Genomic DNA, 115343 nt, shown 5'->3' with positions numbered 1-115343 from the left:
CGACGAGGAGGAGCGGCTCCTGCGCCACCGCCGAGACCGTCATCAGATCGACGAGCTTCTGCTTGCCGACGAACCAGCGCCCGAGCGCGAGGCGGAAGCGCTGGAGGCGATCGCGCACCGCGGCGATCTCCTTGTCGAGCGTGGCGAGCGGCGTCTCGAGGACGCGGTCGAGCGGGTCCGAGGTCGTCATGATTGGAGGTCCTTGTGGATGCGGCGGCGGACGAGGTACTCGTCGTCGTCGAGGTGACGGCGCGCGACGGGATCGATCGCGAGGTCGTCGCTCACGTAGCCGAGGACGAGGGACTCGACGAAGTCGAGGACGGAGAGGCACACGTGCGTGTTCGTGTTGAAGCTGTCGGTCACGACGGCGATCCCCTTCTCGAGCTCCGCCATCCCCGCGAGCGCGTAGTCGATCGGCGCGGTGCCGAGCGCCCGCGCGAGCGCGCCGGTGACCTTCAGCCGATCGGGCACGCTCTGATCTTGCAGCCCGCGGAGGAACGCGAGCGCCTCCTCGAACACGGGCCGCGCGCGATCGAGCTGCCCGAGGAACGCGAGCGCGCCCGCGGTATGGAGGCGCGCGACGAGGTTGGGGGTCCCCTTCCCCGCCGCGGCTTGCTGCAAGAGCGCCAGGATCCGCTCCGCCTCGACGCGGAGCCCGAAGCGGCGCAGCGTGCGCAACATCCCCGCCGCCACCGGCGCGATCGCGCTCGCGCCCTCGGCCCCCACCTTCGCGACCGCGGGCTCGATCGCGGCGAGGAGCTCGCGCGCGAGCGGCTCCTCGCCGAAGTGACCCGCGAGCATGAGCGCCTCCTCGAGGACCTGCACCCGCCGCGCGGGATCGATGTCGGCGACGCTCTCGAGGATCGCGCGGAGGTGCGCGTGCGCGCGCTCGTGGCGGAGGCTCGGGAAGAAGTCCATCGCCCCGTCGTAGAGCCGCGCCTTCGTCTCCGGCGGCGCGCTCGCCGCCTGCGTCATGATCTCGGCGACCATGCGATCGATCGCGGCGGGATCGCCCTCGCCGCGCAGCGCCGCGAACTCGGGGCCGCGCGGATCGGCCTCGCCGCGCTGGAAGGCCGCGATCGGATCGAGGCGCTCGTGTGGCTCGAGCACCTTCGACGCCTGCCGCACGCGATCGACCTTGTAGCGCTCCAGCCGCTCGAGGCTCGTGAACGACGCCGACACGTCGGCCGGGAGCGCGGTCTCCGGCGCGAGCCCCTCGAGCGCCTGCCCCACGCGCGCGACGTAGGCGCGGACGAGGACGGAGTGGATCGGATCGTTCGCCGGGAGCGCGCTCGCCGCCTCGTCGCGGAGCTGGCGCGCGCGCTCCACGCGGCCGACGCGCGCGAGGCCGAACGCGACGACGAAGCGCACGTACGCCCGCGTGAGCTTCGGCTCCGCCTCCGTCGCCGAGCGCCGCCGCTTCACCGCCATGATCTCGGCGAGCGCCTCGAGCCGCGCGGCGAGGAGCTCGATCTGCGCGACGTCGCGCGTGCGCCCCGCGCGGCGCAGGAACGACGGCACGTCGCGCTCGAGCGAGAGCCCGGAGTGGATGCGGGAGAGGAGGCGATCGCGGCCGCGCGCGAGCCCGAGGCGATCGCCGCCGACGAGCTTCGAGATCGCGAGGCGCGCGAGCCACGCGCTGCGGACGTCGAGGTGGCCGTCGTGACGATCGAGCCAGAGCGAGACGTCGTGCACGCGCGCGGCGAGGTCGGGATCGCTCCCCGCGACGAGGCGCGCCGCGATCGCGCGCACGTGATCGCGCGAGGGATCGACGAGCGCGAGGAGCGTCGCCGACGGAGCTCCGCGCACGACGAGGTCCTCCGCCTCCGCCCACGCCGCCGCGGGCGCGGGATCGTCGGGGCGCTCCCACACGAGGCGGTTCCACGAGAGCGCCGCGTCGTGGGCGCGCGCGAGCATCGTGTCGAGCACCGCCATCCGCGCCCACAACGCGAGCCGCTCCGGCGCGTCCGCCGCCGCGTCGAGCTCGAAGAACTGACGCTCGACCGACGCGAGCTCCTCCGCGACCCGGCTCGTGTCGACGCGCGCGGCGCGGAGCCGCTCGGGCTGCTGCTCCGTTCGCGGCGCGGACCTCGGGCGCGGCTCCGGCGCCGGCGCGGGCGCCTCCGCGGCCTTGCGCTCCCGCTTGCCCTTTCCGACCTCCGGCTTCGGCGGCGGCTCCGGCGCCGGGAGGGACGGCTCCGCCGCGCCCACGTACGGCGCGAAGTCGAAGGTCGCCGATCGGATCCACGGGACGAGCTTGTCGCGATCGCGATCGATCACGTAGTCGACGAACGACGAGAGCGGCTCGAACGCGTCGTCGCGCGTGCTCTCGACCGTGAAGCGACCGCCCGCCTCCGCGCGCAGCCACACCACCTCGTCGGGGTCGGGGGTGAGGAGCTCGCGCAGTCGATCGCGCCGGAGCGGCGGCTCGACGTTCGCCGCGATCGGCACGAACAGGTTCGCGATCGCCGGGTGCGCGCGGTACGCCTCGCCCTCGATCTCGATCGGCGCGCTGCGCCCCGGGCGGAGGCGGAGGACGATCTCGCCGCTCGCGAGCGCGGCGAAGAGGAGGCCGCGCGCGACCTCTTCGGGGAGGCTCGCGACGAGGCGCTCCACGCTCGCGGCCGCTCCGGCGCGGACGACCCAGAGCGAGGGCGCGTCGAGCACGGCGCCGTGCGCGAGCCGCAGCGGGACCGCGATCCGCGGCGCGCTCCCCTTCGCCTTTCGCTCCGCCTTCGGCGCCGGCAGCGTGAGCTCCACGATCGAGTAGATGTCGTCGAACGCGCCGTCGGGAAACGATCGCGCGCCGTCCTCGCCCATCAACACCAGCGCGCCGGCGGCGGGGCGGAGGAAGCGCGCGAGCGCATGCGAGAAGCCGGCCGCGACCCAGACCTTGTCCTGCCCCGGCGGCTCCGGCACGAACGCGGCGCGCGCGCGGAGCACCGAGTAGTACGGCGGCGCGTGCGCGCGGAGGAGGTGACCGCCGGGGACGCGGCGGTACTCGAGGCGATCGCAGCCGAGGCGGATCAGCTCGCCGGCGAGGCCCACGAGCGACGCGTCCTCGTCGAGCCAGAAGAGGACCGGCCCGTCGAGGTCGAGCTCCTCTCTCGTCCGCGCGATACGAACGAGCTCGACCCACGAGCCGACGACGACGGCGGCGGGCGAGTCGCTCGCCGCCGGGAGCCGCCCGACCCCCGCCGCCGCGAGGGCGCGCATCGCCTCCGGCGCGAGCGCGGCGCGCGGAGCGACGACGACGCCGCCCGCGTCGTCGCGCCACGTGCGCGCGGGCTCCGCGAGGACCGTCTCCGGCACGAGGCCGGACGTGATCGTGAAGCGGAGCGCCTCCTCGCTCTCGAAGCGGAGGACGCTCACGCTCGCTCGCGGCCTCGCTCTGGCGTGGGCGTCTCCGCCGGCTCCTCCGCGGTCTTCCCGCCGCCCTCGCGCTCGACGACGATGTCGTCGCCCGGCTTCGCGATCCCGCCCTCGATCAGCTTCTCGACCACGTCGCGGTGCGCGTCCTCGTGCTCGTGCGGGAGCATGTCGGCGTCGCTCGCGTACGCGATCGTGATCGTGCGCTTGCGGGTGACGGGGTCGATCGAGAGCCGGATCGTCGCGCTAGCCATGGGTCTTCTGCCTCTTGGATTCGGGGAGCAGGTCCACGAAGGCGGCGCGGTCGAGGACCTTCTTCTCGAGGAGGAGATCGCGCAGCGTCGCGAGGAGCGCCTGCTGCTCGGTCAGGATCTTCGCCGCGCGCGTCCGCTGCTCCTCGAGGATCGCGTGCGCCGCCTTCTCGACGTCGTGGAGCGTCGCGTCCGAGGTCGTGATGTCGCGCGCGAAGCGGCGCACGCCGGTCCGCTCGCCGCCCATGCCGAGGTCCTCCACCAGCGCGCGCGCGATGACGGTGGCGCGCTCGAGGTCGTGGCCGGAGCCGATCGAGAGGTCGTCGAGGAGGAGCGCCTCCGCCTCGCGACCGCCCATGAGGCAGCAGATGCTGTCGAGCAGCTGCGCGCGCGTCGTCACGTAGCGATGCGCGGGATCGGCGTACTGCACGAACCCGAGCGCGCCGGCGAGGTCGCCCCGGATCGAGATGCGATCGATCGCGGGCGCGTGCTCGCAGAACAGCGCGCACACCGCGTGCCCCGCCTCGTGCGTGGCGACGACGCGCTCCTCCGCCTTCGTGAGGTCCGGCCGCTCGAGGTACGCGGAGAGCGCCTCCTCGACGTCGGCGACCTCGGTCGGCTCGGCGGTGGGGCGCGCGGCGCGGAGGCGCGTGCGCGCGATCTGGCGGCAGAGCGCCTGGATGTGATCGCCCGAGTAGCGCCCGGCCGCGCCCTCGACGAGGTCGCCGGTGCGCTTCACCGCGTAGTCGCTCGCGCGCTCGCTCAGCGCGAGGCCGAGCTTCCGGTCGTGGATCCCGAGGATCGCGCGCCGGTCGGCCGGGTCCGGGTACGGGATGTGGAGGTGGAACTCGAAGCGCCCGGGGCGGAGGAGCGCGCGGTCGATCGAATCGACGAAATTCGTGGTTCCGACGACGAACACGAGCTCCTCTTTTCGGAAGCCGTCCATCTCGGTGAGGAGCTGGTTCACCATCGAGTGCTCGACCCCGGAGCCGGTGTACATCCCGCGCGCGGCGGCGATCGAGTCGAGCTCGTCGAACACGATGATCGCGGGCGCGCTCTGGCGCGCCTTGAGGAACACCTGGCGGATGTTCTCCTCGCTCTCGCCGACCCACTTGCTCTTCAGCTCGGGGCCGCTCACGACGATGATCGCGGCCTTCAGCGCGGTCGCCATCGCCTTCGCGAAGAGCGTCTTTCCGGTGCCGGGCGGTCCCCAGAAGATCATCCCGCGCGGCACGAGCGCCTCGATGCGCTTGATCGCGGCCTCGTCCGCGAGGCGCGACTTCGCGGCGAGGATGTCGAGGATCTCGTTCTTGAGCCGCGTCTTCACCTTGTCGTAGCCGCCGACGTCGGCGTCGAGGTCGACGTCCGGCATCTCGAACGAGGACGAGAGCGTCGCGCGCCGGAGCTGCGCGAACGCGGGCCGCGGATCGTCGGGGTAGTCGACGCCGCCGAGCGCGCCGAGGAGCCGGCGGAGCCGCACCGCGTTCACGCCCGACACGTACTTGTAGAGCTCGTAGGGATCGAAGCCGCGACCGAGCTTGCGCGCCTCCCGCTGCGTGACGAGGTGCCGGAGCCGCTCGCGATCGACGCCGAGGATGTGCTCGTGGTGCGGGAAGAGATCGTGGATCACCTTCGGCACCGAGAAGGACGGGTCCTTGAACCCGAGCCACAGCACCTGCGGGTTCTCGTAGAGGAGCGGGATCACCTCGCGCGCCTCGCTCGTGAGCCCGCCGCCGGACGACGACACGAGGAGATCGAGGTGCGGGAGGACGACGACGCGCTCGCCGACCGGCCCGCGCACCGCGTCGCGGAGCTGCGAGATCATCGTGCCGATGACGCCGGTCGGGATCGCCTCCGGCGGCGCGTCCGCGGGCGGCCGCCCGTCGAGGTAGGCGCAGCGCAGCTCGCGCTTCTTCAGCCGCCCCCGCAGCGCGGCGTAGAAATAGGGGACCAGCTCCTTGTCGCACTCGACCAGCGCGGGCAGCCGCGCGAGGAGCGCCTCTTCCACCCGCGCGAGCTCCGCGGCGTAGGCCGCCTCCACCGCCGCGCCCGGCGCGATGTCGAGGGGCAGCTCGTTCTCGGGGACGAACCGCGCGTTCGTCAAAGCTTCACCTTGATCGTGAGCTCGCCGGTCTCCGCGTCCTCGTGGAGCTCCTCGATCTCGCCGAGCTTCCGCGCCTTCTCCTTGAGCGCCTCCGCCGTCACGCGGTTCGTCACGCCGTCGAGCTCGCTCCGGAGATCGCCGAGGCGCCGCTCGAGCTTCTCGGTCACCTCCGCGCGCGCCTTCTCCTCCGCCTCGGCGGCGTCGCGCTCCGCCCGCAGATCGACGCGCTTCTGCGCGGCGGCGGTCCCCTTCTCGAGGGCCTCCTCCACCACCGTCTCGACCGCCTCGCGCTCGACGTCGATGTTCGCGGTCGCCTCCGCCTTCACGCTCACGGTCGCCTTCTTCGGGTCGATCTCGACGACGACGCCGCCCTCTTCCTTGCGCCGCAGCACGTCGCCGCTCTTCTCGAAGCCGCGCCGCACGAGCTCGGCCTCGAGGATCTCGCTCGTCCTCTCGGGCGGCAGGATCGGGAGCAGCTCGAGGCTCGAGCACACGCCGTCCTCGACGTGGACGACGCGATGGACCGAACCCCTGACCGTGACGCGGTACGCTCGACTCACCGGCCCATAGTAGCTGCTCTCTTGTTCGAGAGGGGCTCTGCCCCTCTCGAGCTCTCCCCGCCGGGGGTTCTTCGCGCGCGGGGCGCGCTACGACGCCCCCGGACCCCCCGAGAGGGAGCCGCGGGCCTCCGCAGGGAGCCGCGGGCACCCGCAGAGGGAGCCGCGGGCACCCGCAGAGGGAGCCGCGGGCAATGTCGCGATCGCTCCAGCTGCGCTCCAGCTGCGCTCCAGCTGCGCGGAGCGACGATCCGGGCCCGACGGGTGGCGGGCTTGGGGGCGGGTCTTCGATTCGTGCTCAGCCGAGCGAGCCCAGCTCCGTGACGACCGCGGCGGCGCGGCCGAAGCCCTCGCGGCCGAGGTGCGACCAGCTCGTGAGGAGCGCCTGCGCGACGTCGTAACCCTCGTCGATGAAGCCCACGCGCGCGGACGACTCGTACGTGCGCGACAGGCGGGCGGCGGCGTGGAACAGCGCGCCCGAACGCTGGCGCGCCTCCGTGCGCACGCGCAAGGTTCCGCCCGCCCGAACCGGCGGCGCGGCGCGGGCGGCGACGCGCTCGGCGCGCTCGCCGGGAGGGAGCGCCGTCCGCGCCGCGTCGACGAGGAACGTCGCGAGGTCCCATCGTTCGATCTTCGCGAGGGCGTCGGCGAACGCGTCGAGCGTCGCGCGCTCGTGGCTCGCGATCCGGAGCGCGACCTCGGCGTCGAGCTCCTCCGTGCCCCACGACGCCGAGGTCGCCCAGCGCTGCGCGAGGTCGCCGGCGAGGCACTCCACGACGACGCGGCCCTCGTCGCGCGCGAGGAGCGCGTCGAAGGCGGGCACCGGCGGCGTCACGTTCGCCCGCGCGATCGCGCGCGCGAAGCCGAGCGTCGCGAGCGGGCTCGTCACCGAGAGGGCGAGGTTCCGCTCGAAGCGGCGGCCCGCGACGAGGCGATGCGCGAGGTACGCGACGAGCTCGTCGCCCGCCGTCGCGGGGGCGAGCGTGAACGGCGCCGCGCCCATGACCCCGAGCGCGGTGCGCGTCATCCAGCGCAGGAGCTCGAACGTGTACTTCCCGAACGCGAGCACGGGGACCGGCCGCACGTCGTAGACGCGCGCCGGCTTGATCGATCCCGTGTCGGCGCGGACGACCGCACGCGCACCGCCGAGGCGCGCGAGCATGCGCACCGCGCCCTTCGCGAGCGTGTCCTCGAGGAGGCGCATCGTCCGCGGCGGTAGCAGCTTCACCGGCGTCGCGCTCGCGAGCGACGCGTCGATCGCGGCCTCCGCCTGCGGGCTCATGATCGCCCGCGCGATCGCGATGAGGTCCGCGCTCACGCGCCGCCTCGCTGCATCGAGCGCGCGAGCGCGGGCCACCCGTTCACGACGAGCTCGCCCTTCCGGAGCCGCACCTCGATCGTGTTCGGCGTCGTCCAGCACGGATCGTCGGGCCGGTAGCGCTCGGTCAAGAAGCGCCGCTCCTGGTTCGCGGAGCCGATCCAGCGCCGGCTCGGCTCCGGCCGCGCGCGGTCGTAGGGACCGTCGACGAGGAGATCGCACGCGTCGAGGAGCGCGCGCGCGTCGGGGCGCGCCTGGAGCTCCGCGAGCGTGAAGCCGCTGTAGATCATCACGCCGAGGCCGCCGGCCCGCACGGCGCGCGCGAACGCCGCGCACGCCTCCGCCTGCGCGAACGGCTCGCCGCCGAGGAGGCTCACCCCCTCGAGGCCGGGGACCGCGAGCGCGCGCGCGGCGAGCGCGAGCGGATCCGTCGCGACGCCACCCTCGAACCGCAACATCTGCGGGTTGCAGCACTCCGCGCAGCGCAGCGGACAACCCTGGACCCACACCGCGAAGCGGCGGCCCGGCCCCTCGGCCTCCGTGTCCTCGATCACCTGCGCGACGTGGAGCAACGCCCCCATCTTAGCTGAGGTACGCTGGGCGCCGCGTGTCGTCGCTCGAGCTCGTCACGATTGGCCTCCTCCGCGAGCTGACGAGCGGGGACGCGATCGTCACGCTCCTCGCCGAGCCGCGGCTCGCGTCCTTCGGCGACGAGGACGACGCGGTCCTCGAGGCGCAGATGTTCGTCTCGGAGCACCTGTCGGCCGCGGACCCGGAGGTCGTCGCGCGCTACGCGCTCCCGCGCGACGCCACCCTCGCCCACACCGACGTCGTCGTCCCGCGCGACGACCTCGCGCGCCGCTGGAACATCACGACGCCGATCCGCTTCACGAGCCTCGTCATCCCCACCGTGCCGAACACGAAGGGCGTCCGCGACAAGTGGATCGTGATCCTCGCGCTCGATCACACGTTCTTCGCGCGCGCCGACGACGACGTCGACCACATGGTGTCGTCGGAGGTGAAGCGCATCGTCGCCGCGCGGGAGCTCGATCCGGCCGGCTACCTCGAGCTCCTCCCGCCGCGTCACGAGCGCATCGTCGAGGTCGTCGCCAACGTCGCGCGCGCGGGCGCGACGCAGATCGTCGGCGACGCGAACCGCCGCAAGCGCATCGCCGAGATCGAGGCGACGAAACACGCGGTCGCGGTCCTCGACTCCGTCGCCGACGCGCTCCACGCGCGCGTCCCGCTCGGCCGCGTGAAGCCGCAGCCCTTCCCGCTCCGCGACGCGGAGATCGCTTCACTCCGCGCGCTCCTCGCCGGCGAAGAGCGCGCGAGCGTCCTCGTCCTCGGCAAGGAGCGCGTCGGCAAGAGCGGGCTCGTGCGCGCGTGGCTCGAGCGCGAGCACGAGGCGAACCGCCCCCGCGTCGTCTACGCGACGTCCGGCGCGCGCCTCGTCGCCGGGATGAGCGGCCTCGGTCAGTGGCAGGAGCGCGTCCGGCGCGTCATGGAGGCCGCCGCGCGCGTCGACGCGATCCTGTACTTCGACGACCTCGGCGACCTCTTCGCCGATCGCCCCGGCGGCCACGTCGACATCCCGACCGCGATGCGGCCGTGGCTCGAGGACGGCCGCGTCCGCGTCATCGGCGAGCTCCGCGAGGAGCTGCTCGATCGGGTGGAGGCCCAGAACGGCGGCTTCTTCGCGTGCTTCGGCCGCGTCCGCGTCGAGCCGCTCGACGCGAAGCAGGCGCTCGCGATCCTGAACGAGCTCACGGAGGTGCAGATCGCGAAGGACCCCGATCGCCCCGCGCTCACGCCGGCGGGCAACTCCGCGCTGGTGGAGCTCGCCGAGCGGTACCTGCCGTACGAGTCCTTTCCGGGCAAGGCGGTGCGCCTCGCTCGTGAAGTCGCCGCCGCGCGCGAGATCGCGCTCGGCTCCGGCGCGACGGGCGCGCGGATCGGACCGGACGCGGTGCACGAGGCGTTCAGCGTGCGCACCGGCGTGCCGACGTTCCTCCTCCGCGACGAGAGCGCGCTCCACGTCGAGGACGTCGTCGCCGAGCTCGGCAAGCGCCTCGTCGGCCAGGACGCGGCGGTGCGTCACGTCGCCGAGCTCGTCTGCGTCGTGAAGGCCGGGCTCCAACCCGGCGGCAAGCCGCTCGCGACGCTGCTCTTCGTCGGGCCGACCGGGGTCGGGAAGACCGAGCTCGCGCGCGCGCTCGCGGCCCTCCTCTTCGGGAGCGAGGACCGCCTCGTCCGCTTCGACATGAGCGAGTACGCGAGCGCGTACGCGACCGAGCGCCTCTTCCGCGGGAACGACGGCGGCGAAGGGCTCCTCACGCGCAAGGTCCGCGAGCAGCCGTTCTCGGTCGTGCTCCTCGACGAGATCGAGAAGGCCCACCCCGCTGCGTTCGATCTCCTCCTCCAGGTCGCGGGCGAGGGCCGCCTCACCGACGGGCGCGGCAAGACGGCGTACTTCCACAACACGATCCTCATCATGACGTCGAACCTCGGCGCGACGCATCGCAAGGCGCAGCCGGGCTTCGGCGGCGGTGACAAGGCAGGCGACGACGCGCACTACGCGAAGGTCGTCCGCGAGACGTTCCGCCCCGAGATGGTGAACCGCATCGATCGGATCGTCGCGTTCCGATCGCTCGCGCAGGCGGACATCCTCGAGGTCGCGCGCATCGCCGCCGCCCGCGCGACGCGCCGGCGCGGCGTCGTCGAGCGCGGGATCGATCTCGTCGTCACCGACGACGCGATCGCGCACCTCGCCGCGACCGGGATGAGCGACGTCTACGGCGCGCGCGCGCTCCGCCGCCACGTCGAGCGCGCGCTCGTGACGCCGATCGCGCAGCACGTCACCAGCCGCGCCGGCGGCAAGGACGGCTACCGTATCGTCGCCGACGCGACCGCCGGCGCGCCGGCGCTCGCGGTGCGCTCCGAGCCGCTCCCGGAGCGACGGAGCCGCAACGCGGCCCACGCGCTGACCGAGATCACGGAGCTCCGGCGGAAGCTCCATCGCTGGACGCGGCTCGATCGCATCGTCTCGCTCCGCGAGCAGGCCGCGTACCTCGTCGCGCAGCTCGGGTACTTCGCGACCGCGAAGAAGAAGCGAAAGCGCGAGGACGCGCCCGACGGCACGGCGCTCGGACAGATGGCGGCCGAGCACGCGCGCTACTCCGAGCTCCTCGCCTCGCTCGACGAGTCGCTCGCGGAGGTGTTCGCGGTCGAGGAGCTCGCGCTCGCCGCGTTCGTCGCCGGCGATCCGGTGGAGCCGCTCCGCGCCGAGCTCGCCGAGCCGCACCGCCGCCTCCGCGCCACGCTCGTGCGCGCGCTCGTCGCCGAGGAGCAGGGCAAGAACGCGGTCACGTTGATGGTGAAGGAGCTCGACGATCGACGCGCGTTCGATCTCTGGCTCGTCCCGCTCCTCCGCGAGGCCGACCGCCGCGGCTGGCGCGTCGCGGTGCACCTCGACGCGGACAAGGACCGCGCCGGCGCCGGCTGGCCGGCCGAACGCCGCTGGGGTCCGCCGCGATCGATCGAAGAGGCGCTGCCGCGGCTCGAGGACACGGAGCGCACGTTCCGCAACGTCATGCTCTCCGTCGACGGCGACCACGCGCGGATCTGGCTCGGGCTCGAGTCGGGGACGCACTCGTTCAAGGACTTCCCCGGCAAGAACGGCCCCGACGCGCGGCTCCACGTCTCGGTCGTCGCCGCGCGCGCCACGCTCACCGCCAACGAGTGGACTCCGCCCGTGCTCGATCCGCCGAACGCGCAGGTCGCGGAGGGCCTCGCGAAGCAGGCGCTGATCCGCGTCTCGCACGCGGAGGGGAAGGTCCGCGTCTACGGCACCTGGTTGGTGGAGATGTCGTTCGCCGACTACTGGCCGCGGTTCGAGGACATCGCGCTCGAGCAGCTCGTCGGCTACGAGCAAGGTCTCCTCCACGATCGCGACGCGGTCCTCCGCCCGATGATCGACGACCGCTTCGCCGAGGTGCGCTCGCTCGCGCGCGCGGGGAAGAAGATCGACGCGATCAAGCTGTTCCGCCAGCTCACCGGCGTCGGCTTGAAGGAGGCGAAGGACGCGGTGGAGGCGATGGAATGACGGCGTCGTTCACCGTCCCCGTCTACCAGAAGCGCCTCGTCTCCTCGGTCGAGCTCACGACCCTCGGGCTCGGACCCGCGACCCAGCGCGCGACGGGGAAGAACCTCCCGAAGGCGGAGGAGCGGCTCAGGAGCGCGCTCCGGCAAGTCGTGCAGGCCGCGCGCCCGATCGAGCTCGCGCGCTTCGACTTCAAGCGCGGCACCCGCCTCGAGCGCGTGCACCTCGAGGTGAACGTCAAGGACGCGAAGAAGCGGAAGGTGAGCGGCCTCTGTCCGATCGTCGTCGAGCCGCGCCACGTCGGCGACGGCCGCACGATGGACGTCTGCTACCACCCCGCGCGGCAGGACGAGTGGTTCCCGCGTCACGCCTTCGAGGCGCTCTCCGTCACCGCGGCGGCGTACTTCGGCGGCACGTGGGCGGCGCTGAGCGACGAGGAGATCGCGCGCCTCTGGAGCAACACGAAGGACTCGCTCCGCGCCGTCTCGTTCACCGCGCAGGAGCGCACGCTCCTCGGCGAGCTCCCCGATCGGAAGAAGGGGATCTGGGACGACCTCGAGGACGATCCGCTCCAAGCGGCGAAGAAGCAGCGCGCCGCGATGTCGGTGCTGCCGCGGCTCGGCAAGGACCTCACGCCCGCCGCGACGAGCGCGGAGTCGGCGGCGACGCTCGGCCTCCCGCGCTCGCCGTACCGCGAGCAGCTCCAGGTGCTCCTCGGCGCGAAGCGGAAGCAGTCCGTCATCCTCGTCGGCGCGCACGGCTCCGGGAAGTCGATGCTGATCCGCCAGCTCGTCCACGATCTGCTCGCGAGCGACGACTATGCGTCCCACCAGAACCTCGACAAGGTCACCCACGTCTGGCGCCTCCTCGGCAAGCAGCTCATCGCCGGGATGTCGCGGATCGGGCAGTGGGAGCAGCGCTGCGTCGAGCTCCTCGACGATCTGCGCGGGCGCTCGATCGTGCTCGCGGTCCCGGACCTCCACCTCTTCGGCCGCATCGGCCGCGCGCGCGACAGCGATCGCGCGCTCTCCGACTTCTTCCGCGGCCCGGTCGGCCGCGGCGAGATGATCGTCGCCGGCGAGTGCACGCCCGAGCAGCTCCAGCGCCTCGAGGAGGACGATCCCGCCTTCGCCGCCGCGTTCGTGAAGCTGCACGTCGCGCCCGCCTCGCGGGCGGAGACCTTCAAGATGATGCTCACGCGCGCGCGCGAGCTCGAGGTCTCGTCGCTGCTGACAAAGATCTCTCCCCTCGCCTTCGAGACGGTCCTCGATCTCGGCGAGGGCCTCTTCCCGCAGCACGCGCTGCCGGGCAAGGCGGTCGATCTCCTCGAGCGCGTCGTGAAGGCGCGGCCGAACCGCGTCATCGACGGCGACGAGATCACGCGTCACGTCTCGGCGACGACAGGGCTGCCGCTCGAGCTCCTCTCGCCGGAGGGAGCCCTCCCCGTCTCCGACATCGCGCGGCGGCTCGGCGAGCGCGTGATCGGCCAGGAGCGCGCGGTCGCGGAGGCCGCCGACGTCGTCGCGCGGATCCGCACCGGCCTCGTCGATCCGAAGCGGCCGTGGGCGGTCTACCTCTTCACCGGCCCGACCGGCACCGGGAAGACCGAGCTCGCGAAGGCGCTCGCCGACTACCTCTACGGCGCGGCGAGCGACGCGCCGACCGATCCGCGGCTCGTGCGGATCGACATGAGCGAGCTCTCGGGCCCCGACGGCGTCGCGCGCCTCATCGGCGACGCGTGGAGCCCGGAGGGCATGTTGACGAGCGCGGTCCTCGCGCAGCCCTTCTCCGTCGTGCTCCTCGACGAGATCGAGAAGGCGCACCCGGCGGTGCTGAACCTGCTCCTCCAGCTCTTCGACGACGGGCGGCTCACCGACGCGGCGGGCAACACCGCGAGCTTCACGCAGGCGGTCGTGGTCATGACCTCGAACCTCGGCGCGAGGCAGCGCGCGCCGGTCGGCTTCGACGAGGCGTCGGAGGGGCTCCTCCACGACGTCGCGCGCGCGGTGCGCGAGTTCTTCCCGCCGGAGCTGTTCAACCGCATCGACGCGATCGTCCCGTTCCGGCCGCTCACGCCCGAGGTCGCGACCCAGGTCACGCGGAAGGAGCTCGGCAAGCTCTTCGCGCGCCCCGGCCTCGTCGATCGCAGCGCGTTCGTCGACGTCGCCGACGCAGCGGTGGAGCGCATCGCGCGAGACTCGCTCCGCGCGGAGGACGGCGCGCGCTCGCTGAAGCGCTACATCGAGGACCGCGTCGGCACGCTCCTCGGCGAGAAGATCGCGGAGTCGCCCGGCGCCGCGATGCAGGTGCTGCGCATCGCGGACGGACGCGAAGGGCTCGTCGTCGAGGCCGAGCCGATGGTCGAGGCCAAGCCGATCGCGGGGCGCTACGCGCTCGAAGGGATCTGGAACAAGCCGCTCGTCGAGATCCGCGACTCGCTGCCGGAGGCGCTCGCGACGCTGGACCGGATCGAGTCGAGCGATCGCCTCGCGCTCCTCTGCGAGACGCTCCGCCACCACCTCTCCGAGCACAACCGCGGCGTGCGCGAGCACGGCGAGCTCCTCTTCAACATCGACTGGATGCGCTGGTCGATCGACGACCTGCGCGATCGGATCGAGCGCATCATCGTCGCGTCGCGGGACATGCAGGTCCACGCGCTCGAGGAGGCGATCGTGGCGCGGGACCACAACGAGCCTCCGCGCTTGCCGTGGAAGGACCACCCCAAGCCCGCGCCGGGCCGGATGCGCTTCGACTTCGGGCGGCAAGGCACGTGGTGGGAGATCTTCTCCGCGATCGCGGAGACGCACGTCCTCGAGCGCGCGCTCGACAAGGTGACGGCGCCGGGGCAGCACGCGGTGTTCGTGGAGCTCGTGCCGTTCGGCGCGGGCCGCGCGCTCCGCGACGAGATGCTCATGGCGTACCGGATCACGCGCGGGAAGGCGGACGAGGTCGCGTGGGCGGAGGACGGCGAGGTCCGCACCGGCAACCGCTACGCCGTGAGCGACGCGAGCCCTGTCGTGGTCATGAAGGTGGTGGGGCTCTGCATCGCCGACTACCTCGAGCTCGAGCACGGCACGCACGTGTGGCAGCAGACCGTGCGCGAGCCGGAGCTCCTCCGCGTCCGCGTGCTCGCGGCGGCGGAGGGAGACTCGGCCGCGCGCCACGTGCGGGCGTGGCTCGACGCGAAGGCGAACGGCCATCGCGACGCGACGCGCGTGCTCCCGCTCGTGCGCACGGTGCGCTTCGATCCGCCGGGCAAGGACCGGCCGCCGGCGCTGCTCGAGATGGAGGACTACGTGCTCGGCATGCCGTACACGACGCGCGTGACGCGCATCGCGGAGGCGTTCGCGAGGCTGTGGCTCTTGCGCCTCTCGCGCGTGGAGGCGGCGCCGTGAGCAAGCCTTCCCTCCGCGTCCACATGGTCGTGCACGAGGACGGCCGCCGCACGGGGAAGCTCCTCCGCACGTGGGACGGCGTCTTCGATCGCCCCGCCCCCTCGGCCTACGGCGCGACGACACAAGACGTGTTCGAGGAGCTCGAGGCGAAGCTCGAGGCGCTCGAGCTCGAGTCGCGCGGCTCGGTCGCGCGTTACCTGTGGGAGGAGGACTTCCGCACGCAGAAGGTCCGCGTCGACATCCACCCGCTGTCGTCGGTCAAGAAGCGCGCGGTGATCGGGAAGAAGGAGATCCCGCTCCACATCACGTACGCGTATTGCCCGCTCAAGGGCGGCGGTTATCGCGTGATGATGCCGCGCTTCGGCGGCTGGTTCATCGTCGAGGACCTCTCCGTCGCGCCCGACGTCCTCCGTCACTTCGTGAGCACGCTCCTCCTCGGCGAGAGCGCGCGGTGGGTCTACGACTTCCGCGAGGTCGACGAGGAGTACGTCACGGAATGGTCGCCCGCGATCCTGCAGCGCCAGCGCGACGAGGTGGCTCCGCGGCGCGAGGTCGACCCGAACGCCGAGCTCTCGCGCGTCGGCGACGAGCTGGTCGCGCGCGCGGCGCGGGGGAAGCTCGCGCCGGTCGTCGGCGACTCCGCGGTCTTCGCGTCGCTCGAGCGGACGACGCTCGCGCCGCGCCCGCCGTCGCTCCTCCTCGTCGGTCCGCCCGGCGCGGGGAAGTCGGCGCTGGTGCGGCGCCTCGCGTTCCATCACCTCGCGGCGAAGAAGGACGCGGAGACGAAGCCGCCGCGCATCTACAGCACGTCGAAGGACCGCATCATCGCGGGGATGACGTACCTCGGGATGTGGCAGGAGCGCTGCATCCGCCTCGCGCGCGAGCTCGACGAGGGCGGCGACTACCTGCACGTCGCCGCGCTCGGGGGGCTCCTCGAGCCGCAGCACGACGGCGCGACGATCGCGGACTTCTTCGAGGCGGGGATGAACGACGGCAGCATCCGCCTCATCGCGGAGTGCACGCAGGAGGAGCTCGAGCGCGCGCGCCGTGCGCGCCCCACCTTCGTCGCCGAGCTCACGATCGTGCGCGTCCCCGAGCCGTCGCCGGTCGAGACGACGACGCTCGCGCTCGCCTACGCGCGGAAGAAGTCGCTCGACGTCCACCCCTCCGCGATGAAGCGCCTCGTGCGTCACCTCTCGGCGCTCGAGCGCGGCGTCGCGTTCCCGGGGAAGGCGCTCCGCTTCGTGGACTGGCTCGCGCTCGAGAACAAGGGCGCCGAGGGCAAGACGCTCTACCCGCGCGACGCGTCGGCGGCCTACTCGCGCTACTCCGGCGTCCCGCTGACGCTGCTCTCCGACGACGTCGCGGCGGGCCCGGAGGCGCTCGCGGCGCTCCTCTCGGCGCGCGTGATCGGGCAGGACGCGGCGTGCGGCGCGTGCGGGCGGCTCCTCGCGCGCTTCAAGGCGAGCCTCGGCGATCCGGAGCGCCCCTCCGGCGTGCTCCTCTTCGTCGGCCCGACCGGCGTCGGCAAGACGGAGCTCGCGAAGCAGCTCGCGCGCACGACCTTCGGCGGCGAGGAGCGGATGATCCGGCTCGACATGAGCGAGTACATGCTCCCGGGCTCGGCGACGCGGCTCACCACGTCGCGCCCCGGCACCGCGAGCCTCGCGGCGCGGGTGCGCGAGCAGCCGCTCTCGCTCGTGCTCCTCGACGAGATCGAGAAGGCGCACGCGGAGGTGTTCGATCTCTTGCTCGGCATCCTCGGCGAGGGCCGGCTCACGGACGACAGCGGCCGCTTCGTCGACTTCCGCACCACGATGATCGTGATGACCTCGAACCTCGGCGTGAGCGACCGCCCCCCCGCGGGCTTCGGCGACGCGACGAACGAGGCCTCGACCTACCTGCGGAAGGTGCGCGCCCACTTCCGCCCCGAGCTCTACAACCGCATCGACTACGTGCTCCCCTTCCGCGCGCTCGCCCCGGCGGACGTCGAGCGCATCGTCGACCTCGAGCTCGCGTCAGCGCTGAACCGCACCGGCTTCACGCGCCGCTCCGTCCACGTCCGCGCCTCACCCGCCGCACGCGCGCGTCTGGCGGAGCGCGGGTACCACCCAACCCGCGGCGCGCGCCCACTCCGCCGCCTCATCGAGGAGGCTGTCATGACCCCGATCGCAACACGCCTCGCCGCCGACCCCACGTTCCGCGATCGCGAGGTCCCGGTCATCGCCGACGAGGAGGAGGAGCCGGACGCGGCGTTCTTCGTGCGCGTGTAGCGCGGGTTCGTCACCACGCCGACGGCGGGCGCGGCGGGCGCCGGCGGCCGGGCGCGGCCTTCGCCGGGGCGCGGCGTTCTTCGCCGACGAGCAGGCGCAGCCTTCGCCGGCGGGCAGGCGCGGCGTTCTTCGCCGACGGGCAGCGCAGCCTTCGCCGGGGCGGGCGCGGCGTTCTTCGCCAACGGGCAGGCGCGGCATTTCCTCGTGCACGGCGCGTTCGCGTGGCTGTTCCGCGGCGCCGGTGCCGTGCTTCGGGAGTGCTCTCCCCTCGCCGAGCGCGAGCTCGCCGCGCTCGGGCTCGACGTGCGGCGCCGGTGCCGTACTCCGGGAGTGCTCTCCCCAGGTTTCCGGTCCGGTTGCTATTGTTAGCAAATAATGCTATGCTGAATGCATGAAGCAGCTCGCGCTCGAAGGTGTCGAGGGGCGGCGCCGGAAGCGGCGGCCTCGAGGAGCGCCGCGCCTCGGGCGGCCGCCGCGGCCGGAGCGCGTCGGGATGCTGCCGCATGTCGCGCGGCCCGAGCATGTCGAGGGGCACCCCGTGCACGTGTCGATGAAGCGTGTGCGGCTCGGCCCGAACCTGCGGGCGCAGCGCGTGCACCTGGCGATCGTCGAGCAGATCGCTCGCGCGGTGAAGCGCGGGATCAAGGTCGTGCACTACTCCATCCAGGAGGACCACCTGCACCTGATGGTGGAGGGCGCGAGCAAGCAGGACCTCGCGCGCGGGCTGAAGCTCCTGTTCTCGCGCATCGCCTTCGCGGTGAACCGCGTCGCGCGGCGTCACGGCAGCCTCTTCCGCGAGCGCCATCATCGCCGCGCGTTGACGACGCCCACCGAGGTCCGCAACGCGCTCGTCTACATCCTGTTCAACGCGCGCAAGCACGCCCTCGCGGACGGCAGCTACCGCGCGGCGTTCTTCCGTTTCCTCGACGACAAGAGCTCTGCCCCCTGGTTCGAGGGATGGCACGCGTCGTTCGCGCCGTACCCACGCATCGTCGAGCGCGGCCGCGAGCACTGGCCAGGCGAAGCTCCGATTCACCCTCCGACGACATGGCTCGCGGCGAAGGGCTGGCAACGCGCCGGCCCCCTCCGCTTCGACGCCCTACCGCGCCTGAAGTGATCCCGACCGCGTGTCCGAACACATCGGTGGAGGAAAACGCAGCCAACACCCGCGGTCATGAAGGTTGCATATCGCTCTAGCGTGTCGCCCTGGACGTGCAGATAACTGCAGCGATTCGCAACAGTTTGTCCTGACGAGTGTCGGGTTTCGCCGACAAGCATGTCTGGTTCTGCAGACATCACATCGTGGACGTTTGCCTCAATTGTTGTCCAACGCACCGGTTCAGCTTGTCGGTGGTAGCCGACACGCCCTTCCTTGGTGAGTCGTAACCTATTGAAATTTCAATCGTCGCTGGGGCCTGCTCATGGCATGGCATGTGTGTTGGGGCGGCCGTGAAGCGCACTCGGCAGGACGCGGGATGACCGCGGTGGCTCATGACGGCCGCGACGGGGACACCGGCGACGGCAACGGCAACGGCAAGAGCAAGGGCAAGGACCTCGATCCCCAGCCGACCACGATCGGCGGCCGCCTCCGCCTCTTCTTCACGCTGGTCGACAGTCGCTTCGAGGACTTCGACCGGCGGTCCTGGAAGAAGATCCTCTATCGCGACTTCAGCGCTGGTCTCGTCGTGGCGCTCACCGCCATCCCCATGGCGATGGGCTTCGCGATGGCGATGGGGCTCCGGCCGGAGCAGGGCATCATCGCCGGCGCCCTCGCGTGCGCCGTGGGCCGCACGTTCGGCGGGTCGAAGTACCAGGTGTACGGCCCGACCGCCGCGTTCATCCCGCTCATCGCCGCCCTGATGTCGAAGTACGGGGAGGACTCCGGCGGAACGTTCGCCGCTGCGCACGGCATGATGGTCCTCGTCTCGATCATCGCCGGCGTCATCCTCATGCTCTGCGGCGTCTTCGGCCTCGGGAAGATCGTGACGAAGGTCCCCGCGTCGATCATCGTCGGCTTCACCGTCGGCATCGCCGTCGCGATCGCGCTGACGAACGCGACCGACGCGCTGGGGCTCGCCGCGCACGGCAGCCTCCGCGCTCGACTCCACCACGTCGGAACGCACCTCGCGGAGATCAACTGGTACTCGTTCGCGCTCGCGGCGCTCACGTTCGTCCTGACGCGCGTGTTGCTCCGGATCTCGATCTTCATCCCGGCGCCGCTCATCGCGCTCGGCGTCTGCACCGCGCTGACGTCGACGGTGCTCGACGGCCATGGGGTCACGCTCGTCCGCGATCGCTTCGGGACGATCCCGAACGACTTCTTCGTCTTCACGCCGCCGGTCGTCCCGGACCTCACTCCGCAGGTGGTCCTCGACTGCGTGTACTACGTGTCCGCGATCGTCTTCGTCTCCGGGGTCGAGAGCCTCCTTTGCTCGTCGATGGCCGACCGGCTCGCGAACAACCGCGGCACGCCGTTCAACCCGGACAAGGAGTTCTGGGGCCAGGGCATCGTCCAGATCGTCACGCCGCTCGTGAACGGCTTCCCGTGCACCGGCGCCCTCGCGCGCACCGCGACGAGCATCAAGGCCGGCGCCATCACGCCGTTCGCGGGCTACTTCAAGTTCGTCCTGAAGCTGGGCCTCGCGTACTTCCTCGCCTCGCACCTCGAGCGCGTCCCGCTCGCGTGCATCGCCGGCATCCTCTTGTGGGTGGCGACGAACATGGTGAAGAAGGAGGAGGTCGTCGAGGTCATCAAGCACGCGGGCGGCTTCCACGTCGCGTTGATGGTCTACACGGCGGTGATGGTCCCGGCGACGGACTTCCTCACCGCCGTCCTCTCGTCGCTCTTCCTCTACGCCGTGTTCGGCCGCTTCTTCAAGAAGACCGACCAGCCGGACCTCTTCGCCACGCCGAAGCGCGACCCGAACGTCCGCGCGATCCTCCAGCGCGACAAGGCCGAGGCGCGGCGCCCCGCGCACTTCGAGAGCGATCCGGCGGAGCACCGCAAGTGGCTCGGCCAGATCCGCGAGCGGCCGTTCGTCGCCTCCTCCGCGTACGTCCACCCCGCGGCGACGATCATCGGACGCGTCGTCGTCGGCGACCGCGCGCACATCGCCGCGGAGACGTCGATCCGCGCCGACGAGGGCTCGCCGTTCCACATCGGGCCGAACACGAACATCCAGGACGGCGCCGTCCTCCACGCGCTCAAGGACAAACACGTCCTCGTCGCGGGAGAGCGATGGGCGATCTTCGTCGGCAAGGACGTGTCGATCGCCCACGACGCCCTCGTGCACGGGCCGTGCTACATCGGCGATCGCACGTTCGTCGGCTTCAAGGCCGTCGTCCACGACGCCGTCGTCGGCGCGCACTGCTTCGTCGGCATCGGCGCCGTCGTCGTCGGCGTCGAGATCCCCGACGACCGCTACGTCCCGCACGGCCGCATCGTCGACACGCCCGAGGCGGTTGCGGCGCTGCCGATGGTCGACGACAGCCACCGGCACTTCAACGAGGACGTCGTCGAGGTGAACCGCGGGCTCGCCGTCGCGTATCACGCGCACGATCGCGAGCACGCGGGCGGCAACGGCCGCGCTCACCCGTTCGAAGGCGTCGCGCGCGCGGAGGATACACCTCCGGTCTGGGACATCCGCTGGGCACGGTGCTCGTACAAGGAGCGGTTCTGATGTTGTTGATTGGGTTCGCGATCGGGTTCGTCGCCGTCGCCGCGCTGGCGCTGGCGACGCGCTCCACGTTCAGGGTCGAGGAAGGCTACCTCGCCGTCCTCGTCACCTTCGGCTGCGCCGAGACGAGCGACGGCAAGAAGCGCCTCGTCACCTACGGCCCGGGTCTCCACTGGAAGAAGCCTTGGCAGAAGGCGATCACCGTCTCGATGAAGGAGCAGAACCTCGACTTGAACGCCGAAGAGGGAGGCGGCACGGCGATGGCCGACGACGGCACCATCCTCCGCCTCGACGCGTTCGTGCGCTACGTCCCGGTGGAGGAGCTCCTCTACGAGCACCTCTTCGGCGTCGAGCGTCACTCCGAGCACATCCGCGGTCTCTTCACGTGCCTCTTGCGAAACGAGATCGCCAACTTCCGCGGGAAGACGAAGAGCGATCCCGAGGCCGCGCATGCTCCCGGAGGGCGCTTCGACTTCTCGACGCAAGCCGGCTCCTACGCGCTCATCCGTCGCGAGCGGAAGCTCCTCAACGACGCGATCAAGCACTTCTGCGAGGACAGGATCGACGACCGCTACGGCGTGCGCTTCGTCGCCGTCGACCTCGCCGACATCCTCCCGCCCGACGAGATCGCCGACGCCCTCAACGCGGTGATGCAGGCTCAGAGCGAGGCCGAGGGCGCGCTCTTCCGAGCCGAGGGCGGGTGCCAGCAGCAGATCCTCGCCGCCGAGCGCGGCGTCGAGATCGCGAGCAACCGCGCCAAGGCGGTCGAGATCGAGATCACGCGGCTCGCCGCCTTCCTCGACGACCTCGACTCGAACGGCGTCCTCCAGGACTACGTCGATCGCCGCCGGTCCGAGGTGACGACCGAGGCCCGGGCCTTCTTCCTCCAGGAGGGGGCGGCATGAGCTCCACGGAGATGATCGTCCTCGCCGTCGGCGCCGTGCTCGGAGCGCTGACCATCCCGCTCGCGATCCTCCTCATGCGCGCGGTGACCTTCGAGGTCCACGACGAGCAGGCGGTGCTGGTCACGATCTTCGGCAAGCTGCTCGACATCTACACGAAGCCGGGCCTCCACATGCACCTCGCGAGCGCGATGCCTTGGACGAAGCACACGCGCGTCTCGCTGCGCCGCGACTTCCGCCACTTCAAGAACGTCCACCTGAACGACGTCAACGGCACCACCGTGATCGTCGACCTCTGGCTCGAGTTCCGGATCAAGGACCCGCGCCGCGCGATCTTCACGGTGGCGGACTGGAACCGATCGCTCCACAACCTCGTCGCCCACGCGGCGACGTCGATCCTGGGAAGCCGCAGCTTCCGTCAAATCCTGAACGACCGCACCGAGCTCGGCTCGCTCCTGCAAGAAGACATCAGCCACGAGACCGAGCGTTGGGGCCTCGAGATCGAGAACGTCTTCATTCGGAACGTGAGCGTCCTGCCGGTCGTCTCGCGCCAGATGTTCGAGACGATCGCGGCGAGGCTCACGCGCGCGAAGGCGCACGTCGACGAGGTCGGGCGTCTTCGCGTCGCCGAGCTCGAGGCCGAGACGGCGATGCAGGTCGCCGCCCTCGTCGCCGAGGCCAAGGGCCAGTACCCGGCCGCGGTCGGCCGCGCCTTCAAGCACGTGAAGAAGAAGCCGTCCGTCTTCCGCGCCTACACCGAGCTCTACGACCTGTCGCTCCTCCGTCCGGAGAGGACGGTGGCGTTCCGCGGCTTCAACGGCGAGCTCCGCGCCGCCGACGCCGCGATGATCGTCCCCGGCGCCGATCCGCAGTCGTACGAGGGGACGCTGGCGGGGAGCCCTGCCCTCCCGGCCTCGAGCACCCACGGGCTCCCGCCGCCGGCGCACGCAGAGCGCATCGCGAGCGAGGCGGTGTAGCGTCAGCACGTGTAGGGCCAGTCGATCACCTTGCTGCTCGGGGCCTTGGGTGCCGGCGTCGGCCGTCGTCAGCGTGAAGCGGAGCGCAGATGGCGTCGGCGTCGGTCTCGAGATGAGACGTCGCGAGCGCTCGTCCTCTCCCGGCGGGCGCGCGCAGCCGGCGATCGCGCCGTTCGGGCGAACGAACGAGACGCCTCACTCCCCTGCGGAGGGGCGGCCGAGGAGGCGGGCGCCCATGCGTGTGCCGGCGCGGCGGGCGGCGGAGCGGAGGGCGTCGGTGTGCTGGAAGCTCGCGGCGCGCGCGTTGGGCGCGACGGCGATCGTGTCGAGGGCGCGGACGTCGCCGGTGTCGCGCTCGCGCGGGCCGTCCTTCCTGCGGACCAGCCACGCGCGGGCGACCACGCCGACGCGCGTCGCGCGGGCGTCCGGGAGGAGGACGCCGTCGGGGTTCCTGGCGGCGCCGATGCCCTCCGCCGACTCGTCGGCGCGCAGCACCTCGACCTCGCAGCGCGGGTACGCGTCGCCGCTCGCGAGCGCACCGTTCTTCGCGAGCTCCTCGCGCACGCCGGCGACGACCTCGTCCGACGCCACGACGTCCGGCACGCTCGACGACGCGAGCACCACCGCGTAGCGCTCCACCGGCGCATCACCACCATGCACCGCGCGATACCCGCACGCCCACCCCCCCAGGACCAACGCCACCGCCGCGAGCCCCTTCGCGAGCACGCGCCAAAGGCCGCACGTCCCCGAACCGTCGTGCGCTCGGGCAGAGACCGTCGCCTCGTGAGCGCGAGGGCTCATCCGACGATGAGGTTGAGGATGCGGCCCTTCACGAAGATGACCTTCTTGATCGCCTTGCCGTCGACGTGTTGCTTCACCGTCGCGTCGTCGAGCGCGATCCCCTTCGCGGTAGCCTCGTCCGCGTCGGCCGGGATCTGGATCGAGGCGCGCGCCTTGCCGTTGATCTGGACGCCGATCTCGATGACGTCGTCCTTCACGAGCGCAGGATCGAACGCCGGCCACGGCTCGTAGGCGAGCGTCGTCTCGCCGCCGAGGCGCTGCCAGAGCTCCTCGCCCGCGTGCGGCGCGAACGGCGAGAGGATGAGCGTGAGCGCGCGCGCGGCCGCGATCGGGACCTTCGGGAGCTTCGCGAGGTGGTTGACGAGGATCATCATCGCCGAGATGGCGGTGTTGAAGCGCATCCCCTCGACGTCCTCCGTCACCTTCTTGATCGTCTTGTGGACGAGGCGCTGCGTCGCGTCGTCGTAGGCGGCGGGCTCGTCGGTGACGTTCGCGGTCGAGACGTTCCACGCGCGCTCGAGGAAGCGGCGCACGCCTTCGATGCCGCTCGTCTGCCACGGCTTCACCGCCTCGAGCGGCCCCATGAACATCTCGTAGAGACGGAGCGAGTCCGCGCCGTGGCTCTTGATGAGCACGTCCGGGTTCACGACGTTGCCGCGCGACTTGCTCATCTTGAACGCCTGCGAGAGCACGCGGACGTCGGGATGCGACGTGAGGTGGAAGTGCACGCCCTTCTTCGTCATGTCCGCTTCGACCACGCGCCGCGTGACGAGCGTCTTCCTCGTCTTCGCGTGCTCGTACGTGCCGTCGTCGCGCTCCTTCGTCAGCTCCGCGCTGACGAGCGTCTCGGACGGCGCGTAGAAGGCGAAGTGCTCGCCGTCCTCGGTCGTGAGGACCGGGACGTCGGGGGCGCCCTCGCTCTCGGGCAGGTAGAAGACGTCGCTCTTCGCGACGAGGTCGCCCGACTTCATGCGGCGCTCGGTGAGCCGCGCGCCCGTCTCGACGTCGACCCACGCATCCCCCTCGCGCTTCGCGCGCGCGCCCGGGATCGCGGTCGCCTCGTGGAAGACGATGTGCTCGACCTCGCCGAGGATGAGGCCCTGGTGAACGAGCTTCTGGAACGGCTCCTCGTGCTTCACGAGACCGAGGTCGAAGAGGACCTTGTGCCAGAAGCGCGCGTAGAGGAGGTGGAGCACGGCGTGCTCGCTGCCGCCGACGTAGAGGTCGACCGGCATCCACGCGTCGTACGCCGAGCCGCTCCACGCCTCCTGCGCGTTCTTCGGATCGACGAAGCGGAGGTAGTACCAGCACGAGCCCGCCCACTGCGGCATCGTGTTGGTCTCGCGCGCGAACCACTTGCCGTCCTTCTGGAAGAAGCGCCATTCGAGCGCGCGCGCGAGCGGGCCGGCGGGATCGGTGCCGGGCTTGAAGTCCTCGAGGTCCGGGAGCATGAGCGGAAGCTCGCTCTCGTCGACCGCGATCGGATCGTCGTAGTGGATGGTGTAGTTTGCACCCTTCACGCGCGGGTCGCCGTCGCAGGTGACGGGGAAGTAGATCGGGATCGGCTCGCCCCAGTAGCGCTGGCGAGAGAAGACCCAGTCGCGGAGCTTGTACGTGATCTTCGAGCTCCCCTTCCCTTCTGCCGCGAGCCAGTCGGTGACGAGGCGGCGGACCTGCTCGCTCGGCGTCTTCGGGGGGATCGGCGCGCGGCTCCGCTCGATCGCGGCCGCGTTCGCGACGCCGTCGTCGACGAACGCCGCTTTGTCGACGTCGACCTCGGCGCCGTCCGCCTTCGCGACGACGCGGACGATCGGGAGGCCGTACTTCACCGCGAACGCGTGATCGCGCTCGTCGTGCGCGGGCACCGCCATCACCGCGCCGGTGCCGTAGCTGCCGATGACGTAGTCGCCGACCCAGACCGGGATCTTGTCGCCGTTGAGCGGATTGAGCGCGAACGCGCCGGTCGGCACGCCCGTCTTCGCGCGCGTGACGTCGGAGCGCACGACGTCGCTCTTCGCGTTCGCGTCGTCGGCGTAGGCCTTCACCTTCGCCTGGTGCTCGGGCGTCGCGATCGCGATCGCGAGCGGGTGCTCCGGCGCGAGCACGACGTACGTGGCGCCCGGGAGCGTGTCGACGCGCGTGGTGAAGACGGTGATCTTCGCGTCGGGGTGCCCCTCCACGCCGAAGTCGACGTTCGCGCCCTCGCTCCGGCCGATCCAGTGCGTCTGCTTCGCCTTCGTCTCCGGCCAGTCGAGGTCCTTCAGGCCTTCGAGGAGGCGATCGGCGAAGGCCGTGATCTTGAGCGACCACTGCCGGATCTTGAGCTTCTCGACCGGGAAGCCGCCGACCTCGCTCCGGCCGTCGGCGGTGACCTCGTCGTTCGCGAGCACGGTGCCGAGCGCGGGGCACCAGTTGACCGGCATGTTCGACTGCTGGAACGCGAGCCCCTTGCGGAAGAGCTGGAGGAAGATCCACTGCGTCCACTTCACGTAGCCGGGATCGGTCGTGTCGACCTCGCGCGCCCAGTCGTAGCTGAAGCCGAGCATCTTCAGCTGGCGCCGGAAGTTCTCGATGTTCTTGAGCGTGGTCGAGCGCGGGTGGGTCCCCGTCTTGATCGCGTGCTGCTCGGCGGGGAGGCCGAACGCGTCCCAGCCCATCGGATGGAGCACGTCGACGCCGCGCATGCGCTCGAAGCGGCAGACGATGTCCGTCGCGGTGTAGCCCTCGGGGTGGCCGACGTGGAGCCCCGCCCCGGAGGGATACGGGAACATGTCGAGGACGTACTTCTTCGGTCGCTTCGAGGAGGCCTCGCGCGCGGGCGCGGCGAAGGTCTTGTTCTCCTCCCACCACTTCTGCCACTTCGGCTCGATGACGGACGGATCGTACGCGTTCGGATTCGGGCTCTCGGCCTCGGACATGCCGAAGTTTCTACCACGAAGCGCGACGTCGCGACGTCAGCCGAGGAGGCGCCCCTGCTGCTTGGCGAGCTTCTTCTCGAGGCGCGCGCGGCGGCGGAGGCTCGCGGCGTCCACCTCGCTCGTACCTTCGAGGCAGACCGCAAGCGCGCGCGCGGCGTCCTTCGCGTGGTGCTCGTAGAGCTTGGCGAGCTCGAGGCGGACGGTGGGGTCGTCGATCGACGAGGCGAGCTCCTCGAAGTCGGCGAGCGCCCGCGCCTTGTCGCCGCGCGCCTTCGCGATGTCCGCGCGCGCCCGCGTGCCGGCGTGTCCTGCCCCGCGCGCGATCGCCTCGTCCGCCACCGACTGCGCGAGCTCCTTCTCGCCCGCGCGCTTCAGCGTCCGCGCGACGCCGACGAGGTCGCCCGCCTCGAGCTGCGTGCCGTCGAGCGGCTCGCCGTAGAGGCCGACGAGCGCGGCCATCGACTCGACGTCCCACGCGTTGTGATCGACGACGCCGAGGAGCGCGCGCGGATCGCCGCTGCGGAGAAAATGCAGGTAACATGCACTTACTTCGCCGGAGGGCACGTCGTCCTCGCGCACGAAGCCGAGCACCTCGCGCTCCAGCGCGCCGAGCCTCGTGCCGATCGCGCGGTCCTTGTGCAGCCTCCGCGCGACATGGACGAGGTCGAGGTGCGGCGGCTCGGGTGGAGGCTCCATCCGTCCCATCACGAAGCGGGTGCGCAGGACGGGCAGGTCGAAGCTCTTGCCGTTGAAGGTGACGAGCATCGACGCGGCGCGGACGCGCTCGGCGACGCGCGCGAGCACGGGCGCTTCTTCGCCGAGGCGGCGCACGAGGAGCTGCTCGACGACGAGGGCGGGCGGGCGCGCGCCGTCGCCGAGGTCGAACCACGCGAGGCCGACGAGGAACGCGACCGTGCCGGCGCCGGGCCCGAGGCCGGTGGTCTCGGTGTCGAGGTAGAGGGCGCGCGCCGGATCGCACGCGGCGAGCGAAGGGTCGAGCGCGAGGAGCGCGAGGAGCTCGGCGCTCGCCCGCCGCGCGGGCGCGAGGGGGATCCGGCCGATGCGATGCTCGCCGCCATGACGCACGGTCCGCACGTGGAGCGGCCCCGCGTCGGTGTGCTCGACGAAGAACGGGAGATCGACGTCGACACGCGGCGGCGAACGCGACGGCTCCGCCCGCGTCCGCGCGAGGATCGCATCCATGCGCATCCTCAGGTCCTCGAGCAACCCACCCTCATCGCCGCCGCGCTGCGGCCCCGCGTCCTCTATGGAGAGGCGCAGCCCGCCGCCCTCACCTATGCGCGATGGCTCACCCGCGGGACGCACGAAGTCGAACCGCGGCTCACCGTCGTCCGCATCCGCGGAACGACGTGACCGCTCGCTCGCGGGGCGCACGAAGCGTCGCTCGCCGTCATCGCTCGGGGGACGCACGAAGTCGAACCGCGGCTCACGGTCATCGCTCTCGAGATCGAAGCGTGGCGCCCCGCCATCCGCGTCCTCTATGGAGGGGAGGCGCGAAGGCTTGCTCGCGGGGCGCGCGCCGTCGAAGCGTGGGTCGCTGTCGTCGACGGAACGTGGGCGTATGGGCGCGGGGCGGTCGGTTGCGGTCGTTGCCGCAAAGTCGAGCCGGTGCGCCGTCCTCGCCGGCGCTTTCGTGCCGCCATTCTTGTGTGGTTCCGGCAGGTTGAGGCGCGCTAGCCGGGAGGAGAGGCGCGAGCCGGCGGACATGGGGACTACGATACATGCGCGCAGGGCAGACTGAGAAGAAGTTCAGTATCGTTCGGGGGACTGTATCCGCCGCTGTATCGGATTCAGGGCGAGACACGGAGCGCGTGCGTCTCAATCGCAGATCACCTCGGTTTTTCTTGGGTTTCGCGAGCGGACGCGGGTCCTCGACCGAGGACTACCCTCCTCCATCGTTTTGGGCTCCAACTTTCCAAATACCTGAAAACATTGGGCAAGCATCCTGGCATCGTTCGTGGATCAGGCGCGGCCCAGCATGTCGATGGTTCGTTGGGTCCTCGGTTGCGCAGTGGTCGGTTCGGTGCTCGTGGCGAGCGCGGGTCTCGCGGCTCCGCGTACGTCGAAGGGCCCGATCGCGAACGTCGCGGCCGCCGTCGTCGAGAACGCGCTCATCGCGCGCCCGGCGGCGCCCTCGCCCATCAAGTCGGCGTGCCCGTCGAACATGGCGCTCGTCGGCAAGAGCTGCGTCGACAAGTACGAGGGCTCGCTCGTCGAGATCGGCGAGAACGGGGCCGAGAAGGCGTGGAGCCCGTACGAGGCGCCGAACGGCCACAAGGTCCGCGCGGTGTCGCGTCCGAACGTCGTGCCGCAGGCGCACATCTCGATGGTCGAAGCGTCGAAGGCGTGCAAAGCGTCGGGCAAGCGCCTCTGCCGCGCGGACGAGTGGAAGGCGGCGTGCAAGGGTCCCGAGCACACGCGCTTCCCGTACGGCAACGATCGCGTCGCGAACGCGTGCGTCGACACCGCCCGCACGTCCCCGATGGGCAAGCTCCACGGCGGCCGCGCCGACGGCACGTCGCTCAACGATCCGCAGGCGAACCAGCAGGACAACACGCTCGCGAAGACGGCGTCGACGACGCAGTGCACGAACGGCTACGGCGTGCACGACATGGTCGGCAACATCCACGAGTGGACGGCGGACGGCACGTTCCGCGGCGGCTACTACCTCGACACGAAGCTGAACGGCGAGGGCTGCGACTACAAGACGTCCGCGCACGCGAAGACCTACTACGACTACTCGACCGGCTTCCGCTGCTGCGCCGACGCCGACTCCCTCCCCGACACCGCGGAGTAACCACCCGCCACGAGCGCCCGATGGACCAGGCGCGTGAGGCTGCGCGAGTGAGACCGCGCGCGAACGGATGATCGGCGAGGACGAAGCCGCGCTGTGGCGTCTCGCGGTGGCGTCGCCCCCGGTCGCCGGCGCGCTCGACGTGTACCTCGACTGGCTGCTGACCCACGCTCCGGCGCGAGGTCGCCTCCTGCTCCGGCGAACGCGAGGAGCAGGAAGACGAAAGCGAAGCGAGCGCGTGAGCGCGCTCTTGAATCTGTGGGAGAAGGAACGGAAGGCCTGGACCGCGGCGCTGGGCCTCGCGGGCTGCGAAGACATCCATTGCGCCCCGCTCCCGCAGCAGTTGAGCATCGACGCCGCGAGCATCGCGTGCCTCGAGCCCGTGCTGGAGCAGCTACCGTTCCTCGAGATCCGCCTCTTGTTCGACCACGCCTACGGCCTCGCGGACGTGTTCGCGTCCCCCGCCGCCCGAACGATCCGGTCGCTCTCCTTCCGCGCCCACAGCGACAGGATCGATCCCGAAGAGAGCGGCGTCGCGCTCCTTCGTTCGTACTTCGGCGCGGAGGTCCTCGCGGCGCTGTGCGCGTCGCCGAACATGGCGCACCTCGAGGAGCTGCGGTTGAGTGGCGACGAGCTCGGCGCCGAGTGCGCGAAGCGAGTGGCGGAGGCGCCGTTCGTCGCGCTGCGCCGCCTGTCGATCCACGGCGAGCCGATCGGAGACGAAGGAGCGGCCGCGCTCGCGAGCTCTCCCGTCGCCGCGACGTTGCGAACGCTGAAGCTCACGGGCTGCCGGATCGGCGACGCAGGCGCCTTGGCGCTGGCGAGCTCACCTCACCTCGCGCGCCTCGAGGAGCTCGACGTCTCCTCGAACGACATCGGCCCGGTCGGGGTCGCGGCCCTCCGCGCGCTCCCCCTACCGTCTCTCGTCATGTGAGCTTCAGTCGTTCTTCGTCGCGATGAAGACGTGGCCGCGGCCGAAGTGGATCGTGACCTCGATGTCGACGTATTGCCCCGCCGTGAAGCCGCGCGGCGCGCCGGTCCCGCCGCGGATCGGGCGGATCTCGCACTGGCCTGCGACCATCGAGCACGCGGTGTCCTCCTGCGGCCCGTGCTCGGTGAAGGTGCGGACGCCGAGCGCGCGCGCGCTCACGGCCGCGAACGCGCCGATCTGGATCGTCGTCGACGGGCTGTTCACGCGGACGCGGACGATCTGCGTGCGCTGCGTCTGCTCGTAGACCGCGATCGGCTCGCCCTGCCCCGCCTGCGCGAGCTTGTCCGCGAGCTCACCAGAGACGCGCAGCGTGTCGCCGGCGATGCGGTGGATCGTGCCTCGCATCTTCCGCACGACGCACCCCGCGTCGATCGACGCCGCGAAGCGCAGCTCGCCCGCGACCTCAACGATCGCAGCGGCGCCGAGCCCGTCGTCCGACGCGGCGAAGCCCGCCGCAACCGTCGTTCCAGCCGCGGCCCGGAAGTGGAGCTCGCTGCACTGCGTGACGAGGTCGATCTCGGCGCCCGCGTATAGCGAGACGCCGGCGCCGACGAGGACGCCGTTCTCGTCCGCGCGCAGCACGGTGCCGACGGCGGCGCCGCCGGTCAGCGTCCCGCTCGCGCCGTAGAGCTTCATCGGCTTCGTGTCCTTCGGCTGGTTCGAGAGGACGCCGATCGCGAGACCCGCCGCCGCTTCGCTCTCGAAGTCGAAGGCGAGGATCGGCGTCGCGAGCGAGACGCCGTTCTTCGAGACGACGAAGGCCGCCACGCCCTTCACGCCGTTCCGGAGCTTCCCGACGCACGCGCCGCCGACCACGATCTGCCGGCCGCTGAGCGACGCCGAACCGACGTGCGCCTCCGCGTCGACGTCGACGAGCGCCGCCGTGCAGATCCGCTTCCCGTCGACGACGACCGCGCCGACCGACGTCGTGAACTGCACCGAAGCCCCCGCGCCGAGCTCCGCTTCGACGCTCGCGCCCTCGTCATCGCCGGGGCCGGCACAGCCGAGCGCGAGGACTGGAACGACGGCGAGGAGCTTGAGGATCTGCATGCCACATGTAGGTGCATGCCCGGTGCCGCCGAATGGAAACGCTACGTTACCGCCCTCGGTCACCCGTGAGGATGGATCAGCACGCGCTCTTCCTGTCTCCGCCGAGCGACGGCGTCACTTGCAGGTCCCCTCGAGCGGGTCCTTGCAGACGCCGTCCTCGCACGAGAAGCAGCCCTCGCGGTCCTCGCACTTCTCGCCGAACGCGATCTGCCGCGTGCAGAGGCCTTCGCCGTTCAAGAGGCGGCCCTTGCAGTAGAGGCCGTCGACGCAGAGACGTCCTTCGCCGCACGACTCCCCTTGCTCGCGATCGCGCACGACGCTCCGGCACTTCAGGGTCGTGTCGTCGCAATAGAAGCGATCGGAGCGCGCGGACGAGAAGAGCATGAAGAAGCCGCCGCTCTCGCTGTCGCGCGTGACGGAGCAGTCGTCGCTGGAGCGGCACGCGGTCGTGCCGTCGACGACCGGCTTGCAGACCTCCTTCTGACACGAGAGCCCCTGGCTGCATTCGTCGCTGTCGTCGCACGACGCGCCCTCCGCTTTGCGCGCGCCGCAGCTGCCGTCGATGCACGCGAGCCCGACCTTGCAGTCGTCGGTGCGCGAGCACTCGACGCCCTCCTCGCGACGCTTCTCGCGGCTCAGGTCCGCGCACGCCGGCGTCGGCCCGCAGTCGGGCGCCTCGAGCTCGCGCTGGCACGCCTTCACGCGCTCGTCGGTGCCGGTGATGGCGAACACGCCGACGTACCAGGAGGCGACGTTGTGCTCGCACTGCTCGCCGGTGCCCCAGCTCCAGAACCAGTACGCGTCGTTCGTCGCGCAGCGCTGCCCGCGATCGCACTGCGCCTTCGCGAACGCCTTGCCGTCGGTGCACGCCTTCTCCAGCGTCGCCGACGTCGACCCGACGCCGAGCGCGTCCACGAAGGGATCCTCGTCTCCCGTCGCGACGTCGACGACGGTGGGGATGAACCCACACCCCGTCGCAGAGCCAACGATCACGGCGAGAGAACCAGCGACGACGAGCGCGAATCGGAGCGACATGGAGCAGGCAGACGAGCGCTCCCCGCTCCCATTCAGCCGCCGCCGCCATCCAAAAGGGCGGATGGTCGGCCGATCCAACACTTGTATCGTGCAAATTACACGTCAGCTCGGCTTGATCCGTGCCGGCGCGCGAGCTTGTAGAGGTACACGCGCCCGGTGCACGAAGCGATGCAACTTCTACTGCGACACGGACGAGGACTGCGTGAAAAGCGACCGAGATCCGGCATCAAGGTGTCAGTAGCCAGATCCCGGCGCGCGTTCCTGAACTCCGAAGAGCGACGGTCCGAGGTGCACCGCCCGACCTCGATTGCGGGGCGCTGCAAGCGCTGTTCTCCGAAGAAGACGTGCGCTTTCCGTCGAGGGGCGATGCGGAGCTCCGAAGCAGCGCGGGCGACCCGTCGGGGCGGAGCGCGCAGCCAAGCGGGTGGAGCGTGTCTCCGCACGCGCGATGTTTCCTGCGTTCACCGCGCGTGAGATGGCTCAGAAGCCCCCGCCCGGGCGGAGGTTGGCGTGCGCGCCTTCGATGCAGGTGTAGACGTCCCACGATTGCATGCAGGAGCCGAGGCGCTCCTTCGCGGCGGGCACGAGCTGGGTGGAGGCGCGGAGACACGCGGCCTTGTCGGAGGCGTCGCGGCAGACGCGGCGGTCGACGGCCTTCTGACAGAAGAAGTCCTCCGCCGCGATCTCCTGATCGAGCGCGTAGAGCACGTCCCACTTCTCGAAGTCGGTCATGCCCGCGCGGATCTTCTCCTTGAGCGTCGCGTACGACGTGTACTGGACGTGCGGGACGTACGTCTTCGCATACGCGTTGCACTTGCGATAGATGTACGAGTTGAACTCGGGGAAGCCGTCCTTGTCGTTCTTGCCGGTCGCCGCGGCGTCGAAGCAGAAGCCCTCCGCGGCCGGGAAGTCGTTGACCGGGTCGAAGCCGATCTGACCGATCCAGTACTCCTTCGCGTAGCCGTCCGTGCTCTCGTCCGCGGCGTAGCAGTACTTGCCGCCGCCCGCGGAGATGACCTCGGCGTCATCACCCGTCGCGACCGCTTCGTCGCCACCGCTCGACGAGGCTGCGCAGCCGACGGCGAGGGACGCGGTGATGGCGAGGAAGGCAGCGCGGTCGATGTTCATGGTGATCTCCGGGGAAGCTGGCGTGGGCCGTTGTGCTCCAATGTAGGAGCACCCTCCGTGCCGAAATCTGAAACGCCGCAAGTGCTGAGAATTGCTCATCGCGCACTCAATTCCCGGCGGGTGCACGCAGCAAATGTGGGTGGCGCCCTCACCATGAGCCGCCCCCGATCCGCGTCGCACGCGCAACGTTCGGATCCGAACAATGCAGCCGTTTTCCACGATTCGGAGGGCAGAACCGGTGCGCAACCCGTGGATGGCGGCGCGGCGGCGCGGCGGCGGCGCGGCGGGCCGACGGACGGCGGCAAAGCCGCGGCGGGAACGCGGGCGGCGGCGCTGGGAAGCGGACGGCGACCGCAACGCCACGGTGCAGCGGAGCGGCGACGGCGACGCCGCGGCGGGACGCGGACGCGAGAAGCGGGACGGCGGCGACGCCGCGGCGGGACGCGGACGCGGGAAGCGCGACGACGGCGACGCCGCGGCGGGACGCGACGCAGCGTAGCGCGACGGCGAGGCCGCGGCGGGGACGCGGGACGGCGACGGCGACGCGGCGTAGCGGGACGGCGACGCGGCGGGTCAGGCGCCGCCCATCGATCCCGAGGGTTCGCGGCTGCCGTGCTTCTGCACTAGGCGGTGGAGGTACATGCGGTCGATGCCCGCCATGCGGGCGGCGCGGGTCATGTTGCCGTTGCAGGCGGCGATGACGGCGCGGACGTAGGCGCGCTCGAAGCCGTCGATGAGCTGCTCCTTCGCGACCTTGTACGGGACGTTCACGTCGATCGTCGTCGTCGTCGTCGGCTGCGGCGCGACGACGGCGGGAGTGCCTCCCATGCCCATGCCCATGCCCGACGGAGGCGCGATCGAGAGGCGCGCGCTCTGCAGCACGATGCTGCGCTCGACGTAGTTTCGGAGCTCGCGGACGTTGCCCGTCCACTCGTGCTTCGCGAGCTCGGCGATGACCTGCGGGCCGAAGAGCGACTCGCTCGCCGACGCGCCGAGCTGATCGAGGAACGAGCGAATGAGGTGCGGCAGGTCCTCCGTGCGCTCGCGGAGCGGGGGCACGCGCACCGTGATGACCGCGATGCGGAAGTAGAGGTCGCCGCGGAAGCTGCCCTTGTTGACCTCGCGCTCGAGGTCGCGGTTCGTCGCCGAGATGACGCGGACGTTCACCTTGCGCGGCATCGTCTCGCCGACGCGGCGGATCTCGCGCTGCTCGAGCGCGCGCAGGAGCTTCGGCTGCACCTCGAGCGGGAGCTCGCCGATCTCGTCGAGGAACACCGTGCCGCCGTCCGCCGCCTCGAACGCGCCGACGCGATCGCGATCGGCGCCGGTGAAGGCGCCGCGGACGTGGCCGAACAGCTCGCTCTCCACGAGCGAGGGCGAGATCGCGCCGCAGTCGACGACGACGAACGGCTTGTCGGCGCGGACCCCGCGCTGGACGATCTCCGTCGCGACGAGCTCCTTGCCGGTGCCGCTCTCGCCGTGGATGAAGCAGTTGATCTCGCTCGCGGCGACCTTCTCGAGGAGCGCGAAGAGCTTCCGCATCGACTTGCTCACGCCCGTGAGCGCGCCGAACGTCGGCATCATCGGGACGAGCTCGCGCGCGCTCGACTTCGCGGAGTACGCGCGGATGACCGAGTTGCCGATCGCGATCGTCGCGTCGGGCGGGAGCATCGCGCTGTGGATCGTGAGGCCCTGGACGTGCGTGCCGTTGAGGGAGCCCGAGTCCTCCACCCGCCAGCCGTCGCGATCGGGGACGATCTTGCAGTGGAAGCGCGAGACGGAGGGGTCCTCGAGCGCGATGTCGTTCGAGGGGTGCGTGCCGATGCGGCAGACGTCGCCCTCGTGCACCACCTGTCGGCCGACCGCCTTCCCGCCGTCGCTCTCGACCACGATCGTGAGCTTCGAGTGCTCCGCGATGTCGATGAGCGCGCGGAGCGGCGTCGTCGTCGGGTTGGGCCCGTTGCGGTCGTCGAGCTCCGCGCTCTCGTCCATCGCGCGCCCGAGCGGCAGCGCGGACGGCCGAATCGACGGCGGCGACGACGGTCGCGGGATCGCCGGCGGCGGCGACGACGGCCGCGGGATCGACGCCGGCGGCACGGACGGTCTTGGTGGACGAGGAGGCTCCGCCATTCAAGAGGCGATGATACACGAACCGCGAAGCCGCGCGGTCACTGCGCGCAGTCGTCGGACGTCCGCGTGACCACCTCCGGCGTCGGCGTCGAGAGCGAGGCGTAGGCGAAGATCGTGGGGGCGTTCGCGGCGGCGTTCCATCCGATCGTGAAGTAGCCGTTGTCGTTCAGCGCCCCGATGTTGTCGGAGTCGATGAAGATGATCGACGTACCGACGTTGCTCGCACCGGCCTTGAACCACTTCGAGTAACTGTGCGCATAGAAGGCCGTCGCGTCGTTCTCGACGAGCGACCCGACGGCGAAGACGTCGCCGCTCTGGAAGACGGTGCGCTGATACGTGTAGTAGAGCGACAGGTTCGTCGCGACGGTGATCGACGATTCGCAGAAGACGATCGACGCGATCCCGCCGGTGGGCCCGCTCGGTCCTTGCGCGCCCTGCGCACCTTGCGCCCCCGTCTCGCCGCGCGCGCCCGCGGTTCCGGGCTCACCTTGCGGTCCCTGCGCACCTTGCGTCCCCTCACCTCCCGCCGGCCCCGGCGGACCGGCCGGGCCCATCGGACCTTCGCACCCGAGCACGAGCACGCTCGCCGCCACCACACCGAACAAGGCACTACGAAGCTTCATCGTTCTCTCCCTCTCCTCGCTCACTGGCAGGTGCTCGCCGCGGGCAACGCCGCACATTTCTCGTTTACGCAACGGAGCGGCCACGGACAGTACGGCGGTGACGTGCCGCCGCAAGCGTCCCCTTCCTTCGGCGCGTCCGCGCAGACGCCGGCGTCGCTGCACGCCACGCCGAACCGACAATACTGGGGTGCGTTCCCCGTCGTGACGCACGAGCCGCCGGGCCCGCTGATCGTGTACGTCCTGCACGTCCCGCCGACGCACACGAAGCCCTTCGTCGTGTCGCAGCCCGCGGCGGAGCACGGCGCGCCCGCGGTCGCGGGGAGAGGCTTGCACGTCCCGTTGTCACAGCCGTCCGGGTAGACGCACGGCTTCTCGTCGCTGCAAGACTGGTTCGTGCCCGCTTGCGTCACGCAGCGCTTGGCCGAGTTGCACACGAGACCCGCGCCGCACTGATCGCCGGCCGCGCAAGGCTGGCCGTTGTCGGGCGGGTTCACGCAGCCGCGGCAGGTGTTCTCGTCGCTCCCGCAGATGCCGCTCTCGCACTGTTGGTTCGCGAGGCAACGCTCGTCGACCTTGCGCGTGCCGCGGAGCGCGCAGGCGAATTCCCCGTCGCTCGAGCCGAACGTCGCGCAGGTCAGCGCGCGCACGTTCGCCGCGCAGTCCTGGTACGACTTCGCGGTCGCGATCGAGCCCGGCATCGCGTGGCCCCAAGCGACGGACACGTTGTTCGCCGCGACGCAGTCGTCGACGTTGCGGAAGCTGAACTCGAAGTCCGGTCCTCGGCACTCCTTGTAGCGGGCGCAGAACGCGCGCGTGTACTCCGCGATCGCCGCTTGGATCGCCGCGGCTCCGTCACCCGCGTCGGGAGGGCCCGCTTCCTGACCCGGCGTCGTCGCGGTCGGCGTCGGACCGGCGTCGTACATCGGCGCGGGCGGGAGGTCCTCGAGGCCGATGAGAGCCGTGCACGCGGTCGCGCACGCGAGGGCGGAGAAGAGGAGGGCGGCTCTGCGGAGCGACATCAGAACGCCCATCCCGTCGTCGCGGCCTGCGCGAGGGGCAGCACCTTCTTGAGCGCGGAGTCGGAGCTCTTCGGGGCGGTGAAGAAGAGGACCGCGCCGCCGACGAGGAGGACGCTCCCCGCGATGAAGCCGATCGTCGAGAAGCGGCCCCACACCTCGGCGCCGTCGTGATCGGAGAGCGCCTGCGGGTAGTTCCGGCAGTCGCTCGCGCTCTTGCAGCTCTTCTCCTGATCGCTCGCCTTCCCGATCGCCTTCACGCCGTAGAACGCGCCCACGCCGATCGCGACGACGCCCGCCGCGGCGAGGCCGAGGCCGCCGTAGCGCTGCAGCTCCGCGGTGCCTGAGCTCTCTTGCTTCGGCGGCGGTGGCGGCGGGTTCGCGGGAGGAGGTGGTGGCGGCGGCGGAGCCTCGGCGCCGAACGAGATGCGCTCCTTCCGCAGCTTCTCGCCTTCCTTCAGCACGAACGTGCGCGTGAGGGGCTTCTCGTTCGCGATCTCGAACGTGATCTCGTGCGAGCCCGGATCGATCCGCATCGGCGAGCCCGAGAGCTTGTCCACGAACGGCTTGCCGTCGACGGTCACCTTCACGTCGGCGACGTCGTGGCCCGCGGCGTCCTTCACGTCGAAGAGGATCGACGGGTACGCCGCCTCGAGCTCCTCCAGGCGCTGCTGGCAGTCCGCGCGCAGGATCTCGGGACACTTCGGATCGCTGCAGACCTGGAGCTGCGAGGCCGCCGCCGAGAGCTTGCCCTCCTTGCGCAGGGTCTGCCCCGCCGTGTTCGCTTCGATGCACTGGCCCTTCGTGATGTCGGCCGCCGAAGCGGGGACGACCGCGAACAGCCACGCCGCCGCGATGGCGGCAGGCCAACGCCTCATAGGCACTCCTCCTTGAACTTCTTGATGCCGTTCGAGTCGATGACGTACGGCGTCTTGCAGTTGGGTTTCACGACCGGCGCCGGGCCCGGCATCGGCGCCGGCGCCGCCACGACCGGACCCGGCGGCGGCTTCGGCACGACGGGCACGCTCGTCGCCGGCGTCGCGCCGGCGTCCTCCACCACCGCCACGCTCGCGTCGAGCGTCGGCACGGGCACAGGCTCGGGCACAGGCTCGGGCTCAGGCGCCGGCTCGGGCGCCGGCGACAGGACCGGCACCGTGACCGAGACCGACACGCTCGGGATCGGCGGCGTCCGCGACGACACGACGCGATGCACGCCGAAGCCGATTCCTCCCGCGACGAGCAGGAACGCGGCGACCGCGCCGACGACGATCAGCGGGTTGTTCTTCGGCACCTGCGGCGCGGTCTGCTGCCACGACTGCGAGCTGCTCGTCACGCCGAACGCAGGCGTCACGCCGGGCGGCAGCGTGCCGAGCGGCGGTCCCACCGGCGCCTGCGGCCCCGTCGAGTGCGGATGATGGAGCGTCCCGCCGCCATGCCTCGAGTCCTGCAGCGCCGCGCCCTGACTCCCGCTCGACGACGCGAGCGGCACCGAGACGGGCGCGACGACCTGGGTCGCGTTCTTCTGCCGCGACGAGGAGAGGTTCCGCTCCGACGGCCGGTGGTTCGGCGAGTCGAGCCCCGACGTCTGGACGACACGCAGGATGCGCTCGGCCGAGGACCGCGAGCGCTCGGGGGCGAACGGGAGGAGCGCGGTCGCGAGCTCGCCGATGTGCTGGTAGCGGCGGTCGCGGTCCTTCTCGAGGCAACGCATCACGACCGCCTCGAGCTGGGTCGGGATGTCCGGCCGCGTGATGCGCATCGGCGGCGCCGGCTCTTGCACGATCTTGAGGACGAGCTCCGGCAGCGTCTCCGCCTCGAACGGAACGCGGCCCATCATGATCTGGTAGAGGATGACGCCGAGCGCGTAGATGTCCGCGCGCATGTCGACGGAACGTGCAGACTGCATCTGCTCCGGGGACATGTAGAACGGCGAGCCGAGCATCGACTGCGTCTGCGTCATGTCGGAGCCGCCGGAGCCGGAGAGCGCGGTCGACTTCGAGATGCCGAAGTCGAGCACCTTGATCGAGAGGAGGCCGTCCGCGCGCCGGAGGACGAAGAGGTTCGCCGGCTTGAGGTCGCGGTGGATGATGCCGAGCGCGTGCGCCTCGACGATCGCCTCGCACGCCTGGAGGATGAAGTCCGCCGCTTGCTGCCACGGGACGGGCCCCTCGTTGTGCACGCGCGCCGCGAGGTCGACGCCGTCGAGGTACTCCATCACCATGTACGGCGCGCCGGTGTCGAGCACGCCGACGTCGATGACGCGCGCGACGTGCTCGCTCTTGATCTTCACCGCCGCCCGCGCTTCGCGCTCGAAGCGCTGCACCAGCTCCGGCCGCTTCACCGCGTCGCCGAGCAGGAACTTGATCGCGACGCGCTCGTCGAGTTGGAGGTGGTGCGCCGCGACGACGACGCCCATCCCGCCTTGTCCGAGGACATGGTCGATCTTGTACTTCCCGGCGATGACGTCACCGGGGCGTACGTACTGCTGGATCTCGACCCCGCTCAAGCGGACGTAGCATAGGGCAACGACGACCCGAGTTGTCGTGCTTCTCGTCGCGCTCCGGCGAACGAAATGACTACGGGGTCTGCGCGAGCTCCGCGTCCTCGTACGTCCGGTCGCCGAGCGCGATCCCGCGGCGGATCCAGGCGAGCGGGCGCGTCTCGTCCACCTCCTTGCCGTCGGCGGAGACGCCGAGCGAGGAGAGGAGCGCGTCGAGATCGATCCGCTCGCCGCGCGCCGCGTGCCGCTCGTACATCTCGGAGAGCACGTTCGTGCCGGTCACCTTGTCGGCGAGGGCGACGACGTCGCGCACCGTCCACACGCGGGTGGCGTCGCCGCCCTTGTCGAGCGCGGCGCGGATCACGTCGTCGAGCGAGCGCTTGCCGCGCGTCTCCTCGCGGATGCGGACGTCGGCGGCGAGGCAGAACATCGCTCCGCCCCAGTAGATCGTGTCGAGGTCGTCGCGCGCGGAGAGCCCCGCGCTCGATCCGCGCGGCGGCTGCCCGCGCGGCATGTTGCGCGCGAACTGGCGGAACACCTCCGCCTCGCTCGTCCAGCCCGCGCGCGCGCGCAAGATCGGCTCGTAGTAGGTCGCGAGCCCTTCGCCGAGCCAGCGGCCCTCGCCGCGGAAGGTGGGGAAGCCGAGGTGGAAGAGCTCGTGCACGAGGACCCAGTCCTTGTGCCGCGCGCTCGCCGGCATCTTGTCGCCGAGGACGACGACGACCGACGCGCCGGCGAGGGAGAGCACCTTCCCGAACACGACCTCGTCCTCTCCCTTCGCCGGGACGACGAAGAGCGTCGCGCGATCGACCGGGAAGCGACCGAACAGCGGCACCGTCACGTTCGCCGCCTCCTCGACCCACTCGCGGATCGCGGAGTCGGGCATCGCGTACTTCGTGTCGCCGAGGATGGCGAGGTCGAGGCGCGCCTTCTTCCCGTCCTTGCCGGGGACGTCGATCGACGTGCGCCGCATCGGACCGAACGCGGTGAAGCTGCCCTCGTCGAGATCGAACGAGCGGAACGAGTACGTCGTCCCGGTCGCGTCGGGCTCGACCGCGTTCATGCCGCTCGCGAACTGCGCGGCGTCGGGCGGATGCACGCGGACCGTCACCGGCACGTCGGTCCGCGGGACCGGGTGCACGAGCCACGCGAGCGCGGGCGACAGCGTCGCGGGGCCGACGCGGCGGGCGCAGTCGACCTCGTCCTTGCACGCGTCGGCCATCTCGCCGAGGTCGACCGTGTAGCTCACCGTGCAGCGGAAGTTGCACGAGCGCTCGAACCACTCGTTGTTGCGCCGCTCGACCGGACGAAGCGAGTCGCCCTCGCGGACCTTGAGCTCCTTCACGTGCGCGGCCGCCTCGCGCGGGATCCCGAGCCGCTCCGTCCGCGCGCCGTCGAAGGTCGCCTCCACCGTGACGACGCGCGAGCCGGCGGCGGGAGGGTCGACCTCGTAAGACCAGCTTCCTCGCGCGCTCGCTTCGGTGGCAGGTCGATAACAAGCGCTCGTCGCGAGGACGAGCAGAGGCATCACCAGACGGGGGACGCGCAACCCGGACCGCATCGCGCTCATGCCCGCCGTCTCGGTGCACCGTCGGTGCCGAGCCCCGGCGCCGCTCGACGTCGGCGAAAATGTGGATGTGGGAGGTGCGTGCGGGAGGTCCTCCCCGCGCGCCCGCGCACCACATTGTGGCGCGTGGGTCGCGTCTGGAAGCCGCACAGGCGGATGGGCTATGATCGCAAGAATGTCCGAGCTTCGCTTTTCGCGTCCGCGACTTCGTCGTCTGGGGATCCTCATCGCGGCGCTCGTCGTCCCGGCGTTCGTCTACGCGTGCGGCGGCAACGACGACGTGCTCGGTCCGCCCGACGAGCTGCCGAGCACGAACGACGGCGACGCGGGCCCGAAGCCGATCGCGACGTCGCGCCCGCAAGAGGAAGCGGAGGCGCCGAAGGTGCTGCCCCCGTCGTCGATCGCGCTCGGCGACGACTTCGCCTGCGTCGTCGCGAAGGACCGTTCGGTGTGGTGCTGGGGCAAGAACGACGTCGGTCAGCTCGGCCGCGATCCCGCCGCGACCGGATCCTGCGGCACGTTCCCTTGCTCGCCGCTGCCCTCGAAGGTCGAAGGTCTCCCGCGCATCGCGACGGTGAAGGCGGGCAAGGACTTCGCGTGCGCGCTCGACGACAAGGACCAGCTCTGGTGCTGGGGCAACAACGCGAAGGGGCAGATCCAGGGTCGCGACGTCACCTCGCGCTTCACGCCCGAGCTCGTCGCGGAGCGCGTCGCGCAGGTCGAGGCCGCGGGCGAGCACGCCTGCGTCCTGCTCGTCGACGGCGCCGTCTTCTGCTGGGGCGACAACGCGTGTCCGCTCTTCGGCCGCGCCGGCGAAGCGGTCATCGGCTCGACGCGCGTGCCGGGCCTCTTTCCGCAAGCCTCCATCTCGCTCGGCCCCGATCAGATGTGCACCGTCGCCCTCGACTCGAGCGTGCTGTGCTGGGGCACGGACCACAAAGGCTCGCTCGGCCATCCCCTGCCCTCCGACGCGACGCAGTGCAACGGCCTCCCGTTCGATCCCACGCCGAAGCGCGTCGCGGCGACGCCGGAGGGCACGGTCCTCACCGGCGCCGCGGAGGTCCGCGTCGGCCAGGGCATCGTGTGCCTCCACACGACCGACGGCGTCATCAAGTGCTGGGGCGACAACTCGCACGGCGGCCTCGGCCAGGGGATCCCCGACACGAACGAGCACCGCGTCCCGGTCGACGTGCCTCAGCTGAAGACGCTGCAGCTCGCCGTCGCGGGCGAGACCGCGTGCGCGAAGGTCGCCGACCGCCTCGTCTGCTGGGGCGACGGTCGCTACGGCCAGCTCGAGAACGTCACCGACACGACCTGCGGCGGAACGGCCTGCCGCCCGCTCGCCCACGTCGTGCCGAGCCAGAACCCGGTCCGGGAGATCGCCCTCAGCCCCTACGCGGTCGCGACGATCAAGCCGGACGCGTCGCTCTGGATCTGGGGCAAGAACGACAGCGCCGAGACGGGCGCGCCGCAAGCCGAGACGACCAACGTCAGCTGCGCCGGCGGGAGCACGTGCATCCCGAGCCCGCGCATGCTCACGACCGCGCCGCCGCTCGAGTAATCCGTCCAAAAGCCAAAATTCGATTTTTGTGCTAATTTAGAATGACGAGCCGCAGCCCAGGCTGTCCTCCTCGCCACCGTAGATTGCATCATGCATGTGCGCGATCATGCAGATGAACCGTCAAGGCACTTGGCCGGCGTGCGGATAAGCTTCGCCCATGCCGACCGTCGTGCTCGCTGCTGGCGGCAGCCTCGAGACTGCCATGCTCCCCCAGCGTCTCCTCTACCTTCGCGCCGACTACGGGGTCGAGGTGCGCGCGGCGGTGTCGGCGGGGGCGCTCGAGTTCGTGACGCGGACTGCGCTGATGGGGGTGACCGGCTCGTTCGTCTACGAGCCCGACACTCGCTTCGCGCCTGGCAGCGCGGTCCCCGTGCACCTCTCCCTCGCCGACGCCGATCTCCTCGTCCTCCACCCCGCGACCGCACGCGTCCTCTCGCAGTGCGCGCTCGGCGAGGTGACGTGCCCCGTCACCAGGCTATTTGCGTTCAGCGCCAAGGATCGCATCCTCGTCGCGCCGGCGATTCATCCGCGCATGGACCGCCGCATCTACGAGCCTCACGTCGCCAGGCTCCGCGATCTCGGCTGCGAGGTGCTCGGCGGACCCGACCTCTGGGCGACATGGCACGACGCGGAGACGCGCATCGTCGCTCGCCTTGGTCTCACGAAGAAGACTCGGACGGGCGACGTGCTCCTCGACGAGCTCTAGCTAGCCGACGCCGCCGCGCGCGCGGAGCACCTGGCTCGCGTCGCGCAGCTTCTTCGAGAGCACGCGCAGGAACGCCTCGTAGATCTGGGGCTCGGCGCGACCGACGCGCGCGATCGCGGCGCCCGAGAGGGTCAACACACGGCACGGCGTGAGCGCTCGAGCGGTCGCGGAGCGTGGCATTCCCTCGAAGAGCGCCATCTCGCCGAAACACATCGAAGGTCCGAGGCGATCGAGCGTGACGGTCTGACCGTTCACCTCCGCCTCGATCCCGACCTGGCCGGAGAGGACGACGAAGAGGCGATCCCCCACGTCGCCTTCGCGGAAGAGCTCGGCGTCGCGCGGGAACGTCTGCACCATCGCGACCTCCGCGATCTCGCGGAGCTGGTCGAGGGCGACGGCCCCGAAGAGCGGGACCGCGCGGAGGTGAACGAGCTTCTCGATCGTCAGCATGGTGTCCTTCGTGGGAGAGAGCGCGAGCGACGCGAGCTCGGGAAGAGAGGGCGAGGGCGCGACGCCCGACGATGAGGCCTCGCCGCGGAGGATGAGCTCGGCCCGCGCGCGGAGATCGGGCGGCGCCGCGTTCGCGAGCACGGCGCAGACGACATCGTCGATCGGCCCGCGCGCGCTCGCGCCGGCGGCCAGGTTCGCGACCGCGCTCGACGTGTGACGCGGCGCGAGCGCGCGGAGCGCCTCGAGCGCCTCCGCGCGTGCCGACATCGCGAGCACCTCCGCCGCGAGCGCCTCCGCCGTCGCCGGCTCGGCCGCGAGCAGCGGCGTGCGCCGCACGAGCAAGGCCTCGGCATGCGTCAGGAGCTCGGTCGCGAGCTGCTTCACGACCGGATCGGCGGCGGGCTCCACGCCGGCGAGATCCGCGCGTGCCGCCGCGACGCGCAGATCCGTCGAGGCGGCCCACACGAACGGGCGCCGCAACGCGGTCATGAGCGCGTCCCACTGCGGACCGCCACGGGCGGGGAGGTGCGGCAGCGCCAGCTCCGCCACATCCTGCGCATCGAGGCGGTCGAGGAGCGCGTGCGCGACCGCGGTCGCCGCCGCGTCCGCTTCGAAGGGGTCGGCGAGCTCGGCGATCGCGTGCGGCGCGCCGACCGCGTCGCCGCTCGCGAGGCGCATGATCGAGCGCCGGACGCGAGCGGGCACGTCGATCAGCGCGACGCGCGGCAGCTCGGCGAGCGTGCGGCCGTGCGCCTCCCAGGCCTCGAGGAGCGCGGCGCTCTTCTCGGGATCGAGGAGGAGCGCCTCCACGACGCTCGCGTCCGTGCTGCGATCCGCGGCGGCGAGCTCGAGGTCGAGCGCATCGGAGCGGAGACCTTCGGGGCGACCTTCGAAGGCACGGCCGGCGAGCGCACGGAGGCGGACGAGGAGGCGCGCGCGCTCCGGGGAGCCCCGCGCCTCGAGCTGGTCGAGCGCGCTCGAGTCACCGCCCGGCCAGCGCCGTACGAGCGCGTCGAGCGCGTCGTCGTATTCGACCGCGCGCGCGGCGACGGCAGCGATCGCGTCCGCGCCCTGAAGCTCGAGGAGCCCCTCGGCGGCGCTCGCGCGATACTCGGGCACGTCGAGCATGGAGAGGAGCACGCTCGCGACCTCGTCGCCTCGCGTGCGCTGGTCGCGCGCGCGAAACACGTGCTCGTTGAGCACGTCGTCGAGCGACGGCCGCACCGCGCGCGCGAGGTAGCTCTCGACCCAGGTGAGCCCGAGGTGCCAGTAGTCGGCGGGGTTGCTCGTGTAGCGCGTGTCGACGTGCTGCCGCGCGAGCTCTCGCGCCGCGCCGGCGTCACCCACCGCCGACGCCGCGCCGGCCGTGAGCTGGAGCAGCTCGTCGAGCGGGATGCTGCGCCTCGCGGCGAGCCGCTCGAGCCGCTCGAGCTCCGCGCGATCGAGCCGCGCCGTCGCGACGAGGACATCGCCGATCTCGGGGACGAACGCGGCGCCCGGTGAGCCGCCGAAGCTCTCGGCGAGCCGCGCGATCGAGCGAGCGCACGCGGCGCGGAGAGGCTCGAGCGTCGCGCGACGCGAGGGCATCGCCCCGACCATCGCCGCGGCCATGCGATCGCACACCTGCTCCTCGATGAAGTGGCTCGCCGACGCCACACCGCGCGTCATGCGGAGGTGATGCGAGGCCTCGTGGCACATGATGAACGGGAGCGCGACCTCGTAGAAGAGGGCCGCGTCGTCGACGGACGTGCACCCCATCATGCGGCAGTAGAAGAGCCAGCGCGCGCGATCGACCGGGCCCTCGACGACAGGAGGACAGAAGCCGATCACGCGATCCTCGTGCACGTAGCCGGGGCACGGATGCGGGTCCGCCGCCACGCGGAGGTCGGGGCTCAGCGTGACCTCGTAGGGCGCGAGCACGGCCGCGAGCTCGGCCAGGATCGCGGTCGCCTCCCCGATCCAGTCTTCGCGGGTCAGCACGGGGACAGCGCTCTCCCGGCCAGCCGCTCGAGCCCGGCATGGCAGGCGCCGTAGCACGACGCGACCTCGGCCAGCTCCGGCGCGAGCCAGCGCGAGGCGAGCGCGATCTCCTCGACGCCCGCGCGACGGAGCGCAGGCGCGGTGAGCCACGGACCGCCGAGCCCGAACACGAGCGCGCGCTCGCGAGCGTGCGCGGGGGAAGCGGCGAGCGCGAGGCGGAGCTCGCCGGCGAGGCGATCGATCGCGAGCTCGAGGTAGTGCCGCGCGAGGCCGATGAGCTCCTCCTCGCTCGCCATGTTCGCGTCGAGGTTGACGGAGTCGGCGATCGCTCGCAGCGCGCTCTCCTTCCGCGGCGCGAGCCCGAACAGGCTCAGCTTCGTCGCGAGCTCCGGCGGCGCGAGGTCGAGCGCGGAGACGACGGCATCGAAGGTCACGCCGCGCGGCAGCACGGGGAAGCGCCGATCACCGACCGGCACCTCCGGCGCGAGGCACTCCAGCGGCAGCGTCTGCGATCCGATCCACGCGGCTTTTCCCGAGCGCAGGCGGTGCTCGAGGTAGCGCGCGCGATCGATCTTCACGTGCGGCTCGATCTCGCCGTCGACGATGGCGGCGACCTGAGAGGTCGTCCCCCCCGTGTCCACCACGAGCCCGCTCGCGCCGAGCCACTCGAGCCGGCGCGCGAGGACGGCGGCGCCAACGCCGTTCGTGAACGTGAGCGCCCCGAGGAGCTCCGGCGATCCGGAGGCGATCTCCGAGGCGCTCACGAGCTCACCGTCGTGTGCGAGGGCGAAGCACTCCGCCGCGGGGACCGTACGCGCGATGAGGGCCATCGTGTGGACGATCCCCTCGCGGTACGTCGGGTACGCGTAGCCGGAGCTCGTGACGACGACGACCAGCGAGATCTCGCCCTTCGCGTCGCCGAGGAACTCGTCGACGAGCGGCGGAACGCCGACCTCGAAGTCGCGATGACGCCGGTAGCGCGCGCGATCGTCGTAAGGGAGGGGACGGCTCATCCAGCGCGGCTGCCCGCGTCCGGCGACGCACAGCTTCAGCTTCGCGTTGCCGACGTCGACGCCGAGGACGAGGCCACTCCCCACCGCCGGTTCAGCAGGCGGCGCGGCGCTTCGCGGGGTCGGTGCTGGACGCGTACTCGGCCGCGAACTGCTTGAACTCGTCGACCGACATGGCCTTCACCGCCGCGACCTCGTCGGCGGTGAACGTCGCGCCGAGCTCGGTCGCCGCGGCGTTGGGATCGGCGAGGAGACGGTCGCGGTACGCCTCATCGGCGAGCGCGCGCTCGAGAATCTTGGTGACGTCGCTCATCGTGATTCTCTCCCTGCTTGAACCAGCTGCTCGATGTGATCGCCGAGGTCGGCGTGGCGCGCGCACCGGCGAACGGGCACCGACCGGAGGATGGGGTCACGCTTGACCATCTCGAACAGTATGTCCTCGAGACATATCACACAAGTCAGGTTGCCCTTGACCATCCAGTGCTGGAGGAAGCGCGCGCTCGCCTGGCAGATCCCGATGAGCGGCTTCTTCTTCGCCGCGAGCCACCCGGCTTCGCTCGCGCAGTCGACGCCGAACGCATCGAGCAGGAGGAGCGCCGCGTCGCAGCGTTCCATCTCCTCGATGCAGCGTTCGTAGATCGCCCGCGGGAGGTCGGCGTGTGGAACCGCGGGCGTGAACTCCTGCGGCAGGATCAGCTCGAAGCGGGAGGCGGGCAGCACCTCCCGCAGCCGCGCGTTCAGCGGCCCATTTGCGATCGCAGCCGAGAGGTAGAGACCGAGGGGCATCCCGCCTCCACTCCAGCACATGCCGCCGCGCGCTGCCAGACGATGACGAGCGGGCTCCCGGGAGGGACGAACGCCGCGTAAGCTCGATCCCGTGCGACCAACCGAGCCTTCGAGCGCGGACCTTCGCAACGTGATCATGTTGGCCGGTGAGGTCGGCGAGCTCTTCGCCACCTCGATCGCCGACGCGCGGAAGCATCTCGTGGCGAGCGTCCCGCGGCTCATCGGGGAGTCGACGACGTGGTGGCTCATCGCCCAGCGCGGAGGATCGGCCGCGGACCTCAGCGTGATCACGTCGGAGCTCGTCGGCCTCGACGAGTCGACCCTCCGCCGCTGGCAGAGCGGATACCTCGGCGCCTACACCTATCGCGACCACCCGATGTGGCGGCGCATCTACGAGACCCCCTCCAAGCGGACCGTACGTCGTGAAGAGCTCGTGGCGGATCGCGAATGGAACAGCAGCGCTCACGTCGCGGACTGGACGCACGGCCTGGGATTCGACGACACCCTCGGCAGCATTGCTCCGCTCGGGCCCGACACCTTCGTCACGCTCGCCGTCTGCCGGCCCGTGCGCCAGCGCCGCTTCACGGCGCGCGACGCCAAGCTCGTCGACATGCTCCAGACGAGCCTCTCCTGGATGAACCGCGCCGTGTACGAAGGGCTCACGAAGCACCCGCGCGTGGTCCTCCGCGGACGCCTCGGCCGGCGTCACGCTCGCGTGCTCGACGTGCTGCTCTCCGGGAAGAGCGAGAAGGAGGCCGCCGGCGCCCTCGGCTTGAGCACGCGCACCGTCCACAAATACGTCGAGCACATCTATCGCGTATTCTCGGTCAGCAGCCGCGCCGAGCTGATGGCCCTCTGGATCGATTCAGAATGGGCTATTTCGGACAGCGACTGCAGCTGTCGACATTCCCGGCCTTGAAGCACGCGGCGCAATCGCAGAAGTCCTGAAAGCGCTCGCACACGGAGCCGCTCTCCGCCCGCACGCCCTCGAACTTCGTTGGGCCGCTGACCCCCGACTTCATGAGGCTGCTCCAGTTCGTCTTCTTCTGCGCGATCGAATACGCGAGGAGCATCCCGTGCGGAGACGCATCTCCGAAGATGGGATTCTGCTTCAGGATCTCGACCGCCGCGCGGCCGTTCGCGGCCGGCTGGTCATCGACGGTGTAGCTGCCGTCGGGGTTCTTGATGATGAGCACGTCCTTGTCTTCGCTCTCCATCAGGATGGCGCTCTCGCGCGGCACGAAGACCACTGCGCGGAAGTTCTTCGTCACGAGGTCCTCGACCTCGAGCACCTGCGTCCCCGACTTCGGGTCCTCGACGTCGACGAAGAAGTCGAGCTCGGTGAGCCGAACCTCGTGCACGCCGAGGCCTTTGATCTCGACCTTCGCCGTCTCGGTCCGCGTCCAGTGCGAGTCCAACTCCTCGGCTTCGACGTCGTCCCACGCGAACTCTTCCACCTCGAAGCCGATCTCCTCGTCTTCGTAGTACTCCTCGTAGTCTGGGTCGTTCTTGCCGCTGCTACAGCTCAAGGCGACGCAGGCCGCGATGACCAGACCAGAACCAATGCGCATCGAGTCCTCCTCGGACGGAATGCTCGATCGTCCCCCTGCCGGCCGTCCGCGCGAAGGTAGCCAAAGAGCTACGTAGACCTCGGGCTACGGCCGCGGTCTCTCATGGGTCGTGGCGCTCCTTGGTCATCTCGCGGCTGGCGTGCTGATCGGCCTGTCGCGCCAGGCGCCGTGGCTCTGGCCGCTCGCCGTCGTCGGGATGGTCCTCTGGGCCTACATCATCGTCCGGACGCCGCGGCGCTGGATGCTCGTGGTGGGCATCCTCGCCTCGCAACTCGTGAGCCACGGGCTCTGGCTGCAGTGGTCATTCGAGATGACGGCGGTCTTCTTCCCGGGGAAGACCGCGACCGCGCGCGAGATCGCGCTCGCGTTCATCGTTCTCGAGGCGCTGCCGACGACGGCGCTGCTGGTGATCGCCGCGGCGGCGTCCTTCGAACGGAGGGTCCCGGTGTGCGTCTGGTTCCCCCTCGCGTGGGCGCTGGGCGAGCAGCTGCAGTGGCCCCTCACCAACATCACCGTCGAGTGGCTGGGGATCTTTCACACGGTGGAGCCGATGCTCCGGTCGGTCGCGCGCTTCGGCCTCGTGCCGACGCTCGTGATGGGTCTCTTCATCCTCGTCGGCGCGGGAGAGGCGATCGGGAAGTGGGACCGGCGGATCGCCCTTCCGGCGGCCGTGCTCTTCGTCGTCCTGCTCGTCCTTCCACGACCGCGCGAGCGGGACCGCCACGTGCTCGAGGGCATGGGCGCCGTACACATGAAGAGCGACTATGCCTTTCCCACCGTCGACGAGCCCGATCTCGATCTGGTCGTGTGGCCCGAAGGGAGCTTCTCGGCGAGCCCTCGGATCGGAGAGGGCCCCGCCCGCGATACGCGCCTCGACTGGCCGATCGGCGGAGCCGCCACGACCCACCTCGCCGGTCTCCTCACCCATCGCGGGACGCACTCGTTCAACTCCGCCGTGGTGGTCGAGCCGAATGGCGAAATCACCAGTGCTCGGGCGAAGCAAGTCCTCTTTCCGATCACGGAGCGGCGGATATTCGGGATTGGCCAAAAGGCATTCAAGCCCGGCACGAACGTCCCGCTGCTGACGGCCGCGAACCGGAGACTGATCCCGCTGGTCTGTTTTGAATTCATGGCTCGACACCTCATTTCGCAGGGGCGCGACGCGGGTGGCGACGTCATCGTCGTCCTCTCGAGCGAGCGCTATCAGGCATTCTCGGAGGCCTCGGCCAATCAGGTTCGCGGCATCCTCGCGCTCCGGGCGGCCGAGCTCCGTCTGCCCGTCGTGTACGCGTCGATCGAGGGGCACGGCTGGATCCTCTCCGCCGAAGGCCAGGTGCTCGCCGAAGGCAATCGCTACGAGAGCGGCATCCTCTCGTGGAGCGACGCTCACGGCGCACGCGACCATCGGCCGGCGCCGCGGCCGACGACGGCCGTCGTCTACGCTCGCGACACGCCGCAGCTCCGGGTCGATTGCCCGCCCGGACGATGCGACTACCACGCGCTCGACGAGGTGCGCTGCGACGGGACGAAGCGCGCGACGGTGATCGTCTCCGGGCACAGCCTGCCGCCGACGTACCTCGGGGCGACGCCGGACGACCTCGCGGCGAAGGTCGCTTGCTTCGACCCCGAGCTCGTCGTCCTCGACACCTGCTTCGGCGCGTCGACGCCGGTCCTCGACGCGCTCGCGCGCCGGACGAAGGCGCTCGTCGTCGCGTCGCCCGACTACGTCTCGGGCCTCGGATTTCACTACGCGCCCGAGTTCTTCGCGGACGGGACGCCGGACGCGCGCGCAGAGGGCGTACGGCGTCGAGCGGGACTCGTCACGCGCTGGCGACCGGAGCCGAGCGAGCTCGCGGCGCTCGACGAGCAGGCCCTCGCCTTCGATCGCGACGGGCTGCGCCGGCGCCTCCGGAGCTGGAACCCCACGCTCATCGCGCTCGAGCTCCCCGACCAGCAGCAGGTCCTCGTCCCGATCGACTGGCACCGCGCGCGCTGATCAGAACCCGGCTCGAGCGGCTCGCGAGCAATCCGTCTAAAAGCCGAAATCCGCTGCTTTCTGTTGGTTCGAGCGGACCTGGGCCTTGCCCTCACGCGAGCCCGGACCGGCGGCGGGGGCGCCGGCCTTCGCGGGCGGGGGCTGCGCGAACTGGCGCTCCGCCTCGGCGAGCGCGACGGACTGATCGTCGAGGTCCTTCGTGACGCTCCGCGAAGGGCGCCGCGGCGCGATCGTGGCGGGCGCGGCCGAGGCGGCGGCGACGATCGAGGACTCCTTCTTCCGCAGCTCCGCGTTGCGGGTGGCGAGCTTCGCGCGCGCGTCGCCGACGCGGCCCTGCTCGAAGAGCTTGTTCGCTTCGGTGAGCGTCTGCGCGGTGCGGCTCCGCTCGAGGCGCGCGGCGACGAACGGGTCGAGGTCCGTCTGCTCCGAGCCGTCCTCCTTCACCGCGAGGGTGAGCGACGCGTCGCATGAGCCGTCGGACTTCTTGACGAGGTCGCGGAACGCGAGCTTGAGGTCGGCGACGGGCTGCTCGCCGTCGCGATCGGTCGGCACGCGGAGCTTCACGAGCACCGTCTTCTCCTGCTTCGCGCTGAACGTGCCGAACGGGACGACGATCTTGTTGCCTTCGCGGCGGAAGGTGCGGTCGAACACCTCCTCGACCTCGACGCCGGGCGCGAGCTCGATCGCGAGCTCGCTCTCCTTCGCGACCGACGCGAGGAGGTCGTCGAACTCCTGCGCGAAGACGGCGGGGAGGCCGCTCGCGTTCGCGACGAAGTAGTGGCGCCCGTTCCCCTCGTTCGCGATCGCGGCCATCATCTTCTCGTCGAAGTCGACGTCGACGCCGATGGTGGAGATCGTGACGCCGCGGCCGCGCATGTCGCTCGCCTTCGCGCGCATGCCGGACATGTCGCGGACGCCGTTGTTCGTGACGCCGTCGGAGAGGAGGATGACGCGGTTCAGGCGATCGCCGCCGAGCGTCGTCCGCTCGAGCTGGTTCATGCCTTCGTCGAGGCCGCACGAGATGCAGGTGTCGCCGCCGAGGCGGATCGCACGGATCGCCGCCTCGATCGAGGAGCGGTTGCCGGCGCTGACGCGCGTGGGAGGCACGACGACGGAGGCGGACGTGTCGAAGCTGACGACGGTGATGCTGTCGCCGTCGCGCATGCGCTCGAGCGCGCCGACCGCCGCGTTCATCGCGTTCGCGATGCGGTCGCCCTTCATCGAGCCGGAGCGATCGATGACGACGGCGAGGTTCATCGGCGTCGCGCTCGCGCCGGCGGCGGCCTCGTCGGCGCCGGTGACCTGCGCGAAGAGGTACGTCTCGCCGCGCCCGGACTTCCCGAGCGTGGCATGCCCGAGCCGCGCGTCGACGAGGAGCGTGTCCCCCGCGGTGACGCGGGAGCCGACCTGCGACCACGCCCCACCCTTCCCTTGCGCCGCGATCTGGGCCGTGGGCGGCTCCGCCGTCACGCTGGGCTGAACCGGGATCGCGAACGCCCCCGCGGCCGAGAGGAGAACACCGCAAGTAGCGAGAATAATGGTGGTCTTCAGCTTCATTTAGCGCGGCTCCGACACGCTTCTACGGCCCACGACGCGGAAGGTTCTACGCCACAACGCGTCGCGCGGCGAGACCTTGCACCCCTCAACGCGGGCGGCGGATCCCTGCGCGCTCGAGGAGGTCCCAGCTCGGGACGCCGCCGATGAGGACGAGGACGGCGTCGGTGGCGAGCGTGCGGCGGCCCTTGTGTGGGCCCGCCGTCTCGAGGACGGTGGCCGTGGGTGTGATCGACACCGGGGTCGTCTCGAAGAGGAGCTTCACCTTCTTCTCGGCGACGAGCTGCTCGAGCTGGCGGATGTTCTTCGCCTTGCCGCGCGCGAAAGACGAGCCGCGGTAGGTCACGGTGACGGTCGTGCTCGGCTGGCGCGCGAGGGCGATCGCGGCCTCCATCGCGCTGTCGCCGAGGCCGACGACGAGCACCTTCTTGCCTTCGAAGCTGCGCGCGTCGGCGAGCGCGTAGAAGACGTGGTCGATCGCGGCGGGGTCGATCGCGGCCTCGAGGCGACGCGGCGTGCCGCGACGGCCGATCGCGAAGATGACGCGCGCGGCCTCGAACGTGACCTGCCTCCCGTCGTGCTCCGCCGTCACGACGAAGCGATCGCTCGTGCGCGCGACGTCGACGACGCGATGGCCCTCGCGTACGTCGAGCGCGCGGGCGCGGACGATGCGCGTCCACTGCGCGAGGAGCTCCTCTTTCGTCGCTTGCTCGAGCCAGAGCTCGCCCTCGACCGGGAGATCGAGCGGCGGATCGTGGACGATCTTGTCGCGCGGGAAGCTCTTGATGCTCGCCGCGACGGTCGCCTGCTCGACGACCACGCACGAGAGGTCCTTCTCCTTCGCCCGCAGCGCGGCGCTGAGGCCCGCGGGGCCCGCGCCGATCACGAGCACGTCGGTTCGGCCCTGCGCGCGCTCGCGCCGCCCGAGCGTGGCGGCGATGCGGTCGACCGCGCGGACGCCCTGGTTGATCGCGTTCTTGATGAGCGGGAGGCCGGTGAGATCGCCGGCGAGGAAGAGGCCGGGGACGTCCTTCGACTCGAGCGCGTCGTCGGTCGCGGGTCGATCGAGGATCGGCTCGCCCTCCGCGACCTGGAGCGATCCGTTCGGGCAGACCTGCTCGCAGAGCACGACGCCGCAACACTCCTCGGGGCGCGCGACGACGGCGACGTACTTCTCGATCGTGAGGACGTCGAACGGACACGCATCGACGCACGCGTAGCAGCCGAGGCACGTCGACGGATTGATGACGGGCAGCTTCTTCACCGCCGCCGGGACGGCGGGAGACTTCGCGACGGGCCCGTCGGCCGCGCGGCGGCGACGGCGCTCGAGCAGCGTGCTCGCGGTCCCGAGGGCGAGCGCGCCCGCGAGCGCGCCGCCGGCCGGCACCCACGGCGTGCCCTCCTTCTTCGGCGTCGCCACCCACGGCGTCGTCGCCGCGACGTCCGCCGCGGCGTCCCACGCGATGAAGCGCGCCGCGTCGTGCTGCTTCGCGCAGACCTCCTTGCCGCTGGACGGATGGGTCTCCCGCACGCGCGCGTGCTCGTCGAAGCAGAGCGAGACGTCCTTCGGCGCGCCCGCGTCCGCGCCGGTCCGTCGCGCCGGCACGCAGGCGGAGACGGGATCGCTCGCGCGCGTGAGGTCGTGACACTTCGCGCACGCCGTCGTCGCAACGAGCGGCACCGTCGTCCCTCTCGCGATCGTCCCGTTCTGGCGCGGGACGATCACCTCCGCGCTCGCGCCCCAGCGAACGACGCGCCCGTCGTCGAAGGTCACGCCCTGCGCACCCGCGTGCTGCTTGTGGCACGTGAGGCAGGTCATCTCGCCCTTCGCGATCATCTTCTGATGCCCCGCCCGCGTCGACGCATGAGATCCGCCGTGGCAGGTCTTGCACACCGCCGCCGGCGCCGGCGTGCTCGTCGCCTCGCCGTGGCACGAGGCGCATCCGAGCTTCGCGTGCGGCCGCGCGATCGGGCGCGGGGTGGAGAGCGGCGTGCCCTCCGCCGCGACCGCGATGCTCACGCCGGCCGCCGCGCCGACCGCGGAGAGCAAGAGCGTGCGCGGCCGCGCGACGTCGCTCGTCCGCAGCGCCTTGGGCGCCTTCCTCATCGCGCGGGCGCCTCCCTCATCGCGCGGGTGCCTTCCTCATCGCGCGGGTGCCTTCCTCATCGCTTTGGGTGCCTTCCTCATCGCGCGACACCGATGACGTGGAGGACGAGCAGGACGAGCGCGGCGGCGGTGGCGGCGAGGTGGGGGACGAGCCAGCCGCGGAGGATCCACGTCAGCGCCCGCTGCGCGCGCGTCGCGCGGTGCTCGACGACGAGGCGGACGAGATCGTCGAGGCCGGCGGTCTTCGTCGCGGCGGCGGTGCCCTTCGCCGGCGCGGCGGCGCCCTTCGCCGGCGCGGCGGCGCCCATGAGCGCGTCGAGGCGCGTGCGCAGCGACCTCTCCTCCTCGCGGAGCGAGCGGCGCGACGCGACGAGCCAGAGCGGGCCGAGGCGCGCGCGGAGGTAGGGGCGGAGCGACTTCACGAAGAGGGTCTTCACGAGCTCGCTCTTCCCCGAGAGCGCGCGGAAGACCTGGCCGTCGAGGTCGCGCGCGCGCGACGCGAGCTCCTCCGGGAGGACGGTCTTCCGCTCGAGGCGCGCGAGCATGCGCGGCACGACGACGTTCAGCGCGCCGCCGGCGAGGCCGCTCAGCACCGCGAGCGCGAGCGACAGCGTGAGCGCGCCCGCGACGTTCGGCGGGATCCGCGCGCCGACGTGCGCGACCGAGACCCCGAGCGCGAGCACGCCGAACGACATATGTGCGATATACATATATCGAGAAGACAGCCGCAGGCGCAGGCGCTTCACCGCGCTGTAGGCGACGAGCGCGAGGACGAGGACGCCCGCGGCGATGCCGCTCGGCCAGCGGCCGACGCCGAGGACGCCGAGGCCCATCGCCGCGAGCGCCGCGCCCGCGAGCCACGGCCACGCCGGCGTGCGAGCGGGGAGCACCGGCGCGGCGGCGGCGCCGGGAGCGAGCGGGACGAGCGCGACGTTGGGATCGATGCGCGCGATCGCCTCCGTCGGACACGCGTTCACGCACGCGGGCCCGGCCTTCTCCCCTTTGCAAAGGTCGCACTTCACCGCGACGAGCGGGTACTTGGGGGTGCCCGCCTTCGGCGCGGGCGCCGGCGCCATCGCGATGTTCTCCCACGGGCAGGCCTTCGCGCAGCTCCCGCAGCCGGTGCAGAGGTCCTCGCGGATGAACACCTCGCCGCGGGCGTCGCGGCCGATCGCGCCGGTCGGGCAGTCGATCATGCACGCGGGGTTCTTGCAGTGCTGGCAGCTGTTCGGGACGAGGAGCGGGACCGCGCCCGGCGCGACGAGCTTGTCGCCGCGGCGGACGAGGCGGCTCACGCCGTCGGCGTGCGCGTCGGCGCAGGACCACGCGCAGTGGCCGCAGCGGATGCACGAGTCCTGATCGATGACGAGGAGCGAGCGCGCGACGCGCATGCGGTAGAGGTCCTGGAACACGTGCGTCGTCGTGTTCGAGAGCGCCTTCGGCGGGCGCTCTCCGCCCTTGAGCCGCCGCGCGGCGGCGAGCGCTCCCTCGTTGCGGCGCGCGACGACGAGGAAGACGTCGCGCGGGATCGCGACCAGCCACGTCGGCCCGCTCGCGACGACGGCGACGCGACGCGGCTCACGCTCCGCGAGCTCCTCCTCGCCGAAGAGATCGCCGCGCCCGAGGTACGCCTCGACGCGCGGCCTTCCTTCGTCGCCGGTCTGCGCCTGGAGGAGGCCGTCGGCGACGAGATAGGCGGCGTCGGGTGGATCGCCCTCGCCGTAGACGTGTTCGCCGCGCGGCACGTGGCGGTGCTGCGCGGCGTCGAGGAGGACCTCGATGTCCGCGTCGGCCAGGGCGCGCGTGAAGCTCGTCGTGCGGAGGAGATCGAGCGTCGCCGCGCGACGGAGCTGCCGCTCCACCCGCTCGAGGCCCGCGCCTCCGCCGCGGCCCACCGCGCGGCGGAGCACGACGAGCGGGACCTCCGCGACGACGGCCTCCTCTTCGCAGCGCGCCTCGAGCTGGCGCGTCGAGAAGGCCGCGACGGTCGCCTCCTCGCCGAGCACGTCGCCGCGGCGCGCACGCCGGATCACCGCCGCGTCGTCGTCGCCGCGGCGCACGCCGGAGAGCGCGCACGATCCCGACGCGACGACGAACAGCGCGTCGGCGGGATCGCCGTGCCGGAAGAGCAGCTCGTCCTTCGCGAGCCTCCGCACCCGCCCCGCCGCCTCGATCTCCGCGCGCGCGCGCGCGTCGAGCCCGCGCAGCAACGACGCATCCCAGACGACCGTCGGCCACGCCGTCATGGGATCGTCGCCTGCGTCTCCGCGAGGTCGATGGGGTGGTTGCGGCGGAACATCGAGGGCGTGACCTGCGGGCCGCTCGGGCGGCGGCCCTCGCGCGCCTTGTTCGCTTCGTAGTCGGCGAAGGCGCGGAGGAGGAACGGCGGGAACGGGCGGAAGCGGAGGCGCGCCGTCACAGTGAACGGGCCCTGCCGGCCGCCGGTCTCGAGCTCGTACGTGTAGCGGACGACGACGCCCGGCGCGGCGGAGCGCTGATCGAGGATCGCGTCCGGCGCCTTGACGAAGCCGCGATCCGCGTCGAGCGAGCCGACGGGGAAGAACGTCTCGAAGAACGCGTTGTTGCCGGTCAGGTTCGAGCGGCACTCGCCGGTGTCGAGGTCGTAGGCGCCGTCGTCGAAGCGATCCGCGCGCGTGCGCCCCTGCCCCGGGCCCGCCTGGCAGCGGCCCTCGCGATCGATGAAGCCGATGCACTTCACGCAGCGGAGGAAGCCGTTCTGGAGGTTGATGAGGCCCTTGCCGCGGAAGCTCGTGCCGCCGAACGCCGGGTTCGGCTCCCAGAGCGGGACGTCGCGACCGTCGACGACGTCGGCGCCGAAGACGCCGAGCGGCCGGCCGCGGAAGTCACGGTTGTCGTCGCGCGTCGTGATGCGCGTGAACGTCTTGTCCTGGAGGTCGGCGTCGTCGCTCGTGAGCTTGCCGACCTCGTAGACGACGTCGCCGCGGCCGTCCTTCACCGTCATCTCGATCCAGATCTCGCGCTCCTGGCTGAAGCCGGCGGGGACGCGATGACCCGCGCCGACGTTCTGGAGCTCGACCGGGACCTCGAGCCGGCTCCCGAAGCGCGTGCCCTTCGCGAGCGTGAGCTTGAACGTGTGCTCGAGGAGCTGCCGCCGCCGCGCCTCGAGGCCGACCGGGACGCCGCTCCCGTCGAGCGCGCGATCGTTCGCCCAGCTGTCCGGGTATTCCGGTGAAAGCGGGAGATCGACGCTCGTGAACCAGTGCGACGCGACCGGCTTGAGCTCGGAGGAGGAGGTCGCGACGAGGCCGCGCGCGCGCTCGCCCGGCGCGCGCGCCTCGAACTTGGTGCCGGGCGGACACCCCCCGGCGCCGCGACTACCTGCGCTCTGCACGCATACGCCGGGGAAGAGGCTCATGTGGCAGTCCTGGCACGTCGCGGCGCGGCGACCGGCGGACTTCTCCGTGTCGGACCAGGTCTTCCACTCGGAGTACGCGTTGCGGAGCCGCTTGAAGTGCTCGCCGCGATCGCGCACGGCGAAGGAGTCGGTCCCGAAGAGCCGCACGTCGTGGCACGCGCCGCAGAACTCGCTCGAGCGCACGTAGCGCGCGGTGTCCTCCGGCACGCGTTTGTGGACGACCGGATCGCCGGGGCCGCCGCGGCCGAGCGACGGCGTGAGGAAGATGCTCGAGTCGAGGAGGTAGCCGCTGTTCGCGATGCCGCGGACGCCGACGCCGTCCTCCGGTCGCATGAGGAACGAGCGGCCGGTGAAGGGCGACGTCCACGTCGGGTTGCCTTCGTACGCGGTGGTGCCGTGGACGGGGCCGATCGTCTGATGGCACACCGCGCAGGAGATCCCTTCCATCGCTTGCGGCGTGAGCACGTCGCGGAGCGGCTTCTGCGCGTTGGAAGCGAACGCGCTCCACGGCGGCACGGTGGAGCGGAGGTTGTCGCTCGCGGAGTGGCAGTTCACGCACCAGTGCTCGCCGCCGGCGCCGGTGAACGCGACGCCGGTGCGCTCGTCGCGGCACACGTCGGCGCCCGCCTTCCGCAGCACGCCCGCGCCGCCGGGGCAGCGATCGTCCTTGCCGACTTGCTCCTCGACCGCGCTCTCGAGCGCGCCGAAGAGCGGGCTCTTCACCGCGTGCGCCATCACCGAGCCTTGCCACTCGCCGACCTCGCGCGCGTGGCACTGCCCGCACTGCTCCGCGGTCGTCTTCGTGAGCGGCGCCTGCGCGATCGCGCGGCGCGGGCTCTCGACCGGCGCGGGCACGCCGTTCGATCGCGACGCCGCGACGGACGCGCCCGCGATCGCGAGCCCGAGCGCGATCGGCACGAAGGCGACCCACCGCTTCGGCCGCAGCGGCGCCGCCACGGGCGTCGCGGCGACGGACCCGCCGCCCCCGCTCGCCGCGACGATCCGCTCGATCCGCTCCGCGCGACGCGCCGCCGCCGCCTCGTCGTCGCGCGCCACATTGGAGGACCGCGCGACCGCACCGCCCTCGCGCCGCGAGCCCGCCACCGACACGCCGGCGCGCGCATCGCGACCTGAACCGGACGCACCGGACGTACGCGCATCGCGACCAGAAGCCGACGCGCCCGCGCGCACGGAGCCGTCCGCACCCGCGCGGCCCTCGCGGCTCGAGCCGCCCGAAACCGACGTGCCCTCGCGACCCAAGCCGCCCGAAACCGACGCGTCCTCGCGACCCGAATGGGCGGCTCGCGCCGAGCCGCCCGCGTCCGCCCCCGCGCGTACCGAACCACCCGAAGCCGACGCGCCATCGCGGCGTGAGCCGCTCGAGGCCCACGCGCCCTCGCGCGCGGAGCGGCCGTCGCGCGGTGAGCGGGCGCGCGCGGGCTCGTCGCGGATCAGGTCTTCGCATCGGTCCGCGATCGCGGCGGCGTTCGGGGGGCGTTTCGATGGGTCGGCGGCGAGGATCGTGAGGATGAAGCTCTGGATGCCGGGGCGGAGCGTCTTGGCGACGTCGTCTGCGAACGGGGGGACGTGCTCCGCGGCGAGCGCGTCGCGGAGGCCTGCGCCCGAGAACGGATGCGCGCCGGCGATGAGTCGGTACGCGACGAGGCCCAGCACCCAGCGGTTCGCCGCGTTGTCCCAGGGCGCGCCGTTCGCCTGCTCCGGCGGCGTCCAGCGCGCGGAGGGGCCGCTGCTGCTCGCCGCCGCGACGTGGCCGCCGCCGACCAGCGCGCGGACCCAGCTCTCCGCGAGGATGAACGCCTCCGCGCGGCCCGCGCTCCCGAGCGCCACCTCGCTCGGCCGGAGCGCGCCGGGGAACACGCCCTTCGACTCGCAATGCGCGAGCGCTCGCGCGACGTCGCGGACCTTCGCGAGCGCGGTGATGCCGTCGAGGCGCTCGCCCCTCGCGAGGCTCTGCACCGTCGTGGTCGGGAGGCGCCGCACGAGCTCGAGCTCCGACGCCCCCGGCGCGAAGCCGCCGACCCCGGCCTCGCCGAACGCGACGAGGCGGCGCGCGACGCCGGCGTCGGACGCCGGCAAGCGCCAGAGCTCGGCGCCTTCGCCGTGCGTCTCGCGCTTGGCCCGCCCGATCGGATCGAGCTCCGTCACGTTACCTCGGGTTCGACGCCAGCGACCTCGGAGCGGACGACGTGGTCGTGCTCGCGGCCGGCGACGGATCGCTCGTCTTCAACCGAACGAGGTACGTCCCCATCCCCGCGACGAGCGAGAGCAGCACGATCGCGGCGATCGCGAGCCAGGTCGGGATCTCCTTCGGCTTGCTCGCGTTCGCCTCGACGATCGCGATCGTGTCGGTGCGCGGACGCTCCTCCTTGTCCTTCTTCGGCGACGCGGGCGCGGGCGACGAGTGGAGCGTGTCGCCGCTCGGCTTCGCCGACCTCGGCGTCGGGGTCGGCGCGGCCGACACCGGCGCGGTCGTCGTCTTCACCCGCTTCGGCGCGCCCGCGGACGTGCCCGCCGAGCGGAAGAGCGAGAGGCGATCGAGCACGTCGCGCGCGGAGGCGGGGCGGTCGTCGGGCTTCTTCTCGAGCATCGAGTAGAGGAGCTCCTCCACCCCGCGCGGGAGGCCGTGGCGGACCTCCTCGTCGAGCGCGGGCGGCGGCTCCGTGCACTGCAGGTTGAGCAGCTCGCGCGGCGACGCGGACGAGAACGGCGGGGCGCCCGCGATCATCTCGTAGAAGATGAGGCCGAGCGAATAGAGGTCCGAGCGCGCGTCGATCGTGCGCGCGTCGATCTGCTCCGGGCTCATGTACTGGAGCGTGCCGATGCTCTGCGTGTTCGTGGCGTGCATGCCCTCGAGCACCTTCGCGATGCCGAAGTCCATGACCTTGAGGCCGGTCGCTGGCGCGTCGTCGGCCGAGCCCTCCGCGACGGTGAGCATCACGTTCTCGGGCTTGAGGTCGCGATGGACGATCGGCGGCTCCTGCTCGTGCGCGACGACGAGCGCCTCCGCGACGCGGGCCGCGTGCTCGAGCGCCTCCTGCCACGGAAGCGCGCCGCGACGCGTGAGCTCCTGGCGCAGGGTGCGGCCGTGGAGGTACTCGAGCACCATCACGAGCTGCCCGTCGTTCTCCATCGAGGCGAGGCTGCGCACGAGGTTCGGGTGCTCGAGGTGCGCCAGGATCTGCATCTCGTTCAAGAAGAGGCGCCGGCCGTCCTCGTGCTTCGTGAGCTCGGGGCGGAGGACCTTCAGCGCGACGCGCCGCTTCGAGAGCCGCTCCTCGGCTTCGTAGACCTTCCCCATCCCGCCTTCTCCGATGAGGCGCCGAACGAGGTATTCGCCGATTCGATCCATGGACTCACCCCTTACGCACGACCCCGACGGTCGATCTGAAGAGCGCGTGCGTGAGAGACTACCGCACGTCGGGCACGGGTTTCCGGCGACGGGATGGACGGGATGAACCCCGCTCCCCCGTGAGGGGCGGGTCGGCGCGATCTGCGGGGATTCGCCGTACGCTCGCGTCGCCATGCTTTCTACCGACGAACAACGCCCGAAAAAGGTCCTTCCTTACTGGGTTCTCAACGTCGGGGGCTTCGCCCCCGACACCCCCACCCCAGACACGGCCCTCGCGCGTTGCGCTCGGGGCGCTTCGCGCCCGCTTTCGCGGCCGCTTCTGGGGCCCCGTCCAAGCGCTGAAGCGGGGCTATTCTTGGAAGAGTCATTCGAGGACTGTGGTGGGGGTTTCGGCGGCGGCCAGTATGTCCTCCATGCCGAAGGCCAGCTTGGGGGGGAGGTCCTCCTTCGCGAAGGCCTTCGCGGAGAGGATTTCTAGAGGATTTTTCGGGGGTTTGCTCGGGGGGTCGACGTCGCAGAGGGTGGCGATCGTCACGGCGTGGAAGCGTGCGTCCCGCATCGGGTCCGACCATGCGCCGAGCACACGGACGACCTCGTGCCGCGTGATCCCCGCCTCCTCTTCCAGCTCGCGCGCGAGGCCGGCCGTGAGCGTCTCGCCCCACTCCAGCGTCCCGCCCGGCAGGCACCACATCCCGTTGTCGGCGCGGCGAACGAGGACGATCCGCCCGTCCGGGGTGCGCGGGACCGCGCAGATCCCGACGACCGGCCGCTTCAGGATGTGCCGCGTCAGCTCGTGGACGATCCCGTACGCGGACTTCGGCAACCACCCGAGGAGCATCGCGTCTCAGATAGCGCGTTCGGCGGAGCACGTCACGACATGAGCCTACACTGGTGCGCGTGTGCTAACAGGCACCGGCATGAAGCTCGTCACGTACAAGCAGGGCGCCGAGACGCGCAGCGGCCTCCTCGTCGGCGATCGCCTCGACACGATCATCGACCTGAAGCGCGGGCTCGCCTGCCTCGACCGCAAGCTCGACGGCTACTCCGTCCTCGCCCTCGTCGAGCACGGGACGCAGGGCCTCGACGCCGCGCGCGACGTCCTCGCGGCGTGGGAGTCGACCAACCTCCCCGAGATGCACGAGGGCGGGCCGACGCTGGTGTCGCTCTCCGCGGTGACGCTGCTCTCCCCCATCCCGCGGCCGCCCTCGATGCGCGACGGCTACGCCTTCCGGCAGCACGTCGCGACCGCGCGCAAAAATCGCGGTCTCGACATGATCCCCGAGTTCGACCAATTTCCCGTGTTCTACTTCACGAACCATCAGGCGGTCGTCGGCCCGGGACCGGTGAAGGTGAAGGAGCGGCACCTCGAGCGCCTCGACTTCGAGCTCGAGGCCGCGATCGTGGTCGGGCGCGAGGGCCGCGACCTCTCCGCGAAAGAGGCCGACGCGTACGTCTTCGGCATGACGATCATGAACGACTTCTCCGCCCGCGCGCTCCAGATGCAGGAGATGACGCTCTCGCTCGGGCCCGCGAAGGGCAAGGACTTCGCGACCGGCCTCGGCCCCTACCTCGTCACGATGGACGAGCTCGCGCCAAGGGCGAAGAAGACCGACGCCGGCGACCACTACGACCTCGGGATGCGCGCCTTCGTGAACGGCAAGCAGGTCTCGACCGGCAACGTGAAGGACATGACGTGGACCTTCGCGCAGATCCTCGAGCGCGCGAGCTACGGCGTCACGCTCTACCCCGGCGACGTCATCGGCTCCGGCACCTGCGGGACCGGCTGCTTCCTCGAGCTGAACGGCTCGAAGATCACCGACAACCAGTGGCTGCAGGTCGGCGACGTCGTCGCGCTCGAGATCGACCGCCTCGGCCGCCTCGAAAACACAATCACGTCCTGAACCACGGTCGCCCCTCTCGGGGGCCCGGGGCGGCGGAGCGCGCCCCGCGCGCGGAGAGGCCCCGGCGGGGTGAGCTCGAGAGGGGCTGGCCCCTCTCGAACCAGAGAGCTCAGGTCTTCGTCGCTTCGCGGATGAAGGCGCCGAGCTCGTCGATGGGGCGGGCGCAGTCGGGGAAGAGGTTCGCGAAGGTGGGCCAGTCGTGGATCATGTCTTCGCCGACGACGAGGCGTGCGTCGACGCCGGCCTCGCGCGCGCGCTTCGCGAGGGCGACGGACTGGTCGTAGATCAGCTCCGCGCCGCCGACCTGGACGAGGAGCGGCGGCAGGCCCGCGAGGTCGCCGAACACCGCGGAGGCGAGCGGGTCCTTCGGATCGTGGCCGTTCAGGTACGTCGCGCTCCAGCGGTTGCCGACCGTCTCGTTGCTCCAGTCGAACGCGGCGTGCGCGTCGAGCGAGCCGCCCTTCGCGGTGAGGTCCACCCACGGACAGATGAGCGCCGCACCGGCGGGGAGCGGATCGCCCGCCGCCTTCAGGCGCTGCAGGAGCGCCATCGTGAGACCGCCGCCGGCGGAGTCTCCCGCGACGACGAGGCGCGACGGCGCGACGCCGTCCGCGAGCAGCGCGCGGTACACCGCGACGACGTCGTCGATCGCGGCCGGGAACGGGTGCTCCGGCGCGAGGCGGTACTCCGGCGCGAGCGCGCGCGCCGGCGCGGCGAGCGCGATGCGCGCGATGAGCTCCTGATGCGATCGCACCGAGCCGAACACGTAGCCGCCGCCGTGGACGTAGAGCACCGTCGCCTCCGTGCGCGCCGGTTGCTTCGGCGTGAACCACTCCGCCGGCACCCCGCCGAGCGTGACGCGCTCGCGACGGACGCGGCGCACGGTGGGCGCGTAGGTGCCGGCGAGGCGATCGAACGCGCGGCGCTGCGCCTCCCACGAGCCGCTCGCGAGCTCGAACTGCACCGCGCGCATCGTCGCGGCGAAGAGCTCGAAGCGGAACGACCACGTCGGACGGGCCGGTCCGCGGAGGAGCCGCGCGTACGTCACGCCGGGGGTCAGCCGCGCGAGGTGACGGAGGAAGACGATCTGCGCCATCAGCGATGCTCCGCGAAGAACGAGAGCGCGTGGCTCATCGCCCAGCCCTTGATCCAGCTCGCCTCGTCGAAGCCGCCGACCCAGCCGATGTGCCCGCCGTGCTCGCTCACGACCGTCCGCACGCTCGGCGCGGCGCCGCGGAACCACGGCCGCACGCCGCGGATCGGCACCATCGGATCGTCCTCCGCGTGGATGACGATGGATGGGACCTCGATCTTCTCGAGGTAGGGACCGGAGCTCACCGCGCGGTAGTAGTGATCGACGCTCTCGAAGCGGTGCATCGGCACGATGACCGCGTCGTCGTAGGCGCGGAACCGCTTGATGCCGTGGAGGTCGGCGACCTTGTAGTGGACGCGGGACGGGTGCCGCTCCGCGAACGCGCGCGCGCGATCGAGGAGGCCGCCGAGGACGTGGTAGCGGTAGAGCGCGCACGCGAACGTGTCCATCCGCGCCGCGACGTGGACGTAGTCGAGCGGCGCGGAGATGCTCGCGATCGCGCGGACGCCGGGCGGCGCGTCCTTGCCCCACTCGCCCGCGAGCTTCAACGCGATGCTCCCGCCGCCGGAGAAGCCGAGCACGAGCACGCTCTCGACGCGGGGGTGCGCGAGGAGATGGCGCACGGTGAGATCGAGATCGGTCGTGAGGCCGCCGTGGTAGAGCGACGGCGCGTCGACGACGCTCTCGCCCGCGGCGCGCATGTCGAGCCGCACGGCGTGGTACCCCGCGCGATGGAGCGCCACCGCCGCGCGCACGCAGCAGAGCGAGTCCTTCGACCCCGCGATGCCGTGCAGGATCACCACCGCCGGCGCGCGCTCGGAGGCGGGGGTCGCCCACCACGCGCGGGCGTGAAGGCAACCCTCGTCGCCGAGCGGGATGCGGAGGTCCTCTTCCTCCGCGCGCGCGTGCGTCTTCGGCGGCGCGTAGACGGGGACCGTCCCGGCGATCGTCTGCAGGTGCGGAGAGCGGAGCCACCGCGGCGGGCGGAACGCGACCTTCACGTCAGGGCGTGCACTCGGGGGCGATCACGTAGACCCTCCCCGTGTCGGGCGAGGCGGCGTCGCGATCGACCTTCTCGTTCGTGCCGAGGTAGCCGATGCCGTCGCTCGCGCTCGCGGCGACGACGGTGGTGATGCCGGTGTCGAGCACGACGCGCCGATCCGCCACCACCGTGGGCGGGTCCCCGCGCTTCACGACGTTCACCGCGACCTTCGTGACGTCTTCCTTCGCCGAGGTCGCGATCATCACCGTGTCGTTGTCGAGGAAGATCGGGAAGCGGATCGCGTCCGCGTCCGGACCGAGGCCCGAGAGCTCCGGATACTCCTCCACGACGACGCCCTTCGGCGCGTCCGGGATCGCGCCCTTGCCGTCGGCGGTGAGGAAGTACGCCTTCACCTGCCCCGTGCGCGCGCCCTCGGGCTCGACCGGGACGTTCGTCGCGCCGGCCCAGAAGACGGAGCCGTCGACGCTGGTCGCCCACCCGAAGCCGAGGCGGCGCGCGTCGCTCGCCGCGCCGATGTCGAGCGGGATCAGCTTCTCGACCGTCACCGTCCCCGCGCCCGCGTTCGAGACGAGGTTGACCTGCACCGTGCCGGGGCCGTTCGTCATCGCGACGAGGCGCGTGCCGCTCGACGCGTAGACGTCGGTCCCCTCCGGCAGCGCGAACGTGTTGAGCGTCAGCGACGCCGGCTCGGTGACGGTGGGCTCCACCACCGCCGACGCGAAGCCGGGCGCGGGACCGGTGAGGAGGATCGATCGGCTCTCGCGCGCGAAGAGGCGCGGCGTGACGGGCGCGCCCTTCGTCTCCACCAGCACCGTCGTCGCGCGGATGACGCCGGTGAACGGATCGGACGGCACCTCGATGTACGCGAGCGGGAAGCGGCCGGGCCCCGCCGCTTGACCGGTCGTTGCGCCCGCGAACCAGATCCGGTTGCCGCTCCGCACCATGCGGTTCGGGACGAAGCCGAGCCCGACGATCGGGACGGCGGGCGGCGCGGTGAGGGTGGGGTCGCTGACGTTGTACGCGAGCACGCCGCCCTGCGTGCCGGCGAAGACCCACGGGTACGCGGCGACGAGGCAGTTGGCGCAGAGGAACGGCTGCGCGAGGCTGAAGGTGCCGGCGCGTCGCTTGTACGACACGGGGGCGGAGCACGTGCGCGCGGCCTCGTCGCACTTGCCGGTCGTGCACGCGGCGGAGCGACAGACCTCGAACACGCACGCGCGCCGCGCGAGGTCGCAGCGCGGGGTGAGGCACTTGTTGTCCGGCGTCACGCAGTCGTTGTCGCTCGTGCACGCCGCGGCGGAGGGGTTCTCGACCACGCCCGACTCGGTGACGGTGCTGCCCTCCGGCACGACCACGTCATTGACCGGGCCGGAGTCCTTCCGGTCGATGAGCGACTCGTCGAGATCGAGCGAGCACGCGAACGCGAACGTCGTCGGGATCACCACCGCGCCGAGCGCGAGGAGGACGCGGCGGCGCATCTAGAACGTCCCCCCGAGCTCGACGCCGCCGGGCTTGATGCCGGCGCGGAAGCCGCCGCGATCGCCGGGCAGCACGATCAGCACGATCCCCCCGGCGACGAGGAGACCGCCGGTGAAGAGGCCGATGTTGGTCCACGTCTGGAGTGACTTCGCATGATCGTAGGCCTCGCGGTTGGGCGCCGCGTTGTACGCGTCTTCGGCGCCGCTCGCCTGGACGCCGAGGAGCGCGGTCGCGCCGAGCGCGGCGACGCCGACGCCGACGACGCCGACGCCGACCGCCTTCCGCGTCGTCCAGAACGGCTCGCGGAGGCGCATCGGCGGCGGCTCCGGCGGGGGCGGCTCTTCCTTCTTCGGCGGCTCCTCGACCTTCGGCGGCGGCTTCGGCTCGTCCTTCAGCTCGAGCGCCTGCGTCTTGCCGGCCTCGAGCATCACGTCGCGCCGCTCGATCGGTTTGTCGGGGGCGTGGATGCTGAGGGTGTGCACGCCGCCCGACGCGTGGAGGCGCGCGGGCGCCTTCACCTCCGTGAACGTGTCGAGCTGCACCTTCCAGCCTTCGGGCGCCTTCACCTCGAGCGTGCCGAGGCTCTTCTCGAGCGCGGCGATCCGGTCCTTCGCCGTCGCGGTCTGCTTCTCGTCGAGGCCGGCGGCTTCGAGCGCGCGCGCGTACGCGTCCGCCGCGCGCTCGGGACGCGAGGCGAGGTCCCACGCGCTCGCGGCGCTGTAGAGCGCGATCCCGCTCGCCTTGAAGGCGGCGGCGGACTCGAAGTGGAGCGCGGCCTCGGAGTAGCGCTTCGCGGCGAAGGCCTTCTGACCGAGGCCGTACTGCTGGCGAGCCTCCGCGGCGGACTCCGCCGCGGCGGTCTCCTCCGGCGCGGCGTGCGCGAGGGGCGCCGCAGAGATCGCGGCGAGAGCGACGGCGCAGGCGAGCACGGCTCGTCTCGCGCGGGGGACGGGCATGGGTGCAGTCTACCTTGGAGGCGCGCACCCGTCAGTATGGGTTGTCGGGGATCGCGGAGGGGTCCTTGTCGCGCGGCCGCGGCTTCTTCTTCGTCGTCGTGGCGCCGGCGTCGGCGGTCGGCTGGAGGACGACGTCGATCGCGGGCGCGCTGAAGTAGTCGAGCTGGACGCTCGAGTCCTCGAAGCCCTTCGCGTGGATGACGACGCTGCTCACCTCCCCCGCCGGCGGCCGCGGGAGCGCGCGGCGATCGCGCGGGAGCTCCTTGCCGTCGACGACGAGCACCGCGTCGGCCGGCGAGACGCGGAAGAGGACCTCCGGCGACGCGGCGGTGAGCGGCGGGACGGACGCGCTCGGGGCGGACGCGCTCGGGCCCGACGACGGAGCCGAAGCCGAGGCCGCGACCGGCGCCGGAGAGACCTGCTGCCGCGAGCGCCAGTAGAAGAGGCCCGCGCCGCCGATCACGACCGCGAAGAGCAGGCCGACGAGCATCGCCATCGCGTAGTACCCGAGCGCGGGCGGCGGCGACTCCGGCGCGGGCTCCAGGACCGGACCCGGACGCGGCGCGAGGCTCGGCGGCCCCTCGAACGACGGCGGCGGACCCGCCGAGAGCGGCGAGAGGATCGGGATCGGGACGTCGCGCGCCGGCGCGGTGAGCGCCCGCGCCTCGAGGACGGAGCGCGGCGGCAGCTCGCTCGGAGGCAGCGGCGGATCGAGCGGGCTCGGGACGTTCGGGACGAGCGACGAGAGGATCGCCTCTTCGATCACGGCCGCGTTCGAGCTGTCGGTGACGACGGCGTGCGTGTCGGCGTGGGTGTCGACCTCCTGCGTCTCGCCGAGCGCCATCTGCGCGATCGCGGAGGGGGCTTGCGGGATCGTCGACGAGCTCGTCGGGCCGATCACGCCGAGCGGCTCGAGCCGGCCGCTGCTCTGCGACGGCTTCACGCCGGAGCGGTGATCGGCCGGCATGCGCGACGGCGGGACCGACGCGGGGTCCCAGCTCTCGGCGCTGGAGGACGCCTGCTTGATGCGCTCGCGGCGGCGCTCGAGCAGCTCCGCGAGCCGCGTCTTCACCATCTGCCCGACGTGCCCCTGCGTCACGAGCGGCCCCTTCGCGAGGAACTCCTCGAGCGCGTAGCGCATCAGCTCCGCCGAGGCGAAGCGACGGTTCGGCACGCTCGCGAGCGCGCGCGCGATGATGCGCTCGAGCTCCGGCGGGTACCCGCGGACGATCGCGGCCGGCGACTCGAACTGGCCGTTCACGATCGCCTGCATCACGTTGTGATCGCCCTCGCCGCGGAAGGGTCGCCGGCCCGTCGTCGCCTCGTAGAGCACGCAGCCGAGCGAGAACACGTCGCTCCGGCGATCGACCGGATCGCCCGTCACCTGCTCGGGCGACATGTAGCTGATCTTGCCTTTGAGCTGCCCCGCGCTCGTCTGCTCGTGGATCTGACCGAGCGCCTTCGCGACGCCGAAGTCGCAGACCTTCGTGAAGCCGTCGGCGTTGATGAGGATGTTGTGCGGGGACAGATCGCGATGGACGACGCCGAGCTTGCGACCGTTGTCGTCCTCGAGCTCGTGCGCGGCGTGCGCGCCGGCGCACGCGTCGGCGATGATGCGCGCGGCGATCGAGACCTCGACCGGCTCGGGTTTGCCCGAGATGCGGAGCGCGCGCGAGAACGAGTCGCCGTTCACCCACTCCATCGCGAGGTAGAGCGTGCGCTTCTCCTCGCCGAGCTCGTAGATCTCGCAGACGTTCGGGTGGTGCACGCCCGACGCGATCCGCGCCTCGTCGAGGAACATGTGCTCGAACTCGGGCTCGTCGGCGAGGTGCGGGAGGATCGTCTTGATCGCGACGAGCTTCTGGAAGCCGCGCTGCCCGTGCTGGCGCGCGGCCCACACCCGCGCCATGCCTCCGCGCGCGATCGGGACGAGGAGCTCGTAGCGACCGAGGCGCGTGCCGGGTCGTAACGAGCCGAAATCGGACGGCTCGTCGGACAGCTCATCCGAAATGAGCAGATCCGCCACGGGGCCAAGGCTACTAGAAGAGGGCCGGGCTGGGAAAAGGGGCACGGCGATACGGGAAATGACGCAGCGAGACGAGGTGGGCGCGCCGGGGTCGGCGTGGGCGTTGGCCATCGCGGCGACGCTGGGGATGAGCGTCAGCTACATCGATCGGCAGACGCTCGCCGCCATTGCGCCGTCCGTGACGAAGGCGCTCGGGATCGACAACGCCCACTACGGGCTCCTGCTCTCGGCGTTCTCGCTCGCGTACCTCGTCGGGGCGCCGGCGGCGGGGATCGTCGTCGATCGGATCGGGGCACGACGCGGGTTCGCGGCGGCGGTGCTCGTGTGGTCGATCATCGCAGGGCTCCACGCCTTCGCGGTGTCGTTCGGCACGCTGTTCGTGCTGCGGCTCCTGCTCGGCGCGGCGGAGGCGCCGTCGTTCCCGTCCGCCGTGCAGTCGATCCGCCGGGCGCTGCCGGGCGCGCGGCGGCCGCTCGCGTTCGGCATCCTGTTCACTGGCAGCTCGTTCGGCGCGATCGTCGCGGCGAAGCTCGCGGTCGGCCTCGACGCGGCGTACGGCTTCCGCGCCGCGTTCGTGGTGACCGCGGCGATCGGCATGCTCTGGCTCCCGCTCTGGTTCGTCGTGTCCAAGGGCTTCGGCCTCGAGCGCGGCGCGACGCACGAGGCTCGTTCGAGCACACCACGCGCGCCGCTGCACCACGTCCTCACGAGCCCGCCCGTGCTCCGCGCCATCGTCGCGATCGTCGGCTCCGCGCCGGCGATGATGTTCGTCCTCAACTGGACGTCGAAGTACCTCGTCGACGGATGGCACGTGCCGAAAGAGTCGATCGGCAACTACCTCATCGCGGCACCGCTGCTCTTCGACATCGGCGCGATCGGCTTCGGCGCGATCGCGGGGCGAACGAAGACGCACACGAACCTCTTCGCGATCGCGATGCTGCTCCAGGCCTCGCTCGCCCTCGCGCCGCTCGCGCCGTCGCCCGCCGTCGCGATCGCGCTGTTCGCCGCGTCGGCGTGCGGCGGCGGCGGCGTCTACGTCCTCGTCACGAACGACATGCTCGCGCGCGTCCCGATCGAGCGCACCTCGGTCGCGGGCGGCATGACGGCGGCGGCGCAGTCGCTCGCGCACGTCGTGTTCGGGCCGCTCGTGGGCTGGAGCATCGATCGCACGCACGGCTACGGCGTCGCGCTCGTCGCGCTCGGGCTCGCGGTGCCGCCGACCATGCTCGCGTTCCTCTCCTGGCCCAAGATCGACCCCAAGATCGGCGACCCGGCGTAAGCTCGCCGCATGCGCATGCTCCACACGATGCTCCGGGTCGGCGACCTCGCGGCGTCGAAGAAGTTCTACACCGAGTGCTTCGGCATGAAGGTCCTCCGCGAGAAGGAGTACCCCGACGGCAAGTTCACGCTCTGCTTCATCGGCTACGGCGAGGAGGACGCGAACACCGTCATCGAGCTCACGTACAACTGGGGCAAGGACAGCTACACCCTCGGCGACGCGTTCGGGCACATCGCGATCGGCACGAACGACATCACGTCCGCGGTCGAGAAGGTGCGCGCGCTCGGCTACAAGGTGACGCGTGAGCCGGGGCCGATGAAGCATGGCTCCACCGTCATCGCGTTCGTCGAGGACCCGACCGGCTACAAGATCGAGCTCATCGAGCGGAGCTGAGATGACGACGAACACGCTGAAGAGCTGGGAGCCCGCGACGGGGGACCTCCTCGGCGAGGTCGCGATCACGCCGCACGAGGAGGTGAAGAAGACGATCGCGCGCGCGAAGAAGGCGCAGGCGGCGTGGGCGGTGCTCCCGGTGCAAGAGCGCGCGACGCGCCTCCTCCGCTTCCGCGACGCGCTCGTCGAGCGCGCGAGCGAGGTCGTCGACGTCATCAGCCGCGAGTGCGGCAAGCCCCGCCCCGAAGCGCTCGCGCACGAGGTGATGCTCGCGGTCGATCAGCTGACCTACTACTGCAACAACGCGGCGAAGATCCTCGCGCCGCGCGAGCTCCCGCTCCACCTCCTGAAGCACAAGAAGAGCACGCTCCACTACGTCCCGCGCGGCGTCGTCGGGATCATCTCGCCGTGGAACTTCCCCTTCGTCATCCCGATGGCGGACGTGTTCGCCGCGCTCGTCACCGGCTCCGCCGCGGTCGTGAAGCCGAGCGAGGTGACGCCGCTCTCGGTCCAGAAGGCGAAGGAGATCTTCGACGCGACCGGCCTCCCGGAGGACCTCTTCGGCGTCGTCCACGGCAAAGGCGACGTGGGGCAGGCCCTGATCGAAGGCGGCATCCAGAAGCTGGTGTTCACCGGCGGGGTGGAGACCGGCAAGCGCGTCGCGGCCGCGTGCGGCGCGAACCTCGTCCCGTGCGTGATCGAGCTCGGCGGCAAGGCACCGCTCCTCGCCTGCTCCGACTGCGACGTCGAGCGCACCGCGCGCGCGATCGTCTTCGGCGGCTTCGTCAACGCGGGGCAGGTGTGCATCTCGGTCGAACGCGTCTACGCCCACGAGGCGGTCCACGATCAGCTCGTCGAGCGCGTGAAGACCCTCACCGAGGAGCTCCGCCAGGGCGATCCCACCGCCGACGACGCGATCGACGTCGGCGCGATCATCTTCGGCAAGCAGATCGAAGTCGCGATGCTGCACATCGCCGACGCGGTGAAGAAGGGCGCGCGCGTCGTGACCGGCGGCAAGCGCCGCCCCGGTCCGGGCATGTTCTTCGAGCCGACCGTGCTCGCGGGCTGCGACCACTCGATGACGGTGATGACGCAGGAGATCTTCGGGCCGATCGTCCCGATCCAGCGCGTCGCCTCCGAGGACGAGGCGGTCCGCCTCGCGAACGACTCGCACCTCGGCCTGAACGCGTACGTCTTCACGAAGGACCGCGAGAAGGGGCGCCGCCTCGCGCAGCGGATCGAGGCCGGCAGCGTCGTCGTGAACGACGTGGTCAGCAACTACGCCGCGGTCGAGGCGCCGTTCGGCGGCGTGAAGCAGAGCGGCTTCGGCCGCGTCCACGGCGACGACGCGCTCCGCGACATGGCCGAGACGCGCCACGTGTTCGCCGGCCGCTTCCCCGACCCGCAGCGCGATCCGCTCTGGTTCCCCTACTCCACGAAGGTCTATCGCTGGCAGATGCGCCTCCTCCGCGCGATGTACTCGCGCGGCGGCGTCGTCCGGCGTCTCCGCGAGCTCTTCTAAGCCGGCTTGAAGCGGCGGCGCTCCGCACGGGTGAGCGCGTCGAGCAGACGTAGGGAGAACTCCTTGCCCTCCGGCGCCGGCTCGACGTCGAAGAGCTCCGCCCCACATGCGATCGCGACGTCGGAGAGCGCGGTGCGATCCGCCTCCGTCGTCGCGTCGTCGACGACGACCACGAGCGGGAGGACCGTCGACATCGCGGTGCACGCCTCCGCCGCCGTCGCGAAAGGCACCACCTCCACCGGCACGATCGCGCGACGGACCGCGGTCAGCTGGTCGGCCGAGAGACCAACCGAGAGGCAACGTAGGACGGCGGCGCCGTCCATCGTCCGTGATCCAAGACCGCGCGCCATGCGAGGACGAGCATACTCCGCTTTCGCGCGGTGGCGAGCGGCGTTGCGCCTCGCGGATCCATCTCCTAACGTGGAGCGTCGACCTGTCGACGATGCCGGCCTCACCTGCGCCCAGCGGCTCTTTGCCGATGCTTTTCGCGGATCTCGCGGATGAAGCATCCCGCGACTTCCTCGAAGGGGTCGCCCTCGCGGAGCAGGTCGCGTACGTCCCGCTCCTCGCCGCGCCCGTCGATCGCTCGACCCACCAGCTCGAGGTGTATTCGCCGCTCTCGTCGGAGCCGCTCCGGCTCTATGCCGATCCGGTCGGTCCCCCGACGAACGACGGCTTTCCGCTCCGCCTCCGCTTCCGCGTCGAGGAGTCCGCGCCGGTCCTGAAGGCGGAGAAGAAGCGGCCGGCGACGATGAGGGCGCGCCACGCGACGAGCCACGACCTCACCGAGCGGCACACCGCCGATCTCGAAGGCGCGCCCCAGTCCGAGAAGAAGCCGACCGACCTCATCGGACGAGAGCTCGCGGGCGGCAAGCTCGTCATCGAGTCGCTCATCGGCGGCGGCGGCGTCGGCGCGGTCTACAAGACCCGCCACCGCGACCTCCGCATCCCGGTGGCGGTGAAGGTCCTCCACGACAACTTCCAGTCCGACGCCGACTTCGGTCGCCGGTTCCACGCCGAGGCGCTCGCCGCGAGCCGCCTCGATCACCCGAACGTCACGCGCGTCCTCGACTTCGGGCAGGAGCCCGACGGCCTCCTCTACCTCGTGATGGAGTACCTCGACGGCGTCGGTCTCCGCGCGATCCTCGAGCACGAGAAGCGCCTCTCGCTCGAGCGCATCGTGAAGCTGACGAGCCAGATCTGCGCCGGGCTCGCCCACGCCCACACGAAGAACATCGTCCACAAGGACATCAAGCCCGAGAACCTCGTCATCGTGCGCGGGCACGACGACGACGGACAGCCGATGGAGGTGGTGAAGGTCTGCGACTTCGGCATCGCGCAGGGCGCGGTGCAGGAGGAGACGCGCCGCTTCCAAGGCACGCCCGAGTACATGTCGCCGGAGCAGTGCACGTCGTCCACGCTCGACGCGCGGAGCGACATCTACTCGGTCGGCATCGTGATGTACGAGCTCGCGACCGGCGACGTGCCGTTCATCGACGACGACCTGCGCCGCCTCCTCGATCTCCAGATCCACGAGCCGCCTCCGCCGCCGACGTCGCGCTTCCCCGGCGTCGATCCGCGCCTCGAGCGCATCATCCTCCGCGCGATCGCGAAGCAGAAGGACGCGCGCCACCCGACGATGCGCGACCTCCGCGCCGATCTCCGCGCGCTCCTCGACAAACCGGTCGCCGCGCTCTCGGGCCGGTTCCCGAAGGTGCCGAGCCGCGAGGAGCTCGCCGCGCGTTACGGCGCGCCGCCTTCGTCGGGCGGCACGCCCGCGCCGATGTCGGCGCAGCGCCCGCCGCCCTCGAGCCAGGGCGACTGGCTCCAGCGCGGCGGCGACGCGCTCTCGCACATCGAGCTCGCGACGGGCGGACCCCGCTCGCCGCGGTCGGAGATCACGAGCGATCCGAGCGCCTTCATGCGCCGGCTCGTCGGCACCACCGACCCGCGTCAGTTCCTCGAGCTCGTCACGCCGCTCGAGTCGGCGATCCCGGAGCTCGCGCAAGAGCAGCAGATCGAGGTGCTGTGGCGCCTCGCGAGCACGCTCGACATCCTCGCGACGGAGGGCCCGGAGGTCCCCGGCTCGCGCGCCGCGGCGTCGAAGGCCCTCCTCCGCGTGCTGCACGATCCGGGGACGCTCGCGCCGGTCGCGGCGCGCGTGCTGTCGCCCGGCGACGCCACGGGCGAGAAGCTCCTCGTGTCCGCCGGCGCGTTCGGCGCGCACGCGCTGTACTCGGCGCGGCTCCGCGCGACCGATCCCGAGGCGAGCCCCCGCTTCGTGAAGGCCCTCCGCGCGATCGGGCCCGCCGCGCTGCCGGTCCTGCGCGGCGGCCTCGAGCGCCTCGCCGATCGGCTCGGGACGCAGGGCGCCGCCGTCGTCGCGGAGGACCTCCTCCTCGCGATGCCGAAGTTCCACGACGAGGCGACGGGGGCGATCGTCGCGTCGTACGCGCGCTCCAACAATCCGCACCTCGCGCGCGCCGCCGCCGCCGCGCTCCCCGGCATCTGGCGCGAGCGCTCGCGCCCGATCGTGCTCGGGCTCATCGATCACGATCACGAAGACGTCGTCGTCGCCGCGCTCGGCGCGCTCACCGAGCTCGGCATCAGCGACGCCCCCACCCCGCGCCACGTCGCGACGGTCCTCGATCGCCGCCGCTCGCGCGCGCTCGTCCACGCGTCGCTCCGCGCGCTCGCGCAGGCGCGCGGCGAAGCGCGTGCGCCCGCCGCCGCGCTGGTGGAGGCGCGCCTCCGGCGGATGACCGACCTCCGCGTCGTCGACGACGTCGAGCTCGCGCTCGGGCTGGCCCGCGCGAACGCGATCCTCGCGCTCGACAAGGCCGCGGCGGAGAAGCTCCTCGAGGAGGTCTCGAAGGGCTGGCCCGCGGACGTGGCCGCGCGCGCGAGAGCTGCGCAGGCGACCTGACGCGATAGACTGGCCAGGTGCGCTGCGTCGGTCGTTACGAGCTCTGGACGCGCCTCGCCGCCGGCGGGATGGGCGCGGTCCACCTCGGGTGCGTGCGCGGCGAGGCCGGCTTCCGGCGCGCGGTCGCGATCAAGACGATGCACGCGTCGATCGCGGACAACCCGACGTCGGTCGCGGCGTTCATCGACGAGGCGCGGCTCGCGGCGCGCCTCCGCCATCCGAACCTCGTCTCCACGATCGACGTCGCGGCGGAGGAGGGGCAGCTCGTCCTCGTCATGGACTACGTCCACGGCGAGTCGCTCGCGCGCCTCGTGCAGCTCGCGCAGAGGGTGCCGCCGCGGATCGCGGTCGCGATCACGATCGCGGCGCTGCGCGGCCTCCACGCCGCGCACGAGATCCTCGGTGACGAGGGCGAGCCGCTCGGGCTCGTCCACCGCGACGTCTCTCCCCAGAACGTCATCGTCGGGGTCGACGGCGTCGCGCGCGTCGCCGACTTCGGGGTCGCGAAGGCGGCGGGGCGCATCAACCTGACGTCGAGCGACGGCGGCGTGAAGGGCAAGCTCGCGTACATGGCGCCGGAGCAGCTCTCCGGCCACGAGCTCGATCGCCGCACCGACGTGTTCGCGATCGGCGTCGTGCTCTGGGAGCTGCTCGCCGGCACGTACCTGTTCCTCGCCGCGAGCGAGGCGGCGACGGTGACGCGCATCCTCCACACGCCGATCGCCTCGCCTTCGGACCACGACCCCGACGTGTCGCCGTTGCTCGAGGCGATCGTCATGCGCGCCCTGAGCCGCTCGATCGAAGATCGCTTCGCGACCGCGCGCGAGATGGCCGACGCGCTCGACGCGACCGGCCTCGCGGCGAGCGTGTCGGACGTCGGGGAGTGGGTCGCGGCGACGGCGCAGGAGTCGCTCGCCGCGCGCGCGAACGTCGTGTCCGCGATCGAGCGCGCGCGCACGTCCTCCGCCGATCTCAAGGAGCTCGCGGAGCGCATCGCGGTCGCGTCCGCGCTCAGCCCGGGCGAGCGCGAGCTCGAGACCGAGCCGATGGATCCGTCGAGCACGACCGGGGCGACGACGCGGACGAAGGACCGGTGGACGAAGATCCGGCGCTCGCGCCGCGCGCCGCTCCTCATGTTCATGACCGGGTTCATCCTCGTCGCCGCGGGGGCGGTGGCGTTCGTCGCGTGGCGCGGATCGCGCGGCGCGAACGAGGAGCCGCCGCCGATCGCGGCCGCGCCGCCGCCGCCGGCGCCTCCCCAGCCCGCACCGGAGCCGGAGCCCGAGCCCGCGATCGAGCTCCCGGCCACGCCCGAGACCGCGGCGCCGGCGACGTCGGGCCGCCGGCGCGCGCCGAAGCCAGGCGCGTCCGCGCGCCCGAGCTGCGCGGACCCGTACACGCGCGACAGCCTCGGGCGGAAGATCTACAAGCGCGAGTGCCTCAACGACTGACCGCGCTCAGCGGCGCCGGCTCTCGTAGACGTGCGAGCCCGGGCCGCGCAGGTACATCACGCAGTCGTCGTCGGACACCCACTCGACGCCGGTGATGGGCTCGTCGGTGGTGAGCGCGAGGGCGGGCGCGCCGAACCGGTCCTCCTTCCGCGCGCGGTGCGCGCCGTAGACGCGGTGCTGGTCCCCGAAGCCGCGGTAGTAGAGGTTCGTCTGCGAGACGTTGAGGATCGGGATGACGTTCGGGGCCGGGACGACCACGACGCCGTCGCTCCGCGCGAACCCGCCGTCGTCGACCGGCGCACGGAGCATCCCGGCGCTGTCGCTGAAATATACGAAATCGTCGGAGTCAACGATAAACCCGCCTCGCGGCCCGTTCGGCGGCGTCGTGAGCTTCGTCCCGTCGCCGAACGTCCCGCCCGGCTCGCGGACCGCGGCGTGGATGCCGGTCAAGCCGTCGACGTCCACGTAGTAGTAGAGCTTCGCGCCGCCGGCGGTGACGCTCGCGAGGTCGATCGGCGGCGGGTACGGCGGGTCTTCGGTCACGACCGTCCACGCGCCGTCGCGCGTGGAGCGGCGGCCGTGGCGGAACGTCGGCATTCCGCTCGGTCCGGCGCCGTCGTTGCGGAGGTAGAAGACCTCGAGCTCGTCCCGCGTCACGCAGACCGGAGGCTTCAGGAGCGCCGCGCCGTCGAGCTCGCGGACGAGGACCGGCGCCCCGAACGGCGCCCGCGGGTTGCAGCGACCGTTCGACGGGGACGGCGACGGCGCCGGGGACGGCGACGGCGCGCCGGGGCCGGGCGGGGAGTGGATGACCGGCTCGCGGGATCCGTTCACGAGATCGTCGGTGCTCGGGCAGCCGGCAGAGAGCACGGCCACCCCGAGCGCGATGCGTCGCACCCCACGAGGGTAGCATCGCGGCTTCACGTCCCGCCCGTTTTCACGCACGATAGCGCGGTGTGGGCACGCCGGCTCGGAGGGATCGTCGCGGCGCTCGCCTTCGCCGCCTTCGCCGCCGACGCGAACGCCGAGCCGGCGATGGCCGAGCAGTGCGCGTCCGCCTCCGAGCGCGCGCAGCTCCATCGCCTCGAAGGACACCTCGTCGAAGCGCGCGCCGAGCTCGTCACCTGCAGCGCCCCGGAGTGTCCCTCCGTCGTGCGCCGCGACTGCGATCGCTGGCTCGTCGAGGTCGACGACGCGATCCCTTCCGTCGTCGTCACCGTGCGCGACGCGGCCGGCGCCGACGTCGCCGACGCGCGCGTGACGATCGACGGCGAGCAGGTGCTCGAGCGGGTCGAGGCGCGCGCGCTCCCGCTCGATCCGGGCACGCACGAGATCGAGATCGCCGGCCGCGACGGGCCGCCGGTGAAGCGCTCGATCGTGCTGCGCGAAGGCGAGAAGCGGCGCGTCGTCGACGTGACGCTCCCGCGCGCGGCGGCGCCGCCGGCGAAGCCCGCACGGATCGAGAGCAAGAACACGACCCGCGTCGCGGGCTGGTCGCTCGTCGCGCTCGGCGGCGTGGGCGTCGCGCTCGGCGCCGCGCTCGGGATCCATCAGCACCTCCTCTACGAGCGCTCCGACTCGTGCCGGCCGGTCTGCTCGCCGAAGCGGGCGGACGAGATCGACCGCGTCCGCCTCTTCGAAGGGATCGCGCTCGGCGCGGGCGCGCTCGCGCTGGCCGCCGGCGTCGTCCTCCTCGTGACGCACCCGGCGAAGAAGGGCGCGCTGCGGCCCGACGCGCTGATCGTGCGCTTCTGAGCCGCGTCGCGACGACGCCGCGCGTGGCCTACGATGGCCTAGGATCCGTCGAAGATGGCAAGGTGGACGACGCTCGCGGGGACGGCGCTCCTCTCGTGCCTCTCGTGCGAGACGCCGGAGCCGCCCGAGACCGGCTCGTGGACGGCGATGGCCGACGGCGGAGAGGCCACCGCCGTTCGCGGCGCGGACGCGGCCGACTTCGCGGACGGTCGCCTCTTCGTGTGGGGAGCGAGCTACCGCCGCGGCTTCCTCTACACCGAGGCGACGGACTCGTGGCGCGCGGTGAGCACGGTCGGGCAGCCGCCGCCGCGCGCCGGGGCCTCGGTCCTCTGGGCGAACGGCCGCGTGCTGTGGTGGGGGACGACGGCGGGCAAGGTCTACGATCCGGCGACCGACACGTGGAGCGAGATGAGCGTGGAGGGCGCGCCGTCCGCACGCGAGCAGCACTCCGCGGTGTGGACCGGCGCGCGCATGATCGTGTGGGGCGGACAGAACGACGCCGATCCGCGGCACGGCTACGCGAACGACGGCGCGGTCTACGATCCTGTGCATGATACATGGACCCCGATGGCGCGCGAAGGCGCTCCCTCGGGGCGCATCCGTCACGCCACGGCGTGGTCGGGCACGAAGATGATCGTCTGGGGCGGGCAGAACGAGGCGGGCGCGCTCGGCGACGGCGCGGTCTACGATCCCGCCGCGAACCGGTGGACGCCGATCTCCGGCGTGTACGCGCCGCGCGCGCGGTTCCTGCACACCGCGACGTGGACGAAGGACGACGTGTTCATCTGGGGCGGGCGCGGCTGCGAGGAAGACGACGACGACGCGGCGTGCGAGGACGGCCGGCGCTACAACCCCGAGCTCGACCTCTGGGTCTGGGTGTCGCCGAAGGGCGGGCCCGCGACGCGGATCGCGAGCGCGGCGGTGTGGACCGGCGGCGAGGTGCTCGTCTGGGGCGGCTTCCCCGGCGACGTCACCGGCCGGCGGTGGGCGCTCGCGCGCGACGCGTGGGGACGCACCGCGACCGCGAACGCTCCGAGCGGCCGCGGCGGCGCGTTCGCCTTCTGGACGGGCGAGCGCATGCTCGTGTGGGGCGGCACCGATCGCCCGAGCACCGGCGCGTTCTACCGGCCTTGATCCCCGCTATCGCCGGAGCGACTCGCGCGCGCGGCGGGCGTCGATCGAGAACATGAAGCACTCGTACGCGTCCTTCATCGTCACGCCTTCGCGGTGGCGCGCGGCGCGGACGACGGTGCGAAACTGCAAGTAGCGCGGGCCGTCGAGGCCGAGGAGGAGCGACACGAGCGCGGGATCGCGCGGCGCGTCGAGCGTGCCGACGAGGCCGGCGGCGGAGGCGAGGACGCGCGTGACGAGCACGTCGCACGCGAGGATCGCGTTCACCGCGTCGCGCGCGGCGAGCATCGCCTCGGCCTGGCGCACGCGATCGCGCTCCGCCTCGGGGAAGAGGTCCGCGAGCGAGAACGCGGCCGCGCCGGCGGGGGGAGCGGAGGGGACGATCGGGGCCGACGACGGATCGGGGATGCGGTTCCACGAGCCCGAGTCGCGCCCGACCGGGTTCGGCTCGGAGCCCTCGCTCGTGAGGGTGCTCGCGAGCGGCCTCCGCCCGCGGTCCGGGATCGACTGCGAGATCTTCGTCGGCGCCTCGACGCCGGAGGTCTCCATCTGGCGCAGCGCCACCGCGATGCCGTCCTCGGAGATGCGCGGATCGCTCCCCGGATCCTTCGACGGACGCGCGCCCTCCGCCGTCGCCTCGATCCGGACCTTGGGATCGCGCTCGTACGCCTTCAGCACGAGGCGCGTGATGCGCTCGAGCCCCTCGAACACGCCCTCGCCCTTCGTCGCGACGGTGCCGAGCGAGGGCGCGCCGTGGTGGTTGAAGCGGCGATCGAGGTCCTCGGTCGAGAGCACGTCGGAGAGGTCGCGCTTGTTCCAGTGGAAGGTGTGGGGGACCTCCTCGATCGAGCGGTTGTGCTCGGCGAGGTTCGCGTGGAGATCGTCGAGCGACTCCTGGTTCACGTCGACGCGCCCCGCCTGCGAGTCCGCGACGAACACGACGCCGTCGGCGCCGGAGAGGACGAGCTTCCTCGTCGCCGCGTAGTAGACCTGCCCCGGGACGGTGAAGAGCTGGAGCCGCACCGCCATGCCGCGCACGCGCGGGACGCGGATCGGGAGGAAGTCGAAGTAGAGGGTGCGGTCGGTCGGCGTCGCGAGCGACACCATCTTGCCGCGATGCTCCGGCTTCGTCGCGGCGTGGATGTACTGGAGCGTCGTCGTCTTTCCTCCAAGGCCCGGTCCGTAGAAGACGAGCTTGAAGACGAGCTCCCGCGTGTGCGGGTTGACCGACGCCATCGGAGGCCGAGCTTACCATGGGTGAGTTGCGGTAGAACCCACAGAAGGATGCGAGGCTTCGTGGACCTGCATTGCCACTGGATCGCGGGGATCGACGACGGCGTGCGCGCGCCGGCGGAGGGGATCGCGCTCCTCCAGCGCCTCCACGACGCGGGCTTCGACGTGGTCTTCGCGACCCCGCACATGCGGCCCGGCATGTTCGAGAACGACCAGCGGGCGCTCATCGCTTCGTTCGAGGCGATGCGGCCGCACCTCGACGCGCACGGCGATCTCCCGGAGGTGCACCTCGCGAGCGAGCACTTCTTCGACGACACGGTCTACGCGCGCCTCGTCAAGGGCGAGGGCCTCCCCTACCCGCTCCTCGGAGAGACGGCGCGGGCGAAGCGCGGCGTGCTCGTCGAGCTCCACCCGCGCGCCTTCCCCGCCCAGCTCGCGCACCGCTTCTTCGACCTCGGTCGCGCCGGGCTCTTCCCCGTCCTCGCGCACCCCGAGCGCTACGAGCCGGTGTGGAAGGACGACGGCTGTCTCGAGCCGCTCGTCGACGCGGGCGCGCGCCTCCTCCTCGACGTCTGCGCCCTCGTCGGCAAGTACGGGCGCGCGGCGCAGCGCGCGGCGGAGAAGCTGCTCGACGAAGACGCCTACGAGGCGGCGTGCTCGGACGCGCATCGCCCCGACGACGCCGACGTGACCGCGAAGGCGATCGCGGTGCTCGAGAAGCGCGTCGGCGCGGACGAGGCGCTGCGGCTCCTCCGCGACGGACCACGCGACATCGTCGGGCTGCCGGCGCTGGGCTGACGGCGATGGCGCTCGGCATCTACCCCGTGTTCGCTCCGAAGCTGCGAGGGACGAAGGTCGAGACCCTCGGCGAGGCGCTCGCGGCGGCGCTCGGCGACCTCGAGGAGATCGCGCAGGAGTCGGAGCTCACGCCGCTCTCCGCGTTCATGGACAACCGCGAGCCGCCGGAGGACTTCGACGGCGCGCCGGAGGAGCTCGCCGAGGCGCTCGGGCCGTGGGACGAGTGGTTCGAGCCCGCCGCCGGCGTCGCCGCGCTCGAGGCCCTCGCCGCGTCGGTCGGCGATCACGAGCACGGCGACGCGCTCGCCGACGAGCTCCGCGACGTCGCGCGCGTCGTCGCCGCCGCGGCGAAGGTGCACGGCATGAAATTCCGCCTCGAGCTGGGCTGACGCCCGTTGCCTCTTTCGCGCGGACGCCTTCTGGGTAGGCGCGTTCGCAGCTTCGCGCGTAACTCGGCGGCGGGGCGCACGGGTTTCGCGGACTTGCGCCTGGTACGGCTCGAGCAGCGAGCGGGCGCATACGCTTGTATCGAATCAATCAATATTCGCCTCCTCCGCCGCCGCGCCGCGGCTGGGTCAAGGCCGCGGTCCTCGGCGCGCTCGGCATCTTCCTTCTCCTCGTCGCGGTCTCCTCCGTCGCCGCCGCCGCCGCGTTCCGGCTCGGCGCACGGCGCGCGGCTCCTCCTGCTCCCGTCGCCTCGACGAGCCCTCCTCCTCTCTCTCCGCCCGCGCCCGAGATCGAGCCCGCGCCGCTCGCCGACGAGCCCGCCCCCGCGCTCGGCACGCCCGAGGCGAGCCTGCGCGCGCGGCCGTCGTGGGGCGCGCGGCTCGAGCGTCACTCCGGCGCCGCGACGAAGGCGTACGCGCCGCAGTCGTCGCGTCCGCTCGAGGCGTTCCTCGCCGCGCAGCCGATGGGCGACGCGATCGACCGCGGCTTCGTGATCTGCCGCTTCCAGTCGTTCAACAAGGCCGACACCTTCGCCGGCGACGACCTCCACGTGCGCGCGACGTTCGGCGCGACGCGCGAGGTCGCGGCCGACGGTCCCGAGGACGGCAACCTCGGGTTCGCGAGCGCGCCGCTCGTCACGTTGCAGCGCGGCGACGCGATGCGCTTCGAGGTCTACGACCGCGACGTGTTCGGGATGACGTTGCTCTCGCGTCCGTCGGTGCGCTGGGACGGCGGGCCGTTCAACACCGTCGACGCCGGCGCGGCGATCGAGTGCCGGCAGCTCGACGGCGCCGCGCTCGCGCGCGCGGTCGCGAGCGAGGGCGCGCGCGCGGACGGCGCGGTCGCGACCCTCGCGCACGCGAAGCTCGACGGCCAGAGCCCGGACTGGGGTTATCCGGCCTACGAGACGAGCGCGGCGCACCGCGCGATCGCCGACGTCGCCGCGTTCACCGGCTGGGCGGACGCGCGCGTGACGAGGCGCATCACCGCCTTCGACGCGGCGACGGCGATCGTCGACGCGCAGCGGAGCACGGTGTTCGAGCGGCTCCACGCCGACGCGCGCCGCGACGCGACGTTCGAGGACATGGAGGTCGCGCTCGGCGACGTCACCTGCCGCGGCGACACGTGCACTGTGCACCTTTCCGTGACGAACCGAAGCAAGGAAGCGCTCCGCTTCGGCGGCTTCTTCGGACCGCGCGTGTACGTCGCGAACGCGGGCTCGGGCCCGGTCCACGCGTCGGTCGAGGCGACGGTGGAGCCGAAGACGACGGCGGAGATCGCCTTCGACGCGGAGGTCGCGCACGGGCCCGCGATCGTCGGCGTGTGCGCGCGCGGCCGCGGCTACCGCGATCGCTGCCGCCCGCTCAAGGTGCGCTGAGCGCACGGCGTGAATCGTGCTATTACGCACGGCGAGCGCTGCTCGGAAGTTCGCCGCATGTCCGACAAAACCCGAGAATCTCAAGGTTTTCTCCGAAAGAACGCGGCGAAGCTGATCGCCTCGGCGGTCATCACGGCGGGAATCCTGTTCACACTGCAGAAGGGTGGCCTCACCCTCGTCCCGAAGAACGAGGACTTCGCGCACGTCCGCTGGATCGCCCTCCCGGCGTACTTCGTGACGCTGGGCGTGATGAGCTACTTCCGCGCCGTTCGCTGGAGGTTCCTCCTCCGGTCGTTCGCCGACGTCCCGCGCAAGCGCGTGCTCGCGGTCTCGTGGATCGGCTTCGCCGCGATCCTCCTCATGCCCTTCCGCCTCGGCGAGCTCGTTCGCCCGTACATGCTGCGCGAGAAGGGCAAGCTCTCGATGTCGTCGGTGACGGGCACCGTCGTCGCCGAGCGCGTCGTCGACGGCCTCTACCTCTCCATCATCCTCGCGGTCGCGCTCATCTTCGTCCCGACGATCGATCCGCTACCAGCGAAGGTCGTCGGCCTCCCGATCAGCGTCGCGCAGGTCCGCACGAGCGGCTTCGTGATGCTCGGCGTCTTCACCGCCGCCTTCGCGACGATCGCGGTCTTCTACTTCGCGCGCGACTTCGCGCGGCGCCTCACGCTCGCGGTGTTCGGCGTCGTCTCGAAGAAGCTCGGCGAGAAGCTCGCCGCGACGGCGGAGAAGCTCGCGAACGGCCTCCACTTCCTCGGCCGCGGCCGCGACGCGGGCGGCTTCCTCGTGGAGACCACCCTCTACTGGGGCATCAACGCGTTCGGGATGTGGCTCCTCGCGTGGGGCTGCGGCGTCGTCCACGCCGACGGCACGCCGATCACGTTCGGCGAGGCGTGCGCGCTGATGGGCATGCTCGGCTGCACGATCCTCATCCCCGGCCCGCCCGGCCTCCTCGGCGTCTTCCAGGCCGGCATCTACGCGGGCATGACGATGTACTTCCCCGAGAGCGTCGTCACGAGCGCGGGCTCGGCGTACGTGTTCCTCCTCTACGCGCTGCAGCTCGTGTGGACGGTCGCCGCCGCCGCGTTCTTCCTCGTCGTCGATCGCTCCGCGCTCCGCGCCCTCACCCACACGCCGGTCCTGACGAGCGAGCCCCCGCCCGCCTCGGAAGAGGCGCCCTCCGTCAGCGCGTAGCCGGAAAACTTGGCCCGCCGCCGCGACCTGATCGATGGGTCGAGGATGCGGTTTCCCCTCTCCATCTTCGCCGGCGCGGCGATCGCCGTCCTCGGGTACTGCGCGCTGCCGGAGCCCGAAGCGAACGCGAAGGCCTCGTACGAGTCGTCGTACGGCTACGACCGCACGTGGAACGCGAGCATGCGCCTCGTCCGCGTCGACCTCGGGTTCAAGATCCAGGAGAAGGACGAGGGCGCGGGCTACTTGCTCTTCGACTACACGTCGCCGGAGAGCGGCAAGAAGGCGGTCCCCGGCTCGATCGAGCTCGTGCGCGCGAAGGACAACGGCGTCCGCGTGATCGTGCAGATCCCGCAGATGCCGACGTACCACGAGCAGGTCATGGTCGACTCGCTCCAGCGGAAGATGCGCGCGGAGTACGGCGATCCGCCGGCGAAGGCCCCGCCCTCGAGCGGCACGAAGAAGGACGTCGACGCGGGCGCCGACGCCGAGCCGTGATCGACGCACACCCGGCCGGAGATACGGGTACTCTCCGCCGCATGCGGCTCTTGCATCGCGTCGCGGCTGGCGGCGCGCTCGGCTTGTTCGGTTGGGCGGCTGCCTGCGCGAACACGGACACGACCTGCGCCGACGGCTTCACGCAGTGCGGCGCCGTCTGCTGCAAAGGGAGCTGCAACGCGAGCCAGAACGGCTGCGAGGCGCCCCCCAACTCGAGCTCGACCTCGAGCGGCATCCCCGGACGGCCGACGACCGACAAGCAGTGCGAGAGCGAGCAGGACTTCACGAAGCGGACGTACTGCGCGAGCCTCCAGCGCTGCGTGGACACCCAGGACGACGACGAGAACTGCGGGGCCTGCGGCAACGTCTGCGGGCAGGACACGAACGGCAACCAGCTCACGTGCTTCGCCGGGAGGTGCCGATGAGGCGCCGGCTCGCCGGCCTCCTCGGCCTCGGCGCGCTCGCGGTGGCGTGCGGCGCGCCTCCGACCCCGAAGGGCGCCGCGCGCGAGGGCGGCGGCGAAGCGAACCCGCTCGGTCCTTCCTACGTCCTCATCCCGCTGCCGACCGAGGACCAGACCTTGCTCGGGCGCATCCTCCCGACGATGCCGGCGCCGGGACGCTCGCTCGAGGAGACGTCGCGCGCGAACCCCTGCGCCGCGAAGCTGAGCGAGGCGCAGACGACGCCGCTCGCGAGCAGCTTCGAGGACGCGCAGGAGGTCTCCGCCTCCGCGTCCGCGAAGGCGATGCTCGGCACGTTCGGCTTCCAGGGCGACGTGAACCGCGCGACCCATTTCGTCTACAAGCTCGAGACGCAGAAGCGCGTCGGCATGCGCGACACCACCGAGTACGACCAGTGCTGCAAGGCGCAGAGCTGCGGCTACGGCTACGTCTCCGCGCTCATCTACGGCGAGGGCGAATACGCGACCGGCGAGGAGACGACCGGCTCCGCGGGCGTCTCCGTCGCCGCGGTGGCGAGCGCGTCCGGCTCCGCGAACGTCAAGATCCTGCACAAGCGCAAGGTGAAGGGCTGGCTCGCCGCGGTCGTCACCGTCACCGACGACTCGAAGAAGGCGGCCGATCCGCTCGGCCCGCTCGGGATCGCGCAGGCGGCCGGCATCACCGAGGCGACGGTCCCGGAGACGGTGAAGAACCTCTACGAGCGCGACAAGATCGCGGTGAACGGCAGCGGCGACACGTACACCTTCCGCGACGGCCGCGGCGCGACGATCAGCGAGAACGAGTTCGCGCGCCGCTACGGCGAGGTCACCGGCAACGACGAGCTCGATCCGATCCACACCCGGCGCAACAAGGGCTCGTTCTACGCCAGCGGCTCGCTCCTCGCGCTCTCGGTCGGCGCGCTCGCCTTCGGCCTCCTCAACCTGAAGCGAAACTGCACCGCCGACGACATCAGCGGCACGTTCCCCGAGGACGAGTGCAAGATCACGAGCGGCTCCTTCTCCAACGAGGCGATCGGATACGACCCGAACAAAACGCTCGAGCATCCGCCCGGCATCGCGCTCGCGACCGCCGGCGCGCTCGGCACGGTCGGCTTCGGGATCTGGTTCCTCGTCGCGGCGCTCCGCTACGACGGCAGCGACACCGACCATTACATGAACGATCGCGACGCCGTCCTCTACTCGACGAAGTACAACCGCGCCCTCCTCCGCCGCACGATCAAGCAGGTGCAGAAGACGCAGAGCACGCGCCCGCGCCTCACCCTAGAGCCGCAGATCGGCCTCGGCTCCCTCGGCCTCAGCGGCACGTTCTGACGGCGGCGAGCGCGAAAGCCCGATCACTTCCCCTCCTCCCCTCGGTCGAGCCGCGCGAGCTCGAGGGACCGCGCGAGGAGGCGCTCGAGGTCCGCGCCCTCGAGCATGCCGGCCTCCTGCACGACGAGGAGCGGCGCGCCGGCGAGGTGCGCGCGCGCGACGACGCCGTTCGTCGTGCCGGCCGGATCGGCGCCGTCGTCCACGTCCACGGCGGCGACGACGCGGGCGTCGAAGTCGGGCTCCCGAACGAGCCCCTCGGCGAGCGGCGCCCCCGGCGCGAGCGCGAGCTCGATGCGCGTCCACCACGCGTGCGTGCGGGACTCCTCCGGCCGGTAGACGAGGCGGATCACCGCGCGGCGGCCACGCACGCGACCGACCGCCCCGAAGTGCGAATACGTCGCTCCTTCGTCGAGGAGCCGAGCCGCCGCCCTCAAGACATGCAGGTACGCCACCCTCGAAGACTACTTCGTCAGCTCCAGCGCGGGGCCAACGTTCGTGACGGTGGGGCGGAGGGGCCGCGCGTGAAGACGGCGTGCCCCTCGAGCGACGTCGCGATCGCGGGGAGCTCGGGACCTTCGACCCCGTTCGTCTCGACCGCCTTCGCGTCGGGCTCGGCGCGCGAGCATCCCTTGCATCCGCTCACGAGACACACGATCAGGCCCAACCCGAGGACGCGACGCCACACGGAGCGAGAATACGCTCTAGACTGGAGAGGTGCGCCCGTCCTTGCTCCAGGCCGTGGTGGCGAGCGCGCTCGCGGCGGCGACGGCGTGCACGTTGACGACCGATCTCGGTGACTTCGCGCGCGAGGCGGAGTCGAGCCCGGACGACGCGTCGTCCCACGACGGCGCGGCCGTGGACGTGGACGCAGACGCCGAAGCCGGCGCGAACGCGGACGCAGGCGCGGACGCCGGCGAGTCGTTCTTCGACGACTTCTCGCGCCCCGCCGGAGCGCTCGGCAACGGCTGGCTCGAGAAGATCCCGGGGACGTTCGTGCTCGAGAGCGGCGCCGTTCGCAAGCCGGGGTCGACCACGAGCTACCGCGACAACATGGTCTTCCGTCCGGCGAGCGAGGACCGGCGGGACGCCGAGGCGTCGGTCGAGCTGAACGTCGCGTTGCCCGTCGATTATCCGCAGGTCTTCGTCCGCGCCCAGCGGGCCACGCTCACGAGGCCGGACGAATACGACGGTTATCTCCTTTACGTCGAAGGCGTCCGCACGACCGCGAAGCTCGGCCGGCAACGCGGCACCCCGTTCGTCGTGACGCTCGCGACGCTCAACATCACCCCGCAGCTCGAGGCCGGGCAGCGCTACCGCCTCCGGCTCGCCGCGACGGGCACGTCGCCGGTGAAGCTCGACGCGTTCGTCGAGCGCTGGAGCGGAGACGAAACGGGCTGGAGGATCGAGGCGGAAGCTCACGTCGACGACGCAGCTTCGACTCGACTCGACGCGGCGGGCGCCGTCGGCTTCGCGGCGAACGAGGCCGACATGGTGACGACGTACGACAACTTCGCCTGGCGCGCGCTCGAAGCTCCGTAGCCGGCTCCCGAATTCCTTTTTGCACCGCACGGGGGCGTTGCGTCTATGCTCCGCGGCCGAAAGGGGGGAGACATGATCTTCTCGTATGGCGCGTGGCTCGTCGTGCTCGGCGTTCTCGGAGCCGCCAATTTCATCATCGCGAAAGTCCCTAGCGCGAAGGACCTCATCGGCAGGCTCGCGCCCTATCAGGGCTGGATGGGTGTGGCGTCGGCATCTGGGAGGTCATCCAGTCGATCACCTCGATGGGCCTGATGGCGGTCAGCCCGCCCCTCGGCCTCATCTTCTGGATCGTCTTCCTCGCGAACGCGCTCCTCCAGATCGCGCTCGGCTGCCCCTTCGGCGTCGGCGTCGCGAAGACGTTCGTGAAGGATCCGCGCGGTCGAGGGCATGAACAAGCTCGTGATGAAGCTCGCGCCCTTCCAGGGGATCCTCCGCTTCCTCGCGATCGGCGTCGGCGGCGCCTTCATCGTCCTCGCCGTCCTCGTGCTCTGACGCCGGCGCTCAGCGCCACTCCGGGAAACGCCAGGCTGGATCGTGGGGGGAGCCTGGATTGGAGAGGATGCTCGCGTCGAGGGCGGGGCTCGACGTGTAGCCGTCGGGGACCGCGAGCTCGCGGTGCAAGAGGTCGCGCGCGTTCGGCGCGTTGTGAACGCGGATGCCCTCCTGACGTGGGAACGTGAGGAGCGGGACGCGGCCGCCCGCGAGCGGACGAAGGAGGAGCGACGCGTCGTCGTTCGGCGACCAGGCGACGACGACGCGCGCGCCTCGAGCGGCGGCGTCGACGAGCGCTTCGTTCGGGACGACGGCGGCGGACGCGGGCTGGAGGAGCACGAGCTGATCCCCCGCGCGAAGGAGCGGCGCCACGCGCGACGCGTCGTAGGCGCCCTGGCTGTGACCCGACACGTTCAGCCGGTGGCCCGGGTGCCCGCTCGCGTACGCGCGGACGAAGTCGCCGTCCTTCGTCGCGCGGTTCTCGAGGAGGTTCCTCACGTTGTCGAACATGTCTCGGCAGAAGCCGGTCTCGGTGCCGCTGACGTGGCAATGCACCGTCGGGCCGAGCGTGAAGCACATCGTCTTGCCCGTCTCCGAGACGCTCGGATCGCCGGCGCCGGCGGGGAAGTCGAAGCCCCGCGTCGTGACGCGAAGCGAGCACGCGAGACGCGCCGGATCGGCCTCGACGTCGACGTGCGCGCCCTGCCGCGGGACAGGGAACATCCTCAGGTTCGAATCGCTCGCGACGACCGAGGCCTCCGACTCCGCGGTCTCCGGCTCGACGCCGACGGCGCACCCGCTCGCGAGGCTCACGACGAGGGTGCCGGCGAGAATGGTCCAACGATCTCCGCGCATGCACGCCATGGCGCAAGGATCGCGCCGCCGTCACGAGCCGCGATCGCCGGCGGTCACGGCGGAGCGCGCGCGGCCCCTGGAGAGGACTCGCGTCCGCAGGATGAGCTCCCCGATCACATGAGAGGGGGATCACCCGCTCGCTCGGATCCACCTTTCGAAGCCGATTGCGCAGGCGCTCTGGGTTTCGCGGGGCTCGCCGGCTCGCGCGCGCGGAACGGTCGTTGCTGCGCACGGCGCGAATGCGCTTCGTCCTCCTCTGCCTCCTCGCCCCTGCCCTCTTCGCTTGCGGGAGCGAAGACGTCGTCGACGCGCCGAAGTCGGAGTCGGCGGCTCCGGCCGGTACCGGAGACCCGCCGCGCGGAGAGGAGCCTCCACCGCCGGCCGCGGGGCTGACGACCGATCTCGACGATCCCGCCACCGACGCGTTGTGTTACGCGCGCTCGCGTGCGCTGCCGGACGGGAGCTTCACCGCGTCCGACTTCTTCCCGATCGCGGGCGCGCTCGAGGTGACGGCGCGCGTCGACGGGGCCCGGCTCCTCCTCGACTTCCGCTGGCCCGATGAGCTCGACGCGACCGGAGGCACACGCACCGATTGGGGGAGCACGCTCTCGCTCGAAGGCGCCGGCGCGCTCGAGCCCGGCACCCCCACCAAGCTCCCGCTCTGGGACGAGGGCGTCGCCGCGCGGAGCTGCAGCGCGGAGGCGATCGCCCGTCGCCCCGGAGCGCGGCGGCTGCTCGCGTCCGACGCGGAGGTCACGATCGGCGGCCGCGACGATCGCTGGGTCTACGGCACGGTGAAGGTCGGCGCCGGCGAGCTCGCGTTCCACGCGCGGGTCGCGACGTCGCCGCTCGCCGACGAGACGACCTGCTGCCTCAAGGTGCGGCCGGTGCTCTACGTTCCGGGCCCGAAGCTCACCGACGCCGAGGTCAAGGCGCTCTGCGCGGTGCGCGACGCGAAGCCGCCGGTCGGGAGGCTCGATCCGGACCCCGAGTTCCCGTTCGGCTCCGGCGCGATCGACGTGACGGTGCACGAGACCCCGCACCCGTTCCGGCACAGCCTGCGCGTGCAGCTCCACTACCCGCACACGAAGGGCAAGCTCGAGGACGGCTCGCCGTCCGAGAGCACGAGCTGGTTCGACTGGTACTTCTCCGAGCGGTCCGACGATCCGATGCCGGCGCGCTTCGTGCCCGGCCGCTACGAGGACGCGAACGCGTTCGCGGCGTCCGGCGGCCAGACGTGCTCGCGCGAGAGCGGGGGCGGCGGGAGCGGCACGATCCAGATCTCGAAGCTCGCCCTCGTCGTCGAGAAGCGCGAGGGCGATCGGATCGAAGGCGCGATCGAGCTGCCCGACGAGACGGGCACCGTGCGCCGGCTCCGGTTCGCGACGGTGGTGAATCCATCGTACGGCGTCCCGCTCTGCTGCCTCGACTGAGCACTATGGAGCGCTCAATCGACGGAGGACCGCGCCATGACGCCGTCATAACCAACTTGCCAGAACGACCATGGGTCACTCCAGCCGACGCCGGCGACGAATCCCGGCAGGGCCGCGCCCGCCGACGGGAAGCGCGCGTCCTCGCGAAACGCGCCGATGGAGGCGCGCACGAGCGCGCGTGAGCCGAGGTTGGTAGTAGCCGAGCGACTCGAGGCTGAGCATCGCCACGATCCGGTCGCCGCGCTCCTTGCAGGCACGTGCATAGTGCAAGCTCCCCATCGTCGGGTTCCAGAAGTGGGGCGGCCGTCCGTGAGCACCGGGAGCGCGCCGCGGTGGCTCTTCCCGGGCATCACCGTCATCCACGCGCCGAACACACCCACGAGGACGACGAGCGCCGGATAAAACACGACCCGAGCCTTCGCCCGCCGCGACCACTTCACCCCGCGAGCGTACCGCAGCACTCCGCGCTCTTCCTCGCGCGAGGGAGGCGCGGCCTCGACGTCCAGCTCGAACGCTACGGAAGCCGCGACGATCGACGAGCGGGGCTCGACGCGCGGAGGTGCGTCTGCTCCATCTCGACGTGCCGGCGCACGCGAGCGGACGTGGCTTCGACTGAAGACGTTAGTCCTGCTTCGCGCAGGACCAGGGGCCGGGCGGACACGGCTTCGGCGGCTCTTGGACGTGCGGACGCGGCGGGTCGACCCGCCGCGGCGGCGGCTCGATCACGGGCGGCGGTGGATGACTCTCGATCGGCTTGACGTCGATGTGAACGTCGCGGTGCTCGCTCGAGCCGGCAGGCTGCGTCCGGACCTCGTTCATCCGCCGCCAGCCCTCCTCGCTGCTCGCCGCCTGCCGCTCGGCCTCGGCTCGTGCCGCCTCCGCGGCCTGGTACGCGTCGAGGTCGGCCTGGACACGACGGCGCGCTTGCTCGAGCGCCGCGCGACGACGCTGCTCCTCCCGCTGCCGCTCCCGCTGCTTGCGGGCGCGCTCGTCGGCGGCGTGCTGGCGCGCCCGTTCGTCCCACTCACGAAATGTCTCGGCGTGGTGGAGCAGCCCGCTGCACCCGTAGTCGGTCTTCCCCTCCTCACACAGGGCGAGCTGCCACGCGTCGCGAAACGTGAAGCTCGAACGCGTCCGCGGCGGCGAGGGAAAGGGGGAGTTGTTCCGCGCGTGACGGGCGAGGTCTTCGTCGCTGTAGCACTCGTTGAACGTCTCCTCGTCGCAGCCGCGCCGGAGCAAGCGCCCCGCCACCTCCGGGATCGCGGCCATCGCCGCCGCCGCGAGGCAGTCCTCTCGCTCGCCGAAGTCGGTGCAACGGCACGACACGAGCTTGCCGTCCACGCATCGACTCTCGGGCTTGGAGCTGGACGCGGCGTCGTTCGAGGCGCACGGCGTGGCGCCGCCGACGCTTCGACACGTGATCGCCTCGAATTCGTCCGAGCCCGCGACGACGGCGGACGAGGGGCTCGCCGCGCACGCGCAGCTGCTCGCCTCTCCGAGGACGCAAGCACGCGAATGAAGGCGCGTGTAGTCGGCGCACGTGACGACGAGCTCACCCGTGCGCGCGAGCGCTCCGCAGCTGCGCGCGGAGCCCTCCTGATCACGCCGTACCTCGTACGTCTCTCCCGACGTGTGCCGGCCCCACGCGTAACAGTCGGTCTCGAGCTCGACGTGCGCGTCCGCCCGACTCTTCTTGGGGTGGTCGGCCTCGCGTGCTCCGCAGGAACAGACCATGGCGAACGCGAGCCCGGCACGCCACCGCAGAGCGCTCGACGTCATCGAGCAACGACAGCAGATCCACGCGTCGCCCACAAGGCGCCGCTCTGCCTCGTCTCTCCTACGACTACGACGCGGTCTTCCGTCCTCGTGGCTCGTAGGCGCAGAAGGTGCCGGTGCGGATCGCCCAATCGAGGTGGCGGCCGAGGTCGGGCTCCTGCTGCCCGATCTTCTTGATCGCCTCGCGCACGCGGCGTTGCACCGTGATGCGCGCGCGTTCGGCGGCGGAGCCGACGCGGCGCGCGCGGCCGCCGAGGCCGACCGCGCTCGAGAGCTGCTGGACGAGCATGTCGAGCTCGCGGCGCGCGCGGTCGGCGCGTCCGACGTCCGCCGAGCGATCCGCGTCGTCGATCTCCGCGCGGAGATCGGCGATGCGCTTCTGATAGGCCTCGCGCGCCTTCGCGTCGAAGACCTCGCCCGCGTCGCCGCGATCGACGACGTTCTCGTCATCGGGCTCCGACGCGAGATCGAGCACGTGCATCTCGCGGCCGGGCTCCTCCACGAGGCGCACGAGCATCGGCAGGCCGCGAACGGAGCGGAGGCGCGTCGTCCGTCCGTCGCATCGAACGATGACGTCGTTCCCCTCCACCCGAAGCGTGAACTCGAGGCGCGGCGGCGGCTGCTGCGCGGCGGCCGGAGCGCGCACCTCCGTCACGCCCGTCGTGTCCGAGAGCGCTTCGCGGCGCGCGCGGTGGACCCACGCTTCGTTCGCGGTCGCGCCCGATCGTCGCGCGAGCGCGAGCGCCGCGTCGAAGGCGGCGCCGGCCTCGTCGCGCCGTCCGAGCCGCGCGAGGAGCGAGCCGACGAGCACGTCGTACGGTGGCCCGCACGTGAAACCGAAGGGTCCCCACGCCGTGTTGCGTCCGCGCGCCGGCTCGAGCTCCGCGAGGAGCTGCGGGAAGCGGGCCGCGTCGTCGCAACGGAGCGCGACGTCGGCGATCGTCGCGCGCATCATCGGGGCGAGCATGCGCTTGCCGTCGCCGATGCCCGCGAGCGCCTCCTTCGCGCGCGACGCTTCGCCCGCGCGGGCGTGGAGGACGGCTTGCGCGAGCGCGTGATGCTGCGCGGGCTCCGGCATCCGCCCCATCGCGCGGAGCACCTCGGGCATGTGCGCGCGGAGACCGTCGAGGTCTTCTCGCGCGAGGAGCATCCAGAACCGGTGCATGGCGACGACGTGCGCGGCGTTCACGTCGAGGCCCTCCTGGCCGATCGCGGTCGCCTCCTCGATCGACTCGTCGCAGACCGTGAAGGCCCCGCGCGGCATCGCGAGCATCGAGCGCAAGAGCGGCGTCTGCCACAGGTAGCGAGGATGCCCGACCCGCGCCGCGAGCTCGGCGCGCGCTTCGATCACCGACTCCGCTTCGGCAAAATCGCCTATTTCGATATAGTCCGTCGCGAGGCGCGTGAGGCCGCGCAGCTCGACGACGCCGTCGTCGAGCGTGCGCGCGTCTCGAACGAGCTGCCGCGAGACCGGGATCCGATCGAGCGGCGGCGCGAAGTCCGTGAGCGCCGATCCTGCCGCGAGCGCGATCTCGGCGCGCACGCGCGGGTCGTCGATCGACTCCGCGAGCGTCATCGCTTCGCGCGCCATCGCGACCGGCTCCTCCGGCGTCGTGCTCGGCTGCAGCGCCGCGGCGAGCCTCGCCAGGAGGCGCGCGCGCAAGTCGGCGTGCTCGCCCGCCGCATCGTCGAGGCGCGCGAGCGCGGCCCGCAGCCCTTCGACGAGCTCGCTCCGCACCTGGCCGAACACGAGCTCCGCGCCCTGGCCGAGCGCGGCGCGCGCGATGAGCCCCGGATCGCCCGTCGTGGCGGCGCGGCGGCTCGCTTCGTGGAAGACCTGGCGTCCGCGCGCGAGCGAGCCCGCGTCCGTCGCGGCCCAGCCGAGCGCGAGCAAGAGCTCCACCCGCTCCGGCTCGGACGCCGGGAGGCCCTCGACCGCGACGATCGTCTGCTCGAGGAGCGCGACCGCGTCGTCGGGGGCGAGCCGAGCGCGGGCGTGCGCGGCGGCGGCGATCGAGGCGCGAATGACCTCGCCGGCGGAGACGAGCGGGACGGCGGCCAAGTGGTGATGGGCCGCGAGCGCGGGCTCCGCGACGCGCGCGATGGCGCGATGAAGCTCGCGCCGCCGGGGCGCCGGGATGCGCGCGTAGAAGGCGTCGCGCACGAGCGCGTGCGAGAAGAGGTACGCGCCGTCGTCGCAGCGGCGGAGGACGCCGCGCGTCGACACGTCGTCGAGCCGGCGAACGACGTCGGCGAGCGCCGCGTTCGTCGAGCTCGCGAGCACGGCGGGGACGACGCGCCGGCCGAAGACGCTGGCCGCGTCGAGGAGCGACGTCGTCGTCTCGTCGAGGCCGTCGATGCGCGACGTGATGACGGCCAACACGCCCGGCGCCGCCCACGAGCCGCGCTGATCGAGCATGCGGAGGGCTTCGGCGACGAACAGCGGGTTGCCGTCCGTCTTCGTGACGAGCTCGCTCGTGAGCGCCTCGTCCGCGCGCCCGACGTGCTCGGCGACGAGCTTCGCGACGTCCTCGGAGGCGAGCGCGGCCAACGTGAGGTGGCTCGCTTCGCGGCCCATGCGCGCGATGACGTTCGCGACGGGAGGACGTTGGGCCTCGAGGTCGCGCAGCGTCCCGATGATCGCGATGCGGCGCCCGCGCAGGCCGCGCGCGACGAAGTGCAAGAGCTCGAGGGACGGCACGTCGGCGGCGTGGAGGTCGTCGAAGACGAGGAGGAGCGGAGACGCGCGAGACCGCTCGCGGAGGAAGGCGAGGACACGTTCGAAGAGGACGAACCGCTCGCGCGCGGAGTCCGCGACGACACCTTCGCCGTGGGTCGCGCGATGGGCGTCGAGGCTCGGCGCCCCCGACGCCTCGCCTCCGAGCGCCTCGAGCACCTCGACCCACGGATAGAACGCGGGCGCGCCGCCGGTCTCCCACGCGCGTCCCCAAGCAACGGAAATTCCGCGCGAAGTCGCCAGCTTGGCGACCTCGTCGGCGAGGCGGGTCTTTCCGATGCCTGGCTCGCCCACGACGAGGTGGAGGGCCCCGCGTCCCTGGCAGGCGGACTCGCACGCCTCCGCGAGCTTTTTTACTTCCCGCTCCCTCCCCAGGAAGAGCACACGAGAATCCTAGCGAAATTCGCCGCGCGAAGGCGAGCGCCAACGCCGACCGGAACAATGTACCGGTCGATCGTCACGCCTTCGAATCAGGAGGCACGCCCCGTGAGCCAGAAAATGAGCGTCGAAGCCGAGTGGAACCATCCCAACGTCGTGGGGAGGGCGTTCTCGCTGCCTCTCGCGCTGGTCTTCGCCGCGGCGGCCCTCGGGATCGGCTGCACGATCACCACCGACGGCGGCGGCGCAACGACCCCCGACGCGTCCGCCGACGGCGGACCCGGACCGGGACCTGGCCCCGGACCTGGACCCGGACCCGGACCGGATGGGGGCCCGGAGTCGCCGATCGTGCGCACGCTCGTCTATCACCACCTCACCGCCGGCGAGAACGGCGGCCTCGACGAATCGAAGGACATCGCCTTCAGCCGCGACGGCAACGTCGGCCTCTACGACGAGAACGACACCGGCGGCTACCGGCCGACGGTCGTTCGTTCGGACGGCACGGGCCGGCGCGCGCTCGACGCGGTGCCCGACGCGGGATGGATCGACATGACGGCGCTCAACGACGACGGCACGCTCGCGGCGTACACGACCAGCTCGCTGCTCATCAACGGCGTCGCGTCGCCGGCGCGCGTGACCGGGCCGGCCATCAGTCAGACGCGCTCGTGGTCGCGGTTCGCGAGGGACCCGGAGAACGCGAGCAAGTGGCGGGTCTATTTCACGACGAACGCGGCGTGGGAGAATCACGAGCGCGGGATCTACTCGATCGGCTCCGACGGCGCGGACGTGAGGTCGGTCCTGACGCTCGCCCAGGCCGCGACCTTGCTCGGCGTCCCCGAGAGCGAGCTCGCGCCGAAGGGACCCCTGCGCCGCGGCTTCGACGTGTCGGCCGACGGCAAGCGCGTCGTGTCGGTCTGGTCGGCGGGCTACTGCACGCAGACGGGCCAGAAGGACTACATCGTCGCGTCGTCGGTCGACGGCTCTCTGCCGCCGAAGCTCCTGCTCGGTCCGATCACGACCGAGTGCGGCGTCTCGAAGCTCGCGATCAGCGGCGACGGCAACACGGTCGCCTACTTGATCGAGACGGGACCTGGCTTGCGCGGCCTCACGGCCGTCGGCTTCGACGGCGCCGGGAAACGCGACCTGACCGTCTTCTCCGGGAGCCTCGACACCAACTGGGGCCTGAGCGACGACGGGAAGCTCGTGGTGGCCGGCTACAAGATGCATCGCACCGACGGGAGCGGCTCGTTCGACCTCGCCGTGGGCGGCGGCTTCTTCTCGAACGATCCCTCGTCCGCGATCGAGCTCCACCTCGGCGTCCTGAACGGCGCGGGGAACCGCGTGTTCTACGCCGACAAGAACGCGGGCCCTGCGCGCGCCGCGCTCCTCGAGATCGACCCCGCGACCACCGGCGCCGCCCCGACCGTCACGGAGCCGACCATCGCGCCGGCGTCGGTCCCCGTCGACGGCTCGGCGAGCGCGACGATCACGGCGAAGGTCACCGTCGCGGGCGGCGCGAAGCCGGTCCGCGTCGGCGCGGCCGTCCTCGCGGACGGCGCGCGCGACGACAAGATGACCGAGGTCGTCCTCCACGACGACGGCACGCACGGCGACGCCGACGCGAACGACGGCATCTACACGAGCAACGAGGTGACGGCGATGTCGGGAGCGACGACGGGCGACCGCACGATTCGCATCCGCGCGACGGTCATCGACGCCGCGACGAAGGCGCACTCCACCGTCGTCGAGTACCGCGGCCTCACCGTCCGCTGAACCGCGCGGGGTGTCGTGTCAGCTGCCGACGGAGGAGGCCGGTGCGGGGGTCTTCGTGCTCGGGGCCGAGGTGCCGCCGGTCGGCTTCGCGTCCGCGGACGGGGCGGCGTTCGGGACGTCGGAGCAGCAGCGGAAGCCGATCTGGTAGAACGAGAAGCCCTCGGAGTGGATGGTCGTCTCGGGGCGGCAGCGGTCGCGGACCGGGCCCCAGTAACCGCCCTTGAGGCCGCTCTTGTACGGGACGCCGCTCTCGTTGACGACCCACTCGTCGACGTTGCCGGTCATGTCCATGACGCCGTACGGGCTCACGCACGACGGGCGCGAGCCGCTCGCCTCGCCCTGCCAGAGGCGCTTCGCCTCCGCCTCGCGCACCTTCGGGTCGGAGGAGCCGAGCGCCTTCTCGTTCACGTCCGGATGCGGCTTGTCGATGTTGCACGCCTCCGAGTTGCGGTCGTAGCCGTACGGGTACGGGAGACGCTCCTGGCCCTCGCACGCGAGCGTCCACTCGCTGTCGCCGCAGAGGCGCTTGCCGGCGCCGGCGCAGGCGTCGCGCGCCTCGTACCACGTCTTCATGACGACGGGATCGACGCCGGCCTTGTTCGGCCACTCGTACTTGTCGATGCAGAAGTGCTTCTTCGTCGTCTTGCCCTGGCACTTCGACGTCGGCGCGAACTCGGCGCAGCGACGCGGGAACACGCCCTCGGGATCGATGTACCGCGTGCACTTCTGCTCGACCTCGGCGCAGTAGTCGCCCTCGACTTCGAGCATCCCCTCGCCGCACGCGCCGCTCGTGCCGATCTCCGGCGCCGCGATCGCCTTCAGGCCCGCGTTCGCGAGCGCGGCGGGCTCCGCGTCGTCGCTGTTGCCATTGCCGTTCGTGCTCGCGTTCGCGTTCGCGTTCGTGAGCGCCAACGCAGCCGTCGGCTCGCTCTCGACCGCGTTGCGCGGAGACGTGAGAGCGAAGAGCACACCGGCGATGAAGAGAGCTGAGCCAAGCTTCGCGCGATTCATGAGTCGTCCGCCTTCCCCGAACACTTCCATAAGCAAGCACCTCGCCAACACGAGCGCGCTCCACGCGGTGAAGCGCCGGCGCGAAGCGCGCACGCGAAACGCGCTACAAACACGCCATCTTCAGACACGTAGGTGCTGCGAAGGCGCGCTGCCACCGCGAGAAAAATCGTACGAAATCGGAACCGACGACGTCACCTTTCCTGCGTCGAGGAACGGCAAGGTAGGGAGCGGTCGCGGGTCGTGACGTGTCACGAGGACGACGGTGTCATCGCGTTCTGCGTGCCGGCCTTCGCAGCTCACGTCGTGCTGCGCATCGGCGGATGCCTACGGCCGTTCAGCGTCGCTGCGTCGACACAGGATCGCGATCACCCCAGCCGGGTTCCTCGCCGGTCCATCCCCCGCGATTTCGACGGCCACGTCCAGCGCGCATCCGTGGATGCAGCGCGCGAGCGGACGCGACGCCATGCCCGCTCCGTCGCACGCACGGACGATGGACGCGCGGCACGTGAAGCCGTCGTCCGAGCACACGTCGATCGAGGCGTCGTCTTCCCCGAGCACCGGTCGAGCGACAGGGGTCGCTGGGCGACAGAGCTGGCGCGCGACCACGTCGCTCGACGACGTCACCTCGACCTCCTCGTCGGCGCAGCCGCTCGCGCACGTCGCGACGACGTCCCAGGGACACACGCACGCGGCCCCTGTTTTTTCAGGGTTCACGCCCTTGACACAACTGCCAGGGAGATGCGCGACGCGCGACGCCTCGACGGCGCCGGCGCGACAGCGGAGGAGGCCGTCGGAGCAGTCGGTGCCGGTGAGATCGATCCCGCGCGCGGTCGACGCCGCCGGCTCCGGCGAGCTCTCCTGTTCCGCCAACCAACGCGCGAGGCAGCCACGCTCGCATCCGCCGAGCACGACGGCGAGGACGGCGAGCGCGACCCGACGCATGGCGATCGGAGCCTACATGGACGATCCGTGCCCCGGTCGGAATGGATGCGATGGCTCGGCACCATGTGTGCAGGAAGGTGGCCCGTGCTTCCGCGCGTATCTCGACCGTCCTTCGCCGAGGGCAACGCCGCCCCGGCCCCGACGGCGTGGAACGCAGGATCGGCGAAGGCGCTCGGCCTCCTCGGGAACGACTCCGAGTCGACCGCGACCGTGGCGCGAGCCGACCACGACGACCCTGATCACGACGACCTCGCGGAGACCGGAAAACGACCGGAGGTCGTGGACGACTTCGACGACTCGCTCGAGACCGTCCTGCGCGGCCAGAAGCGCGTCGCCTTCGACGAGGACATGGCCACCCCCGTCGGCATGAAGAAGGTCCCGCGCCCAACCTCCGATCCACCGACGGCCGCTGCTTCCGACCCGCCGAGGGTAGCCGTGCCTCGACTGGCATCCGATCCGCCGATGGCGATGGCGCGGCCCGCGTCCGACCCGCCGAGGGCCGCGATGCCTCGACCGGCATCCGATCCGCCGAGAGCCGCGATGCCTCGACCGGCATCCGCGGCATCCGATCCGCCGATGGCGATGACGATGGCGCGGCCGGCGGCTGACGCGTCCAGGCTCACGCCGCGGCCGAGCCTCGACGGTGGGGCGGCGCCGGCGTCGGGTCCGCCCGCGCTGATGTCGGACGCGGCCCCGACGCCCGCGGCCACGCCGGTCATCGTCGCGCCGGACTCCGCGCGCACGCGCATCGCGCCGATCACCGTTCCGCCGCGCGAGCAGACGCCGCGCGAGCCGATGCCGCGTGAGCTGACGGCGCGCGAGCAGACGCCGCCGCAAGGACAGCTCATCGCTCCGCTGCCCGAGGTGCTCATGCCCTCGCAGCAGCCGCGTCCGCCGCAGACGAACCCGTTGCAGCAGCTCGTGCAGAAGATGCAGGGGCTCCCTCCGCATCGCATCGCGCTCCTCGCGTCGTCGGTCCTCCTCTTCTTCGCCGTGATGTTCCTCGTCGTCCGCAGCAGCGCGCCGGCGGACGACACCACGAACGCCGCGACCGCGTTCCCGCCGCCGCCCGCGTTCGTGCCCCCGGTCGAGGTCGCTCCTCCCACGCTCGCGCCGATGGCCGCAAACGCGACCGTCATCGCGCCGCCGAGCAACCCCGCTCCCGCTCCCGCGCCCGTCACACCGGCGCCCGCGCGCGAAGCCCGCGAGCGCGAGGCGACCCCGCACGCCCACGCCGCACCGCGCCCGCCGCGCAAGCGCGCCACGATCCCGATCCACCGCGAGCAGTAAGCTTCCCGCGCCGAAACGGTTTTTCTCCCGCTCCCTGGAGCTCCCCGTCGGGAACGACGCGAAGCTTCGGGGTGGGCGTCGGACGAAGCCAGACGCCGCGCTGTTGCTTCGGGTCGAGCGCCGCGTTCGGGAAAGGGGCTGGGGCCTCGTGATAGACTCGCGCGATGGCAGCGGTGAAGCGCGAATCGGCTCGGCCGCCCGGGAATTCCCCGGGTTCCGCGCGTCCCCCGGCTCCGCCGGATGCGTCGCATCCCCCGATCGCGGGGCCGCCGCCCGTGCCGGCGCGACGACCGGCGCCGGCCGGGAATCCGCTCGGCGCGCCCCGGCCGATCGCGGCGGCGCGTCCGGCGGGCGCTCCGCCGATCGCGCGCACGCCGATCTCGCCGGCGCGCGCGCCCGCGGGAGGCTCGGCCGCGCCGCGACCTCCTCCGAACGCGACGTCACGCGCGCCGGTCCCTCGCCAGCCGGCGATGACGGGACCGCAGCCGCGTCCGCCCGGCGCGCGGCCTCCGCCGCTGCCGCCGCCGTCTTCGCGCAAGCCGCAGCTCCCTCCCGCCGAGCTGCCGGAGCCGGACGACGACGCCACGAGCCTGATGAACCGCGCCCGCATCGACGGCCTCATGCGCCAGGCGCCCGCGCGCACGGCGCGACCGCAGGTCGACGTCGTGCCCCCCGGCCAGCGCAGCGGCAACGAGCGAACCGCGACCGCGATCCTCCCCGAAGGGGCGCGACCGCCCCCCGTCCCCGCCCGCGGCACGAACACGAGCGGCGGCTTCTCCCGCGCACCCGCGCCGGGACCGGGCCAGAGCTACTCGCGCGTCCCCGCCCCCGCGCCCGGCCAGAGCTACTCGCGCGCGCCCGGCCAGAGCCACGCACGCGCGCCAGCTCCCGGCCACGCGCGCGCGCCGGCGCCCGGACCGGACCAGAGCTACGCGCCCGGCCAGAGCCACGCACGCGCGCCAGCGCCCGGACCGGACCAGAGCTACGCGCCCGGCCAGAGCCACGCGCGCGCACCAGCGCCCGGATCGGACCAGAGCTACGCGCCCGGCCAGAGCCACGCGCGCGCGCCAGCGCCCGGATCGGACCAGAGCTACGCCCCCGGCCCCGGCCAGAGCTACGCGCGCGCGCCGGCGCCCGGACCAGGCCAGAGCTACTCGCGTGTTCCAGGCCAGAGCTACTCGCGCGCGCCGCAAGAGCGCGCGATGCCGGAGCCGCAGCGGCGCGCGCCGTCGGAGCGGCCGCCGCAAGAGCGCGCGCTGCCGGAGTCGGTCGGCGCGATCGCGCTTCCGCGTCCGCCCGTCCAGGCCGTCCCGGCGCAGCGCACCACCCGCTCGACCGCGCGAAACATGCAGGGTGCAACCAGTCAAGCGCCGGTCCCGTCGCTCGACGATCTCGTCCCGCAGCGGCGGAGCGACCGGCCGACGTTCGGCCGTGCCCCGAGCCAGCGCCCGCCGACGAGCCATCGCTCGGTGCCGCCGCGCGAGCGTCCGCGCTTCGCCGATCGCACGCCGGAGGCCCGCCCGCCGGGCTACGGGCTCCCGCAGCCGGACTCGCTCGGACGCCTCCCCGCCCCTCGCTACGACCCACCCGCGGAGATCCCCTTCCCCTCCCCGTCGCAGCTCCCCCCGGGCCCCGACGAGACGCAGGCGATGATGCGCGGGCCCTACGCCAGCAGCCCCGGCGAGTACTACCCGCAAGGCAACACCGCGCCGCTCCCGCGCAACTTCGCGCCGCCGCCGGCGGCAGACACGTTCCGCGATCAGCGCGACCCGAACGAGTACTACCCCCATCTCCACGCGCAGCAGATGCAACAGCAGGCGCGCGCGGCGTCGGTCCAACCGCAACCGCCGCCGCACGCTCCGCCGCCGGGATACCCGGCCCCGTCGAGCCCGCTCCATCCGATGCACCTGCACGCGCAGGCCGCGCACGTGCAGGTCCGCAGCGTGCCCCCGACGCCGCTGCGGCTGCCGTCGACGATGCCGGCGGCGGGCCCCGTTCCGGTCGGAGCGGCGATCGCGACGGCGGCGTTCCCGTCGATCGAGGCGCCGGTCGAGGCGCCGAGCGTCTTCGGCCTCTTCCTCTTCGCGGCGCCGCTCGCGATCGGGACGCTCGCCGTCGCCGCGCTCGCGCTGATGTGAAGCGCGCTCGCGATCAGGGCTTCGAGAAGCTCAGGACGATGAGCTGATAGGAGGTGACCCCCTCCGCCGTGGCGCGGACGATGAGCGTGCGACGCGCGGGGCCGCTCGTGAGGTCCTCGCCGCCGAGCGCGAAGTCCGCCGCCGCGATCTGGAGACCGTCTTCGACCTCCCCCTTCTTCGTCGCCGCGTCGTACGCGTCGGCGATCGTCTCCGGCGACGCGGCGCCGCTGAGCTGCCCGTGGTGAATCGCGTAGTCGTCGCCCGGACGCGAGCCGACGTTGAGCGTCGCGAAGCCGCTCACCTCGGCGACGACGTCGTCGATGTCGGTCGTGAGCGCGAAGGCCGAGAGATCGACGGTGTCGTTCGGCGCGTCGACGTTGCCCACGACGACGGTCGACGACTGCGTCGCGAACGTGCCCTGCTTCGAGCCGGAGATCGAGGTGTTCGGGTCGTCGGAGACGATGACGTCGATCGTGAAGTCGGCGCTGAACGCGAGCGAGTCGATCCTCGCGTTGCCGTAGAAGTCGACCGGATCCTCCACGTCGTCCTTGAACGCGGAGGCCTCCTCGGCGTAGCTCTGCGCGAGCTCGATCGCGGGGCCGGCGCCGTAGACCGTGCTGCCGACGACGACCTCCGTCACCGTCAGGCGGCACGTGGCGTTGTTCTTGATGACGTACAGCTCGGGATGGGCGAGCGAGCCGCCGTTGGGCGATGCGCTCCAGGGATCGCCGTCCGTATGATCGGCGCACGCCGAGCCGTACGTCCCGTTGATCGACGTGATCTCCGCCGCGACGAGCGCGCTCGAGGCGCGGTTCGTGACTGCGATCTTCGGCGTCACACGCTCGTCGCTCGGAGCGGACGAGCACCCCACTACGGAAGCAGCGAGAACCGTGAGGCAAGCGAAGATCGAACGGCTACGGATCAGGGAGAGATTCACTTTGAGCACCAACTTTCGGGTCGTTCGCAGCCGCGCCGGCGTCCATCGCCGTGTATCGACTGCGTCCTTCGGGGAGGGTGGAACGACCGCCGGTCCTCCTCGTTCAGGTCATGCGCGGCGCGCGCCACGGGGTTCCGCGTGCTTGGCGGAGCGGCTTCCGACGAGCCGTCGCCTCGCGCGCACGAACCGCTCGTTTTTACCGATTTCGACGATGTAACCGTTGCGGCGGAGAGCTACTGCTCGAAGCAGTAGAGGCGCGGATCGGTGCGGTTGCACTCCTGGAGGTAGATGTACGTCCAATCCGCGCTGGTCGAGCTCGTCACGCCCACCGCGACAGGGAACGATCCGTTCGAGGCGCTCGAGAAGTTGACGCAGCCTCCGCCGTTGAAGAGGTTTCCGCCGGTGCTGGTGCCGGTCCACACCTCTCGCGCCTCCGTGAGCCGCTGGCGGGTCTCGTCGACGTCGATCGTCGTCCGGATCGCGCCGTCGGTGAGGTCGGTCCAGTCGTTCGCGACGATCCTACCGTCGAGGAGGCGATACGGAATCGTCGCGTGCACGAGGCGGCTGCTCGCAGACGAGCCGCTCACCGAGAGCCACGCGCGCCACGTCCCGCCGAGGTTGCGCGCGCTCGCGAGCCGCTCGCACTCCGCGTCGGCCCCGGTCGCGCCGGCGATGTTGGCCGTGTGCTGCGTGCTCGTGACGAAGACTCGATGCGCGTCCACGCACGCCCCCTCGACGCAGAGCCGGCGCGCGACCGCGCCGCGACATGCGCCGCACGGATCCGCGGGCTGGAGGATCGCGCCATCGTCACCGGCGTCGTCGACGCTCGAGCCGCCGTCGCCACCGCTCGAGCCGCCACCGCTCGAGCCGCCGCCGCTCGAGCCGCCGCCGCTCGAGCCGCCGCCGTTCGAGCCGCCGCTGCCGCTCGAGCCGCCGTCGTCGAGCTCGACGCGCGGGCCGGAACCGGAGTCGGGCCCCGACGCCGCGCCGCCAGCGGGAACCTCGTCCGGCGGCACGAGCGTGCCCACGACGTCGAGCCCGCACGCAGCAAGCACGAACACGCCGCCGATCGCGATCGAGTCGGACACCCGCATGTCGATCCATCAGCCTACGGCGATAATTCCACGCCGACAAACCGCACCAGACGCGCCCGCGATTTCCGCCGCCGCCGCACATCGAGCGTAGGGTCAATGACAAACGCCGCCCGGAAGCGTCCGCGCATGCGGGTGCGAAGCCGTGTCTGGCGTGGGGGCCCCCGACGTTCGGGCCGGGGCCCCAGAAGCGGCCGCGCATGCGGTTGCGAAGCAACCCTCGCGCTCCGCGCGAGGGCCGTGTCTGGGGTGGGGGTGTCGGGGGCAACGCACCCGACGTTGGGGCCGGGGCCCCAGAAGCGGCCGCGCATGCGGTTGCGAAGCAACCCTCGCGCTCCGCGCGAGGGCCGTGTCTGGGGTGGGGGTGTCGGGGGCAACGCCCCCGACGTTGCGTGAGACTCAGCTCTCGATGAAGCTCTTGAGCTGCTTGCTGCGGCTCGGGTGGCGGAGCTTCCGGAGCGCCTTCGCCTCGATCTGGCGGATGCGTTCGCGTGTGACCTCGAAGTCCTGGCCGACCTCCTCGAGGGTGTGGTCGGACTTCTCGCCGATGCCGAAGCGCATGCGGAGGACCTTCTCCTCGCGCGGCGTCAGCGTCTTCAAGACCTTCCGCGTTTGCTCCGCGAGGTTCATGTTGATGACCGCCTCGGCCGGGCTGACCACCGACTTGTCCTCGATGAAGTCGCCGAGATGCGAATCTTCCTCCTCGCCGATCGGGGTCTCGAGCGAGATGGGCTCCTTCGCGATCTTGAGGACCTTCCGCACCTTGTCGAGCGGGAGCTCCATCTTCTCCGCGATCTCCTCCGGCGTCGGCTCGCGGCCGTACTCCTGGACGAGGTAGCGGCTCGTGCGAATGAGCTTGTTGATCGTCTCGATCATGTGGACCGGGATGCGGATCGTCCGCGCCTGGTCCGCGATCGCGCGCGTGATCGCCTGCCGGATCCACCACGTCGCGTAGGTCGAGAACTTGTAGCCGCGCTTGTACTCGAACTTGTCGACCGCCTTCATGAGGCCGATGTTGCCCTCCTGGATCAGGTCCAGGAACTGGAGGCCGCGGTTCGTGTACTTCTTCGCGATCGAGACCACGAGGCGGAGGTTCGCCTCGACGAGCTCCGCCTTCGCGCGCTCGGCGATGCGCTCGCCCGTGCGGATCGCCTCGTAGGTCTCGCGGAGCGCCTTGATGTCGAGCTGGAGCTCCTCCTCGACCTTGCGCAGGTTCTTGAGCGACGCGGAGTGGTTCGCGATGACCTCCTCCGACGTGACGCCGTACTTCCGCTTGAACTTCTTCTCGCCGGCGGCGTCGCCCTTGGCCGCGCGCGCCTCCTTGCGGAGCTGATCCCAGTCGACGCCGGTGCGCTTCTCGAGCTCGGTCGAGCCCGACTCCGCGCGCTCGACCTTCTGGATGAGGGAGCGGAGCTTGAGGACGATCTTGTCGATCGTCTTCTTGTTGAGACGCATCTCCTCGAGCGTCTCGACCATCTTCACGCGGTTGTTCTCGATCTCCGTCTCGATGCCCTTCTTGCGAGAGGCAGCGCACGTCTCGAGCTGCGTGGTGAGGTCCTGCGCGACCTTGTCGAGGTGCTTCACCTTGTCGATGAGGCGAAGGATGCGGCGGTCCGCCTCCTCCTCGTCGAACTCGGCGTTGTCGTCGTCGGCGTCGCGGATGATGTCCTTGACGCGGATCTTGTGCTTCCGGAGCTTGTCGCCGAGATCGATGATCTCGCGCACCGCGACCGGCGACGCCAGGATGGCGCCGAGGATCATGTGCTCGCCCTGCTCGATGCGCTTCGCGATCTCGACCTCGCCCTCGCGCGTGAGCAGCGAGACGCTGCCCATCTTGCGGAGGTACATGCGGACCGGATCGTTCGACTTCGAGTAGTAGCTCGAGTCCTCGTCTTCCTTCTCCGGCTGGCGCGCGACCGTCTTGTGCTCGGCCGCCGTCTCTTCGACGATGCGCTTCGGGGCGATCTTGACCTGGGTGGCCGCGTCGACGATCTCGATGTCCTCGTCGCCGAGGACGCCCATCACGTCGTCCATCTGATCGACGGACACATCGGCCGGGAGGCTCTCGTTGACCTCGTCGTACGTCATGAAGCCTTTGGCTTTGCCGTTCTCGACGATCTCCTTCGTGCCCTGCCCGTTACCGTTCCGATTCTTTGTCGCCATGGTGCTGTTGTTTCTTTCCTTTGGCGTGTGTCTGTCGGCTCAGGCCTTGATGCCCTGCTTCGCGCGGAGCATTTCGGATGCTTCTTTGAGAAGATCCCGCTGAGCGTCGTAATCCCCCTGCGCTCGGTACATCTCGCGGGAGTTCTGAGCGGCGCTCTGCGACAGAACGAGGCTCTTTAGCTGTTTTGCGTTCCTGAGCAAGTGATCCTTTGCGGCGGATTGACTCTCCGACGCCGAGTCGGCCAGGCGCTGACGCGCGAAGCCCTCGTAAGAAGGGGGCACCGCCCCCAAAAAAGCATCGATATCCAAGCGATTTTGTTCAAAATTCCAGGCGCGACGGAGCGCTACGAGCAAGGTGACGCTCGGCCCCTCGAGGTCGTCGAGCGCTTCCTCGACCTCGGGGTCGGCCAGGAGCTGCGGCCACTCGATGAGGGCCGCGAGCATCGCCCGGCGGAGCTCGGAGCCGGGCGGCTTGGGGGCGAGGCGCTTCTTCTCGGCCTCGCGCGACGGCTTCTGCAGCGCGCGCGGGACCTCGCCGCGAGCGCGGGCGTCGGCCTCCTGCTGGCGGAGCGTGCGCTCGAGCGCGGCGAGGATCGGGGTCGCGTGCTGATCGTCCTGACCGACGCGGAGCCCGTGGAGATCGAGCCGCGCCCCGACCGCCTGCTCGGCGAACGCGCGCAGCTCCATGTGCACGATCGGGTCGTCCTCCTCCGCGAGGATCTGGACCACGCGCGAGACGCGCTCGCGCCGCTCGAAGACGTCGCCCTGATTGAAGGTCTCGTCGAGCTCCATCTCGATGAGCGCCTCGAGGTAGCCGCGAGCGGACTTCACGAGGTCCGTGATCGCCTGCGGCCCGCGCGTGCGCGCGACCTCGTCGGGATCGCTCCCCGGCGGCAGCGACGCCACGCGCGCGCTCATGCCGGCGCTGCGGATCGGATCGCGCGAGAGGCGCACCGCCTTCTTGCCCGCGGCGTCTCCATCGAGGAGGAACACGACCGAGGGCGCGAAGCGGCGGAGGAGCTTCGCCTGCTCGGGCGTGAACGCCGTGCCGAGGATGCCGACGACGTTGTCGATCTTCCGCGCGTGCAGCGACACGACGTCGAAGTTGCCCTCGACCAGCACCGCGACCCCCGCCTGGCGCACCGCGTGCCGCGCCTGATGGATGCCGAAGAGCATCTGCCCCTTCGTGTAGATCGGGCTCTCGGGGGAGTTGATGTACTTCGGCGGAGGACCGGTGTCCTTCGGCGCGATGTAGCGGAGCGCGGAGCGCGAGACCTGCTCCTGTGGCGCGGGCTCCGCGGGGAGGTCCGCGAGCGCGCGACCGCTGAAGGCGACGACGCGGCCCTGCGGGTCCATCACCGCGAACATGAGGCGGTGGCGGAAGCGATCGTAGTAGCCCGAGCCGCTCGAGCGCGGGACGAGGAGGCCGACCGTCTCCGCCGCGGACGGCGACACGCCCTGCGCCTTCAGGAACTGCGCGAGGCCGTCCCAGCCGGAAGGCGCGTAGCCGATGCGGAAGGCCTGGAGGACGTCGGCGTCTTTCTCCGGCGAGAGGTCGCGCTTCGCGAGCTCGTCGAGCGCGTAGGAGCGGTGCTCGTGCTTGCGGAGCTGCTCCTCCCAGAACGTGGCCGCGAGCGCGTTGACGGCGTAGAGCTCGTCCCGCGCCTTCTTCTGGCGATCGGACTCCGTGAACGCCGACGAGTCCTTCGACTCCTCGACCGCGATGCCGGCGCGCTCCGCGAGGGCCCGCACCGCCTCGGGGAACGTGTAGCCCTCGTGCTTGATGAGGAAGTCGATGGCGGAGCCCGACTCCTTGCAGCCGAAGCAGTGGAAAAAACCACGGTCGGGGTTCACGTGGAAGCTGCCCGTCTTCTCCTTGTGGAACGGGCAGAGCCCGACGAACGAGCGCCCGCGCCGCTTGAGCGACGGCACCGCCTCCTGGATGATCGCGAGGATGTCGGTGCGCTCTTTGACGAGCGCGATGGTCTCCTGCGAGATCACGCATTGGCGATAGGCGTCCGCCCGCGGATGGTCAAGCTCGCAGCACTTCCCACGGCTTATGCACAACCTTCCCGCCCGCCCGATATGTTCGGCCGAGCTGCACGTTCTCCATCCATGCTGCTCGCCCGCCAGGGCCCCTTGCCGCTCACGACACCGCATCGAGGACCCGACTGGGACGCGCTGATCGCCGAGCACGATCGGCGCGTGCTGCTCACGCTCCTCGCGCGCGGCGTCCGGATCGATCGCGCCCGCGACATCACGCAAGAGACGTGGGCGCGCCTCATCGCGCACCAGCGCGCCGGGCGCATCCTGCACGTCGAGCTGCCGGGGCTCGCGCTCCGGCAGGCGTTCTTCCTCCTCGGCGACGAGCTCCGAAGAGGCCGCCGCGACGCCGCGGTGACGGACGAGGAGCTCCGCGCGATCTCGGATCCCGCGCCGAACGTGCTCGATCGCCTCGTCAGCCGCTCGCAGCTCGAGGTCGCGAGCGCCGAGCTCGATCGCTGCTCGCCCAAGGCGCGCGAGGTCTTCGAGCTCGTCTACGCCGACGAGGCGATCACGCACGCCGAGGCCGCGAAGCGCGTCGGGCTCAGCGTGCAGCGCGTCCGGCAGACCCTCTGCGAGGTGCGCGCCCGCCTCCGCGCCGCCCTCGCGGACAAACCCGTCGACACCAACTTCTCCCGCGCCACCGAGGTCTCCGATGACTGAGCATCCGTCCGCGATCACGATCGAAGGGCTCGCGATCGGCGCGATCGACGACGAGGAGGTCGTCGCGCACTGCGCCGCGTGCGACGCGTGCGCGGCGGCGCTCGCGCGCGAGGCCCGCCTCGAGCTCGCGCTCGGCGAGCTCCACGCGTTCCGGCGCGCGTCCCCTCGCCGCTCGCCGCTCGTGCTCTTCGTCGCGCCGATCGTCCTCGCCGCGGCGGCGGCGATCCTGTTCGCGATCCGGAGCGCGCCCGCGGCCGGGCCCGAGCTCGCGGAGATGCGCGCGGAGCCTGCGGTCGCGAGCGCGGCGAGCGCCGGCAACGAGGCGCCCCCCGGCGCGGAGGACGTCATCGCGAAGCTCCGCCCGCAGTTCCGTCGCTGCCACCAGGACGGCCTCGCGAGAGGTGAGCCGACCGACGGCAAGGTGGTGCTCCGCGCCGAGATCGCCCCCGACGGCAGGGTTCGCGAGGCCCTCGTCCTCTCGAACAGCGGCCTGTCGGACGAGGTCGCCGCCTGCCTCGCGCGCGCCCTCGGCGCCGCGAGCTTCCCCGCGACCGGCGACGACCGCGCGCTGGTCGTCCCCGTGGCCTTCGTCGCGAAGCGATGAGCTCCGATCAGAGGAGGGACGCGACCTCGTTCGCGAGCGCGATGGAGTCCTCCGGATGACGATACCCGGCGTGCACGAAGCGGACGATCCCCGCGCGGTCGACGACGAAGGTGGTCGGCATGATGGGGACCTTCCAGCACTCGGCCGCCTCGTGCTTGCCGTCCCACGCGACGCGGTACGTGAGGCCGAGCTCGCGCACGAACGCCGGGATGGGCGGCTCGTCGTCGTCGACGGAGACCGCGACGACGTTCAGGCCCTCCGCCCCCAAGCGCGTGTGGAAGACCTGCAGGTTGCGCATCGCGGCCACGCACGGCGCGCACCACGTCGCCCAGAAGTGGAGCACCGTCACCTTGCCGGGCTCGATCGCGACGCCGCGATCGTCGATCGACGAAGCCACGAGCGGCGGCGCGGCCTCACCCGCCGTCGCGCCGCCGCACGTGCCGACGGCGCGGTCGGCCGTCGCTCGCAGCGCGACCGGCGGCGGCGCGCCCGCGTCCGGCATCTTCGGGACGTCGAGCTCCGCCGCGCGCGGCGGCGACGACGGAGACGGCGCGCACGCCAGGAGCACGAGCGAGAGCACGCCGGGTCGCCAACGCATGGAGCGCAGGATAGCCTGCAGCACCCATGCGACCGATCGCCCGCGCGCTGTTCGTCGCCACGTCGGCGGGCGTCGTCGCGCTCCACGGCTGCGGCCTCGACCTGACGGGTACGGGCGCCCCCGAGGACGGCGCGGTGCCCATCGACGCCGCGGCCCCGACCGACGCGACGCCCGCCGACGCGACGCCCGCCGACGCGACGCCCGCCGACGCGGCGCCTCCGCTCGACGCCGCGCCTCCGCTCGACGCCGCGCCTCCGCTCGACGCCGCGCCGGACGCCGATCCCCCGCCGGCGTGCGAATGCGCCGTCGACGCGCCGGCGGGCTGGACGCACGTGGCGATCGCCGCCGATCCCGGCGCTCCGTGCGCCGGCGATCTCGCGGCGACCGACCACGTGAGCGCCCCCGTCGCCGAGGCCGGCGCGTGCACGTGCGCGGAGTGCACCGTCACCGCGACGCCCTCCTGCAACAGCGGCACGTACGGCAGCAGGTACAACTACGGCGGCACGGCGAGCTGCGGCTCGACCGGCGCGTCGCACACCGTCAACGACGGCGGCTGCGTGAACGACGGCAACACGCTCGCCGACTACCACCGCGTGACCGGTCCGCAGCCGTCGGGGCCCGCGACCTGCACGTCCGCGCCGATCTCGAACCCTGCCGCCGTGAGGACGACCGCGGTCCGCGCGTGCTCCACCAAGGCGGGCGGGACGACGTGCGTGTGCGCCCCGACGGCGGGCTTCGCCGTGTGCCTCCGCGCCGCTGGCGATCAGGCCTGCCCTGCCAGCCTCCCGAACAAGCGGCTCGTCGGTGCCAGCGCGACCGTGAGCTGCGGCGCCTGCTCCTGCACCGCGCAGGGGACCTGCGGCGGGACGATCACGTACTACCAGGGCGCGAACTGCAACAACCCGGTCGCGACGATCGACGACCTGGAGTGCAAGGCGGTGGCGGCGAGCTCGTACAACTCACGCCGCTTCAACGCGATCCCGCGCGTGACCTGCAGCGTCGGCGCGTCGACGCCGGCGCCGGCGCTCACCGAACCGAGCACGATCTGCTGCCCCTGACGGGCGTTCAGTCCGACGCGATTGAACGGCGGAAAGCTCCATGTTAGAGCGCGCGCCGTCTCGTCTTTCTGGGGCATCGGCCCTAGCAAGCGTGCACAAGGAGCCCGCTCAGATATGAATTCGCCCTCCGTTGGCGCCGCCGGCAAAGGCAAGGTCGTTCAGGTCATCGGTCCCGTCGTCGACGTCGAGTTCGCGGACGGCAAGCTCCCGAAGATCTTGAACGCGCTCAAGGTTTCGAACCCCGGCATCTCGAAGGACGCGGACAACCTCACCCTCGAGGTCGCGCAGCACCTCGGCGAGAACACCGTCCGCGCGATCGCGATGGACACCTCCGACGGCCTCGTCCGCGGCATGGAAGTCCGCGACACCGGCAACCCGATCGCGATGCCGGTCGGCCCCGAGTGCCTCGGCCGCATCCTCAACGTCGTCGGCGAGCCCGTCGACGAGGCCGGGCCCGTCCAGGCGAAGCGCTCGTCTCCGATCCACAAGCCCCCGCCGCTCTTCCAGGACCAGTCGACCAAGATCGAGGTCTTCGAGACCGGAATCAAGGTTATCGACCTTCTCGCGCCTTACAGGAAAGGCGGCAAAATCGGCCTCTTCGGGGGAGCCGGCGTCGGCAAGACCGTCCTCATCCAGGAGCTGATCAACAACGTCGCGAAGGCGCACGGCGGCGTCTCCTGCTTCGCCGGCGTCGGCGAGCGCACGCGCGAGGGCAACGACCTCTTCCTCGAGATGAAGTCGGCGCTCCTCGAGTCGGGCGAGCCCGTCATCTCGAAGACCTCGCTCGTCTTCGGGCAAATGAACGAGCCCCCCGGCGCGCGCGCCCGCGTCGCGCTCTCCGCCCTCACCGTCGCCGAGTACTTCCGCGACGAAGAGGGCCAGGACGTCCTCCTCTTCATCGACAACATCTTCCGGTTCACGCAGGCCGGCTCGGAGGTGTCCGCCCTCCTCGGCCGTATCCCCTCCGCCGTCGGCTACCAGCCCACGCTCTCGACCGAGATGGGCGCGCTCCAGGAGCGCATCACCTCGACGAACAAGGGCTCCATCACGAGCATCCAGGCGGTGTACGTCCCCGCCGACGACCTCACCGACCCCGCGCCCGCGACGACGTTCGCGCACCTCGACGGCACGACCGTCCTCTCGCGCGATCTCGCCGCGCTCGGCATCTACCCCGCCGTCGACCCGCTCGACTCGACGTCGACCCTCCTCGACCCGAACGTCCTCGGGCAGGAGCACTACGACGTCGCGCGCAAGGTCCAGTCGACGCTCCAGAAGTACAAGGACCTCCAGGACATCATCGCGATCCTCGGCATGGACGAGCTGTCGGAGGAGGACAAGCTCACCGTCTCGCGCGCGCGCAAGATCCAGCGCTTCCTCTCGCAGCCGTTCTTCGTCGCCGCCCAGTTCACGGGCTCGCCCGGCAAGTACGTCCCGCTCAAGGAGACGATCGCGGGCTTCAAGGAGATCCTCGCCGGCAAGTTCGACGACGACGCCGAGTACCCGGAGCAGGCCTTCTACCTGGTCGGCAACATCGAGGAGATGAAGGCGAAGGCCCAGGACCTCCTCAAGAAGTCGAAGAAGTAAGGCCATGGCCGAGAAGATCG

At 71.6% G+C, this 115343-nt stretch carries 91 protein-coding genes and 1 pseudogene (2 of these 92 cut by a window edge); 39 read left to right on the top strand and 53 right to left on the bottom strand.

Annotated features, from left to right (window positions below; all coding sequences use genetic code 11):
* From KF837_27045 to KF837_27015, 7 genes are all read right to left on the bottom strand, one after another.
* On the bottom strand, positions 1-190 hold the 5' end (the start) of the coding sequence (locus KF837_27045; protein MBX3231007.1) for an AAA family ATPase. The gene continues 824 nt to the left of window position 1, outside the view; the window shows 190 of its 1014 coding nt (coding positions 1-190); the start codon lies at positions 188-190; its stop codon lies beyond the left edge, outside the window.
* Positions 187-3372 (bottom strand): hypothetical protein, encoded by a 3186-nt coding sequence (locus KF837_27040; protein MBX3231006.1) that lies wholly within the window; start codon positions 3370-3372, stop codon positions 187-189. Before KF837_27040 ends, KF837_27045 begins: the two co-directional genes overlap by 4 nt.
* Entirely contained in the window at positions 3369-3623 is a 255-nt protein-coding gene (locus KF837_27035) for a hypothetical protein (GenBank protein ID MBX3231005.1), read from the bottom strand. The genes KF837_27040 and KF837_27035 overlap by 4 nt, the downstream gene beginning before the upstream one ends.
* On the bottom strand, positions 3616-5724 hold the full coding sequence (locus KF837_27030) for an AAA family ATPase (GenBank protein ID MBX3231004.1): 2109 nt from the start codon (positions 5722-5724) through the stop codon (positions 3616-3618). The genes KF837_27035 and KF837_27030 overlap by 8 nt, the downstream gene beginning before the upstream one ends.
* A complete protein-coding gene (locus tag KF837_27025; protein MBX3231003.1) occupies positions 5721-6284 on the bottom strand; it encodes a hypothetical protein in 564 nt (187 codons plus the stop codon). Before KF837_27025 ends, KF837_27030 begins: the two co-directional genes overlap by 4 nt.
* Positions 6285-6579: 295 nt before the next feature.
* Entirely contained in the window at positions 6580-7599 is a 1020-nt protein-coding gene (locus KF837_27020; GenBank protein MBX3231002.1) for a hypothetical protein, read from the bottom strand.
* Complete coding sequence (locus KF837_27015; protein ID MBX3231001.1) at positions 7596-8180, bottom strand: radical SAM protein; 585 nt, start codon at positions 8178-8180, stop codon at positions 7596-7598. The genes KF837_27020 and KF837_27015 overlap by 4 nt, the downstream gene beginning before the upstream one ends.
* Before the next feature lie 26 nt (positions 8181-8206).
* Here KF837_27015 and KF837_27010 point away from each other — a divergent pair, with 26 nt between their 5' ends.
* The 7 genes from KF837_27010 to KF837_26980 all read left to right on the top strand — a co-directional run bounded on the left by KF837_27010 (position 8207) and on the right by KF837_26980 (position 22925).
* The gene (locus tag KF837_27010; protein ID MBX3231000.1) at positions 8207-11704 is read left to right on the top strand and encodes a ribosomal protein L7/L12; all 3498 of its coding nucleotides are present in this window, start codon (positions 8207-8209) and stop codon (positions 11702-11704) included.
* Positions 11701-15096 carry an ATP-dependent Clp protease ATP-binding subunit gene (locus KF837_27005; protein MBX3230999.1) on the top strand — a complete coding sequence of 1132 codons (3396 nt, stop codon included), beginning with the start codon at positions 11701-11703 and terminating at the stop codon, positions 15094-15096. The genes KF837_27010 and KF837_27005 overlap by 4 nt, the downstream gene beginning before the upstream one ends.
* A 23-nt stretch (positions 15097-15119) precedes the next feature.
* Positions 15120-17369, top strand: a complete 2250-nt coding sequence (locus tag KF837_27000) for an ATP-dependent Clp protease ATP-binding subunit (protein ID MBX3230998.1) — start codon at positions 15120-15122, stop codon at positions 17367-17369.
* Between the two features lie 391 nt (positions 17370-17760).
* Entirely contained in the window at positions 17761-18486 is a 726-nt protein-coding gene (locus KF837_26995) for a hypothetical protein (GenBank protein MBX3230997.1), read from the top strand.
* A gap of 358 nt (positions 18487-18844) precedes the next feature.
* Positions 18845-21049, top strand: coding sequence for a hypothetical protein (locus KF837_26990; GenBank protein ID MBX3230996.1), 2205 nt, complete (start codon positions 18845-18847; stop codon positions 21047-21049).
* Positions 21049-21951 (top strand): SPFH domain-containing protein, encoded by a 903-nt coding sequence (locus tag KF837_26985; protein ID MBX3230995.1) that lies wholly within the window; start codon positions 21049-21051, stop codon positions 21949-21951. Before KF837_26990 ends, KF837_26985 begins: the two co-directional genes overlap by 1 nt.
* Complete coding sequence (locus KF837_26980) at positions 21948-22925, top strand: SPFH/Band 7/PHB domain protein (GenBank protein ID MBX3230994.1); 978 nt, start codon at positions 21948-21950, stop codon at positions 22923-22925. Before KF837_26985 ends, KF837_26980 begins: the two co-directional genes overlap by 4 nt.
* Positions 22926-23120: 195 nt before the next feature.
* On the opposite strand, the gene KF837_26975 is transcribed toward KF837_26980, so the two are convergent.
* From KF837_26975 to KF837_26960, 4 genes and pseudogenes are all read right to left on the bottom strand, one after another.
* Positions 23121-23651: a hypothetical protein gene (locus tag KF837_26975; protein ID MBX3230993.1), complete on the bottom strand. Its 531-nt coding sequence runs from the start codon at positions 23649-23651 to the stop codon at positions 23121-23123.
* Between the two features lie 71 nt (positions 23652-23722).
* Positions 23723-24697: a class I tRNA ligase family protein gene (locus tag KF837_26970; protein ID MBX3230992.1), complete on the bottom strand. Its 975-nt coding sequence runs from the start codon at positions 24695-24697 to the stop codon at positions 23723-23725.
* Positions 24698-24808: 111 nt separating this feature from the next.
* Positions 24809-26644, bottom strand: a pseudogene (gene leuS, locus KF837_26965) (leucine--tRNA ligase).
* A 36-nt stretch (positions 26645-26680) separates the two neighbouring features.
* Positions 26681-27853, bottom strand: a complete 1173-nt coding sequence (locus KF837_26960) for a ribonuclease H-like domain-containing protein (protein MBX3230991.1) — start codon at positions 27851-27853, stop codon at positions 26681-26683.
* A gap of 841 nt (positions 27854-28694) precedes the next feature.
* On the opposite strand from KF837_26960, the gene KF837_26955 reads away from it, so the two are divergent.
* Both KF837_26955 and KF837_26950 read left to right on the top strand, forming a co-directional pair.
* Positions 28695-29462: an SUMF1/EgtB/PvdO family nonheme iron enzyme gene (locus KF837_26955; GenBank protein MBX3230990.1), complete on the top strand. Its 768-nt coding sequence runs from the start codon at positions 28695-28697 to the stop codon at positions 29460-29462.
* A gap of 235 nt (positions 29463-29697) precedes the next feature.
* Positions 29698-30393, top strand: a complete 696-nt coding sequence (locus KF837_26950; GenBank protein MBX3230989.1) for a hypothetical protein — start codon at positions 29698-29700, stop codon at positions 30391-30393.
* Positions 30394-30396: 3 nt separating this feature from the next.
* On the opposite strand, the gene KF837_26945 is transcribed toward KF837_26950, so the two are convergent.
* The 3 genes from KF837_26945 to KF837_26935 form a co-directional block, all read right to left on the bottom strand.
* Positions 30397-31500: a hypothetical protein gene (locus tag KF837_26945; GenBank protein MBX3230988.1), complete on the bottom strand. Its 1104-nt coding sequence runs from the start codon at positions 31498-31500 to the stop codon at positions 30397-30399.
* 114 nt (positions 31501-31614) lie between these two features.
* Positions 31615-32493 carry a hypothetical protein gene (locus tag KF837_26940; GenBank protein MBX3230987.1) on the bottom strand — a complete coding sequence of 293 codons (879 nt, stop codon included), beginning with the start codon at positions 32491-32493 and terminating at the stop codon, positions 31615-31617.
* Between the two features lie 522 nt (positions 32494-33015).
* A complete protein-coding gene (locus KF837_26935) occupies positions 33016-33663 on the bottom strand; it encodes a hypothetical protein (protein MBX3230986.1) in 648 nt (215 codons plus the stop codon).
* A 238-nt stretch (positions 33664-33901) separates the two neighbouring features.
* On the opposite strand from KF837_26935, the gene KF837_26930 reads away from it, so the two are divergent.
* On the top strand, positions 33902-34162 hold the full coding sequence (locus KF837_26930) for a hypothetical protein (GenBank protein ID MBX3230985.1): 261 nt from the start codon (positions 33902-33904) through the stop codon (positions 34160-34162).
* A 74-nt stretch (positions 34163-34236) separates the two neighbouring features.
* Here the strand turns inward: KF837_26930 and KF837_26925 are convergent, their stop codons facing one another.
* The 6 genes from KF837_26925 to KF837_26900 form a co-directional block, all read right to left on the bottom strand.
* Positions 34237-35793, bottom strand: coding sequence for a sigma 54-dependent Fis family transcriptional regulator (locus tag KF837_26925; protein MBX3230984.1), 1557 nt, complete (start codon positions 35791-35793; stop codon positions 34237-34239).
* A gap of 38 nt (positions 35794-35831) precedes the next feature.
* A complete protein-coding gene (locus KF837_26920; GenBank protein MBX3230983.1) occupies positions 35832-36473 on the bottom strand; it encodes a hypothetical protein in 642 nt (213 codons plus the stop codon).
* Positions 36437-37435, bottom strand: coding sequence for a hypothetical protein (locus KF837_26915; protein MBX3230982.1), 999 nt, complete (start codon positions 37433-37435; stop codon positions 36437-36439). Before KF837_26915 ends, KF837_26920 begins: the two co-directional genes overlap by 37 nt.
* Positions 37435-38310: a hypothetical protein gene (locus KF837_26910; GenBank protein ID MBX3230981.1), complete on the bottom strand. Its 876-nt coding sequence runs from the start codon at positions 38308-38310 to the stop codon at positions 37435-37437. Before KF837_26910 ends, KF837_26915 begins: the two co-directional genes overlap by 1 nt.
* The gene (locus KF837_26905) at positions 38307-39938 is read right to left on the bottom strand and encodes a protein kinase (protein MBX3230980.1); all 1632 of its coding nucleotides are present in this window, start codon (positions 39936-39938) and stop codon (positions 38307-38309) included. Before KF837_26905 ends, KF837_26910 begins: the two co-directional genes overlap by 4 nt.
* 70 nt (positions 39939-40008) lie before the next feature.
* On the bottom strand, positions 40009-41463 hold the full coding sequence (locus KF837_26900) for a hypothetical protein (protein ID MBX3230979.1): 1455 nt from the start codon (positions 41461-41463) through the stop codon (positions 40009-40011).
* 211 nt (positions 41464-41674) lie between these two features.
* Between KF837_26900 and KF837_26895 the strand changes: the two genes are divergently transcribed.
* Both KF837_26895 and KF837_26890 read left to right on the top strand, forming a co-directional pair.
* Complete coding sequence (locus KF837_26895; GenBank protein ID MBX3230978.1) at positions 41675-43060, top strand: hypothetical protein; 1386 nt, start codon at positions 41675-41677, stop codon at positions 43058-43060.
* A 157-nt stretch (positions 43061-43217) separates the two neighbouring features.
* Positions 43218-43766 carry a hypothetical protein gene (locus tag KF837_26890; protein ID MBX3230977.1) on the top strand — a complete coding sequence of 183 codons (549 nt, stop codon included), beginning with the start codon at positions 43218-43220 and terminating at the stop codon, positions 43764-43766.
* On the opposite strand, the gene KF837_26885 is transcribed toward KF837_26890, so the two are convergent.
* The 4 genes from KF837_26885 to KF837_26870 are packed head-to-tail and all read right to left on the bottom strand — an operon-like array spanning position 43767 to position 47992.
* A complete protein-coding gene (locus tag KF837_26885; GenBank protein MBX3230976.1) occupies positions 43767-46196 on the bottom strand; it encodes a Crp/Fnr family transcriptional regulator in 2430 nt (809 codons plus the stop codon). It abuts the gene before it with no gap.
* On the bottom strand, positions 46190-47293 hold the full coding sequence (locus KF837_26880; GenBank protein ID MBX3230975.1) for a hypothetical protein: 1104 nt from the start codon (positions 47291-47293) through the stop codon (positions 46190-46192). The genes KF837_26885 and KF837_26880 overlap by 7 nt, the downstream gene beginning before the upstream one ends.
* A 7-nt stretch (positions 47294-47300) precedes the next feature.
* Positions 47301-47519, bottom strand: coding sequence for a hypothetical protein (locus tag KF837_26875; GenBank protein MBX3230974.1), 219 nt, complete (start codon positions 47517-47519; stop codon positions 47301-47303).
* Positions 47516-47992, bottom strand: a complete 477-nt coding sequence (locus tag KF837_26870) for a nucleoside 2-deoxyribosyltransferase (protein ID MBX3230973.1) — start codon at positions 47990-47992, stop codon at positions 47516-47518. The genes KF837_26875 and KF837_26870 overlap by 4 nt, the downstream gene beginning before the upstream one ends.
* Before the next feature lie 91 nt (positions 47993-48083).
* On the opposite strand from KF837_26870, the gene KF837_26865 reads away from it, so the two are divergent.
* Positions 48084-48911 (top strand): helix-turn-helix transcriptional regulator, encoded by an 828-nt coding sequence (locus KF837_26865; protein ID MBX3230972.1) that lies wholly within the window; start codon positions 48084-48086, stop codon positions 48909-48911.
* On the opposite strand, the gene KF837_26860 is transcribed toward KF837_26865, so the two are convergent.
* Positions 48868-49563: a hypothetical protein gene (locus KF837_26860; protein MBX3230971.1), complete on the bottom strand. Its 696-nt coding sequence runs from the start codon at positions 49561-49563 to the stop codon at positions 48868-48870. The two genes, KF837_26865 and KF837_26860, sit on opposite strands and share 44 nt — an antisense overlap.
* A gap of 139 nt (positions 49564-49702) precedes the next feature.
* On the opposite strand from KF837_26860, the gene KF837_26855 reads away from it, so the two are divergent.
* A complete protein-coding gene (locus tag KF837_26855; GenBank protein MBX3230970.1) occupies positions 49703-51559 on the top strand; it encodes a hypothetical protein in 1857 nt (618 codons plus the stop codon).
* Positions 51560-51595: 36 nt separating this feature from the next.
* On the opposite strand, the gene KF837_26850 is transcribed toward KF837_26855, so the two are convergent.
* The 6 genes from KF837_26850 to KF837_26825 all read right to left on the bottom strand — a co-directional run bounded on the left by KF837_26850 (position 51596) and on the right by KF837_26825 (position 62810).
* Positions 51596-53116, bottom strand: coding sequence for a VWA domain-containing protein (locus KF837_26850; GenBank protein MBX3230969.1), 1521 nt, complete (start codon positions 53114-53116; stop codon positions 51596-51598).
* Positions 53117-53201: 85 nt separating this feature from the next.
* On the bottom strand, positions 53202-55220 hold the full coding sequence (locus KF837_26845; GenBank protein ID MBX3230968.1) for an NAD(P)-binding domain-containing protein: 2019 nt from the start codon (positions 55218-55220) through the stop codon (positions 53202-53204).
* A 77-nt stretch (positions 55221-55297) separates the two neighbouring features.
* Positions 55298-57466, bottom strand: a complete 2169-nt coding sequence (locus tag KF837_26840; protein ID MBX3230967.1) for a cyclic nucleotide-binding domain-containing protein — start codon at positions 57464-57466, stop codon at positions 55298-55300.
* Entirely contained in the window at positions 57463-60783 is a 3321-nt protein-coding gene (locus KF837_26835; protein MBX3230966.1) for a hypothetical protein, read from the bottom strand. Before KF837_26835 ends, KF837_26840 begins: the two co-directional genes overlap by 4 nt.
* A gap of 1 nt (position 60784) precedes the next feature.
* Positions 60785-61987: a protein kinase gene (locus KF837_26830; GenBank protein ID MBX3230965.1), complete on the bottom strand. Its 1203-nt coding sequence runs from the start codon at positions 61985-61987 to the stop codon at positions 60785-60787.
* Positions 61988-62351: 364 nt separating this feature from the next.
* Positions 62352-62810: an NUDIX hydrolase gene (locus KF837_26825; GenBank protein MBX3230964.1), complete on the bottom strand. Its 459-nt coding sequence runs from the start codon at positions 62808-62810 to the stop codon at positions 62352-62354.
* A 94-nt stretch (positions 62811-62904) separates the two neighbouring features.
* On the opposite strand from KF837_26825, the gene KF837_26820 reads away from it, so the two are divergent.
* Positions 62905-63888 (top strand): fumarylacetoacetate hydrolase family protein, encoded by a 984-nt coding sequence (locus KF837_26820; protein MBX3230963.1) that lies wholly within the window; start codon positions 62905-62907, stop codon positions 63886-63888.
* A 109-nt stretch (positions 63889-63997) separates the two neighbouring features.
* Here the strand turns inward: KF837_26820 and KF837_26815 are convergent, their stop codons facing one another.
* The 5 genes from KF837_26815 to KF837_26795 are packed head-to-tail and all read right to left on the bottom strand — an operon-like array spanning position 63998 to position 70445.
* Positions 63998-64984, bottom strand: coding sequence for an alpha/beta hydrolase (locus KF837_26815; GenBank protein MBX3230962.1), 987 nt, complete (start codon positions 64982-64984; stop codon positions 63998-64000).
* Positions 64984-65982, bottom strand: a complete 999-nt coding sequence (locus tag KF837_26810; GenBank protein ID MBX3230961.1) for an alpha/beta fold hydrolase — start codon at positions 65980-65982, stop codon at positions 64984-64986. The genes KF837_26815 and KF837_26810 overlap by 1 nt, the downstream gene beginning before the upstream one ends.
* Position 65983: 1 nt before the next feature.
* Positions 65984-67462, bottom strand: coding sequence for a hypothetical protein (locus tag KF837_26805; GenBank protein MBX3230960.1), 1479 nt, complete (start codon positions 67460-67462; stop codon positions 65984-65986).
* Positions 67463-68419: a hypothetical protein gene (locus KF837_26800; GenBank protein MBX3230959.1), complete on the bottom strand. Its 957-nt coding sequence runs from the start codon at positions 68417-68419 to the stop codon at positions 67463-67465. It abuts the gene before it with no gap.
* Between the two features lie 31 nt (positions 68420-68450).
* A complete protein-coding gene (locus tag KF837_26795; protein ID MBX3230958.1) occupies positions 68451-70445 on the bottom strand; it encodes a serine/threonine protein kinase in 1995 nt (664 codons plus the stop codon).
* Positions 70446-70503: 58 nt separating this feature from the next.
* Here KF837_26795 and KF837_26790 point away from each other — a divergent pair, with 58 nt between their 5' ends.
* The 3 genes from KF837_26790 to KF837_26780 are packed head-to-tail and all read left to right on the top strand — an operon-like array spanning position 70504 to position 73639.
* A complete protein-coding gene (locus tag KF837_26790) occupies positions 70504-71724 on the top strand; it encodes an MFS transporter (protein MBX3230957.1) in 1221 nt (406 codons plus the stop codon).
* Between the two features lie 9 nt (positions 71725-71733).
* Positions 71734-72117, top strand: a complete 384-nt coding sequence (gene gloA / locus KF837_26785) for a lactoylglutathione lyase (GenBank protein ID MBX3230956.1) — start codon at positions 71734-71736, stop codon at positions 72115-72117.
* Between the two features lies 1 nt (position 72118).
* Positions 72119-73639 (top strand): aldehyde dehydrogenase family protein, encoded by a 1521-nt coding sequence (locus KF837_26780; GenBank protein MBX3230955.1) that lies wholly within the window; start codon positions 72119-72121, stop codon positions 73637-73639.
* Here KF837_26780 and KF837_26775 read toward each other — a convergent pair.
* A complete protein-coding gene (locus tag KF837_26775; protein MBX3230954.1) occupies positions 73636-73989 on the bottom strand; it encodes a hypothetical protein in 354 nt (117 codons plus the stop codon). The two genes, KF837_26780 and KF837_26775, sit on opposite strands and share 4 nt — an antisense overlap.
* A gap of 128 nt (positions 73990-74117) precedes the next feature.
* Between KF837_26775 and KF837_26770 the strand changes: the two genes are divergently transcribed.
* Together KF837_26770 and KF837_26765 are read left to right on the top strand one after the other, a co-directional pair.
* Positions 74118-76565 (top strand): serine/threonine protein kinase, encoded by a 2448-nt coding sequence (locus KF837_26770; GenBank protein ID MBX3230953.1) that lies wholly within the window; start codon positions 74118-74120, stop codon positions 76563-76565.
* Between the two features lie 17 nt (positions 76566-76582).
* On the top strand, positions 76583-78016 hold the full coding sequence (locus KF837_26765) for a serine/threonine protein kinase (GenBank protein ID MBX3230952.1): 1434 nt from the start codon (positions 76583-76585) through the stop codon (positions 78014-78016).
* Positions 78017-78022: 6 nt separating this feature from the next.
* On the opposite strand, the gene KF837_26760 is transcribed toward KF837_26765, so the two are convergent.
* Complete coding sequence (locus KF837_26760) at positions 78023-78913, bottom strand: hypothetical protein (protein ID MBX3230951.1); 891 nt, start codon at positions 78911-78913, stop codon at positions 78023-78025.
* Positions 78914-78970: 57 nt separating this feature from the next.
* On the opposite strand from KF837_26760, the gene KF837_26755 reads away from it, so the two are divergent.
* Positions 78971-79771: a hypothetical protein gene (locus tag KF837_26755; GenBank protein ID MBX3230950.1), complete on the top strand. Its 801-nt coding sequence runs from the start codon at positions 78971-78973 to the stop codon at positions 79769-79771.
* Positions 79772-79825: 54 nt separating this feature from the next.
* On the top strand, positions 79826-80905 hold the full coding sequence (locus tag KF837_26750; protein ID MBX3230949.1) for a hypothetical protein: 1080 nt from the start codon (positions 79826-79828) through the stop codon (positions 80903-80905).
* A 6-nt stretch (positions 80906-80911) separates the two neighbouring features.
* On the opposite strand, the gene KF837_26745 is transcribed toward KF837_26750, so the two are convergent.
* Positions 80912-82138 carry a gliding motility protein gene (locus tag KF837_26745; protein ID MBX3230948.1) on the bottom strand — a complete coding sequence of 409 codons (1227 nt, stop codon included), beginning with the start codon at positions 82136-82138 and terminating at the stop codon, positions 80912-80914.
* Between the two features lie 48 nt (positions 82139-82186).
* Between KF837_26745 and KF837_26740 the strand changes: the two genes are divergently transcribed.
* The 7 genes from KF837_26740 to KF837_26710 all read left to right on the top strand — a co-directional run bounded on the left by KF837_26740 (position 82187) and on the right by KF837_26710 (position 88218).
* Positions 82187-82933, top strand: a complete 747-nt coding sequence (locus KF837_26740) for a protein tyrosine phosphatase (protein MBX3230947.1) — start codon at positions 82187-82189, stop codon at positions 82931-82933.
* Between the two features lie 5 nt (positions 82934-82938).
* Positions 82939-83322 (top strand): hypothetical protein, encoded by a 384-nt coding sequence (locus KF837_26735; GenBank protein MBX3230946.1) that lies wholly within the window; start codon positions 82939-82941, stop codon positions 83320-83322.
* A 134-nt stretch (positions 83323-83456) separates the two neighbouring features.
* On the top strand, positions 83457-84758 hold the full coding sequence (locus KF837_26730) for a hypothetical protein (GenBank protein MBX3230945.1): 1302 nt from the start codon (positions 83457-83459) through the stop codon (positions 84756-84758).
* Between the two features lie 57 nt (positions 84759-84815).
* Positions 84816-85952 (top strand): flippase-like domain-containing protein, encoded by a 1137-nt coding sequence (locus KF837_26725; GenBank protein ID MBX3230944.1) that lies wholly within the window; start codon positions 84816-84818, stop codon positions 85950-85952.
* A gap of 45 nt (positions 85953-85997) precedes the next feature.
* The gene (locus KF837_26720; GenBank protein MBX3230943.1) at positions 85998-86447 is read left to right on the top strand and encodes a hypothetical protein; all 450 of its coding nucleotides are present in this window, start codon (positions 85998-86000) and stop codon (positions 86445-86447) included.
* Positions 86448-86488: 41 nt separating this feature from the next.
* Positions 86489-86872: a hypothetical protein gene (locus tag KF837_26715; GenBank protein ID MBX3230942.1), complete on the top strand. Its 384-nt coding sequence runs from the start codon at positions 86489-86491 to the stop codon at positions 86870-86872.
* Entirely contained in the window at positions 86869-88218 is a 1350-nt protein-coding gene (locus KF837_26710) for a hypothetical protein (GenBank protein ID MBX3230941.1), read from the top strand. Before KF837_26715 ends, KF837_26710 begins: the two co-directional genes overlap by 4 nt.
* Before the next feature lie 23 nt (positions 88219-88241).
* Here KF837_26710 and KF837_26705 read toward each other — a convergent pair whose 3' ends face one another.
* Positions 88242-88652, bottom strand: a complete 411-nt coding sequence (locus KF837_26705) for a hypothetical protein (protein MBX3230940.1) — start codon at positions 88650-88652, stop codon at positions 88242-88244.
* 35 nt (positions 88653-88687) lie between these two features.
* Positions 88688-88903: a hypothetical protein gene (locus tag KF837_26700; protein MBX3230939.1), complete on the bottom strand. Its 216-nt coding sequence runs from the start codon at positions 88901-88903 to the stop codon at positions 88688-88690.
* A 29-nt stretch (positions 88904-88932) separates the two neighbouring features.
* On the opposite strand from KF837_26700, the gene KF837_26695 reads away from it, so the two are divergent.
* Positions 88933-89757 (top strand): hypothetical protein, encoded by an 825-nt coding sequence (locus KF837_26695; GenBank protein ID MBX3230938.1) that lies wholly within the window; start codon positions 88933-88935, stop codon positions 89755-89757.
* A 185-nt stretch (positions 89758-89942) separates the two neighbouring features.
* On the opposite strand, the gene KF837_26690 is transcribed toward KF837_26695, so the two are convergent.
* Both KF837_26690 and KF837_26685 read right to left on the bottom strand, forming a co-directional pair.
* Positions 89943-90146: a hypothetical protein gene (locus KF837_26690; protein ID MBX3230937.1), complete on the bottom strand. Its 204-nt coding sequence runs from the start codon at positions 90144-90146 to the stop codon at positions 89943-89945.
* 112 nt (positions 90147-90258) lie between these two features.
* Complete coding sequence (locus tag KF837_26685) at positions 90259-91104, bottom strand: hypothetical protein (GenBank protein MBX3230936.1); 846 nt, start codon at positions 91102-91104, stop codon at positions 90259-90261.
* A 239-nt stretch (positions 91105-91343) separates the two neighbouring features.
* Between KF837_26685 and KF837_26680 the strand changes: the two genes are divergently transcribed.
* Positions 91344-92537: a hypothetical protein gene (locus KF837_26680; GenBank protein ID MBX3230935.1), complete on the top strand. Its 1194-nt coding sequence runs from the start codon at positions 91344-91346 to the stop codon at positions 92535-92537.
* 14 nt (positions 92538-92551) lie between these two features.
* Here KF837_26680 and KF837_26675 read toward each other — a convergent pair whose 3' ends face one another.
* The 3 genes from KF837_26675 to KF837_26665 form a co-directional block, all read right to left on the bottom strand.
* Complete coding sequence (locus KF837_26675) at positions 92552-92707, bottom strand: hypothetical protein (GenBank protein MBX3230934.1); 156 nt, start codon at positions 92705-92707, stop codon at positions 92552-92554.
* 451 nt (positions 92708-93158) lie between these two features.
* Positions 93159-94316: a hypothetical protein gene (locus tag KF837_26670; protein MBX3230933.1), complete on the bottom strand. Its 1158-nt coding sequence runs from the start codon at positions 94314-94316 to the stop codon at positions 93159-93161.
* Between the two features lie 64 nt (positions 94317-94380).
* Positions 94381-97434 (bottom strand): AAA family ATPase, encoded by a 3054-nt coding sequence (locus tag KF837_26665; protein MBX3230932.1) that lies wholly within the window; start codon positions 97432-97434, stop codon positions 94381-94383.
* Between the two features lie 102 nt (positions 97435-97536).
* Here KF837_26665 and KF837_26660 point away from each other — a divergent pair, with 102 nt between their 5' ends.
* Complete coding sequence (locus tag KF837_26660; protein MBX3230931.1) at positions 97537-99201, top strand: hypothetical protein; 1665 nt, start codon at positions 97537-97539, stop codon at positions 99199-99201.
* A gap of 18 nt (positions 99202-99219) precedes the next feature.
* Here KF837_26660 and KF837_26655 read toward each other — a convergent pair whose 3' ends face one another.
* The gene (locus KF837_26655) at positions 99220-100212 is read right to left on the bottom strand and encodes an SUMF1/EgtB/PvdO family nonheme iron enzyme (protein MBX3230930.1); all 993 of its coding nucleotides are present in this window, start codon (positions 100210-100212) and stop codon (positions 99220-99222) included.
* 324 nt (positions 100213-100536) lie between these two features.
* The gene (locus KF837_26650) at positions 100537-101154 is read right to left on the bottom strand and encodes a hypothetical protein (GenBank protein ID MBX3230929.1); all 618 of its coding nucleotides are present in this window, start codon (positions 101152-101154) and stop codon (positions 100537-100539) included.
* 84 nt (positions 101155-101238) lie between these two features.
* Between KF837_26650 and KF837_26645 the strand changes: the two genes are divergently transcribed.
* Entirely contained in the window at positions 101239-102444 is a 1206-nt protein-coding gene (locus KF837_26645) for a hypothetical protein (protein MBX3230928.1), read from the top strand.
* A gap of 275 nt (positions 102445-102719) precedes the next feature.
* Positions 102720-104582 (top strand): hypothetical protein, encoded by a 1863-nt coding sequence (locus KF837_26640; GenBank protein ID MBX3230927.1) that lies wholly within the window; start codon positions 102720-102722, stop codon positions 104580-104582.
* A 13-nt stretch (positions 104583-104595) separates the two neighbouring features.
* On the opposite strand, the gene KF837_26635 is transcribed toward KF837_26640, so the two are convergent.
* The 4 genes from KF837_26635 to KF837_26620 all read right to left on the bottom strand — a co-directional run bounded on the left by KF837_26635 (position 104596) and on the right by KF837_26620 (position 110774).
* Positions 104596-105420 (bottom strand): hypothetical protein, encoded by an 825-nt coding sequence (locus KF837_26635; protein ID MBX3230926.1) that lies wholly within the window; start codon positions 105418-105420, stop codon positions 104596-104598.
* Positions 105421-105752: 332 nt separating this feature from the next.
* Entirely contained in the window at positions 105753-106613 is an 861-nt protein-coding gene (locus KF837_26630; protein MBX3230925.1) for a hypothetical protein, read from the bottom strand.
* A gap of 396 nt (positions 106614-107009) precedes the next feature.
* Positions 107010-108773, bottom strand: coding sequence for an RNA polymerase sigma factor RpoD (rpoD, locus tag KF837_26625; GenBank protein ID MBX3230924.1), 1764 nt, complete (start codon positions 108771-108773; stop codon positions 107010-107012).
* A 39-nt stretch (positions 108774-108812) separates the two neighbouring features.
* A complete protein-coding gene (locus KF837_26620) occupies positions 108813-110774 on the bottom strand; it encodes a toprim domain-containing protein (GenBank protein MBX3230923.1) in 1962 nt (653 codons plus the stop codon).
* A gap of 114 nt (positions 110775-110888) precedes the next feature.
* Here KF837_26620 and KF837_26615 point away from each other — a divergent pair, with 114 nt between their 5' ends.
* Positions 110889-111479 (top strand): sigma-70 family RNA polymerase sigma factor, encoded by a 591-nt coding sequence (locus KF837_26615; GenBank protein ID MBX3230922.1) that lies wholly within the window; start codon positions 110889-110891, stop codon positions 111477-111479.
* Positions 111472-112083, top strand: a complete 612-nt coding sequence (locus tag KF837_26610) for an AgmX/PglI C-terminal domain-containing protein (protein MBX3230921.1) — start codon at positions 111472-111474, stop codon at positions 112081-112083. The genes KF837_26615 and KF837_26610 overlap by 8 nt, the downstream gene beginning before the upstream one ends.
* A 7-nt stretch (positions 112084-112090) precedes the next feature.
* Here KF837_26610 and KF837_26605 read toward each other — a convergent pair whose 3' ends face one another.
* Positions 112091-112681, bottom strand: a complete 591-nt coding sequence (locus tag KF837_26605) for a TlpA family protein disulfide reductase (protein ID MBX3230920.1) — start codon at positions 112679-112681, stop codon at positions 112091-112093.
* A gap of 26 nt (positions 112682-112707) precedes the next feature.
* Here KF837_26605 and KF837_26600 point away from each other — a divergent pair, with 26 nt between their 5' ends.
* From KF837_26600 to atpC, 3 genes are all read left to right on the top strand, one after another.
* Entirely contained in the window at positions 112708-113739 is a 1032-nt protein-coding gene (locus tag KF837_26600; GenBank protein ID MBX3230919.1) for a hypothetical protein, read from the top strand.
* 114 nt (positions 113740-113853) lie between these two features.
* Positions 113854-115323 (top strand): F0F1 ATP synthase subunit beta, encoded by a 1470-nt coding sequence (atpD, locus tag KF837_26595; GenBank protein MBX3230918.1) that lies wholly within the window; start codon positions 113854-113856, stop codon positions 115321-115323.
* 4 nt (positions 115324-115327) lie between these two features.
* Positions 115328-115343 carry the start of an ATP synthase F1 subunit epsilon gene (gene atpC, locus KF837_26590; protein MBX3230917.1) on the top strand. Its footprint extends 509 nt past the window's final position, so only the first 16 of its 525 coding nucleotides appear in the window; its start codon is at positions 115328-115330; the stop codon falls past the right edge of the window.

Source organism: Labilithrix sp. (genome assembly GCA_019637155.1).
Taxonomy (GTDB): Bacteria; Myxococcota_A; Polyangia; order Polyangiales; family Polyangiaceae; genus Labilithrix.
Note: the sequence above shows the minus strand (reverse complement) of the source record. Positions and strands in the feature narration are given on the sequence as shown.

Coding starts and splice junctions, on each gene's coding strand:
- KF837_26775 (MBX3230954.1), bottom strand. CDS start 73,989: ATGGCGCGCGGTCTTGGATCACGGACGATGGACGGCGCCGCCGTCCTA.
- KF837_26985 (MBX3230995.1), top strand. CDS start 21,049: ATGTTGTTGATTGGGTTCGCGATCGGGTTCGTCGCCGTCGCCGCGCTG.
- KF837_27005 (MBX3230999.1), top strand. CDS start 11,701: ATGACGGCGTCGTTCACCGTCCCCGTCTACCAGAAGCGCCTCGTCTCC.
- KF837_26960 (MBX3230991.1), bottom strand. CDS start 27,853: ATGCGCATGGATGCGATCCTCGCGCGGACGCGGGCGGAGCCGTCGCGT.
- KF837_26860 (MBX3230971.1), bottom strand. CDS start 49,563: ATGCGCATTGGTTCTGGTCTGGTCATCGCGGCCTGCGTCGCCTTGAGC.
- KF837_26890 (MBX3230977.1), top strand. CDS start 43,218: ATGCCGACCGTCGTGCTCGCTGCTGGCGGCAGCCTCGAGACTGCCATG.
- KF837_26685 (MBX3230936.1), bottom strand. CDS start 91,104: ATGCGCGGAGATCGTTGGACCATTCTCGCCGGCACCCTCGTCGTGAGC.
- KF837_26650 (MBX3230929.1), bottom strand. CDS start 101,154: ATGCGTCGGGTCGCGCTCGCCGTCCTCGCCGTCGTGCTCGGCGGATGC.
- KF837_27000 (MBX3230998.1), top strand. CDS start 15,120: ATGGTCGTGCACGAGGACGGCCGCCGCACGGGGAAGCTCCTCCGCACG.
- KF837_26630 (MBX3230925.1), bottom strand. CDS start 106,613: ATGCGGGTGTCCGACTCGATCGCGATCGGCGGCGTGTTCGTGCTTGCT.
- atpD (MBX3230918.1), top strand. CDS start 113,854: ATGAATTCGCCCTCCGTTGGCGCCGCCGGCAAAGGCAAGGTCGTTCAG.
- KF837_26805 (MBX3230960.1), bottom strand. CDS start 67,462: ATGCGCCGCCGCGTCCTCCTCGCGCTCGGCGCGGTGGTGATCCCGACG.
- KF837_26655 (MBX3230930.1), bottom strand. CDS start 100,212: ATGAATCGCGCGAAGCTTGGCTCAGCTCTCTTCATCGCCGGTGTGCTC.
- KF837_26750 (MBX3230949.1), top strand. CDS start 79,826: ATGGCAAGGTGGACGACGCTCGCGGGGACGGCGCTCCTCTCGTGCCTC.
- KF837_26605 (MBX3230920.1), bottom strand. CDS start 112,681: ATGCGTTGGCGACCCGGCGTGCTCTCGCTCGTGCTCCTGGCGTGCGCG.
- KF837_26745 (MBX3230948.1), bottom strand. CDS start 82,138: ATGGCGTCGGTCAACCCGCACACGCGGGAGCTCGTCTTCAAGCTCGTC.
- KF837_26830 (MBX3230965.1), bottom strand. CDS start 61,987: ATGGATCGAATCGGCGAATACCTCGTTCGGCGCCTCATCGGAGAAGGC.
- KF837_26840 (MBX3230967.1), bottom strand. CDS start 57,466: ATGACGGCGTGGCCGACGGTCGTCTGGGATGCGTCGTTGCTGCGCGGG.
- KF837_26925 (MBX3230984.1), bottom strand. CDS start 35,793: ATGGCGGAGCCTCCTCGTCCACCAAGACCGTCCGTGCCGCCGGCGTCG.
- KF837_26820 (MBX3230963.1), top strand. CDS start 62,905: ATGAAGCTCGTCACGTACAAGCAGGGCGCCGAGACGCGCAGCGGCCTC.
- KF837_26800 (MBX3230959.1), bottom strand. CDS start 68,419: ATGCCCGTCCCCCGCGCGAGACGAGCCGTGCTCGCCTGCGCCGTCGCT.
- KF837_26945 (MBX3230988.1), bottom strand. CDS start 31,500: ATGCAGATCCTCAAGCTCCTCGCCGTCGTTCCAGTCCTCGCGCTCGGC.
- rpoD (MBX3230924.1), bottom strand. CDS start 108,773: ATGGCGACAAAGAATCGGAACGGTAACGGGCAGGGCACGAAGGAGATC.
- KF837_26815 (MBX3230962.1), bottom strand. CDS start 64,984: ATGGCGCAGATCGTCTTCCTCCGTCACCTCGCGCGGCTGACCCCCGGC.
- KF837_26870 (MBX3230973.1), bottom strand. CDS start 47,992: ATGCCCCTCGGTCTCTACCTCTCGGCTGCGATCGCAAATGGGCCGCTG.
- KF837_26680 (MBX3230935.1), top strand. CDS start 91,344: ATGCGCTTCGTCCTCCTCTGCCTCCTCGCCCCTGCCCTCTTCGCTTGC.
- KF837_27015 (MBX3231001.1), bottom strand. CDS start 8,180: ATGGGGGCGTTGCTCCACGTCGCGCAGGTGATCGAGGACACGGAGGCC.
- gloA (MBX3230956.1), top strand. CDS start 71,734: ATGCGCATGCTCCACACGATGCTCCGGGTCGGCGACCTCGCGGCGTCG.
- KF837_26610 (MBX3230921.1), top strand. CDS start 111,472: ATGACTGAGCATCCGTCCGCGATCACGATCGAAGGGCTCGCGATCGGC.
- KF837_26995 (MBX3230997.1), top strand. CDS start 17,761: ATGAAGCAGCTCGCGCTCGAAGGTGTCGAGGGGCGGCGCCGGAAGCGG.
- KF837_26875 (MBX3230974.1), bottom strand. CDS start 47,519: ATGAGCGACGTCACCAAGATTCTCGAGCGCGCGCTCGCCGATGAGGCG.
- KF837_26910 (MBX3230981.1), bottom strand. CDS start 38,310: ATGAGGCGTTGGCCTGCCGCCATCGCGGCGGCGTGGCTGTTCGCGGTC.
- KF837_26615 (MBX3230922.1), top strand. CDS start 110,889: ATGCTGCTCGCCCGCCAGGGCCCCTTGCCGCTCACGACACCGCATCGA.
- KF837_26670 (MBX3230933.1), bottom strand. CDS start 94,316: ATGACGTCGAGCGCTCTGCGGTGGCGTGCCGGGCTCGCGTTCGCCATG.
- KF837_26690 (MBX3230937.1), bottom strand. CDS start 90,146: ATGCCCTCGACCGCGCGGATCCTTCACGAACGTCTTCGCGACGCCGAC.
- KF837_26970 (MBX3230992.1), bottom strand. CDS start 24,697: ATGAAGTCGGGCGACCTCGTCGCGAAGAGCGACGTCTTCTACCTGCCC.
- KF837_26850 (MBX3230969.1), bottom strand. CDS start 53,116: ATGAAGCTGAAGACCACCATTATTCTCGCTACTTGCGGTGTTCTCCTC.
- KF837_26895 (MBX3230978.1), top strand. CDS start 41,675: ATGTCCGAGCTTCGCTTTTCGCGTCCGCGACTTCGTCGTCTGGGGATC.
- KF837_26990 (MBX3230996.1), top strand. CDS start 18,845: ATGACCGCGGTGGCTCATGACGGCCGCGACGGGGACACCGGCGACGGC.
- KF837_26780 (MBX3230955.1), top strand. CDS start 72,119: ATGACGACGAACACGCTGAAGAGCTGGGAGCCCGCGACGGGGGACCTC.
- KF837_26710 (MBX3230941.1), top strand. CDS start 86,869: ATGAGGCGCCGGCTCGCCGGCCTCCTCGGCCTCGGCGCGCTCGCGGTG.
- KF837_26935 (MBX3230986.1), bottom strand. CDS start 33,663: ATGAACATCGACCGCGCTGCCTTCCTCGCCATCACCGCGTCCCTCGCC.
- KF837_27035 (MBX3231005.1), bottom strand. CDS start 3,623: ATGGCTAGCGCGACGATCCGGCTCTCGATCGACCCCGTCACCCGCAAG.
- KF837_26715 (MBX3230942.1), top strand. CDS start 86,489: ATGCGGCTCTTGCATCGCGTCGCGGCTGGCGGCGCGCTCGGCTTGTTC.
- KF837_26720 (MBX3230943.1), top strand. CDS start 85,998: ATGCGGTTTCCCCTCTCCATCTTCGCCGGCGCGGCGATCGCCGTCCTC.
- KF837_26790 (MBX3230957.1), top strand. CDS start 70,504: ATGACGCAGCGAGACGAGGTGGGCGCGCCGGGGTCGGCGTGGGCGTTG.
- KF837_26845 (MBX3230968.1), bottom strand. CDS start 55,220: ATGAGGAAGGCGCCCAAGGCGCTGCGGACGAGCGACGTCGCGCGGCCG.
- KF837_26600 (MBX3230919.1), top strand. CDS start 112,708: ATGCGACCGATCGCCCGCGCGCTGTTCGTCGCCACGTCGGCGGGCGTC.
- KF837_26725 (MBX3230944.1), top strand. CDS start 84,816: ATGTCCGACAAAACCCGAGAATCTCAAGGTTTTCTCCGAAAGAACGCG.
- KF837_26740 (MBX3230947.1), top strand. CDS start 82,187: ATGCGAGGCTTCGTGGACCTGCATTGCCACTGGATCGCGGGGATCGAC.
- KF837_26770 (MBX3230953.1), top strand. CDS start 74,118: ATGCTTTTCGCGGATCTCGCGGATGAAGCATCCCGCGACTTCCTCGAA.
- KF837_26980 (MBX3230994.1), top strand. CDS start 21,948: ATGAGCTCCACGGAGATGATCGTCCTCGCCGTCGGCGCCGTGCTCGGA.
- KF837_26915 (MBX3230982.1), bottom strand. CDS start 37,435: ATGTCGCTCCGCAGAGCCGCCCTCCTCTTCTCCGCCCTCGCGTGCGCG.
- KF837_26735 (MBX3230946.1), top strand. CDS start 82,939: ATGGCGCTCGGCATCTACCCCGTGTTCGCTCCGAAGCTGCGAGGGACG.
- KF837_26920 (MBX3230983.1), bottom strand. CDS start 36,473: ATGTGCGGCGTTGCCCGCGGCGAGCACCTGCCAGTGAGCGAGGAGAGG.